Source organism: Massilia phyllostachyos (genome assembly GCF_021044825.1).
Taxonomy (GTDB): Bacteria; Pseudomonadota; Gammaproteobacteria; order Burkholderiales; family Burkholderiaceae_D; genus Telluria; species Telluria phyllostachyos.
On record NZ_JAJNOC010000001.1, the window covers coordinates 1,366,337 to 1,479,563 of the forward strand.

The following is a 113,227-nucleotide window of genomic DNA, read 5'->3' on the forward strand; positions in this document are numbered from 1 at the left end:
CGCCGCGCCAATGGCGACGTCGAGACCCCGGTACGCACCGGCCGCGGCAAGAACCTGACCGACGATATCCGCCGCACCTTCGAACTCTTCCTGGACGCCGAGCGCCGCCTGCTACAGGAACGGAATGATTCGGCGCGCCGCGTCACCACCTGGTCGGTCGCCAGCTTCCTGCTGCTCAGCATCGCGGTCGGCATCGGCCTGGCCCTGTTCGGCCGCCGCCAGCTGGTGGTGCTGTCGAATTCCTACCAGGAGACGCTCGAGCACGAGGCCGAGCACAACGCCCAGCTGCGCCACCAGGACTGGCTGCGCACCGGCCAGGCCGAGCTGGCCGCGGCCAGCACCGGTATTCACTCGCTCGAACCGCTGGCCGAAGCGGTGCTGGGCCACGTCACGCGCTACCTGGACGGCGTGGTGGCCTCGATGTACGTGAACGGCGAGGATGGCGTGCTGCGCCGCATCGGCGCCTACGGCTTCGCCTTCGACGGCAGCGACGACAAGCAGGTGATCCAGGCCGGCGACTCGCTCGCCAGCCGCGCGGTGCGCGAGAACCGCCTGCTGGTGCTGCACGACCTGCCGCCGAACTACATCAAGATCAGCTCGAGCCTGGGGGATACCCCGCCGCGCGAGCTCCTGATCTCGCCGGTGCACAACCACGGCAAGATCAAGGGCATCATCGAGATCGGCTTCCTGCGTCCGGTCACGGACCGTGACCGCGAATTCATGGATCTGATCGCCCCTAGCGTCGGCGCCTCGATGGCGGCCGTGCTGTACCGCCTGCGCCTGCAGCACGCGCTGGAAGAGACGCAGACCCTGAACGAGGAACTGCAGGTGCAGCAGGAAGAGCTGCGCACCGCCAACGAAGAACTCGAAGAGCAGTCGCGCGCGCTGGAAGAATCGCAGTCGGCGCTGGAGAACCAGCAGTCCGAGCTGCGCGCCACCAACGACCAGCTGGCCGAGCAGGCCCTGAACCTCGACATGAAGAACTCGGCCCTGACCAGCGCCCAGGAACAGCTGCGCCAGCGCGCGCTGGAACTGGAACGCGCCAGCCGCTACAAATCCGAGTTCCTGGCCAATATGTCGCACGAGTTGCGCACGCCGCTCAACAGCTCGCTGATCCTGGCCAAGCTCCTGTCCGACAACGCGGCCGGCAACCTGAACGAAGAGCAGGTGCGCTTCGCCCAGACCATCTACTCGGCCGGCAACGACCTGCTGCACCTCATCAACGACATCCTCGACATCTCCAAGGTCGAGGCGGGCAAGCTGGAACTGGTGCCGGAAGAAGTGCCGCTGCGCCGCATGGTCGAGGGCATGGCGCGCACCTTCGAGCCGCTGGCGCGCCAGAAGAACCTGCAGTTCAGCGTGACGGTCGAGCCGAACGTGCCGCTGGCGATCACCACCGACCGCCAGCGCGTCGAGCAGATCCTCAAGAACCTGCTGTCGAACGCGGTGAAGTTCACCGACGCCGGCGCGGTCGGCATGACGGTCTCGGTGACGCCGGAAGGCTGGGTCCAGTTCGGCGTGCGCGATTCCGGTATCGGCATCGCCCCCGAGCAGCAGGACAAGATCTTCGACGCCTTCCACCAGGCCGACGGCACCACCAGCCGCCGCTTCGGCGGCACGGGCCTCGGCCTGTCGATCTCGCGCGACCTTACCAGCCTGCTGGGCGGTTCGCTCTCCGTGTCCAGCACGCCGGGCGAGGGCAGCCTGTTCACCCTCAGCCTGCCGCGCAACGGCGCGGTGGCGGCGACGCCGCCGGCGGCGCCCGCCATGCCGGCGCCGGTGCGCCAGGCACTGCCCGCTGCGCCCGCTGCGCCCGCGGCGCCCGCGGCGCCCGCAGCGGCCGCACCGGCTGCCGTGGCGCCGGGCCCCGCCAACGTCGACCCGCCGACCGTGTTCCCGGACGACCGCGACGTGCCTGCCGAAGGCACGCGCACCGTGCTGGTGATCGAGGACGAGCCCGAATTCGCGCGCATCCTGTTCGACCTGGCGCACGAGATGGATTACCGCTGCCTGGTGGGCCTGAGTGCCGGCGAGGGCCTGGCGCTGGCCGCCAGCCAGAAGCCGGACGCGGTGCTGCTCGACATCCGCCTGCCGGACAGCTCGGGCCTGTCGGTGCTGCAGCAGCTGAAGGACAACCCGGCCACCCGCCACATCCCGGTGCACATCCTGTCCAGCATGGAGAACGGCGGCGAGGCGCTGCACCTGGGCGCGATCGGCTACGCCTTGAAACCGACCTCGCGCGAGCAGCTGGAAGAGGTGTTCCGCAAGCTGCAGGAAAAATCGAGCCAGAAGATCAAGCGCGTGCTGCTGGTCGAGGACGACGAGCGCCAGCGCGAGAGCGTGGTGCAGCTGATCACCGACACCGACGTCGAGATTCGCGCCGTCGGCACCGGCGGCGAAGCGATGGCGCTGCTGCGCGGCGAGATCTTCGACGTCATGATCATCGACCTCAAGCTGCCCGACATGCAGGGCGGCGAGCTGCTCGAGCGCATGTCGCAGGAAGAGCTGTGCTCCTTCCCGCCGGTGATCGTCTACACGGGCCGCAACCTGACCCGCGACGAGGAGGCCGAGCTGCTCAAGTACTCGCGCTCGATCATCATCAAGGGCGCCCGTTCGCCGGAGCGCCTGCTGGACGAGGTCACGCTGTTCCTGCACAAGGTCGAGAGCGAGCTCTCGTCCGAGCGCCAGACCATGCTCAAGACCGTGCGCGGACGCGACCGCGTGTTCGAGGGCCGCACCATCCTGCTGGTCGACGACGACGTGCGCAATGTGTTCGCCCTGACCAGCGCGCTGGAAGCGCGCGGGGCCAAGGTCGAAGTCGGCCGCAACGGCTTCGAGGCGATCGCCAAGCTCGATGAGGTGCCGAACGTCGACCTGGTGCTGATGGACGTGATGATGCCGGTGATGGACGGCCTGGAAGCGATGCGCCGCATCCGCGCCGACGGCCGCTTCGACCGCCTGCCGATGATCGCGATCACGGCGAAAGCCATGAAGGACGACCAGGAGCAGTGCCTGGCGGCCGGCGCCAACGATTACCTGGCCAAGCCGATCGACCTCTCGCGCCTGTACTCGCTGCTGCGCGTGTGGATGCCGACCCTGGAGCGGATTTGAACCTGCCACCACTGAGTCAGGCCCCGGACGCCTTCGACATCGAGCTCAAGATGCTGGTTGAAGCGGTCTACCTGAAGTACAACTACGACTTCCGCGACTACACCGGCGCCTCGCAGAAGCGCCGCATCCTGGTCGCCATGCGCGAGATGGACTGCGAGACCGTCTCGGCGCTGCAGGCCAAGGTCATGCACGAGCCGGACGGTTTCGCCCAGCTGCTGCAGTACCTGACGATTCCGGTCACCGAGATGTTCCGCGACCCGGAATACTGGCAGGCGATCCGCGAGCAGGTGGTGCCCTTCCTGAAGACCTATCCCTCGCTGAAGGTCTGGATCGCGGGCTGCAGCACCGGCGAGGAGGTGTATTCGCTCGCCATCCTGCTGCATGAGGAAGGGCTGCTGGAACGCACCATCATCTACGCCACCGACATCAATCCGGAATCGCTGGAAGCGGCGCGGCGCGGGGTGTTCAACCTCGAGCGCATGCGCCTGTACACCGAGAACTACCAGAAGGCCGGCGGCAAGCGCGCCTTTTCCGACTACTACACGGCGGCCTACGACGGCGCCCTGTTCGACCGCGCGCTGGTGGAAAACGTGACCTTCGCCGACCACAGCCTGGCGACCGACAGCGTGTTCTCGGAAACCCATTTCGTCAGCTGCCGCAACGTGCTCATCTACTTCAACCGCAAGCTGCAGGACCGCGTGCTCGGCCTGTTCCACGAGTCGCTGTGCTACCGCGGCTTCCTGGGCCTGGGCAGCAAGGAGAGCATCGACTTTTCCAGCTATGCCGATCGCTTCGACCCGCTGGCGCGGCGCGAGCGCCTGTTCCGCAAGGGTGCCGCGTGAAACCCGCCGCCGTATTGCCGCAAGAGGCCACCGACCTGATCGCGGGCCGGCGCATCGAGCTGGTCGTGATCGGCGGCTCGGCCGGCGGGGTCGACGCCCTGGTCGGCCTGCTGCCGTCGATCCCGCGCGATTTCCGCTCGAGCGTGGTGTGCATCCTGCACGTGCCGGCCGACCGCGACAGCCGACTGGCCGAGGTATTCGGCATGCGCACGGCGCTGCCGGTGCGCGAGGCGCGCGACAAGGAAACCATTGAGCCGGGCGTGATCTATTTTGCCGGTTCGGGCTATCATTTGCTGATCGAGCGCGAGCGCACGTTTTCGCTCAGCTGCGATCCGCCGGTGCAGTTCGCGCGTCCGGCCATCGATGTGCTGATGGAGTCGGCCGCCGACGCCTACGGTCCGGCCATGGCCGGCATCCTGCTGACCGGCGCCAACTACGACGGCGCCGACGGCATGTGCCGGATCCGCGAGCGTGGCGGCCTGACCGTCGTACAAGACCCTGAAGAGGCACAGGCGAGCGCCATGCCGGGCGAGGCGATCCGCCGCTGCGCCCCGCACCTGGTGCTGCCCCTGCCGAAGATCCGGGCATTGCTTCCCCTGCTGGAGACCCCATGAGCGTCCAAGACCCAAGCAAACTCCTCATCGTCGACGACCTGCCGGAAAACCTGCGCGCCCTCGACGCCCTGATCCGCGGCGAGGGACGCCTGGTGTTCCAGGCCTCGAGCGGCGAAGAAGCGCTGGCGCTGATGCTGCAGCACGAGTTCGCGCTGGCCATCTGCGACGTCCAGATGCCGGGCATGGACGGCTTCGAGCTGGCCGAACTGATGCGCGGGACGGAGCGCACCCGCAACATCCCGATCGTGTTCGTGTCGGCCGCCGGCCGCGAACTGAACTACGCCTTCAAGGGCTACGAGACCGGCGCGGTCGATTTCCTGTACAAGCCGCTCGACCCGGATGCGGTGCGCAGCAAGGTCAACGTCTTCGTCACGCTCGACCAGCAGCGGCGCCAGATGCAGCGCCAGATGGCGGCGCTGGAGCGCAGCCGCCAGGAGCAGGAAACCCTGCTGCGTGAACTGAACCAGACCCAGGCCGAGCTGCAGCGCTCCTTGCGCATGCGCGACGAATTCATGTCGCTGGTGGCGCACGAGCTGCGCACCCCGCTCAACACCCTGTTCCTGGAAACCCAGATGCGCAGCCTGCAGCTCAAGCGCGGCACCCTGGCCAGCATCGACCCGACCCAGTTCGACGCCATGATCAAGCGCGACGAGCGCCAGATCAAGGCCATGATCCGCCTGATCGACGACATGCTGGACGTCTCGCGCATGAGGAGCGGCCAGCTGTCGATCCGCCCGGGCCAGGTCGAGCTCATGAACCTGCTGGAGCGCGTGATCAGCGACCTGTCGCTGCAGGCGAACGCCACCGGCTGCAAGCTCTCGCTGCAGCCGCACCCCCCCGTGCAGGGCTGCTGGGACGAGTTCCGCATCGAGCAGGTGGTGGTCAACCTGCTCACCAATGCGCTGCGCTATGGGGGCGGGCAGCCGGTCGAGGTCAGCGTGCAGTATGCGGACGACCAGGTGCGCATCCACGTGCGCGACGAGGGCAAGGGGATTGCGGTGCAGGATCTGGAGCGGATCTTCGAGCCGTACGAGCGCGGCGCGCGCAATGGCGAGCCGAAGGGGCTCGGACTGGGGCTGTACATCTCGCGGCAGCTGGCGGTGTCGCATGGGGGCGAACTCCGGGTGACCAGCAAGCCGGGCGAAGGCTCCACGTTCACCCTGATCTTGCCGACCTGCGAACAAACCGTCGCTGCAGCCACGACGGCCTGAACTCTTCTATATGTAGGGTGGGCGGGCAATTTCGGGCAATGCCCGGAATTGCGCCCACGCGTTCAACCAGCAGGAAAATGGACGATGCGCGTCTTCTCACCGTGTATTTGAACGCGTGGGCGGAGGACCGCCCACCCTATGAGGGTGTGAAAATTCGTCTATGGCTGCGTTGCCTCGTCTCGCCGTACGAGTGTACTGTCTTCGACTCGGCGCCTTGCCATAGCCGTTTTTTTCACACCCTCTACGGGCAATATCCTTTGGGTTTGTAAAACCTATCAATTTCCTCCGCTCGATTGCCTAGCTGCTTGCACGCGGCTGTCGTTTCCTCCACACTTGCCGGATCGCGCAGCCTGGGCTGCCCGGTTTCCTCTCGAAAGAGGAAGAGCAATACGCGTTCGATAGTCAAAATCAATTGACAGTATCGTTTCAATCAATTTCACAAAAGACGTTGATCTCGGTACACTGACGTCTATCAAATCGTTGTTCACATTATTTACTACCCGAAAACAGGAGAACACATGTCCCTCATCAATACTCAGATCAAGCCGTTCAAAGCAACCGCCTACGCCGACGGCAAGTTCATCGATCTGACGGAAGAGAACTTCAAGGGCACCTGGTCGGTGCTGATGTTCTACCCGGCCGACTTCACCTTCGTCTGCCCGACCGAACTGGAAGACCTGGCTGCATTCCAGCCGCAATTCAAGGAAATGGGCGTGAACGTGTACGGCGTGTCGACCGACAGCCACTTCGCCCACAAGGCATGGCACGACACCTCGGACGCCATCAAGAAGGTGAACTACCCGCTGATCGGCGACCCGACCGGCACCCTGTCGCGTAACTTCGAAGTCATGATCGAAGAAGAAGGCATGGCGCTGCGCGGCACCTTCGTGATCAATCCGGAAGGCCAGATCAAGCTGATGGAAGTGCACGACAACGGCATCGGCCGCGACGCATCGGAACTGATGCGCAAGGTCAAGGCTGCCCAGTACGTCGCATCGCACCCGGGCGAAGTGTGCCCGGCCAAGTGGACCGAAGGCGCTGAAACCCTGACCCCGTCGCTGGACCTGGTCGGCAAGATCTAAATAGCAGCTCAGTAGTACCTGTCCCGGGCCGCCGTGGCGGCCCGGTGCATTTTGGGGACCAGTTATTGGTTCCAGGTACTGTCATACCCCTAAGAACAACATCATCGTCAAGGAAAACATCATGCTGGACGCAACTCTCAAAAAGCAATTGCAAGCCTATCTGGAAAAAGTGGTGCAGCCGATTGAGCTCGTTGCATCGCTGGATGATTCGCCGAAAGCGCGCGAAATGGATGAACTGCTCCGCGAAATCGCCGCGTTGAGCGACAAGATCACCGTGCGCAACGACGGCAACAATGCCCGCAAGCCCTCGTTCGCGATCAATCGCGTGGGCACCGATGTGGGCGTGGATTTCGCCGGCATCCCGCTGGGCCACGAGTTCAGCTCGCTGGTGCTGGCCCTGCTGCAGGTGGGCGGCCACCCGATCAAGCTCGACGCCGCTGTGATCGAGCAGATCAAGAACCTGGAAGGCGACTTCGTCTTCGAGACCTTCATCTCGCTGTCCTGCCATAACTGCCCGGAAGTGGTGCAGGCGCTGAACGCGATGTCGGTCATCAACCCGCGCATCAAGGTCGTCGCCATCGACGGCGGCGTGTTCAAGAGCGAAGTCGAAGCGCGCCAGATCATGGCGGTACCGATGATGTTCCTGAACGGCCAGCACTTCGGCCAGGGCCGCACCAGCGTGGAAGAGATCCTGTCGAAGATCGACACCGGCGCCGGCGAGCGCAAGGCCAAGGAACTGAACAAGAAAGACCCGTTCGACGTGCTGATCGTCGGCGGCGGCCCTGCCGGCGCGGCCGCGGCGATCTACGCCGCCCGCAAGGGCATCCGTACCGGCGTGCTGTCCGACCGCTTCGGCGGCCAGGTGCTGGACACGCTCGCCATCGAGAACTTCGTCTCGATGAAGGAAACCGACGGCCCGAAATTCGCCGTCGCCCTGGAAGAGCACGTCAAGCACTACGACGTCGACATCATGAACACCCAGCGCGCAGCCAAGCTGGTCGAGGGCAAGCTGATCGAGGTGCATACCGAGAGCGGCGGCGTGTTGAAATCGAAGTCGGTGATCATCGCCACCGGCGCCCGCTGGCGCGAGATCAACGCGCCGGGCGAGCGCGAGTACCGCAACCACGGCGTTGCCTACTGCCCGCACTGCGACGGCCCGCTGTTCAAGGGCAAGCGCGTGGCCGTGATCGGCGGCGGCAACTCGGGCGTCGAAGCGGCGATCGACCTGGCGGGCATCGTCAAGGAAGTGACCCTGATCGAGTTCGGCGCGGAACTGCGTGCGGATGCGGTCCTGCAGCGCAAGCTTTATTCGCTGAAGAACGTTACCGTGATCAAGTCGGCGCAGACGACCGAGATCCATGGCGACGGCAAGATCGTCAATGGGCTGTCGTACAAGGACCGCTCCAGCGGTGACGTCAAGCGCATCGACCTGGAAGGCGTGTTCGTGCAAATCGGCCTGGTGCCGAATGCGGAATGGCTGAAGGGCACGGTGGACCTCACTGCCCACGGCGAGATCGAAGTCGACGTCAAGGGCATGACCTCGGTGCCGGGCGTGTTCGCGGCCGGTGACGTGACCACGGTGCCGTTCAAGCAGATCGTGATCGCCGTGGGCGAGGGCGCGAAGGCATCGCTGGCGGCGTTTGATTATCTGATGCGGCAGCCGGTGGAAGAGGAAGCGTTGACGGAAGAGGCCAAGGCGGCTTGATGAAGTGTGGGTCCCTGGAGGGCCTGTTGAATGAGAAACGCCACTAATCCTGCGGGGTAGTGGCGTTTTTGTTTGGTGGTGCGGGGATGCGGTAGCGGTGTGCGACGAAATTGGGTTCCGGCCTTCGCCGGAACGACGGTTTTTCGGCTAACTGTTAACTGAACCGTAGTCGGCTACTGATGCACGTCATACGCGCCACTGGCGCCTATGACTCCCGGCGCAGGCCGGGATCCAATTTTGCACGCTCAGACCAACCGTGCGCATATACCCCGATCAGATGCATTATGATCAATGAAACGCCACCAGCAAGGCCCCGGTGAGCGCCTCGGTCTCCAGCAGCAGCCATGTCGCCACGCTGGCCAGGGCCAGGTGGACTGCGGTCCAGGTCATTGGATGGTGGCGTGCCATGATGGAGCTCCTTGATCGATCGATTCGTAGTGGTGATGGTGCCATCTTAGGCCTTGGGCCTCGCCGTAACCATCGGCAAAACCTCCGCAGGTTTGTAGGAATAAACCTTGTGACAATGTCACATCGACCAGGGGTCAAGTGTAAAGTTGAGTTCCTACGGGTCAGGTAGGTTCCGTCCTATAGTGCGTGCCGCGCGCCGGGCCTAGAGTAGCGTCCATCATGACCCGACACGAACCCACCCTCCTGCACCGCGGCCTGCTCGCCGTGCGCCGCAATACCATCCGTCGCCTGCTGCGTTCCGTCTTCGGGATCGAACAGCTGCGCGAAGGCCAGCAAAAAGTGATCGACAGCGTCCTGGACGGCAAGGACACGCTGGCCATCATGCCCACCGGCGGCGGCAAATCGCTGTGCTACCAGATTCCCGCCAAGATGCTGGAAGGGATCACGATCGTCGTCTCTCCCCTGATTTCGCTGATGAAGGACCAGCTCGAAAAGCTGGAACAGCTCGGCATCCGCTCGGTCCAGGTCAACAGCAGCCTGAACGCGGAGGAAGAGGCGAACGCCATCGAGGCGATCGCGAATGAAGCCTGCGAGATCGTGTTCTGCACGCCGGAGCGCCTGGTCTCGCCCGAATTCATCGCGGTGCTCAAGCAGGTCACGCTCGACATCGTGGTCATCGACGAGGCCCACTGCATCTCGCAATGGGGTCACGATTTCCGCCCGGCCTACATCGGCCTGTCCGCCGCCATCGACGCCCTCGGCAAGCCGCCGGTGCTGGCGCTGACGGCGACCGCCACCGAGGACGTGGTGGCCGACATCTCGAAGCAGTTGGGCCGCAAGCTGAACGTGGTCAACACCGGCATCTACCGGCCCAACCTGCACTACGGCGTGGTGCAGGTCACCAGCCAGCAGGAAAAGCTGGGGCGGGCACTGGCGCTGGTGCAGCAGAGCGAGGGCGTCGGCATCGTCTATGCCGCCACCGTCAAGGTGGCCGAGGAAATGCTGGCGGTGCTGGAAGAGGCGGGCGAATCGGTCACGATCTACCACGGCAAATTGTCGGCCGCCGAGCGCAAGCTGAACCAGGACATGTTCATGAACGGCGAGCGGCGCGTGATGGTCGCGACCAACGCCTTCGGCATGGGCATCGACAAGAGCGACACCCGCTTCGTCGTGCACCTGCAGATTCCGGCCAACCTCGAATCCTATTACCAGGAATCGGGCCGCGCTGGTCGCGATGGCCTGGACGCCCAGTGCACCTTGCTGTTCCTGCAGGATGACAAGCGCATCCAGCAATTCTTCCTGGTCAAGCACTACCCGGCCGCGGCCGAGCTGCAGACGGTCCACACGGTGGTGCGCGAGCTGGCCGAGGATGGCCCGGTGACCATGGCGCGCCTGGAAGAGGAATTGGCGGAGGCGGGCGAAGCCAAGCTCAAGGTCTGCCTGAAGCTGCTCAAGGACGGCAAGCTGCTGCGCCAGAACCGCAAGCTCGAATACGTGCCGACCAACAAGGTCGCTGACCCGGATCTGTTCGGGGAATTGGCCGAGGTCTATGTCCAGAAGGCGGAACGGGACCGTGTGGCCCTGGACCAGATGGTAGGCTATGCCGTCAGCGGTTTCTGCCGCTGGAAGCTGCTGCTCGACTATTTCGGCGACGAGGTCGAGGGCTTCGAGAGGTGCTGCAAGTGCGACAACTGCCGCAATCCGCCGGCCGCGCTGCTCGAGGACATCGAAATCCGCGACGATGAGTTCGATCGCGAACCGACGCCGGAGCCCGCCGGGCCGCATTATGAAGTCGGCGCCAGGGCCAGGTCGTCGAAATACGGCGAGGGCGTGATCGTCGCCGTCGCCGGTGACCAGATCACACTGGCATTCCCGGACCAGGACGAACCCCGCACCTTCCTGGCCGACTACTTGGAACCGGCTTAAGGCCCGAGAAAGGACCGCATGGGGGACATGGTCGTCGTCAGGAAGGAAGGCTTGTATTGTGTTCCCGGCGGGTTCTACATCGACCCGTGGAAGCCGGTCGACCGCGCCGTGATCACCCATGCCCACGGCGACCATGCGCGCTATGGGCACGGCCACTACCTGTCGGCCGAATCGAGCGTCAACGTGCTGAAAGCGCGCCTCGGCAGCGACATCCACATCGACGGCCTCGCCTACGGCGAGACGGTCACGCACAACGGCGTCGCCATCTCGCTGCATCCGGCCGGCCACGTACTCGGTTCCGCCCAAATCCGCATGGAGTGCGGCGGCGAGGTGTGGGTGGCATCTGGCGACTACAAGGTCGAGCCGGACAAAACCTGCGCGCCCTTCGAGCCGGTGCGCTGCGACACCTTCATCACCGAATCGACCTTCGGCCTGCCGATCTACCGCTGGGAACCCGAGGAACAAGTCATCGACGAGATGAACGCCTGGTGGCGCCGCAATGCGGATGAGGGCCGTTGCAGCGTGGTGTTTGCCTACTCCTTCGGCAAGGCGCAACGCATCCTCTCTCGCCTGGATCCGTCGATCGGGCCGATCGTCTGCCACGGCGCGGTCGAGCCCTTGAACCGCGTCTACCGTGCCGAAGGCGTGGCGCTGCCGGAAACCGTGATGGTCAGCGAGATCGAGAAGGCGGCCCTGCGGCGCGCCATCGTGATCGCGCCACCGTCGGCAAGCGGCTCGCCCTGGATGAAGCGCTTCGGCGACTACAGCGATTCCTTCGCCAGCGGCTGGATGCTGCTGCGCGGCGCGCGCCGGCGCCGTGGCGTCGACCGCGGCTTCGTGCTGTCCGACCACGCCGACTGGCCCGGCCTGATGAGCGCCATCAAGGCCACCGAGGCCGAGCAGATCATCGTCACCCACGGCTCGATTCCGACCATGGTGCGCTGGCTGTGCCAGAACGGGCTCGATGCGAAAGGTTTCGATACCGAATACGGCGACGAGGAAGAGGACGAAGCCCTGCCGCCCGCGGGCGCGGCGGCGTCGAAGGAAGCCCACCAGGAGGCGGCTGCGGGAGAGCCCGATGCGTGAATTCGCCCGCCTGTACGCGGAGCTCGACGAGACCACTTCCACCACCCGCAAGCTCGACGCCCTGCAAACGTATTTTTCGAAGGCCGCGCCCGAGAACGCCGCCTGGGCCGTCTACTTCCTGGCCGGCGGCAAGCCGCGCCAGGCGGTGCCGACCAAGCTGCTGCGCCAGTACGCGATCGAGTATGCGGGCCTGGACGAATGGCTGTTCGACGAGTCCTACCACGCGGTGGGCGACATGGCCGAGACCATCGCCCACATCCTGCCGCCGCCCTCGAGCCGCAGCGACGTCGGCCTGGCGCAATGGATGGAAGGGCGGATCGGCCCCCTGCGCGGCGCGGACCCGGGCACCATCCGCGAGGCCCTATATGCGGCCTGGGATGAACTCGACTGGCGCGAGCGCTTCCTGTTCGTGAAACTCATCGGCGGGGGCTTCCGCGTCGGCGTCTCGCGCCTGCTCGTCACGCGCGCGCTGGCGGCGATCGCCGCCGTGGACAGCAAGTTGATCGCCCAGCGCCTGATGGGCTGGACCGACAATTCCGTGCGGCCGACCGCCGCCAGCTTTCTGCAGCTGATCGCCGAGCAGTCGGATGAGGAGCACAAGCTGCGCGGCGGCCAGCCCTATCCCTTCTTCCTGGCGCACCAGCTGCAGGGCGATCCGGCAGCGCTGGGTGAAGTCGACGACTGGCAGGTGGAATGGAAGTACGACGGCATCCGCGCCCAGCTGGTGCGGCGCGGCGGCCAGAATTATCTATGGTCGCGCGGCGAGGACCTGATCACCGAGCGCTTCCCGGAGCTGGCCAATCTGCGCATCCCGGAAGGGACGGTGCTCGACGGCGAGGTGCTGATCTGGCAGCCCGGCTGCGATGCACCCGCGCCCTTCGCCGACCTGCAGAAGCGCATCGGCCGCAAGACGCTTGGCCCGAAGATCCTGGGCGAGCTGCCGGCGGTGCTGTGCTGCTACGACCTGCTGGAGTTCGACGGCGTCGACCTGCGCGCGCTGCCCCAGCACGAGCGGCGCGCGCTGATGGAGACGGAAGTTGCGGCCATCGATTCGCCGCAACTGAAGGTCTCGCCCGTGATCAGGGCCGACAGCTGGGATGAGCTGGCCATCTTGCGTGAAGAGTCGCGCATGCGCGGCGTCGAGGGCATGATGCTGAAAGCGCGCAGCGCGCAATACGGCGTGGGACGCACCAAGGACGTCGGCACCTGGTGGAAATGGAAGATCGACCCGTATACGGTGGACGCGGTGCTGATCTACGCCCAGGCCGGCAGCGGGCGGCGCGCTTCGCTCTACACCGACTACACCTTCGCCGTGTGGGACGGCGAGGGAGAAGAGCGCAAGCTGGTGCCCTTCGCGAAAGCCTATTCGGGTCTCACCGACGCCGAGATCGCCCAGGTCGACAATGCCGTGCGCAAGACCACGATCGAGAAGTTCGGGCCGGTGCGCTCGGTGAAGCCGACCATGGTGTTCGAGATCGGCTTCGAGGGCATCGCCCTGTCGACCCGCCATAAGGCCGGCATCGCGGTGCGCTTCCCGCGCATCCTGCGGCGCCGCTTCGACAAGCCGGTCGAGGAAGCCGATACGCTCGATACCCTGAAAGGCCTGCTGGCCGCCGCGAGCCCATGAGCAATCCGGTCACCGAACGCATCGACGCCTGGTTCGCGCAAAAAGGCTGGAAGGTCTTTCCCTTCCAGCGCAATGTGTGGAAGGCGGCCCTGAAGGGCGAGTCCGGCCTGCTGCACGCGAACACCGGCGCCGGCAAGACCTTCGCCGTCTGGTTCGCGGCCCTGCAGCGCACCGGCCTGAAGAAGGCGCGCCACACCGCCGGCCTGCGCGTGCTGTGGATCACGCCGATGCGCGCACTCGCGGCCGACACCATGCGCGCGCTGGAGGCGACGGCCGCCGAGCTGATGCCCGAGTGGCAGGTCGGCGCCCGCACCGGCGACACCAGTTCGGCCGAGCGCGCGCGCCAGACCCGCAAGATGCCGTCCACCCTCGTCACCACGCCCGAGAGCCTGAGCCTGATGCTCAGCCATGCCGCGGGCGCCGAGCAGTTCAAGCATCTCGACATGATCGTCATCGACGAGTGGCACGAGCTGATGGGCAGCAAGCGCGGCGTGCAGGTGCAGCTGGCGCTGGCGAGATTGCGCCACTGGCGTCCCGAGCTGCTGATCTGGGGCGTGTCGGCCACCATGGGCAACCTGGACCTGGCGCGCCAGGTGCTGCTGGGCGGCGACCATGGCGTGCTGGTCGAAGGCGACATGAAGAAGCAGATCCAGGTCGATTGCCTGATTCCGGAGAACGTCGCGCGCTTCCCCTGGGGCGGGCACATGGGCCTGCAGATGCTGGGGCCCGTGATCAAGGAGATCGAGCACTACGACGCGACGCTGGTGTTCACCAACACGCGCGCGCAGTCCGAGATCTGGTACCAGAACATCCTCGATGAACGTCCCGACTGGGCCGGCGTGATCGCGCTGCACCACGGCTCGCTCGACCGCGAGGTGCGCGAGTGGGTCGAGATGGGGCTGAAGAAGGGCGAGCTGAAGGCGGTGATCTGCACCGCGAGCCTCGACCTGGGCGTGGATTTTTTGCCGGTGGAGCGCGTGCTGCAGGTCGGCAGCGCCAAGGGCATCGCGCGCCTGCTGCAGCGGGCCGGGCGCAGCGGCCACGCGCCGGGGCGGGTCTCGCGCGTGACCCTGGTGCCGACCAACAGCCTGGAACTGCTGGAAGCGGCCGGCGCCAAGAAGGCGGTGGCGGCGCGCCGCATCGAGGGGCGCTACGTGCCCAACAAACCCTTCGACGTGCTGGTGCAGCACTTGGTGACGGTGGCGCTGGGCGGCGGCTTCATTTCGAAGGAGCTATACGAGGAAGTGAAAAGCGCCTGGTCCTATCGCCACCTCGACGAGGAAGAATGGCAGTGGGCGATCGACTTCGTCGCGCGCGGCGGCCAGAGCCTGCTGGCCTATCCGGAATACCGGCGCGTGCTGCCGGACGAGGAGGGCGTCTACCGGGTGCCGGATGCGACGATCGGGCGCCGGCACCGCATGGGCATCGGCACCATCGTGTCCGATTCGACCATCTCGGTGAAGTACATGAGTGGGGGACGCATCGGCAGCGTCGAGGAATCCTTCATCTCGCGCATGAAGCCGGGCGACCACTTCCTGTTCGGCGGGCGCATCCTGGAATTCGTGCGCGTGCACGAGATGACCGCCTTTGTGAAGCGCGCGAACACGAACCGCGGCGCGATCGCGCGCTGGGGCGGGGCCAAGATGCCGATGTCCTCCGAACTGGCGCATGCGGCGCTGGAGGAGCTGCGGCTTGCCGCACAGGGCATCTACGACAGCCCGGAAATGCAGGCGATCCGGCCGCTGATCGAGATCCAGTGCCGCTGGTCCGCGCTGCCGACCAGCGAGACCCTGGTCCTGGAAAGCATGAAGAGCCGCGAAGGCTGGCACCTGTTCGTGTTCGCCTTCGCGGGACGCTCGGTGCACACCGGCCTGGCCTCGCTGTTCGCCTGGCGGATCGGGCGCATGCAGCCGTCGACCTTCTCGATCGCCGTCAACGACTACGGCTTCGAGCTGCTCACGCCCGAGCCGGTCGACTGGGCGCGGATGTTCGAAGGCGCGACCGGCGCGGACGTCGACCTGTTCAGCACCGACTGCCTGCTGGAAGACGTGCTGGGCAGCCTGAATGCGACCCAGCTGTCGCAGCAGCGCTTCCGCGAAGTGGCGCGCATCGCCGGGCTGGTGTTCCAGGGCTATCCGGGCCAGCCGAAGTCGAACCGCCAGCTGCAGGCCTCATCGAGCCTGTTCTTCGAAGTCTTCCGCAAGCACGACAGCGGCAACCTGCTGCTCACGCAGGCCCAGCGCGAGGTGCTGGAGCAGGAGCTGGAACTGACGCGCCTGCGCGAAACGCTGGACGAGCTGCATGGCCGGCGCATCGCCTTCCGCGAAGTCAAGCGCGCCACGCCCTTCGGCTTCGCGCTGATGGTCGAGCGCTTCCGCGAAAAGGTCAGCACCGAGAAGCTGTCGGACCGGGTGGCGCGCATGGTGCGGGAACTGGAAAAGGCGGCGGCTGCATGAGTGGAAGCACGAGCGTGGCAGTGCGCGTGGCCGGCGAGACGGTCTTGCTGCTGCCCGAGAAAGCCCTGTACTGGCCGGCCGAGAAGATGCTGATCGTGGCCGACATCCACTTCGGCAAGGCGGCGGCCTTCCGCGCGCTCGGCGTGCCGGTGCCGCGCGGGACCACGACCGAAAACCTGGAAGGGCTCGACGCCCTGGTCGATGCCCATGGCGCACAGCACATCGTCTTCCTCGGCGACTTCCTGCATGCGCGCGCGGCCCATGCCAGCGCGACCCAGCAGGCCATGCTGGCCTGGCGCGAACGCCGGCGCGACCTGCGGTTGACGCTGGTGCGCGGCAACCACGACAAGCATGCGGGCGACCCGGCGGCGGCGCTCGGCATCGCGCTGGTGGACGAGCCGCACATGGTGGGACCGTTCGCCTTCTGCCACCATCCGGACCTCGACACGCCGGGCTATGCGCTGGCCGGCCACATCCACCCGGTCTACGTGCTGGCTACCCGCTTCGACGCGCTGCGCCTGCCGTGCTTCGTGGTGGGAAGCGAGCGCATGATCCTGCCATCCTTCGGCGCCTTCACCGGCGGCCATGCGCTCAAGCCCGAGCCGGGCGACAGCATCTATGTGACGTCAGGGGACGCTGTCCACTGCGTACGTTAGCGTACTGACTCCATTTGTGCCGAGGCGTAAGTTTTGTAATGACATAAAACCAACCGCCTTCGGCCCAGCGGCCGCCATCGCTCATGGAGGAAACGCCATGTTGTTCCGCAAGTTTTTATTCGCCGTGTTCGCCGCCCTCGTGGCCTTCGGACCGGCCCACGCCTACCAGGGGCGCAACTACGCGCCGGTGATCAATGGTTTCAATGTGGAAGAAGTGCGCCGCCTGAGCCCGGGCGTCGAGCTGCATTTCGACATGTACGGCAGCCCGGGCGGCGTCGCCACCTTGCGCATCGATGGCGCAACCCGCAACCTGAACATGACGGAAGTCGAGCCCGGCCAGTATTCCGGCACCTACACCATCGGCACCCACGACCGCATCCGCCCGGAAAGCGGCGTGACCGCCAACCTGCGCCAGGGTAACCAGGTGGCGACGAGCCTGCTGCGCGAATCGCTGCTGGCCACCAACGCGCCGCGCTCGCAGCGTGGTCAACTGGCAACGCAGGCGCGGGTGGACCGCTTCGACGTGCAGGGCAGCCCCGAGCTCGGCCCGGGCAACGAGCTGCGCTTCATGGTCGCCGGCACGCCCGGCGCGCGGGTCGAGGTCGCGATCGCCGGCGCCCGCGGCGTGTTCTTCCTGCCGGAAGTGCGTCCGGGCGAGTACGAAGCGATCTATACCATCCGCAACGCCGACCGCATCGATCCGGGCAGCCGCGTGACCGCGACCCTGCGCGCCGACGGCCGCAGCGTGACCTCGGTGCTGAACCGTCCGCTGCAGTCCGGCGGCCGCGCCGACGCCCCGCGCCAGGCCCGCTATTGCACCAACTGCGCGGTGGTCGAAGGGGTCAACGTGATCGAAGTGTCGGGAAATGGCAACTACCTGGGCACGGCGGGTGGGGCCGTCGTGGGTGGTTTGCTGGGCAGCCAGGTTGGGAGCGGCAGTGGCCGGACCGCGGCGACCGTGGCCGGTGCGGTGGCGGGTGGCCTGGCTGGGCGCAATATCCAGCGCAATATGAACAAGGAACAGCGGTACGAAGTCGTGGTGCGGTATTCGACCAGTGGCGCCACCCAAACGCTCCAGTATGACAACGATCCCGGTTTCCGCCAGGGCGATCGCGTGCGTGTCAGCAACGGCGTTCTCACCCGCGACCAGTAAACATCGTAGAGGGTGTGAAAAAACGGCTATGGCAAGGCGCCGAGTCGAAGACAGTACACTCGTACGGCGAGACGAGGCAACGCAGCCATAGACGAATTTTTCACACACTCGTAGGGTGGGCGGTCCGCCGCCCACCCTACATATAGAAGAGGCCGGCGTCTGCAAGGATCTCCGGCCTCTTCATTTAAAAGGTGATGCTGTCAGGCGGTCGCCAACACCTGATCATCCCCCGGCTGCTCCGACTCCGCCTTCTGCTTCGCCGCACCCTTGGTGCGCGAACGTGACGGCGGCAGGCGGCGCAGGGTCTTGAGCGCTTCGGCATCCTTGATGCCGATGGTGCGCTGGTCGACCGTGATCAGCCCGATCTCGTTAAAGGCCGACAAGGTGCGGCTGACCGTTTCCAGGGTCAGGCCCAGGTAGCTGCCGATCTCGTGGCGCGTCATGCGCAGGTTGAACAGCTTGCTGGAATAGCCCATGGCGGCGAAGCGGTCGGCCAGCGAGACCAGGAAGCGGGCCACGCGCGCTTCGGCGGAGAGGGCGCCGAGCATGCCAATCATGGTCTGCTCGCGCACCAGTTCGCGGCTCATGACGCCGTACATCATGTTCTCGAGCTCGGCATGCACGCGGCCCAGGGCGGTGAGCTTCTTGAACGGCAGCAGGATCAGGTCGCAGTCGGACAGGGCCACGGCTTCCGAGGCGTAGTGGCGGGTGTGGATGCCGTCCACGCCCAGCATGTCGCCCTTCATCGGGAAGCTCAGCACCTGTTCGTTGCCGAACTCGTCGATGAGCACGGTCTTGAGGAAGCCGGAGTTGACGATGTACAGGGTGTCGAAGGCCTGGCCGATGGTGTGGACGCGCTGGCCGGTCTTGAATTGCACGTGCTGGAACAGCAGTTCTTCCGAAGTGACCGAGACGCTGGCGGGAATGCGCAGCAGGTCGCACACTTCCTTGAGGTTGGACCAGAGACGTCCCTGGCGCTGGCGGCCGGCTTCCATGGGCGAGTGCAGGGTCGGCTGGGTGACGTTGCGTTGTTCTGTTGGCTGGGACTGCATGCTCATCTCCAGTGAAAGACTCATGGTTTAGGCGGCGACCACGGGGCAATGCTTGCTGCCGGCTCTGTGGAGGCGAACCCCGCTGTCGGCTTGCTCACGCTGGGACTTGGATCGCAAGCAAGTCGAAACGGTGAATTCAGTATGCCAACACGAGTTCGGCACGAATATCAGCCATTGCTGAATATGTAGGTAGGACGGTTGCTAGGCTTGTAGGAATAATCTGACCGGCGGGCTTGGCGCCAGAGGGAGAGAAGGGAGACGGGGGAGTAATCCGCCGGGGGGAGCGGGCGGCAGAGGCAGGAAAACTGCTGTGGCGGGCCCGCACCAAGGGCCGGCCCGCCTGTCTAATACGGTTAAGCCTTCATCGGCGCCAGCAGGCGGTGCGCGACGGCATACTGCACCATTTCCGACAGCGAAGTCATGCCCATCTTCTGCATGATGCGGGTCTTGTGGGTGCTGACGGTTTTCACCGACAAATGCAGGCCGTTCGCGATCTCTGTGATGGATTTGCCACTGACGAGTAGCGAAAAAACCTCAAACTCACGGTCGGACAGCTGTTTATGCAACAGTTGCTCGTTCGGCGCCATGATGTTCAGCGCCAGCTGTTCGGCCACTTCGGTACTGATATAAGGGCGCCCCGACGCCACCTTGCGGATCGCCCCCACCAGCTGGGTGCCCGCGCTCTCCTTGGTCAGGTAGCCCTGGGCGCCTGCCCGGATGGCGCGCACCGCGTATTGTTCTTCCTCATGCATGGTGAGGATAAGGATGGCCAGCTTGGGCGCTTCGCTGCGCACCTGGCGGATCAGGTCGACGCCGCTGCGGCCCGGCATCGACAAGTCGAGCAACAGCAGGTCGAAGCCGCCCTGGCGCACCTGGGCCAATACCTCGAAGCCATTGGTCGCCTCGCCGGCGATCTCGATGTCCGGCGCGCCGTCGAGGATGCGCTTGAGGCCTTCGCGCATGATGGTGTGGTCGTCGGCTATGACAATGCGAATCATGATCATCCTTCCATGAAAGCGGCGCTGACCCGATCAGGCTAGTATAGCCACGATCAGTCCTGTCTTGTACTTTTTATATCGCTCAGGCAGCGTCCGGCTCGCTGATCAGGCGGTGCACCAGCACCGGCCGGGTCGTGTGCGACAGCACCTTGTTGGTCACGCTGCCCAGCAGCAACTGGCCCCAGCCGCTGCGCCCATGCGAGCCCATGAAGATCAGGTCGCAGCCTTCCTGCTCGGCCACGTCGACGATCTTGAGGGCGGCGGTATCGGAAAACGCCGTCATGCACTGGTGCCGGAGGCCGGCGGCGCCGCAGGAGCGCATGATCTTGCCCATGTATTCCTCGCCCAGGCGGCGCATCTGCGCGATGTATTCTTCTTCGCTGGGATAGGAGGGGGGAATGATTTCCACGTACACGGGATACTGGTAATCGGGGGCGACAAACAGGGCGAGCACCTCGGCGCCCATCTGTTGCGCGAATTTGACGCCGGCGCAAGCCGTATGCTGCGATACGGCCGAGCCGTCGGTGGTGATCAGGATTTTGCGGTACATGATGATGACTCCTCCTATGGCCACGTCATTCTGAAGCGTACTGGACGCGGCGGCGATTGCGAGAACGCAAGCAGTTGAGTTCGATCAAACGTCAGCCCGCAGCGTCGAGGTCCCGTGAACGCCGCTGCAGCAGCCGATGCGTAACGAAAAACAACACCTCCCTTGTGTAAATATTCAGGAACAGCACGTTTTCATTGTCGCGGAATTAAGTTTTCTTGTCCATTTTGTTGCGTCTCTGTCTCCGAGATTTACCTACGGCAACCACGCTGATACACTCGCGTGCAGACTCTTACCATCTTTTAACGCGTTCGAACGATGCGGATGGGACGCAGGACCGACCGAATTGCACACGCTGATTGCGAACTTATACATCATGGAGAAGCAGGGATTATGACCGACGCCGCTGACGATTTCGACGCACTATTCGAGGAAGTGGCGGCGCAGCGCGCCAGTGCCCCCGCCGCCCCGGCGCCCGCGCCGGCCCCGGAGCCGGCCGCCGCTGCCGCCGATGAAGACGACCTCGAGTCGCTGTTCGACCAGGTGTCGGCCTCCGCCGCACCGGTGGTGGCGGCAGCTCCCGCCGTGGCCGCGGTCGCACCCGCCGCCGCAGCGCCCGCCGCCGCCGGCGACGGCGAACACGGCATGTTCGAACGCCTCGGCGGCATCGTCCGCCTGCTGCACGATTCGCTGCGCGAACTCGGCTACGACAAGGCGCTGACCGAAGCTTCCTCGGCCATCGTCGACGCCCAGGACCGCCTGGAATACGTCGCCACCCTGACCGAACAGGCCGCCAACAAGGTGCTGAACACCCTGGACGAGGGCATGCCGGCCCAGGACCTGCTGTCGAAGCAGGCCAAGGACATGGAAACCCGCTGGAGCGACCTGTTCTCGGGCAAGCTGAGCCTGGACGAATTCAAGGCCCTGGCCGGCGATTCGCGCCAGTTCGCGGCCGCCGTCAACGTCGCCACCGAAGCCGAGAAGGCGCGCCTGCTCGAGATCATGATGGCGCAGGACTTCCAGGACATCACCGGCCAGCTGATCAAGAAGGTGGTCAAGATCACCCAGACGGTCGAATCCGAACTGGCCCAGCTGCTGCGCGACAACGCGCCGGCCGAGCTGAAGGAAAAACTGGCCAAGAAGGACGCGCCGCCCGCCGCCGCGCCGCTGATGCAGGGCCCGTCGGTGCCGGAAGCGGCACTGGACCAAACCAACGTTGACGATCTTCTGGCCGATCTGGGGTTCTAATGGACGATATGCTCAAGGACTTCGTCGTCGAGGCGATGGACCTTGCGGTGAATGTTGAAGAACATTTGCTGCGCCTCGAACGCGATCCGGACAACAAGGAAACGCTCAATGCGGTGTTCCGGTCCTTCCACACGATCAAGGGTGGCGCCGGCTTCATGGGCCTGCCCGCGCTGGTCGCGGCCTGCCACCTGACCGAGAACCTGTTCGACGCCCTGCGCACCGGCCAGGCGCCGGTCACGCCGCTGGCGATCGAGGCGGCGCTGGAAGCTTCGGGCTTCGTGGCCGACCAATTGAATGACCTGAACAACGGCACCCCGCCGGAAGGCCTGGCGCAGATGCCGGCCGCCCTCGAGCGCATCCTGACCGACGCGATCGAAGGCAAGGGCGCGCCGAGCGCACCGGCAGCGGCGGCCGCTGCACCGGCGCCCGTCGCCGCCGCCCCGGTTGCGGTCGTGGCGCCCGTCGCCGCGGCTCCCGCTGCGAGCGAGGATGGCCTGGACTGGGTCGGCATGTACAACGCCGTGGTGCCGGAAGGCTCCGCCATCGCCGCCGCGCCGGTCGTGCTGGCGGCGGTCGCCGCACCGGCTGGCGCGCCAGCTGCCGCACCAGTTGCTGCAGCGCCGGCCGAAGCCGCGCCGGCCGCGAAGCCGAATGGCTGGGACGGTGTCGAACGCCGCGGCAACGACAAGGTCGCCGACGCCCGCGCCGCCGCCGCGCCGGCCAAGGACGAAAGCATCCGTATCGATGCGGTCAAGCTGGACGCGCTGCTGGAAGTGGCCGGCGAATCGGTGCAGGCCGCCAACCAGGCCGCCGTGCTGCTCGAGCGCCTGCAGCAGTTCAAGTTCGAAGGTCCCGCCGCCGCCCTGATGGCGACGCTGACCGAGACCCTGGAACGCGCCTCGCGCTACTCGGCCGAACTGCAGCGCGCCACGCTGGCGACCCGCATGCAGCCGGTCGGCCGCCTGTTCCAGAAGTTCCCGCGCCTGGTGCGCGAGCTGGCCAAGGACCTCGGCAAGGACGTCGAGCTGACCATCGAAGGCGCCGAGACCGAAGTCGACCGCGTCGTGGTGGACAGCCTGTACGACCCGCTGGTGCACATGCTGAGGAACGCATTGGACCACGGCGTCGAGTCGCCGGAAGAACGCGTCGCCGCCGGCAAGCCGGCCAAGGCCTTCATCCTGCTGAAAGCCTGGCAGGAAGCGAACAGCGTCATGATCGTGCTGCAGGACGACGGCAAGGGCATGGACCCGATCAAGCTGCGCAAGAAGGCGATCGACAAGGGCCTGATCGGCGAGAACGGCGCCCCCAACGACGACGACGCCTACCAGCTGGTGTTCCTGCCGGGCTTCTCGACCAAGGAAGTGGCGTCGTCGGTCTCGGGCCGCGGCGTCGGCATGGACGTGGTCAAGACCGCGGTCGAGAAGAACCGCGGCGCGATCCGCATCGACTCCTCGCTCGGCCACGGCACCAAGTTCGCGATCCGCCTGCCGATCGAGCTGTCGATCGTGCCGACCATGCTGGTCTCGACCTCGGGCGCCCAGCTGGCGCTGCCGATGGCCGTGGTCGAGCGCGTGGTCGAGCTGCCGGAAGAGTTCCAGTGCGTGGGCGGCGCCCCGGTGCTGAAGGACCAGGGACGCCCGCTGCCGGTGCGCTCGCTGGCCCTGGCGCTGGGCTACGAAGCCTGCTCAGAGCGCGTCGGCATCGTCGTCAACGCGCCGCAGCCCTACATCCTGGCGGTGGCGGCAGTCGACGGCACCGCCGACCTGGTGATCAAGCCGATGACGGCGCTGTCGGTGGAAGGCATCACCGGCACCGCGCGTTCGGCCGAGGGCGAGCTGGTGCTGGTGGTCGGCCTGTCCTTCCTGATGGATGGCTGCCGCTCGAACGTGCGTCTCGCCGCGTGAGCGTGTGAATAGCGCGTGACGCGCTGCGGCATGCGAATGCCGCGCCATCGTGTCATAAAAACGCAAACAAAAGCCTGAGCTTTCCCGCTCAGGCTTTTTTTATTTGCATATATAGTTGCATATGCAAATAATATTTGCATGAATTTAGCGTCCTTGGCAGAAAAATGCGTCTCCCCCTCTTGGTGCGGCAGTGCACAATTATGGCATAATCAAAAACCGTCCTCGCATGAGCAGGGCGCGTTCACTGGATAGACCATGCAAAAAACGCTCTACGACAAACTTTGGGATTCCCATGTCGTGCGTGCCGACGCCGATGGCACCACCGTCCTCTACATCGACCGCCACCTGGTGCACGAAGTCACCAGCCCGCAAGCCTTCGAAGGGCTACGCGAGGCCGGCCGGGGACTATGGCGGACATCAAGCAACCTGGCCGTGGCCGACCACAACGTGCCGACCACCGACCGCGCCCAGGGCATCGCGGATCCCACCTCGCGCCTGCAGGTCGAGACGCTGGACGCCAATGCCAAGGGCTTCGGGCTGACCTATTTCGACATGAACGACAAGCGCCAGGGCATCGTCCACGTGATCGGCCCGGAGCAGGGCGCGACCCTGCCGGGCATGACGGTGGTCTGCGGCGATTCGCACACGTCCACCCACGGCGCCTTTGGCTGCCTGGCGCACGGCATCGGCACCTCGGAAGTCGAGCACGTGCTGGCCACGCAGACCCTGCTGGCCAAGAAATCGAAATCGATGCTGGTGCAGGTCGACGGCGCGCTGCCGCCGGGCGTCACCGCCAAGGATATCGTGCTGGCCGTGATCGGCCAGATCGGCACCGCGGGCGGCACCGGCTACGCCATCGAATTCGGCGGCTCGACCATCCGCGCGCTGTCGATGGAAGGCCGCATGACGGTCTGTAATATGGCGATCGAGGCGGGCGCGCGCGCCGGCATGGTGGCGGTGGACGACACCACCATCGAGTATGTGAAGGGCCGCCCGTTCTCGCCCAAGGGCGAGCAATGGGAGCAGGCGGTCGCCTACTGGCGCACCCTGCATTCGGACGAAGGCGCCGTGTTCGACACCGTCGTCACGCTCGACGCGTCGGAGATCCGCCCCCAAGTCACCTGGGGAACCTCGCCCGAGATGGTGACCTCGGTCGACGGCCGCGTGCCTGACCCTGCGGCCGAGCCGGACGCCGTGCGCCGCGGCGCCATCGAAAAGGCGCTGGCCTATATGGACCTGCAGCCGAACACGCCGATCGAGCAGATTGCCATCGACAAGGTCTTCATCGGTTCCTGCACCAACTCGCGCATCGAAGACTTGCGCGCCGCCGCCGACGTCGTGCGCGGGCGCCGGCGCGCCGCCAACGTCAAGCTGGCGATGGTGGTGCCGGGTTCGGGTCTGGTGAAGGAGCAGGCCGAGCGCGAAGGGCTGGACCGCATCTTCAAGGATGCCGGCTTCGAATGGCGCGAGCCGGGCTGTTCGATGTGCCTGGCTATGAACGCCGACCGCCTGGAACCGGGCGAGCGCTGCGCCTCGACCTCGAACCGCAACTTCGAGGGACGGCAAGGGCAGGGCGGCCGCACCCATCTGGTCTCGCCGGCCATGGCGGCGGCGGCGGGCATCGCCGGCCGCTTCGTCGACGTGCGCGCCTTGTAAATCATTTATACGGAATCACGGAACATCATGAAGAAAGCATTCGTCATCGCACTCGCCGCCATCGTCCTGAGCGGCTGCAACACCATCTCCGGCATCGGCCGCGACGTGCAGAAGGCCGGCCAGGTCATCACCGGCGCCGGCGGCAAATAAACGATCAATAAGGACGCGGAACGATCATGGACAAATTTACCGTACACGCAGGCCTGGTGGCGCCGCTCGACCGCGCCAATGTCGACACCGACGCCATCATCCCCAAGCAGTTCCTGAAATCGATCCGCCGCACCGGCTTCGGCCCGAATCTATTCGACGAGTGGCGCTACCTGGACCACGGCGAGCCGGGCCAGGACAATAGCGGCCGCCCCGTGAACCCGGACTTCGTGCTGAACCAGCCGCGCTACACCGGCGCGTCGATCCTGCTGGCCCGCAAGAACTTCGGCTGCGGTTCCTCGCGCGAGCATGCGCCGTGGGCGCTGCAGCAGTACGGCTTTCGCGCCATCGTCGCGCCGAGCTTCGCCGACATCTTCTTCAACAACTGCTACAAGAGCGGCTTGCTGCCGATCGTGCTGAGCGAAGAAGCGGTCGACGGCCTGTTCAAGGCGGTCGAGGCGAACCCCGGCTTCAAGCTGGTGGTCGACCTGGAACAGCAGCGCATCGCGTCCGAAGACGGCGGCATCTCCTACGGCTTCGCCATCGACGACTTCCGCAAGTACTGCCTGCTGAACGGCCTGGACGACATCGGCCTGACCCTGCGCCACGCCGACGACATCCGCGCATTCGAAGGACGGCACCTGGCTGCCCAGCCCTGGCTCGCCAACACGATCTGAAAGAGAAAGAACACGCATGAAGATTGCAGTCCTGCCGGGTGACGGCATCGGTCCGGAAATCACGCACGAAGCCGTCAAGGTCCTGAGCGCGCTGGGCGACTCCTTCGAGATGGAGATGGCCCAGGTCGGCGGCGCCGGCTATGCGGCCCACGGCCACCCGCTGCCCGAGGGCACCCTGAAGCTGGCCAAGGAAGCGGACGCCGTGCTGTTCGGCGCCGTCGGCGACTACCAGTACGACACGCTCGAGCGCGCCCTGCGTCCCGAGCAGGCCATCCTCGGCTTGCGCAAGGAACTGGGCCTGTTCGCCAACCTGCGTCCGGCCATCCTCTATCCGGAACTGGCCGGCGCCTCGACGCTCAAACCCGAAGTGGTGTCGGGCCTCGACATCCTGATCATCCGCGAACTCACCGGCGACATCTATTTCGGCAAGCCGCGCGGCGTGCGCGAATGCCCCGACGGCCCGTTCGCGGGCCAGCGCGAAGGCTTCGACACCATGCGCTACGCCGAAGGCGAGATCCGCCGCATTGCCCACGTGGCCTTCCAGGCCGCACGCAAGCGCGACCGCCGCGTGACCAGCGTCGACAAGGCCAATGTGCTGGAGACCTTCCAGTTCTGGCGCGACGTCGTTACAAGCGTGCACAAGGAATACCAGGACGTCGAGCTCGAGCACATGTACGTCGATAACGCGGCCATGCAGCTGGTGCGGGCCCCGAAGAAGTTCGATGTCCTCGTCACTGGTAATATGTTCGGCGATATCCTGTCGGATGCCGCCGCGATGCTGACCGGCTCGATCGGCATGCTGCCGTCGGCTTCGCTCGATGCCAACAACAAGGGCCTGTATGAGCCCTCGCACGGATCGGCGCCGGACATCGCCGGCAAGGGCGTGGCCAATCCGCTGGCGACCATCCTGTCCGCCGCGATGATGCTGCGCTTCACCTTCGGCAAGACGGAACAGGCGGACCGCATCGAGACCGCGGTCAAGCGCGTGCTGGCGCAAGGGCTGCGCACCCCGGACATCCACGAGCCGGGCTCTACCAAGGTCGGCACGAAAGAAATGGGCGACGCTGTCGTCGCGGCGCTCGGCTGAGACGTTATAAAGAATATTTTTAAACCTGAGGGAAGATAATGAAATTAGTAGGCCTGGTTGGCTGGCGCGGTATGGTGGGCTCGGTCCTGATGCAGCGCATGCAGGAAGAGGGCGATTTCGACCACATCGAGCCGGTGTTCTTCACCACCTCGAACCCGGGCGGCGCCGCGCCGAAGATGGCGAAGAACGAAACCACCCTGAAGAGCGCGACGGATATCGCCGAGCTCTCGAAGTGCGAGATCATCATCTCCTGCCAGGGCGGCGACTACACCTCGGACGTGTTCCCGAAGCTGCGCGCCAGCGGCTGGAACGGCTACTGGATCGACGCCGCCTCGACCCTGCGCATGAACGACGACGCCGTCATCGTGCTCGATCCGGTCAACAAGGACGTGATCAAGAACGCCATGTCGCGTGGCGTGAAGAACTACATCGGCGGTAACTGCACCGTGTCCTGCATGCTGATCGGCCTGGGCGGCCTGTTCGAGCAGGGCCTGGTCGAGTGGATGACCTCGATGACCTACCAGGCCGCATCGGGCGGCGGGGCCCAGCACATGCGCGAACTCTTGAGCCAGTTCGGCACCATCAACCAATCGGTCAAGTCGCTGCTGGACGACCCGGCCTCGGCCATCCTCGAAATCGACCGCACCGTGCTGGCAACCCAGCATGGCCTGAGCGGTGAAGAGACCAAGCAGTTCGGCGTGCCGCTGGCCGGCAACCTGATCCCGTGGATCGACAAGGACCTGGGCAACGGCCAGTCGAAGGAAGAGTGGAAGGCCGGCGCCGAGACCAACAAGATCCTGGGCCGCGGCGAGGGCTTCGCCGGCACCAAGGCGATTCCGGTGGACGGCCTGTGCGTGCGCATCGGCGCGATGCGCTGCCACTCGCAGGCGCTGACCATCAAGCTGACCAAGGACGTGCCGCTCGACGAGATCTCCGACATCATCGCCCAGCACAACCAGTGGGTGAAGGTGGTGCCGAACACGCGCGAAGCCTCGATGCGCGACCTGTCCCCGGCCGCCGTCACCGGCGCCCTGGGCATCCCGGTCGGCCGCCTGCGCAAGCTGGCGATGGGCGACGACTACCTGTCCGCCTTCACCGTCGGCGACCAGCTGCTGTGGGGCGCGGCCGAGCCGCTGCGCCGCATGCTGCGCATCGTGCTCGACAAGTAAAACGCATGGCGGGCGGCGTGGCCTTCCGCCGCACATGCGCATATTGGCATCGTTGCCACGACCGCTGTAAAATTGCTAAGCGCTCGTAATCAAACGCTATCAAACGTCCGCCACATCGGTCATTCTGGCCACACATCGCTCCCCGCGACACCCCCGGTGTGCGCGGGAAGCTTGCATGCTCCAGAGCATGATGATATGTTGAGACTCCCAGGAAATCGTGTTTCCTCCGGCCAACTTCTTTCGCATCCCGACTATGCCCCTTTCTCACCGTCCTCCGCTCATGGCAACCGCGTTGAAAACAGTCACCGCGGCCGTGGCCAGCGCCGTGCTCCTGTCGTCCGCCGCCTCGGCTGCCGGTCTCGGCAAACTGACGGTGCTGTCGGCGCTCGGCCAGCCGCTGCGCGCCGAGATCGAACTGACGACGACCGCGGGCGAGGATGCGTCGAGTCTGGCCGTGAAGCTGGCGTCGACCGAAGCCTTCCGCGCCGCCAACATCGAATTCAATCCGGCCCTGCTGTCGCTGCGCTTCAACGTCGAGCAGCGCGCCGGCCGCCAGATCATCCGCGTGAGCTCGACCCAGCCGCTGAACGAGCCCTTCGTCGACATGCTGCTCGAGCTGTCCTGGAATAACGGCCGCCTGGTGCGCGAGTACACCTTCCTGCTCGACCCGGCCGAACTGCGCGCGACCCAGCCGGCACAAGTGGCGGCCGAGACCGCGCGTGCGGCGGCCCAGCCGCGCGCTGCCGCGCCGGCGCCGCAAGCGGCCGCACCGGTCGCGCAAGCGCCGCAGGAGCAGCCGCGCCGCGAGACGCCGGCGCCGCGCGCCGCCGAGCCGGCCATCGACACGCCTTCGAGCTACCGCGTGCGCCAGGGCGATACCCTGAGCAAGATCGCTACCCGCCTGAAGCCGACCGACATCTCGCTCGACATGATGCTGGTGGCGCTGTACCGCGCCAATCCGGACGCCTTCATCGGCCAGAACATGAACCGCCTGAAGTCGGGCCAGATCCTGAAGGTGCCCGATTCGGACGCCCTGCGCGGCACCGACGGCCTTGAGGCGGGTTCGATCGTGGTCGCCCACGCGGCCGACTTCAACGCCTACCGCAACAAGCTGGCCGGCCAGGTTGCCAACGCGGCGCCGCAGCGCACCCCGCAGGCGGGCCAGAGCGCGGCCGGCAAGATCACCGCCAAGGTCGAGGAACGCCCGACCGCGGCCAAGGAATCGCAGGACAAGCTGCAGCTGTCGAAAGCGACCCAGCCGACCACGGGCGCGAACGGCGCGGCCCCGGCTACCGCCAGCACCGAAGACGCGATCGCGCGCCAGAAGGAACTGGACCAGGCCCAGGAACGCGTCAAGGAACTCGAGCGCAACGTCAACGACCTCGAACAGCTGATGACGGTGAAGAGCCGTTCCGGCAGCGAAGCCCAGGGCGCCGCAGCGGGTGCGGCCGCCCAGCCGCTGGCGCCGGCGCCGGAAGACGCGAAGCCCGCCGCCAAGCCGGCCAAGCCGACCACCCCGCCCAAGGCCGCCGCGCCGGAAGAGAAGGGCCTGGCCGACACCCTGATGGACAACATCAACATCGTGGCCGCCGGCGCCGCCGTGCTGCTGCTGGCCGCCCTCGGCATCTCGCAGCGCCGCAAGAAGAAGGGCGCCAAGGATGGCAAGAAGCTTGACGCCGAGCCATCGGTGCTGGGCGTGCCGACCCAGGGCGCGCACTCGCTGTTCGCGGAAGCGGGCGGCCAGAGCGTCGACACCAGCAACAGCGTGTTCAATTCCAGCTTCGCGCCGTCGGCTTCCCAGCTCGACACCAACGAAGTCGATCCGGTCGCCGAAGCCGACGTCTACATCGCCTATGGCCGCGACGCCCAGGCCGAAGAGATCCTGAAGGAAGCGCTGCGCACTAATCCGGAACGCCATCCGGTGCGCCTGAAGCTGCTCGACATCTACGCCGCGCGCAAGGACCTGCGCGCCTTCGAGACCCAGGCCGGCGAGCTGTATGGCCTGACCCGCGGCCAGGGCGACGAGTGGGCGCAAGCCGCCGCGCTCGGCCAGGGCATCGACCCGGCCAACCCGCTGTACGCCAGCGCCACTGGCGCCGCCCCGGTCGCCGCCGCCCAGAGCCCGCAGGAGCGCGACCAGCAGTCGCTGCTGTCCAAGCAGCTGGAAGACTCCTTCCGCGGCGGCGCACCGGTCGCCGCCCTCGGCGCCGGCGCCGCCGCAGGCGCGGCCTACGCGGCGATGGACCACGACGACACGGACGAACCGCGGGACGACGCGACCGCGGTCCCGTCCTTCGAACCCGAGCCTGCCGGCGCGCGCAGCGAGGACAATTCGCTCGACTTCGACCTCGGCGGCCTGGCCTTCGAGCCGGTGACCAGCCACGAGCCGGCAGCGACCGACAATGCGCAGGACGAGACCGCCGTGCCGGACCTCGAGTTCGCGCTCGACCCGATCACCCCGCCCGACGTCACCGCCGCCCCGGCCCCGGCCGAGGAAGAGCCGTTCGACCTGGCCTTCGACATGAGCTTCGGCGACCCGCAGGCCGCCCAGGCCGAGGCCCCGGCCGCGTCCCCGGCGGCCGCGCCGGTCGACATGGCCGGCCTGGCCGCCGAGTTCGACCTGCCGCCGCTGCCGGAAGTGCAGGAAGAGCCGGCCACCGCTACCGCCAGCGCCGACGCGCTGGCGCTCGACAAGGATCCGCTGTTCGACCTCGATTCGATGGACTTCGGCTTGCCGCCGACCCCGGTCCAGCCGGCCGCCGTGGCCGAGGCGACGCCGTTCCACGGCGACGTCCCGACCATCCTCGCGGCGCCGGCGCCGGCAGCGCCGGGCATCGCCGACGATCCCCTGTTCGATCTCGACACCATGGACTTCGGCAGCCCGGCCGAACCCGCGCTGGCGCCGGCGCCGGCGGCAAGCACCCAGCCGGCCGTCGAACCCTTCGAATTCGACGCGCCGCCGCCGGCGCCCGCCGCCGCGCCGGCCGACGCGTTCTCCTTCGACCTGGCCGAACCGGACCAGGACGACCCGTTCGCGCTGCCGGACACCCCGGCCGCCGCGCCGGCGAACGTCGCGGCTCCGAGCCCGGGCGTGCCGGTCGAGCCGAGCTTCGAGATGGCCGACATCGACCTCGAGCTCCCTGACTTCGAACGCGCCGAGGCCGCGCCCGCGCCGGCCCTGCCGGACGTCGGCGAGGCGCTCGAGCCGGCCGCCATGTCGCCCGAGCACATGGAGATGGAAACCAAGCTCGATCTCGCGATCGCCTACCAGGAAATCGGTGACAAGGAAGGCGCACGCGAACTGCTCGACGAAGTCATCAAGGGTGGCAGCAGCGAACAGGTGAGCAAGGCCAGCGCCATGCGCTCCCTGCTGGCGTGAGGCGCATCGCTCTCGGTGTCCAGTACGTCGGAACGGGCTGGAACGGCTACCAGAAGCAGCCGGAACGTAACACCGTCCAGGACCGTCTCGAGATCGCGCTCGAAAAGTTCGCCTGCACGTTCCTGGCCACGACCTGCGCCGGCCGCACCGATTCCGGCGTGCACGGCATCGAGCAGGTGGTCCACTTCGATACGGAGCTGAACCGCGCCATGCAGAGCTGGGTGCGCGGCGTGAACGCCTTCCTGCCCGAGTCGATCGTGGTTCGCTGGGCCCATGAAGTGGCGCCCGACCCGGAGGGCAACGAGTTCCACGCGCGCTTCTCGGCGCGTTCGCGCACCTACCACTACGTGCTCTACAACCACCCGAACCCGTCGGCGCTGCTGGCCGGGCGCGCCGGGTGGACCTTCCGTCCGCTGGATGTGGAACGCATGCGGGAAGCGGGCCAGCACCTGCTCGGCGAGCACGATTTCTCGGCCTTCCGCGCCTCCGGCTGCCAGGCGACGTCGCCGGTCAAGCAGATGCACGAGGTGAGCATCGCGCGCCATGGCGACGTGATCGTGTTCACGGTGCGCGCTTCCGCTTTTCTCCATCACATGGTGCGCAACATCGTCGGTTCGCTCATCTACGTGGGCACGGGCCGCAACGAGCCGGGCTGGATGAAAGAGGTGCTGGAGAGCCGCTCGCGCGACGTCGCCGCGCCGACCTTCATGCCGGACGGCCTGTACCTCGCCAAAATCGACTACGATCCGAAGTGGGGATTGCCGCAGGAGCCGGCGTCGCCGCTGCCCTGGCTGTAAGCCGCCTTCCGGGAATCATCATGCAACGCACCCGTATCAAGATTTGCGGCATCACGCGCCAGGAAGACCTGCGCGCGGCCGTCGACGCCGGGGCCGATGCGCTCGGCTTCGTGTTCTATCCGAAGAGCCCGCGCTACGTCACGCCGCGGCAGGCGGCCGAGCTGTGCGCCGCGCTGCCGCCGTATGTGTCCGCGGTGGCGCTGTTCGTGAACGCGACGGTGGAAGAGGTGAGGGCGGTGGCCGACAGCGCGCCGCTGGCGCTGATCCAGTTCCACGGCGACGAAACGGCCGAGCAGTGTGCGGAACTGGCGGCCGCGGTGTCGCGTCCTTTTGTCCGCGCCTTCCGCGTCAGGCCGGACACGAGGCCGGATGAACTGCTAGAATACGAGCGCACATACCGCGCCGCCAGCCCCTGGTTCTCCGGCCTCCTGCTGGATACCTGGGTCGACGCCTACGGCGGCGCAGGAAAGGTTTTCGATTGGTCTCTCGTCCCAAAAGAGCTCGCGCCTCGGGTCGTTTTGAGTGGTGGCTTGAACGTACAAAACGCGACTGACGCGACGGTACGTGTTCGTCCCTTCGCGGTCGACGTCAGCAGTGGCGTCGAAGCGCAGAAGGGCATCAAGGACGCCCGTAAGATTGCCGATTTCGTCGGCGCCGTGCGGGCCGCAGACGCCATTGCTTCTAGTGAGAACCATCATGAAAGACCGTCCGAGCGGTAACACCCCGCTGTTCCAGACCCCTGAATACCAGCTGCCCGACCAGAGCGGGCACTTCGGCCCCTATGGCGGCAGCTTCGTCGCCGAAACCCTGTCGCACGCGCTGGCCGAGCTGAACGAAGCCTATGCGCGCTTCTCGCAGGATCCCGAATTTCTCGAGGAATTCCGCTACGAGCTGGCCCACTTCGTCGGCCGTCCCTCGCCCGTGTACCACGCGCGGCGCTGGTCCGAGCAGCTTGGGGGGGCGCAGATCTTCCTCAAGCGCGAAGACCTGAACCACACGGGCGCCCACAAGATCAACAACGTGATCGGGCAGGCCCTGCTGGCGCGCCGCATGGGCAAGAAGCGCATCATCGCCGAGACCGGCGCCGGCCAGCACGGCGTCGCCACCGCGACCATCTGCGCGCGCTTTGGCATGGAGTGCGTGGTCTACATGGGCAGCGAGGACGTCAAGCGCCAGGCCCAGAACGTCTACCGCATGAAGCTCCTCGGCGCGACCGTGGTGCCGGTGGAATCCGGCTCGAAGACCCTGAAGGATGCGCTCAACGAAGCGATGCGCGACTGGGTCACCAATATCGAAAGCACCTTCTACATCATCGGCACCGTGGCGGGACCGCACCCGTACCCGATGATGGTGCGCGACTTCCAGTCGGTGATCGGCGAGGAATGCCGGGTGCAGATGCCGGCCATGACCGGGCGCCAGCCGGACTACGTGGTCGCCTGCGTCGGCGGCGGCTCGAACGCCATGGGCATCTTCTACCCTTATATCGACGAGCCGGGCGTGAAACTGGTCGGCGTCGAGCCGGCGGGCGAGGGGCTCGACAGCGGCAAGCACGCGGCCTCGCTAAGCGCGGGCATTCCGGGCGTCCTGCACGGCAACCGCACCTACCTGCTGCAGGACGAGAACGGCCAGATCATCGAGACCCATTCGGTGTCGGCGGGCCTGGACTACCCCGGCGTGGGGCCGGAACACGCGTGGCTGAAGGACATCAAGCGCGCCGAGTATGTGACGATCACGGACGAGGAGGCATTGGCGGCCTTTCACGACTGCTGCCGCATCGAGGGAATCATTCCGGCGCTGGAGTCCTCGCACGCGATCGCCTACGCGACCAAGCTGGCGCCGACCCTGCCGAAGGACCAGCTCATCCTGGTCAACCTGTCGGGCCGCGGCGACAAGGACATGCACACGGTGGCGCAGAGGATGGGGCTGGATTTCAGCTGACCCGTCCTTGCTTTGGCTCTCCCGTGAACCTTCGATAAGAAAGAACAGCATGTCCCGCATCGAACCAACCTTCGCCGCCCTGAAGGCGGCCAATAAAACCGGCCTGGTCACCTTCATCACCGCCGGCGACCCCGGCCCGGAAGTGACCGTGCCGCTGATGCACGCCCTGGTGGAGGGCGGCGCCGACGTCCTCGAACTGGGCATCCCGTTTTCCGACCCGATGGCCGAAGGCCCGGTGATCCAGCGCGCCTGCGAACGCGCGCTGAAGTTCAACATCGGCCTGCAGGACGTCTTCGGTTTCGTGCGCGAATTCCGCAAGACGAACGTTGCTACGCCTGTGGTGCTGATGGGCTACGCGAATCCGATCGAGCGCATCGGCCCGGACACGTTTATCAGCTGCGCGAAAGAGGCCGGCGCCGACGGCGCCATCGTGGTCGACTATCCGCCGGAAGAATGCGCGGCGTTCGCCGAATCGATGCGCGCCAACGACCTGGACCTGATCTTCCTGCTGGCGCCCACGTCCACGACGAAGCGCGTGCAGCAGGTCGCCCGGTACGGCAGCGGCTTCAGCTACTACGTGTCGCTGAAGGGCGTGACCGGCGCCGGCAGCATCGATACCGAAGACGTGGCGCGCCGCGTGTCCGCGATCCGCGAGCACGTGAAGCTGCCGATCGGCGTCGGCTTCGGCATCCGCGACGGCGCCACCGCCCGCGCCGTGGCCGAGGTCGCCGACGCGGTGGTGATCGGCAGCCGCATCATCCAGGAACTGGAATCGGTGCCGCAGGAGCAGGCCGTGGCAGCGGTGCGCACCTTCACCGCCGGCATCCGCAGCGCACTCGACGCCTGACACACCCATGGGGTCAGAGTTGAATTGTTGGGAAACTTTTAAAAATTTCCCATAATTCGACTCCGACCCTAATTGTTGGGCAATTGCTCGTCAGCACAGCCAATAAGGGTCAGAGTCGAATTATCTGGCAACATTTAAAACTTGCCGAATAATTCGACTCTGACCCCACTGGTTTAGCTGCCATGGGTAATTCTTATCGGATGGGTTTGCCGAAGAACAGCATTGAGTTACATTGCCTATATTGCCTAGCGGCCAACTCAAATGAGACTCCTCGATGAAAAAACAAGTCGTCCACGTTTCTGTTCTTCAATCGGCCAAGGTGATGGCAGTGCTGTACCTGGTCCTGTCGATCCCGATGGTCGCGATCATGGCCATCCCAGCCATGATGGGCACTCAGGGGGCGGCGGCCGGGATGACGCTAGGGATGCTGGTCCTGATGCCGATCCTGTACACCGTCCTTGGCTTCATCTTCACCGCGATCGGCGCCTGGGTCTATAACCTGGTCGCGGCGCGCGTTGGCGGTTTCGAGTTCACCACCACTGAGAGCAGTAATTAATCCTAGACTTTTCAGTAAGAAAATCCTATTAGGGTCAGAGTCGAATGATTGGGCAACTTTGAAAAGTTTCCCAATCATTCGACTCTGACCCTAATTGCTGTTGGGCAGTCTTGAAGAAGGGCAATTAGGGTCGGAGTCGAATTGCAGGCAATTCTGGAGAATTGCTCAACAATTCAACTCTGACCCCAGTGGTGTTATCTGCATGGCAATTGACGGGTAGGCATGATTCGACAAGCGCGACGCTTGCGGCTACACTACCGCCACCTCGAAGACTTGCCGCAAAGGAGAACAGATGAGTTGGCTAGAAAAACTGCTGCCCCCAAGGATCCAGCGCTCCGATGCCGCCAATCGCAAAACCATGCCGGAAGGCCTGTGGGTCAAGTGCCCGTCGTGCGAAGCGGTGCTCTACCGCGCCGACCTGGAATCGAACCTGCACGTCTGCCCGAAGTGCGACCACCACATGCGCATCCGCGCCCGCGAGCGCCTCGATAGCCTGCTCGATGAAGGCGGCCGCTACGACATCGGCCAGGAAGCCCTGCCGGTCGACACCCTGAAGTTCAAGGATTCCAAGAAGTACCCGGACCGCCTCAAGCAGGCCATGGACGCCACCGGCGAGACCGATGCCCTGATCGTGCAGGGCGGCTCGATCATGAGCCTGCCGGTCGTCGTCGCCTGCTTCGAATTCGAATTCATGGGCGGCTCGATGGGTTCGGTGGTCGGCGAGCGCTTCGCTAGAGGCGCCCAGGTCGCGCTGGAGCAGAAGGTGCCGTTCATCTGCATCACCGCCACCGGCGGCGCGCGCATGCAGGAAGGCTTGCTGTCGCTGATGCAGATGGCCAAGACCACCGCCATGCTGACCAAGCTGTCCGAGAAAAAGCTGCCGTTCATCAGCGTGCTGACCGACCCGACCATGGGCGGCGTTTCCGCCTCGTTCGCCTTCATGGGCGACGTGGTGATCGCCGAACCGAAGGCCCTGATCGGCTTCGCCGGCCCGCGCGTGATCGAGAACACCGTGCGCGAAAAGCTGCCGGAAGGCTTCCAGCGCGCCGAGTTCCTGGTCCAGAAGGGCGCCGTCGACATGATCGTCGACCGCCGCAAGATGCGCGAAGAGATCGCGCGCCTGCTGGCACTGCTGCAAAACCAGGCCGCCGACGTCCTGGCTTGATTCCATCCCATCGGTGCGGGCGCGACGCGTCCGCACCGGCGCGCTCGCCCTGAGCCATCACCGAAGCATCCGATCTATGTCCCCACTCCCGACCACCTTGCCCGACTGGCTGGCGCTGCTCGAGTCGCGCCATGCCGAAACCCATATCGACATGGGCCTGGACCGTGTGCGCGCCGTCAAGGAGCGCATGGCGCTCGCCTTTGACTGCCCCGTGATCATGGTGGCGGGCACCAACGGCAAGGGCTCGACCTGCGCCATGCTGGAAGCCGTGCTGCTGCAGTCTGGGTACCGCGTCGGCCTGTACATCAAGCCGCACTTCCTCGACTTCAACGAACGCGCCCGCATCAACGGCGAGATGGCCTCGGACGCGGCGCTGGTGCAAGCCTTCCATGCCGTCGAAAGCGTGCGCGGCGACGTGTCGCTGACTTACTTCGAATTCACCACGCTGGCGATCATGCACCTGATCTCGAAAGCCGGCGTCGACGTGGCGATCCTGGAAGTCGGCCTGGGCGGACGCCTGGACGCGGTCAACGTGATCGACGCCGACGTCGCCATCGTGACCAGCGTCGACATCGACCATACCGACTACCTGGGCGACACCCGCGAGAAGATCGGTTTTGAGAAGGCCGGCATTTTCCGCGCCGGCAAGGCGGCGATCTGCAGCGACCCGGTGCCCCCGCAATCGCTGGTCGAGCACGCCGAGCGCATCGGCGCCGACCTGTGGCTGCTGGGCCGCGACTTCAACTACCAGGGCGACCAGCAGCAGTGGAGCTATGGCGGGCGCGGACAGCGCCGCAATTCGCTGGCCTATCCGGCCCTGCGCGGCGCCAACCAGCTGCTCAACGCCTCGGCCGCGCTGGCCGCGCTCGAGGTGCTGCGCATGCAGCTGCCCTGCGGCGCCCAGGAAGTGCGCGCGGGCCTGGCCATGGTCGAGCTGCCGGGTCGCTTCCAGGTGCTGCCTGGCCGCCCGACCCAGGTGCTCGACGTGGCGCACAACCCGCACGCCGCGGCGACGCTGGCCCAGAACCTCGGCAATATGGGCTTCCACCGCTTTACTTATGCGGTGTTCGGCATCATGGAAGACAAGGACATCGACGCCGTGATCGCGCCGATGGCCCAGTACATCGATCACTGGTGCGTCACCGCGCTGGATTCGCCGCGCTCGGCCGACCCGGCCACATTGTCCGAAAAGCTGCAGGAACTCAAGCCCGCGGGCGCCAAGGCGGACGATTTCTCGGTCACCGCCTTCGCCACGCCAAGCGAGGCCTACGCGAATGCCGTGAGCCGGGCAGGGGAGAATGATAGAATTGTGGTCTTTGGCTCGTTCTACACGGTCGCCGGTGTGATGGCGGCCCGCAAAAACTCTCTCCACTAATAGTAAAAACGCATGGGCTTGTTCTCGTTCGGTAGCAAAAACAAGCAAGACACTGTCCGGGACAGCGGCCACTTCGTCAAGGACGACGATGCCGCCTACGGCCAGCAGGCCCGCGCCAAGCGCGCGTCGCATGCAGGCGAGGGCGCGCGCAGCAAGCGCGGCGCCGACCCGATCCTGCCCGAGAAAAAGCGCGCGCGCCGCCGCCTGGTCGGCGCGATCGCGCTGGCGCTGGCGGCCGCCGTCGGCCTGCCGATGCTGCTCGACTCCGAGCCCAAGCCGCTCGGCGCCGACATCGCCATCAACATTCCCGCCAAGGACAAGGCGGCGCCGCTGCCGGTGCCGGCCGCCGCGACGGTCGACAGCGGCGAGGAGATCGTCGAGCCGACCGATGCCGCGGCTGATCTCCCGACCGCCGTGCCGCCGCAGTCGTCGGTGCCGGTGGTCGCCGCGCCGAACGATCCGCCGCCGCTGCGCACCCTCGACATCCCGCGCGCCGAGCCGCCTGTGCCGAAGCCCGAGCCGGTGAAGCCCGAACCCGTCAAGCCGGAACCGAAGCGCAAGCCGGAAGAGCTGCATCCGAAGGTCGCCGAGCTGGAACCGAAGAAGGCCGAGAAGGCCGAGAAACCTGCGGCCGCCAAGCCCGCGGAAGAGAAGCCGCGCGCGGCCAAGGACGACGCGGCGCGCGCCATGGCCATCCTCGAGGGCAAGCCGGCGGCCGTGCGCGCCGAAGGCCCGTCGCAGAAATACGTGGTGCAGGTGGCGGCGCTGGCGACCCAGGAAAAGGTCACCGAGCTGCAGGGCCGCCTGCGCGCCGCCGGCGTGTCCTCGTTCACCGAGAAGAGCGGTGAGCTGATCCGCGTGCGCGTGGGTCCGTACACGAAGGAAGAGGGCGAAAAAATCCGTTCCAAGCTGATTTCCATGGGCCTTTCGGGCTCGCTGGTCCCGCTCTGAGGAATGGCCTGATGCAGGGTTGCGCGGCGTGACGATCTTCGACTATCTGGTGCTGTTCGTCCTGATCGCGTCGGTCGTCATCTCCACCCTGCGCGGCCTGGTCAAGGAAATCCTCTCGCTGCTGGGCTGGATCGTCGCCTTCGTGGTGGCCAACGCCTACGGCGCGCAGCTGGCCCCGATGCTGCCCGACGTGCTGCCGGGCGCGGCGGCGCGCCTGATCATGGCCTTCGTGGTGCTGTTCCTCGGCGTGCGCATCCTCATGGGGCTGCTGTCGCTGGCGATCGGCGCCGTGATCGCCGCCACCGGCCTCACGCTGGCCGATCGCGGCCTGGGTGGATTGTTCGGCCTGGCGCGCGGCATTGTAATCGTGCTGGCCGCCGTCATATTGTGCGGGATGACGTCCATTCCGCAGCAGGATTTCTGGAGGAACGCGCTGCTGTCGCCGATGGCGGAAACGGGCGCGCGGACGGTCAAGCCTTTCCTTCCCGCCGCCCTGGCGGAGCACGTCCGGTTTTGAATTGATCTATAGTTCCACTTTTTTGCAATCAGCAGTCCAGCTTTAGGAGCACACCATGTGTGGCATCGTCGGCGTCGTCTCGAACAATCCCGTCAACCAGCTTCTCTATGATGCGTTGCTGCTGCTGCAGCACCGCGGCCAGGACGCGGCGGGCATCGCGACCAATCACAGCAGCATGTTCTCGATGTACAAGGCCAATGGCCTGGTGCGCGACGTGTTCCGCACCCGGAACATGCGTTCGCTCCAGGGCAATACCGGGATCGGCCACTGCCGCTACCCGACCGCGGGTTCCTCGAGCGAAGAGGAAGCGCAGCCCTTCTACGTGAATGCGCCGTTCGGCATCACGCTGGCGCACAACGGCAACCTGACCAACCAGGCCGCGCTGAAGGAAGAGCTGTTCCGTAACGACCGCCGCCACATCAACACCGACTCCGATTCGGAAGTGCTGCTGAATGTGCTGGCCCACGAGATCTCGGAAGCCGCCGACGGCTATAACCTTGACACCGACGCCGTGTTCAAGGCGGTCGGCGCGGTGCACCGCCGCGTGCGCGGCGCCTACGCGGTGGTGGCGCAGATCGCCGGCCACGGCATGCTGGCCTTCCGCGACCCCTTCGGCATCCGTCCGCTGTGCCTGGGCGTGAACGAGGGCGAGCACGGCGTCGAATACCTGGTGGCCAGCGAATCGGTGGCGCTCGAAGGCCTGGGCTTCCGTTTTGTCCGCGACATCGCGCCGGGCGAAGCCATCTTCATCGACAACGACAGTGTCCTGCACGAGCGCCAATGCGCGGAAAACCCGAGCCTGAACCCGTGCGCCTTCGAATTCGTGTACCTGGCGCGCCCCGACTCGGTGATCGACGGCGCCTCCGTCTACGCGACCCGCCTGCGCATGGGCGAATACCTGGCCGACAAGATTCGCAAGGAGATCCCGGTCGACGAGATCGACGTGGTCATGCCGATCCCGGATTCCTCGCGCCCGGCCGCGATCCAGCTGGCGCTGAAGCTCGGCGTCGAGTACCGCGAAGGCTTCATCAAGAACCGCTACATCGGCCGCACCTTCATCATGCCGGGCCAGGGCATGCGCAAGAAGTCGGTGCGCCAGAAGCTCAACGCGATCGCCTCCGAATTCAAGGACAAGAACGTGCTGCTGGTCGACGATTCCATCGTGCGCGGCACCACCAGCCGCGAGATCGTGCAGATGGCGCGCGACGCCGGCGCCCGCAAGGTCTTCTTCGCTTCGGCCGCGCCGCCGGTGCTGTACCCGAACGTGTACGGCATCGACATGCCGACCCGCGACGAGCTGATTGCCCACGGCCGCACCAATGAGGAAGTCTGCAAGGAGATCACCGCCGACCGCCTGGTCTACCAGGACGTCGACGCCCTCAAGCGCGCGATTTCGGACGTGAATCCGGAGCTGAAGAACTTCGAAGCGTCCTGCTTCGACGGCGTCTACGTGACCGGCGACGTGACCCCGGAATACCTGGACCGCCAGGAAACCGCGCGCCACAATCCGAAGAAGAACCAGGTCGAGGATCCGGTGCGCACCCAGCTGAACCTCAACAGCCCGGCCATCACCGAGTAAGCGCATGAGCGACAAGCCGAACTACGGTTTCACCACCACCATCCTGCACAACGATCGCCGCAAAGCGATCGAGCAGGGCTCGCTGCACAAGCCGGTGCACACCTCGGTCGCCTTCGGCTATGGGGATGCGCGCCAGCTGGCTTCGGTCTTCCAGGGCAAGGAGCCGGGCTTCCGCTACGGCCGCCAGGGCAACCCGACGGTCGGCGCGCTCGAGGACAAGATCACCAGGATGGAAGACGGCGTCGGCACGATCTGTTTCGCGACCGGCATGGGCGCGATCGGCGCGCTGTTCCAGGCGCTCTTGAGGGCGGGCGACCACATCGTCTCGTCCTCCTTCCTGTTCGGGAACACCAACAGCTTGTGGCAGACGGTGGCGGGGCAGGGCGTGGCGGTCGATTTCGTCGATGCGACGGACGTGGCAAACGTCGAAGCGGCCATCAAGCCCGAGACGCGCATGGTGTTCGTCGAGACCATCGCCAATCCGCGCACCCAGGTGGCGGATCTGGCGCGCATCGGTGAACTGTGCCGTGCGCGCGGCATCCTCTACGTGGTCGATAACACCATGACCACGCCCTGGCTGTTCCGTCCGAAGGCGGTGGGCGCGGGCCTGGTGGTGAACTCGCTGACCAAGTCGATCGGTGGCCATGGCAACGCGCTGGGCGGTGCCCTGACCGACACCGGCCTGTTCGACTGGAGCGCTTACCCGAACATCGCGCAGAACTTCCGCAAGCAGCCGAGTGCGAACCAGGGCCTGGCCCAGTTGCGCGCCAAGGCCCTGCGCGACTTCGGCGCCGCCCTCGGGCCGGAGGCGGCGCACCACATCGCGGTCGGCGCCGAGACCCTGGCGCTGCGCATGGAGCGCACCAGCGCGAATGCGCTGGCGTTGGCCCGGATGCTGGAAAGCGACGAGCGGGTGGCGGCTGTGTACTATCCGGGCCTGGCCTCGCACCCGCAGCACGGTATCACGCAGGAGCTGTTCCGCGCCGGCGGTTCGCTGCTCAGCTTCGAGCTGAAGGAGAGCATCGATCCCTTCGACTACCTGAACCGTTTGCAGCTCGGCATCCCGGCCAGCAACCTGGGCGACACCCGCACCCTGGTGATCCCCGTGGCGCACACCATCTTCTTCGAGATGGGCGCCGATCGCCGCGCCAGCATGGGCATTGCCGAGGGCCTGATCCGGGTCTCGGTGGGTATCGAGGACACCGACGACCTGCTGGCGGACTTCCGCCAGGCACTCGACATCTGAGACCCTGTTCCGGCAAGCTGCGAATTCTTTACAGCTTGCCGGAATTGTTTCAGCGGTTGAGCAAGGCGGGCGATTGCCGCTATCATGGGTCTTCTTTCCACCCGAATGCCTGCCCCCATGAAGACCAAGCTGTTCCTCGCCTCCCTGCTGATCTGCGGCGCCGCATTTGCCGGCGAGCTGGAAAACGCCAACGCGCTGTTCGAGAAGAAGGACTACGCGGGTGCCATGAAGATCTATACCAAGCTGGCCGATGCCGGCAATCCGGAAGCCCAGCAGGCGCTCGGCCAGATGTATTTCTACGGCGAGGCGGGGCAGGTCGACGAAGCGAAGGCGGCGGAGCTGTTCAAGAAGTCGGCCGCCAAGGGCAACAAGGTCGCCGGCGCCTCGCTCGCGCTGATCGAGGAGCGCGCCAAGCGCCGCGCCGACATCGATTACTGGATCAAGGGCTATGACGGCGCCGACCTAAAGACCGGCGAGTACCAGTGCAAGGCGCCGCGCATCCCGACCATGTCCAAGATCAACGAGGAAATCGACCGCATCGGCGCCGCCGTCAAGAACTGGCAGGAGTGCTACAACAAGTACGTCACCCACCTGAACAACCAGATGCCGCTGACCAAGCGGATTCCCGCCGACGTCCAGAAGCTGATGAACAAGGAAGAGACGGCGAAGTCCAACGCCTACCTGGCCCAGCTGCAGGAAAACCTGAGCGAAGAGGCGCGGGTGAGTTCGAAGCTGCTGCTGGCCGATTTCGATGCCTGGCGCACGGCGACGGAGAACTACGTGAACGAGCACAACAAGATGGTCAAGAACGCCAAGAAGGATTCCTACTGGTCGGACAAGAAGATCCAGTAAGGCGGGCATTTACCAACGAAAACGGGGTAGCGCGGGCCAATGGCCCGGCTACCCCGTTCTATTTGTCTCGCGGTGAAAGCTTAGTGCCAGCTGCGCATCAGGCCGACAGCCAGGCCTTCGAGTGCGAACTCGTCCTCAGGCGACACCTGGATGACCTTGAAGTCCGGATTCTCCGGCAGCAGCTCGACCATATTGCCGGTCTTGCGGTAGCGCTTGACGGTAACTTCCTCGCCCAGGCGGGCGACCACGATCTGGCCGTTCTTGGCGCTGTCGATCTTCTTGACGGCCAGGAAATCGCCGTCGCAGATGCCGGCATCGCGCATCGACCAGCCCTTGACCTTCAGCAGGAAGTCGGGACGCGCCGAGAACATCGCGGCATCGACCGAATAGGTGGCTTCCACGTGTTCCTGGGCCAGGATCGGCGAACCGGCGGCCACGCGGCCGACCAGCGGCAGCGACATCATGAGGGCGGCCGGGACCATCGGCACGGGCTCGACCGTGGCGCCGACCAGGCGGATGCCGCGCGAGGTGCCCGGCGAAATCTCGATGGCGCCCTTGCGCGCCAGGGCCTGCAGGTGTTCTTCGGCCGCATTGGCCGACTTGAAGCCGAGCTCGGCCGCGATTTCGGCGCGTGTCGGCGGGAAACCGGTGTTCTCGATCGCTTCCTTGATGAGGTTCAGGATCTGTTCTTGCCTTGCAGTGAGCTTGAGCATGTATGTGTTACAGCAACGGGTTGTGAGAGTAGACTGTATTTTTGTACAGTATTCCAGGATGCGCAAGGGGGTACACGGGAAAAGTGCAAAAAAATTGTGCGGCGCTGCCCGGAGTGCAAGGATTTTGTGGCGTGGGGCACGTCAACTTAGGTTCCGGCCTTCGCCGGAACGACGTGCATGCTTTGGCAACTAGCAGTAAGACCGTCGTTCCGGCGCAAGCCGGAACCCAAGTGCGTCGCGTCCAACGAACATCGACATCCACCCCGGCTTCCCACATGCCCGTTTTTCAGGCTATAATTGCCGGCTTACCCTTCCCACACTCGTCTTGACGCCGAGGTGGGCATTTGTTTAAACGTCCTTAAGGAGTGTTGCATGCGTCATTATGAAATCGTTTTTATCGTCCACCCGGACCAGAGCGAGCAAGTCCCGGCGATGATCGAGCGTTACAAGACCACGGTGACCAGCCGCGGCGGTAACATCCATCGCGTGGAAGACTGGGGCCGCCGTCAAATGGCCTACCAGATCCAGAAGCTGCCGAAAGCCCACTACATCTGCATGAACATCGAGTGCGACAACGAGACCCTGGTCGAGCTGGAAACCGCATTCAAGTTCAACGATGCCGTCCTGCGTCACCTGACCGTCAAGATGAAGAAGGCTGAAACCGCACCGTCGCCGATGATGAAGTCGGTCCAGCGCGAAGACGCAGCCAAGAGCCACCGCGCAGAAGCAGCCGCCGCTGCCCCGGCCGCAGCTGCCTAAGTTTTTCCCGGGAATCCCTGAACGAAAGTAAAGCATCGCAGTGAACCAGTTCCAGCTCATCGCGACCATCGCGGAGCGAGACGTACTGCGATATACCCCGGCCGGCGTCCCCATCGTGGGCGTGATCCTGCAGCACAGTTCGCAGCAGGAAGAGGCGGGGGTGGCAAGACTGGTCGAGTTTGAAATGCCTGCGCTCGGCGCGGGCCAGATTTCAGGCCGACTGGACAGCGCCGAGCTCGGCGCCGCCTACCGCTTCGAAGGATTCCTCGCCAGGAAGAACCGCAACAGCAAAGCCTTGGTGTTTCACATCATTGATTTCAGTGCCGCTTAAACAATCGGCGCAAACTAGATTAGATACAGGAGCCTAAAATGGCATTCGGTAAAAAGTTCGACAAAAACAAAGCAAAAGAAAAACTCAAGCGTAAACAGCAGAACCCGCTGTTCAAGCGCAAGAAGTTCTGCCGCTTCACCGCCGCCGGCGTTGAGCAAGTGGACTACAAGGACGTGGATACCCTGAAAGACTTCGTCCAGGAAAACGGCAAGATCATGCCGGCACGCCTGACCGGCACCAAGGCGCACTACCAGCGCCAGGTCGACACCGCCATCAAGCGCGCACGCTACCTCGCGCTGCTGCCGTACACCGACCTGCACAACGCTTAAAGCGCGGCTCGTCAGTCAGAATACCTGGAGAATAAATATGCAAGTTATCCTGCTCGAAAAAGTGGTCAACGTCGGCAACCTGGGCGACGTCGTCAAAGTCAAGGACGGTTACGCACGTAACTTCCTGATCCCGCAAAAGATGGCACGCCGTGCTACCCAGGCCGCCGTGGCCGAGTTCGAAGTCAAGCGCGCCGAACTGGAAAAAGCTGCAGCCGAGAAGCTGTCGGCAGCACAAGCCCAGGGCGACAAGCTGAGCGGCATGACCGTCACCATCGCCCAGAAAGCCGGCGTCGACGGCCGCCTGTTCGGTTCGGTCACCAACTTCGACATCGCCGAAGCCCTGAGCAAGCAAGGCTTCCCAGTCGAGAAGTCGCAGGTTCGCCTGCCGACCGGCCCGCTGAAGACCACCGGCGAATTCCCGGTCGCCGTCGCGCTGCACACCGACGTCGTCTCGGAGATCACCATTGCTGTGGTCGGCGAAGCCGCCTAAGAAACTGTTGTAAATTAGAAAAAGCCGGGCTCGCCCGGCTTTTTTTACGTCCTGAAAAACCGGTCATTTATGACAGCCGTATGACAGGAGAAGGTATAATGCCCGCCATGAATTCCCCAGCCGATCCGCAAGTCGACTCCCTGCGCATCCCGCCGCACTCCATCGAAGCAGAACAGTCCGTCATTGGCGGCCTGCTGCGCGATAACGCCGCGTGGGACCGCATCGCCGACTTCATGCACGCGGAGGACTTCTACCGCTACGATCACCGCATCATCTTCGAACAGATGGTCCGCCTGATCAACGCCGGCAAGCCCGCCGACGTGATCACGGTTTACGAGGCCTGCAATATGCTCGGCAAGGCCGAGGAAGTGGGCGGCCTGCAGTACCTGAACGCGATGGCGCAGAACACGCCGTCGGCGGCCAACATCCGCCGCTACGCCGAGATCGTGCGCGACCGCGGCATCCTGCGCAACCTGATCACGGTGGCCGACGAAATCTCGGGCAACGCCTTCAACCCGCAGGGCAAGGAAGTCAAGCAGATGCTCGACGAGGCCGAGTCGAAGATCTTCGCGATCGCGGAGACCGGCGCGCGCGGCCAGCAGGGCTGGAACCCGATCCAGCCGCTGCTCACCCAGGTGGTGGAGCGCATCGACGAACTGTACTCGCGCGAGAACCAGGGCGAGATCACCGGCGTGCCGACCGGCTTCATCGACCTCGATCGCATGACCTCCGGCCTGCAGCCGGGCGACCTGGTCATCGTGGCCGGCCGTCCCTCGATGGGCAAGACCGCGTTCTCGGTCAACATCGGCGAGAACGTCGCGATCGAAGCCGGCCTGCCGGTGGCCGTGTTCTCGATGGAGATGGGCGGCGCCCAGCTGGCCATGCGTATGCTCGGTTCGGTCGGCCAGCTCGACCAGCACCGCCTGCGTACCGGCCGCCTGAACGACGAGGACTGGCCGCGCCTGACGCACGCCATCCAGAAGATGAACGACGCCCAGCTCTACATCGACGAGACCCCGGCGCTGAACCCGATCGAGATGCGCGCGCGCGCGCGGCGCCTGGCGCGCCAGTGCGGGAAGCTGGGCCTGATCATCGTCGACTACCTGCAGCTGATGCAGGGCAGTACGCCGGGCGACAACCGCGCCTCGGAGATCTCGGAGATTTCGCGATCATTGAAAGGCCTGGCGAAGGAATTGCACTGCCCGGTCATCGCGCTGTCCCAGCTGAACCGCTCGCTGGAACAACGACCCAACAAACGTCCCGTCATGTCCGACCTGCGCGAATCGGGCGCTATCGAACAGGATGCGGACGTTATCATCTTCCTGTATCGCGACGAGGTCTACAACCCCGACTCGCCGGATAAAGGAACCGCCGAAATCATCATCGGTAAGCAGCGTAACGGCCCGATCGGGGCGATTCGCCTTACCTGGATCGGCTCCTACACCAAGTTTGGCAACTACAGCGGTAACCTCGCCATCTATCAGGGTGACTGACAGGGCGACCAAGTTTCTGAAGAAGTAGCAAAACGCATTCCTTATAACAGCCGGCCCCGAGCCGGTTCACTTTGCCGCCGCCAGCCGTGGCAGCGGTTTCGAAGTCCCAAGAGATTCACAACGGAGAATAAAATGTTTGGACGCCTGATGCCCCAGGAGGGCAAGTTCTTTGACCTGTTCAACCAGCACGCCGCGCTGTGCGTGAAGGGCGCGCAGGAGATGGTCGGCCTGATGACCAACTTCGACGACCTGGAAAACCGCACCCACGCCGTGGAGAGCATCGAGAAGCAGGCGGACAAGATCACCTACGCCACCGTCGACCTGCTGCACAAGACCTTCATCACCCCGCTCGACCGCGACGACATCCACAAGCTGATCACCAGCATGGACGACATCCTCGACATGATGGAAGACGCGGCCCAGACCATCTCGCTGTACGACCTGCACGCGGTGACCCCGGAAGCCAAGCGCCTGGCCGAACTGTGCCTGTCGTGCTGCCTGAAGGTGCAGGAAGCCGTCGGCCTGCTGCACGACATGGGCAACGCCCAGAAGATCGTCGCCATCTGCGAAGAGATCGACCGCTTCGAGTCGGACGCCGACCACGTGATGCGCGCCGCCATGTCCAAGCTGTTCCGCGACGAGCCGGACGTGCGCAACCTGATCAAGATGAAGGCGATCTACGAGATCCTCGAGACCGTCACCGACCGCTGCGAAGACGTGGCCAACATCGTCGAAGGCATCATCGTCGAGAACGCGTAAAGCGCCGCGCGGAACAAGAATAATTATGGAATCTCTACATATCAGCATCTACGTGCTGGGCCTGCTCGTGCTGCTGGCGCTGGTGTTCGACTTCATGAACGGCTTCCACGACTCGGCCAACGCGATCGCCACGGTCGTCTCGACCGGCGTCCTGAAGCCCCAGTCGGCCGTGGCCATGGCCGCCTTCTTCAACTTCCTGGCGATCTTCGTGGTCAGCATGAAGGTGGCGCAGACCATCGGCAAGGGGACCATCGATCCCCACGTGGTCGACCACTACGTGATCTTCGGGGCCCTGGTCGGGGCCATCGTCTGGAACATCATCACCTGGTACTACGGCATTCCGTCCTCGTCCTCGCACGCCCTGATCGGCGGCCTGGTGGGCGCCGCGGTGGCCAAGTCGGGCACCGGCGCGCTGATCTCGGCGGGCCTGATCAAGACCGTGGTGTTCATCGTGGTCGCGCCGCTGCTGGGCTTCGTGCTCGGTTCGATCATCATGCTGCTGGTCTCGTGGATCTTCGTGCGCTCGACGCCGCGCAAGGTCGACGTCTGGTTCCGCCGCCTGCAACTGGTGTCGGCCGCCGGCTATTCGCTGGGCCACGGCGGCAACGACGCGCAGAAGACCATGGGCATCATCTGGATGCTGCTGATCGCCGCCGGCTACACCAACCCGGCCGACGCGCATCCGCCGACCTGGGTCATCATCTCCTGCTACGCAGCGATCAGCTTCGGCACGCTGTTCGGCGGCTGGCGCATCGTCAAGACCATGGGCCAGAAGATCACCAAGCTCAAGCCCGTCGGCGGCTTCTGCGCGGAGACCGGCGGCGCCATGACGCTCCTGATGGCGAGCTTCTGGGGCATCCCGGTCTCGACCACCCACACCATCACCGGCGCCATCGTCGGCGTGGGCGCCTCGCAGAAGGCGTCGGCGGTGCGTTGGGGCGTGGCGGGCAATATCGTGTGGGCCTGGATCTTCACGATTCCGGCGTCGGCTTTCATGGCGGCGGTGGCCTGGTGGATCGGCACGCACATCATGTAAGCATGTGAGCATGCAAGCAAAAAGGCCAGGGATTCCCTGGCCTTTTTGTTGTCGGCTATCCCCGCCGGAGGCGGACTACCTGCCCATGCGCGCGTCTTCGACGTCGGCCCCGCTCGCGGTGCCGGCCCTGCTGGTGCCGGGGCCCTTCTTGCGCAGATTGCTGCCGACCATGATCGAGTCGTCCTTGTCTCGGGCGCGCGGCTCGCGCGGGGCGGAAGGGTCATGGGCGCAGCCGCCCAGCAGGGTGAACGCCACGGCGGCCAGCATCAACTTCTTCATCGTTCCAACTCCATTCTCATGTGGGTCTCAAGAGTGGACGATTGTAGTGCGGCCCGTGCCGGAATAGGGCGGTGGCAGACCGCTTGCCGCAAATTACCCTCGGCGGATGCCTCAGGCCAGGGTTACTTCGAGGCCCTCGAAGGCCAGGCTGACCTGCAGCGCGCCGAGGCGGCCCCGGTAGCGCGCCAGCACCTCGGCGAACGCCGCTTCCAGGTCGTCGTCGCCGCGGGTCGGTTCGTGGTGGGTGCAGTACAGGCGCTTCGCGCCCACCCGCAGCGCCATCTCGATCGCGGCGTCGAAGGTGCCGTGGCCCCAGCCGGCCTTGGACGGATACTCTTCGCGCGTGTACGAGCAGTCGACGATCAGGGCATCCACGTCGCGCATGGCGGCGTCGATCGCATCCTGGCGCGCCAGCAGGTGGGCCTCGCAGGCGGCGAACGCCGGGTCGGCGGGCGGGTAGGGGTTGTGCCAGGGTTCGTGGTCGCCGGTGAAGAACAGCGACCGGCCATTGCAAGCAATCCGGTAGCCCAGGTTGGTGACCGGGTGGTTCATGACCACGTTGTCGACCACCACGTCGCCGACCGCGACCGGCACGCCGACGTCGAGGGTGCGGTACTCGATGGTGGCGCCCATCTGCGTTTCGCTGACCGGGAAGTAGCTGTTCTGCAGCTGCACGCCCATCACGTGCTCGATGCCGTGGCCCGTGACCGGGTCGTGGGCTCCGTGCAGGCGCACCCGGCTGCCCTTGATGAACAGCGGAGTGAAGAAGGGCAGGCCGTGGATGTGGTCCCAGTGGCTGTGGGTGATGAAGATGTTGGCGCTGATCGGTCCTTGCGACAGGGTGGTGAGCAGGTGCTGGGCCAGCGGGAACAGGCCGGTGCCGCCGTCGAGGATGATCAGGGTGCCGTCGTCGCCGCGCACTTCGATGCAGGTGGTGTTGCCGCCATAGCGTGCGGTACGCGGGCCTGGGGACGGAATCGATCCCCGCACCCCCCAGAAACGGAATTTCATCAATGCTCCCCTGCCTGGTAATTATTGTCATGAAACAACGGCCATGATAGCCAGTTTGTGGCGCGCTTTGGCTGAAATTTTGTAAATATCCGGCCGAGCATGTACAGCCGGGCGTAACGAAGCTACACTGCCGAGAATTACCAAACGGCAAAATAGCTTCCGCCAGGAACAACGCCCCGCGCCTACCATGCAAGAGCTGAACCCCACCCAAATCGCGCAACGCCTGCACCAGCTCACCGAAGTCAGCGTGGCGCTCGGGGACACGCACGACACTGCCGGCCTGCTCGACCGCATCCTGCGCGTGGCCAAGCACATGACCGACGCCGACGGCGGCACCCTGTACCGGCCGAGCGAGGACCGGCGCAGCCTGTGCTACCACATCTCGATCAATGACACCCTCGGCATCTACCAGGGCGGCGTCAGCGGAAGCCCGATCGACATCGCACCGGTGCCGCTGTGCGACAGCTACGGCAACAAGAACCTGGCCTCGGTAGCCGCCTATGCCGCCAACTTCAACCAGTCGGTGAACATCGAAGACGTCTACAAGGCGGACGTGTTCAACTTCTCGGGCATGCGGTCCTTCGACGCCGCCTTCGGCTACCACTCGCAATCCTTCCTGACGGTGCCGATGACCGACCACGAAGGCGAGCTGCTGGGCGTGCTCCAGCTGATCAACGCCAAGGACCCGCAGACCGGCGCCATCCGCGCGTTCTCGCAGACCGACCAGCGCTTCATCGAGGCGCTTGCGGCCCAGGCCGCGGTGGCATTGACGAACCAGCTGTTGATCGCCCAGCTCGAGAACCTGCTGGAAGCGCTGGTCAACCTGATCAACATCGGCATCGACGAGAAGTCGCCCTACACCGGCCGCCACTGCCAGTTCGTGCCGGAGCTGACCATGATGCTGGCCGAGGCCGTGCACGACACGACCTCCGGCCCGATGGCGAACTTCCGCATGCTTGATGCCGACCGCAAGGAGCTGTGGCTGGCGGGCCTGCTGCACGATTGCGGCAAGATCACGACGCCGGTGCACATCGTCGACAAGGCGACCAAGCTGGAAACCATCTTCGACCGCATCCACCTGGTCGACACCCGCTTCGAAGTGCTGCTGCGCGATTGCGAGATCCGCGCGCTGCGCGCCAAGTGCGAGCCGGGCGCCGACCACGCCGCGATCGACGACCGCCTGGCGCACGACCAGGCCGGCCTCATCGCCGACCGCGAGTTCCTGCGCCGCGCCAACGTCGGCGGCGAAGGGATGTCGCCGGACGACCAGGAGCGCGTGCGCCGCATCGCCCGCCACCGCTGGACCGGGCCGGATGGCCGCGAGCAGGATTTCCTGAGCGAGAACGAGGTCTTCAACCTGACCGTGCGCTTCGGCACCCTCACCGACGCCGAGCGCAAGATCATCAACAACCACATCGACGTCACCATCAGGATGCTCGAGTCGCTGCCCTGGCCCAAGCACCTCAAGAACGTGCCGGAATACGCGGGCGGTCACCACGAGCGCATGGACGGCAAGGGCTATCCGCGCGGCCTCACGCGCGAGCAGATGTCGGTGCCGGCGCGGATCATGGCGATTGCCGACATCTTCGAGGCGCTCACCGCCTGCGACCGGCCCTACAAGAAGGGCAAGATGCTGTCCGAGTCGCTGCACATCCTGGGACGCTTCGCCCTCAACGGCCACATCGACCCGGACCTGTTCGACATCTTCGTGCGCAACCGCGTCTACCTGCAGTTCGCGCACAAGAACATGGACGCCCACCAGATCGACGAGGTGGACGAGGCGGCGATTCCGGGCTACCGGCCGTAGGCGATGAAGCGGATCCGCCAGCTGCTGTCACGTTATTGGGCGCGCTGGTCGCTCGGGCTGCTGTTCACCCTCGCCGCGGTGCTGTACACGCTGGACGTCTGGACCAGCCATGCCATCGCGCGCCAGGACACCATCATTTCCGACCTGCGCATGCGGCTCGAGCCGTTCGTGCCCGAGCCGGGCATCGTCATCGTCGACATCGACAGCAAGAGCCTGAACGAGGTCGGACGCTTCCCCTGGAGCCGCAACGTGATGGCCAGGCTGGTGGAGCAGCTGACGCGCCACTACGAGGTCAGCGCGGTGGGCTTCGACGTCTCCTTTCCGGAACCCGACACCAGCTCGGGCTACGATGTGCTGGCGCAGCTGGCGGAGCGCGAGCTGAAAAGCATCCCCGCGCTGAAGGACGAACTCGGGCGCCTGAAGCCGGCGCTGGACTACGACGGCATGTTCGCCGAAGCGCTGCGCGGGCAGCCGGTGGTGCTCGGTTTTAACCTGTCCGAAGGCCAGCGCAAGGGCGTCCTGCCGGAGCCCGCGTTCACGACCGACTTCCTGAACGGGCGCGCCGGCGATGCCTACACCGTCAACGGGTATGAAGCGAACATCGCACGCCTGCAGGAAGCCGCCGCCGGCGCCGGGGTGTTTACCGCCACGACCGATGCCGATGGCCTGGTGCGGTCGTCGCCCGTACTGTTCAGGATCGGCGATGGCTACTACCCGTCGCTGTCGGCGGCGACGCTGGCAACCGCCCTGGGCGCCACCGCGATCAAGCCGAAGCTGGTCGGCACCGTGGATACCCTGTCGCAGGCCGATCGCGACGCATCGGCATTCGACACGATGCAGATGTGGGTCGACCGCAAGCCGGTGTCCTTCCCCGTTGGCGAGGGGATGATCGCCACCATCCGGTTCCGTGGCCCCGGCGGCCCGGACGGCGGCGCTTTCCGCTACGTGTCGGCATCCGATGTCCTGGCAGGCAAAGTGGCCAAGGACGTGCTCGAAGGTGCCATCGTCCTGGTCGGCACCACCGCGCCCGGCCTGCAGGACCTGCGCGCGACGCCGGTCAACGCCCAGTACCCCGGCGTCGAGATCCACGCGAACATGATCAAGTCGATGCTGGACGGGCGTTTCAAGGTTCGCCCCTACTGGGCGCAGCCGGTCGAAACGATCGTGGTGGCGGCGCTCGGCGTCGTGCTGACCTTATTGCTGGCGGTGCTCAGCCCCGCCTGGGCGGTGCTGCTGGCGGCCGGCGCCTTCCTCGCCTGCGGCGCCTTCAATTACGTGATGTACAGCCGCTACGACGCGATCCTGAACGTCTTCATCTGCCTGCTGCTGGTCGCCACCCTGTTCGTGCTGAACCTCGCCTGGGGCTGGTTCTTCGAGGTGCGCAAGGGCAGGGCGCTGGTCTCGCGCTTCGGCGAGTACGTGGCGCCCGAACTGGTCGAGCGCATGGCCGAGGATCCGGCCGCCTACAATATGGACGGCGAGAGCCGCGAGCTGACCGTCATGTTCGTCGACGTGCGCGGCTTCACCACCATCTCCGAGGGCCTGAGCCCGAAGGCGCTGCGCGAGTACATCAACCTGTACCTCACCGCGATGTCCGAGGACATCCGCTCCAGCCACCAGGGCACCCTCGACAAGTACATCGGCGACGCCGTGATGGCCTTCTGGGGCGCACCGGTCGCTTTCCCCGACCACGCCAGCCGGGCGGTGGCCACCGCGCTCCTGATGCAGGACAGCGCGGCGCGCCTGAACCGCGACTTCCTGGCGCGCGGCTGGCCCGAGCTGAAGATCGGCATCGGCCTGAACACCGGCCCCATGCACGTGGGCGACATGGGCTCGAAGATCCGGCGCGCCTATACCGTCATGGGCGACGCGGTGAACCTGGGTTCGCGCCTGGAAGGCATCACCAAGGTGTACGGTGTCGGCATCGCCGTGGGCGCGGCGACCCGCCTGGCGGCGCCGGAATTCGCCTGGCGCGAACTCGACCTGGTGCGCGTGAAAGGCAAGAACGAACCGGTGGCGATCTTCGAGCCGCTCGGCAAACCGGCCGACCTGGCTCCCGGTGTGCTGGACGAGCTGGCCCAATGGGAGGCCGCGCTGTCGCAGGTCCGCGCCCAGGATTGGGATACGGCCCAGGCGGCGATCGGCGCCCTGGCCGCGCGCCATCCGGAATGCGGCCTGTATGCCCTCTACCTGGAACGCATCGGCTACTATCGCGCCCATCCGCCGGGCCCGGGCTGGGACGGCGTGACCACCTTCGACAGCAAATAGCGATGCGGCGTGGGTTGTCACACCCATGCAACACAAATGCCACGCCTTCCCCCCTTCACAAGGGGGAACTTGGCGGACTTGTCTTTATTTTTCTCCCTTGCAACACAAAGCTCGTTACACTGCCCCGGAAATCCCTCTTCATAAAGCAAAACCAATGAAACAACGCTTTGCACGCCTGTTCGCAGGCTCCGTGCTCGCCGTGGCCGTCGGTGCGGCCTGGGCGCAGGAGACCGCGGCGCCGGCGGACGACGTGGTCCGCTTCGCGATCACGCGCTTCGAGGTGAGCGGCAACACGCTGCTGTCCCGCGACGAAGTGGAGCGCGCGGTGGCGCCGTTCACCGGTGCGAACCGCGACTTCGGCGACGTCCAGCGCGCCCTGGAGGCCCTGGAAGGCCTGTACCACGCGCGCGGCTACAAGGTGGTCACGGTCCAGCTGCCGGAACAGGAACTGAATGGCGGCGTGGTGCGCCTGAACGTGGCGCAGGCCCGCGTCGGCACGGTGACCGTCAGCGGCAATACCGTGTTCGACACCGCCAACATCCGCCGCAGCGTGCCGGCCCTGCGCGAAGGCGAGACGCCGAACCTGCTGCAGGTCTCCGCCAACCTGAAGCTGGCCAACGAGAACCCGGCCAAGCGCATCAAATTGAGTCTCGAAGGCGGCAAGCTGGAAGACACGGTCGACGCCCGCATCGAGGTGGCCGACGAACGCCCCTGGACCGTGATGGCCAACTTCGACAACACCGGCACGGTTGATACCGGCAAGACCCACGCCGGCGCCGTGCTCCAGCATGCCAACCTGTGGGGCCGCGACCATGTCGCGAGCCTGCAGTACACGACCACCGTCGAGGAGCCCTCGCAGGTCGGCGTCTGGGGCGTCGGCTACCACGTGCCCTTCTACGCGCAAGGCGGCGCGCTCGACCTGTATGCCAGCTATTCGGACGTCGATTCGGGCGTGGTGACGGCCGGCCTGTTCGACCTCGCGGTCAGCGGCCGCGGCGCGGTCTACGGCGCGCGCTACAGCCAGGTGCTGGCCAGGCGCGCCTTCGGGACGCGCGAGCTGGAAGGCCGCATCGTCTACGGCCTCGACATCAAGGCCTACAAGAACAGCGTGCGCCTGTTCGAGCAGGACTTCGGCAACGACGTCACCGTGCGTCCGCTGAGCATCGGCTACGTCGGCCGGGTCGGACTGGACGAGGGCGAGGCCAGCTTCAGCGCGACCGTGCTGCGCAACATCCCCGGCGGCTCGCGCGGCGCCAGGGAAGATCTCGCCGCCGCCCGCGCGGGCGCGAAAGCCGGCTACACGGCGCTGCGCCTGGCCGGCGCCTGGACCCGCGCCTACGGCGCCGGCGACTGGCAGTCGCGCGTGCTGTTCAACGGCCAGTGGAGCGGCGACGCCCTGGTCTCGGGCGAACAGATCGGCCTGGGCGGCGGCGGCTCGGTGCGCGGCTTCGACGAACGCGCCCTGTCGCTCGATACCGGCGCGGGCATGAACCTGGAACTGTACACCCCGAACCTGTGCGGCCGCGCCGGCTGGCAGTGCCGCCTGCTCGGCTTCGTGGACGCCGCCTGGGGCAAGCGCAACGACGCGCTGCCGGGCGAACTGCGCAGCACCTCGATCGCCGGCGCCGGCCTGGGCCTGCGCATCGCCGCCGGCCGTTCGGCCAGCGTGCAGGTCGACTACGGCGCGGTGGTGAAGGAAGGCGCGCTCGGCGGCGCCGGCAATGGCAGGCTGCACGTGCGCGTCGGCCTGGCCTACTAGGAGAGATTCATGAAGAACGGATTAGTCAAGCTGGCCCGGGCCGCCTTGTGCGTCGCCGCGTGCTTCGGCAGTGGCCAGGCAATAGCCGCGCCGACCTCGCCACAGGTCGTGGCCGGCCAGGCGACCTTCGCCCAGCAGGGCAATGTGTTCTCGATCACGAACACGCCCGGCGCCATCATCAACTGGCAGAGCTTCAACGTGAACGCGGGCGAGATCACGCGCTTCATCCAGCAAAGCGGCGACAGCGCGGTGCTGAATCGCATCGTCGGCCAGGACCCCAGCCGCATCCTCGGCGCGCTGCAGTCGAACGGCAAGGTTTTCCTGATCAACCCGAACGGCATCGTGTTCGGCCAGGGCGCGCGCGTGGACGTGAACGGCCTGGTGGCCTCGACCCTGAATATCAGCGACAGCGACTTCCTGGCCGGGAAGCACAGCTTCGCGGCCGGCGCCAATGCCGGGACCATCCGCAACGACGGCGCCATCGCGACGCCAAGCGGCGGCAAGGTCTTCCTGGTCGCGACCAGCGTCGAGAACAACGGCATCATCCAGGCCCCGGACGGCCAGGTGGTGCTGGCGGCGGGACGCAGCGTGAAGCTGGTCGATGCCAATAACCCGGACCTCGACGTGGTGGTCGCGGCTCCGCAGGACCGCGCCATCAACCTCGGCCAGGTGGTCTCCAGCGGCGGGAGCATCGGCATCTACGCCGCGCTGGTCAACCAGCGCGGCGTGGTCAACGCCGACAGCGCGGTGGTCGGCGCGAACGGCAAGATCGTCCTGAAGGCGAGCGGCGACACGGTGCTGGAAGCGGGCAGCGTGACCAGTGCGCGCGGCGCCGGCCGTGGCGGCGAGATCCAGTTGCTCGGCAGCCGCGTTGGTTTGCAGGGCGATGCCCTGGTCGACGCCAGCGGCGAGCTGGGAGGCGGCACGGTGCTGGCCGGCGGCGACTATCAAGGCAAGAACGCGGCGCTGCCGAATGCGCAGCAGACCTGGTTCGGCAAGGACGCGCGCATCCGCGCCGACGCCCTGGCGTCGGGCGAGGGCGGCAAGGTGGTGCTGTGGTCCGACGGCGCCACCGGCGCCTACGGCAGCATCTCGGCGCGCGGGGCGGGGCGCGGCAACGGCGGCCTGATCGAAACGTCCGGCCACGAGCTCTCCACCACCGGCGTCCGCGTGAACGCGGGCGGCGGCGCGCAGGGTGGCAAGAACGGCAGCTGGCTGCTCGACCCCTGGAACATCGTCGTGCGCACCGGCGGCGAAACCCTGCCCGGCGACGCCGACATGTTCGACAAGCTGCCCGGCGCTACCGAGGCCATCGTGGACCCCGGCATCCTGGCGAGCGCCGATGCCGACATCGTCCTGCAGGCGCGCAACGACCTGACCTTCGCCGACGACCTCGACGCGCCGCGCAGCGTGCGCGCCGAAGCGGGCAACAACCTGAACGTCGACGCCCGCATCCGCGCGGTCGGCGACATCGACCTGCGCGCCGGGAATCGCCTGAACCTGGGCGCCGACGGCGAACTGCGCACGAGCGAATACATCGACCTGAAGGCCGACCGCATGACCCTGGCCGGCCGGATCCGCGGCGCGGACGGGGTCGACCCGGCGGTCTCCTTCACCACCTTCAATGCCGGCACCCCGATCGTGGTCGGCAGCGACGACATCGGCATCGCGCTGATGCTCGACCCGGCGCGCCTGGCGGCCATCGAAGCCTACAGCATCAATATCGGCAGCAGCGCGCACACTGCCGAGATCTTCATCGACGAAGCCCTGCACCTGGCCGGCCACCTGTCGATCGACACCGGCGGCGCCATCACGGTGCGCGCGCCGGTGGTGCTGAGCGGCGCTGCCAGCCAGTTCAGCGCCAGGCTGCATCCCCTGCTGGGCGGCGGCATCATCCGCGTGACGGAGGGTGGCGCCATCACGGCCGGCCGCAAGATCACCCTGGAGGGCGGCTGGGTGCGCGTGTTCGGCGGCCTGACGTCGCAGGACATCGCCATCGACGCCGGCGCCGGCGGCATCGAGCTGGAGGCCGGCAGCGCGCTCGCGAGCAGCGGCGCGACGGCCCTGAACGCGCAGTGGCGCATCAAGCAGGACAGCGCCGCCTCGATCTCCGCCGCCATCCTGCTGGCGCGCGCCGCCGAGGTCGAGCTGCCGGGCGTGAACCGCGCCGGCATCCTGGCCGGCGAAGCCACCAACGGCGCCTTCCGCTTCAACTGGCGCGACAGCGTCACGCTCGGCACGGTCGGCAGCGTGAGCGGCGTGCGCGCCGCGGCGGCGGACGTCAGCATCACCGGCGGTATCCTGAACCTGGGCGCCGGCATCGATGGCGGCAGCGTCTTCATCGACGCCGACGCGATCCGCGGCAATGGCCTGGTCAAGGGCTACCACGTGGACCTGGCCGCGCGCGGCGGCATCGGCACCAGTACGAACGCCGTGCGCACCAGCGCCACCACCCTGGCGGCCTGGAATGCGCAGACCGGCAATGCGCCGATCAACATCGTCAACGACCGCGCCCTGATCCTGTACGACGTGGTGCAGGCCGGCGCCGGCAACGGCGGCGCGATCGCGATCGAAACCACCGGCGGCCTCACCGTCGCCCGGAGCGAAGGCGAAGGCCAGGGCGTCAGGACCTCGAGCGGCAACATCAGCCTGGTCACCCACAGCCCCTTGACCGTCAACGGCAACGTGACCACCGACAGCGGCAACATCAGCATGCTGGCCGATAACGGCGGCGCCCTGACCATCTCGGGCAGCGCGCGCGTGGCCTCCGGCTCGGGCAACATCAGCCTCACCGGCGGCACCACGTCGATCGCCGCGGGCAGCGTGCAGGTCGCGAACCCGGACAAGCTGAGCGTGACCAGCACCAGCACGCCGCCGCCGCCGCCGCCTCCACCTCCACCTCCACCTCCACCGCCGCCGCTGGATGCCTGCATCGGCAACCCGAACACCAGCGGCTGCGGCGCGGTCCTGGAAACCAAGACCCGCGAGTGCATTGCCAACATGGACGGCCCGCAGTGCGGCCAGGTGCTGCCGACGGCGGGCGTCTGCCAGGCCAGCCCGGCGCTGCTCGGCTGCGGCGTGGTGCTGGAGCGCGCGGCGCTGCTGGCCTGTATCGCCAACCCGAAAGGCCCGGGCTGCGGCGCGGTCCTGCCGAGCTACGACAGCTGCAAGAGCGACGCCGGCCGGCTCGGCTGCGCCCCGGTGATCGCGGCGCGCGAGGCGCTCGACGCCTGCATCGCCAATCCGAAAGGCGCCGGCTGCGGCGAGATCCTGCCCAGCTACGACAGCTGCAAGGTGAACGGCTCCATCCTCGGCTGCGCGCCGGTGCTGGCAGCGCGCCAGGCGCTGGACGCCTGCATCGCCGATCCGAAGGGCGCCGGCTGCGGCGCGATCCTGCCGCCTTATGAAACCTGCGCGGCCAACGGCGGCATCCTCGGCTGCGCGCCGGTGCTGGCGGCGCGCCAGGCCCTGGAAGCCTGTATCGTGAATCCGAAAGGCGCCGGCTGCGGCGCGATCCTGCCGCCGTACGAGACCTGCGCGGTCAACGGCGGCACCCTGGGCTGCGCGCCGGTGCTGGCGGCGCGCCAGGCCCTGGAAGCCTGTATCGCCAATCCGAAGGGCGCCACCTGCGGCGAGATCCTGCCGCCGCTGGCGCAGTGCCGCATCGACGCCGGGGTGCTCGGTTGCGCCCCGGTGCTGGCGCGCGCCACGTTCGACGCCTGCCTCGCCAACCCGGCCGGCGTCGGCTGCGCCGCGGTGCTGCCAAGCCTGCCGGTCTGCAAGGCCAGTTCCAGCGTCGAGGGCTGCGCCCAGGTGCTGCAACTGACCTTCAACGCCTGCCTGCTCAATCCCGGCGACGCTTCCTGCAGCGGCATCCTGCCGACCCTGTCGCAGTGCGTGATCGACAAGTCCGCGGCCGGCTGCCAGGTGGTCCTGCCGACGCTGGAGCAGTGCATCGGCAGCCCGAGCCTGCAGGGCTGCTCGGTGCAGCTGCCGCGCATCGAGCAGTGCGCGGCGAATGCGTCCGTGCCCGGCTGCGTGGCGGTGCTGCCCAAGCCCGACTTCTGCGCCACCCATCCGGGCGATGCGAGCTGCGTGGTGTTCCAGCCGACACCGTCCGCCGGCGGACAGGGCAAGACGCCGGTCGCCAGCGCCCAGCAGGCCGCGGTACACCTGATCAATACCCGCACCCCGAACACGCCCGAGCGCGCGCCGGGCGGTCCGGGCGAAGGCGGTGGCGACGGCCGCAAGCCTGCCGACAAGCAGCCCGGCCCGGCGCAAGGCCCGAATACTGGAGCAAACAATGAAAAACCAGCAGCAAAAATGTACTGCAACTAAGGGGATCGCAGGCGCCTGGAGTGCGCTGCTGTTCGCCGCGCTGCTCGTGTTCGGCAATGCCGCCTGGGCCGCCCAGGTGGCGGGCCGGGTCGAGCGCCTGAGCGGGCCCCTGATGGCGAAGAAGGCGGACGGCAGCGTCAAGGTGCTGGCCGTCAAATCCGAGATCGAGAGCGGCGACACCCTGGTCTCGGAGAAGAACACCTACGCCCAGATCAAATTCATCGACAACAGCGAGATCACGCTGCGTCCCGGCACCACCTTCAAGGTCGAGAACTTCGCCTACGACGAAGGCCGGCCGGAGGGCGACCAGGCCAGCTTCAACCTGGTGAAGGGCGGGCTGCGCTCGATCACCGGCCTGATGGGCAAGCGCAACAAGGAGAAGTTCTCGCTGAAGACGCCGAACGCCACCATCGGCATTCGCGGGACCACCTTTATCGTGCAATGGGTCGATGCGACGGCGCCGCAAGCCACGCCGGGGCCGTCGGCGCTGCCGCCTGGCCTGCACCTGTCGGTGAGCGACGGCGCCATCGTCGTGAGCAATCCTGGCGGCTCGCTCGGCTTCGCCGCGGGCCAGTTCGGCTATGTGCCGGGTCCGACGCAGCCGCCGGTGATCGTGCCGACCAATCCGGGCATCCAGTTCACGCCGCCGCCGGCCTTCGGCAACGGCCCGGGCGCCGGGACGGAAGGCGCGCCGGGCGGCGTGCCGCCGAAGTCGGCGCAGGTCGACTGCGAGGTCCGTTAAGGATTCAGGAAAGCTGGGCGCGCGCCCGTTCCAGCAGCAGCGCGCGTTCGCGGCCGTTGGCCGTCATGCCGGCGGCGCGCTCGAATTCGCGGCGCGCTTCGTCACGCCGTCCCAGCTTCGCGAGCAGGTCGGCGCGCACGCTGGGGAGCCAGTGGTAGCCATCGAGCTTGCCGCTGGACGAGATCGCGTCGGCCAGCGCCAGGCCGGCAGCCGGGCCGTCGGCCATGCCCACCGCGACCGCGCGGTTCAGTTCCACCACCGGCGACGGCTGGACCCGGGCCAGCTCGCCATACAGCGCCGCGATGGCGGGCCAGTCGGTCTCCGGCGCGCTGTGCGCCCGCGCGTGGCAGGCGGCGATCGCGGCCTGCAGCAGGTAGGGGCCGCGCCCCCGGCCCAGGTGCTGCGCGCGCTCCAGCGCGGCCAGGCCGCGCCGCAGCAGCACGCCGTCCCAGCGCGAACGGTCCTGGTCCAGCAGCAGCACCGGGCGTCCGTCGGCGTCCAGGCGCGCGCCCATCCGCGAGGCCTGCAGCTCCATCAGCGCCACCAGGCCGAGCGCCTCCGGCTCGCCGGACGCCAGTTCGGCCAGCATGCGGCCCAGGCGCAGGGCTTCGTCCACCAGCGCGGGACGCATCCAGTCCTCGCCCGCGGTGGCGGTATAGCCTTCGTTGAAGATCAGGTAGACCGCTTCCAGCACGGCGCCCAGGCGCATCCCCAGTTCGGCGGGCGGCGGCAATTCGAAGGGCACGTTGGCCTCGCCCAAGGTACGCTTGGCGCGCACGATGCGCTGGGCCATGGTGGACTCCGGCACCAGGAAGGCGCGCGCGATCTCCTGGGTCGACAGGCCGCCCAGCAGCTTCAGGGTCAGCGCCAGGCGCGCATCGAGCGACAGCACCGGGTGGCAGGCCGTGAACATCAGGCGCAGCAGGTCGTCCTGGAACACGTCGTTGCGCCTGGCATCGAGACTGTCGACGAAATCGGGCGCCACCAGCGCCTCCTGTGCTTCGAGATCGAGACCGATCTGCTCCAGCTTCTGTTGCAGCAGGCGGTCGCGCCGCAGCCGGTCGAGCGCGGCGTGCTTCGCCGTCGTGGTCAGCCAGGCGCCGGGGTTGTCCGGGATGCCGGAGGTCGGCCAGTGCTCGAGGGCCGACACCAGGGCGTCCTGGGCCAGTTCCTCGGCCAGGCCGACGTCGCGCACCATGCGCGCGACCACCGCCACGATCTTAGCGGACTCGATGCGCCAGACGGCGGCGATGCTGCGTTCGACCTCCGCGCTCATCGTCAGATGGCGGCATCCGCTGTTGCCGGCTGCTGCTCCGGCATGGCTTCCATGTACACCAGTTCCCAGATATGGCCGTCGAGGTCTTCGAAGCCATGCTGGTACATGAAGCCATGGTCCTTCGGCGCGCTCGGCCAGGCGCCGCCGGCCGCTTTCGCCGCAGCCGCCATGTCGTCGACGGCGGCGCGGCTGTCGCAGGACAGGCATAGCAGCACCTCGGTGCTCTTCGAGGCGTCGGCCACCGGCTTGGCGGTGAAGGTCTGGAAGTAGGCTTCGGTCAGCAGCATGACGTAGATGGTGTCGCTGACCACCATGCAGGCCGCCTTGTCGTCGCTGAACTGCGGGTTGTTGACGAAGCCGAGGGCTTCGAAGAAGGCCTTGCTGCGCGCCAGGTCCTTGACCGGGAGGTTGACGAAGATCTGCTTGTTCATGGGTGTCTCCTTCTGGTTGATCAGGCCGCGGCCGGTTGCTGTGCCGGCATCTCGGCGATATGGGTCAGCGCCCACATATGGCCATCGAGGTCTTCGAAGCCGTGCTGGTACATGAAGCCGTGGTCTTCCGGGTCTTCCGGCAGGGTGGCGCCGAGCGACAGGGCCTTGGCGGCCAGCGCATCGACTTCTTCGCGGCTGTCGCAGAACAGGCAGAGCAGGGCGATGGTGCTCGAGCGTGGGTCGGCCATCGGCTTCTTCGTCAGGGTGCCGAAGAAGGATTCCTCGCACAGCATGACGAAGATGTCGTCGGAGATGTTCATGCCGGAGCCCTGCTCGCTGCTGAACTGCGGATTGAAGCTGAAGCCGAGGGCGGTGAAGAAGGCCTGGCTGCGGGCGAGGTCCCGGACCGGGAGGGTAATGGCGAGCTGCTTTTTCATGAGGCTTCCTTTCAGGCGGTGGCTTGGTTGGCGGTGCACAGCGTGCGCAGGTCTTCGGGTTCGTAGAAGGGGCGCACTTCGATTTCGGCGTCGGCGGATTCGCCGTGCGGGGCCGGGAAGCGGCGCGACCACTCCATCGCCTCTTCGCGCGAACGCACCTGGATCAGGGTGTAGCCGGCGATCAGCTCCTTGGTCTCGGCGAACGGCCCGTCGGTGAAGGAACGCCGCCCTTCGTGGAACTGGACGCGCCAGCCGTCGTGCGACGGCCGCAGCCCGTTGGCTTCGAGCAGGACCCCGGCCCGGGCCAGCTCCTGGTTATAGTCGTGCATGGCGTCGAACAGCTCCTGGCTCGGCAGGATGCCGGCCTCCGAGTCTGCCGAGGCCTTCACGATGATCATGAAACGCATGGTGGTCTCCTTGTCTTGGGATCGAAGTGTTTTTCGGACGCTTCCATCCCCACGACGAGGGAAGGACTGGCGATTCGACATCGCGCGCTAAAATTTTTTTGCCGGGCCTAGCGCATGAAGCAGGGCCCCAATCCGCGGACCTCGACCGTCGCCCATTCGGCCGCCGGACACTGCTGCGCCAGCGCCACCGCTTCCTCGTGGGTGTCGACGTCGACCAGGAAGAAGCCGCCGACCATCTCCTTGGCTTCGGCGAAGGGACCGTCGACGATGCGCGCCTTCCCCCCGGGCGTGGATACGCGCGCCGACTTCTCCAGCCCCGCCAGCGATTCGGCCGCCAGCAGCAGGCCCTGGCGGCGCAAATCGTCGCCCCAGTCCAGCATGCGCCCGTAGAGTACGCGGCCTTCGGCTTCGCTGCGGTCGCTGCGCTGGCCGACCGGTTCGTGGATCAACAGCATGTGCGGCATGGGGTTCTCCTCGTGGTTGGACCCGGCTATTCTAAGCTGCGTTGGCGCGGCTGGCACGCTGCGCCGCACCCATCCACCATTTCATGGCCAACTGCACGACGAGGGCGGCGCCGGTCGCCAGCAGGAAGGCCATGCCGATCGATTGCTGCCGCAGTAGGAGTGACAATGTCACGCAGAACACGGCGAATGCGACATAGCCCTTGATCATCCCGCGCAGCAGTGCGACCGCGAAGCCCGCACCGCTGGCGCGGTGCGAGAAGCCGACCAGCACCGTGCTCATGACGGGGAACATGGCGAACAGCCCGGACAGGCGCGGGCCGAGCGAGGCCGCGGCATAGGTCACGCTCATGGCCAGGACCGCGCCGGCCAGCATGCGCCAGGGCAGGTCGTTCGCCGGCTTGCCCGTGACAGGCTCCTCTTGCGGCGCAGGACCGAACAGCAAGGGCGCCACCGACAGGCCGGCCAGCACGGCGACAAAGCCGGCCCCCAGCGGCAGCGACACCGCCTGCAGCACCACCACAGTTAATCCATAGGCCAGCAGGGCGGCCAGCATTGCGCGCGGCATGCCGCGCCGCGCATTGCGCGCATAGGCGACGCTGAAGACCAGGATGGCCAGCACCGCCATCAGGGTATCGGCGGCGGCGACGGCGGCAAAGGCGGCGCCCTGTTCCAGCGCGAGAACCAAGAGGATCGGGCCGGCGACGATGGGAAAGGCCGACAACCACCCGGCGACCAGCGGACCCCAGCGGCGTCCGGCCAGGGTGACGAGGGCAATGAGGGCCGGAACGAGCAGAAGCTTCAGGAGAAAAAGCATGCGGGATGAATAGGGAGTTGAAATAAAAAACGCCCGCTTTCGCAAGCGGGCGTTTCGAGTAGCAGGCTAAAACAATCAGAGCACGTCGCTGGCGTGGTCCGCCAGGCGCGAGCGTTCGCCGCGCGCCAGGGTGACGTGGCCGCTGTGGCCCCAGCCCTTGAAGCGGTCGACCACATAGGTCAGGCCGCTCGAGCCTTCGGTCAAATACGGCGTGTCGATCTGCGCGATGTTACCCAGGCACAGGATCTTGGTGCCGGGACCGGCGCGCGTGACCAGGGTCTTCATCTGCTTCGGCGTCAGGTTCTGCGCCTCGTCGATGATGAGGAACTTGTTCACGAAAGTACGGCCGCGCATGAAGTTCAGCGACTTGATCTTGATGCGCGAGCGGATCAGGTCCTGCGTCGCCGCGCGGCCCCAGTCGCCGCCGTCGCTGTCCGACTTCATCAGCACTTCCAGGTTGTCGTCGAAAGCGCCCATCCACGGCGACATCTTCTCTTCCTCGGTGCCCGGCAGGAAGCCGATGTCCTCGCCCACCGGCACGGTGACGCGGGTGACGATGATCTCGTTGTACTGCTTGGTTTCCAGCACCTGGGCCAGGCCCGCGGCCAGCGCCAGCAGGGTTTTACCCGTACCGGCCTGGCCCAGCAGCGTGACGAAGTCGCACTCCGGATTCATCAAGAGGTTGAGGGCGAAGTTCTGCTCGCGGTTGCGCGCCGTGATGCCCCAGACATTGTTCTTGTTGTGGCTATAGTCGCGCAGGGTCTGGAACACGGCGGTCTTACCATTGATCTGTTTCACCTGGCCATAGAAGGGCGCTTCGCCGTTCTGCGGTTCGATGAACACGAACTGGTTCACCAGCAGGGTCGGAATCACGGGACCGGTCACGCGGTAGAAGGTGGCCGAGTTGCCGTTCTTGTTTTCCTGCCAGGACTCCATGTCCTTGCCATGCTTGTTCCAGAAATCGTCCGGCAGCTGGACGATGCCCGAGTACAGCAGGTCGGTGTCTTCCAGCACATGGTCGTTGAAGTAATCCTCGGCCGGCAAGCCCAGGGCGCGCGCCTTGATGCGCATATTGATGTCTTTCGACACCAGCACGATCGCGCGGCCGCCCATCTGGCTTTCCAGCGCACGCACCACGCCCAGGATCTGGTTGTCGGCCTTGCCCGATGGGAGGCCTTCCGGCAGCGGGGCGGCGTCCAGTCTGGTCTGGAAGAACAGGCGGCCCTTGGCGTCCTTGTTGCCGAGCTTGGCCAGCGGGATGCCGGCCTCGATCGCATCGTCGTCGATGTTGGCGATCAGGGCGTCCAGGGTGCGCGAGACCTGGCGCGCATTGCGCGCGACTTCCGACATGCCCTTCTTGTGGTTGTCGAGCTCTTCCAGCGTCATCATCGGCAGGTAGACGTCGTGTTCCTCGAAGCGGAACAGCGAGGTCGGGTCGTGCATCAGCACATTGGTGTCGAGCACGAACACCTTGCCGGCGCCGGCCTTGTCTGCCTTGCGGCTGGTGGACGACTTGACGGTGACTTCGACCGGCTTGTGCTTGGCCGGATGCGGCTGGTCCGCGTCGGTTTCCTTGAGGCGGGCGACCGGCGCTTCCTTGGCCTTGCGGGCGGGGGCATTGGCGGCGGGCGCTTCGGCGCGCGGCGCCGCTGCGGGGACGGCGGTGACTGGAGCAACTGCGGGTTCGTTGGCGGCGGCCTTGGTCTTGCGTGCTTTCGTCGCCTTCGGCGTCGGCACGGCCTGGCCGCTGATCAGGTCTTCGAGGTCGGCGTCGGTCTTGGCGGACACCGGGCGCACGGGCGACTTGCCCGGTTCAGCCTTCGGATAATCTTTTGCCAGCAGCATGGTCGCTGGCTTGGTAGGCATTTTTGGCAGTGGCATCTTGTTCTCTATATCGAAAAATGACTTGGTGGGGACGCGCACGGACGCGGCAGGGCGACGCCGCGGCGCGGGAACGATGCAACTAGGAAGGCTTGGTGGAATGCGGGCTGCAAGCCGGAGGATGCCGGTCCGGCTGGAGCCAGGAATGGTTGGTGCAGGTTTGATTGAAACGTGTGACTCAAAATAGGCGGCAGCTCAGCTTAGTGTCAAGTTGATTACTGGAGCCATCCATATTCAGGGCTGGCTCCTCAGAAATTCCAGCACTTCGGCCACGTGGTCGTTGACTTTCACGCCACGCCATTCTTTCACCAATCGGCCTTGAGCGTCAATGATAAACGTACTGCGCTCAATCCCGCGCACTTGTTTGCCATACATGTTTTTCATCTTCATGACAGCGAACTGATTGCAGACTTTTTCTTCCGGATCAGAGATCAATTCGAAGGGCAGGCCGAGCTTGCCCTTGAAGTTCTCGTGCGAGCGCAGGGAGTCGCGGCTGATGCCGTAGATCTCGGCGCCCAGGGCCTGGATCTCCGGATAGGCTTCGCGGAAGGCGATGCTCTCGGTGGTGCAGCCGGGCGTGTTGTCCTTGGGGTAGAAATACAGCACGGTGTACTTCGCCGGCCGGCCGGCCAGTTCGAAGGTCTGCTCGCCGGTCATGGGCGCGGAAAAATTGTCGACGGGTGCGGCGGTGAGGCTTTCGGCCACGGGGTTCTCCTGGCGGGTCATGGCGGCATTGCTGCCGGGTTCCTGGCGGGGCAGGGACGAATACCGGAATGATAATCGGCGCTGTGCTCCCTCGCTAGTTCTGTATGGACGGATTGTTGGCAGGAAAGGTGAGGTAATGTTTCAAAATTTCAAGATATCAAGTTGAAATTATTTCTTGCATTGCGAGATTGGTCGTCCCCGGTGTCGACATTTTTTACAGTTCGAACGGGGCACCGAACTAAAGTACTGTTTTAAATAACAATTTCAAACTGGCATGAAAGTTGCTTTTAGAGATTGTAAATTGCAATCCATTATTAAAGGACTCCCATGCGTACCATCCGTAACCTCATCGTCGCCGCCGGCCTCGCCCTGGCCGCCGTTCCGGCATTCGCCGAATACGTGAATATCTACGATAAAGTCGAGGGCAAGGGTCCGCTTGGCCAGCAGTGGACCGGCAGCTGGGCAGAGGGCTGGAACCGCTACGAGTGGGCCAGCGACGTAACCATCGCGCGCAATACGCTGTCCTACGACTACCTGTCGGGCGGCGGAGCCTGGGGTACGCCGACCCAGACCTATGTATTCGGCACGACGGCGGCCAAGGCCGGCGAACTGAAGCTGAACATCGATCTGGTCTCGAACGCCGAATGGCCGGGCCTGGCAAACGCCATGTACATCTGGCAGGGCGACATCGGCAACAAGGTTTTGCTGGCGGGCGTACCCGGCGGCGACGCCGTCTCGATCACCTACACCGTGAACCTGAGCCTGGGCGAGGCATGGGGCTTCATGGCCGTCGGCGGCAGCATGGACGAGAACAACTACAGCTACACCGGCCCGCTGTTCGGTTCCTTCATCGTGACGGATCCGTCGGCAAGCGGCGATGTGCCGGAACCGGCTTCGCTGGCGCTGCTGGGCCTGGGCCTGCTGGGCTTTGCCGCAGCCCGCCGCAAGGCTTGAAGATGTCTTCGCGGCGCCTCCCGGGCGCCGCTCCTGCAGGCCCGCTCAGCTGCGGGCCAGCAGCACCACGCCCAGCATGATCACGCCGATGCCGAGCAGGCGTTGCAGCGAGATCGCTTCTCCCAGAAACATCCAGGCGCCGACCGCGCCGATCACATAGCCCAGCGACAGCATCGGGTAAGCCACCGTCACGTCGGTGCGCGACAGGCCCATGATCCAGACCACCAGCGAAACCACGTAGCACAGCATGCCGGCCATGATCGGCCATTGGGTGGCGACCTTCAGTCCGGTCGCGAACCAGTTGTCGCGGGTGAGGTGGATGGCGCCGCCGAGGGCGTTGGTGCCGGCCTTGAGCAGGAGCTGGGCGGCGGCGTTCAGGATGACGCCGGTGATGATGAAGGCAAATGCCGCGGGACTCATGCCCCGGCGCCGTCGTCGATGATCAGGGCCAGCGTGACCTTGCGTCCTTCGCCCATCAGCACGTTATAGGTGCGGCAGGCGGCCTGGCTGTCCATGCTTTCGACGCCGACGTGCATGGCGGAGAGGCTGGCGACCAGCTTCGGGTGCACGAAGCGCTGGCGCGCGCCGGTGCCGAGCACCACGACGTCGGGCTTGTCGGCGGCGATCTGTTCGAAGTGGGCGGCGCTCAGGTCTTCGAAGCGCGTCACCGGCCAGGGCCGCGGCGCCACCTCGGGCATGACGATCAGGCTGAAGTTGAAGCGCTGGGCATTGATCTCGACCCCGCCGGCGTCGTAGCCGGTGACGGTCTGGTACTTCTCGTTATTGTCGGAATGGAGCTTCATGGTGGCGGATCCGGTTGCTTTCTGTAAGGGACATTGTACCCGGAGAGGCGAGGTTGCTTAAATCGGGCGGTTTCGGCAGAATGGTATTTTTCGCACTGCAACAAAGCGCCCACCGAGCTGGAGACACATGCGACCGATCCTGAAATCGAACAAGCTGGACGATGTTTGCTACGAAATCCGTGGCCCGGCGCTGGAAAAGGCCCGTCAGATGGAAGACGACGGCCAGAAGATCATCAAGCTCAATATCGGCAACCTGGCCGTATTCGGTTTCGACCCGCCCGACGAGATCGTGCACGACATGATCCGCAATATGCATGGCGCGGCCGGCTACACCGATTCCAAGGGCATGTTCGCGCCGCGCAAGGCCGTCATGCACTACACGCAAGGCAAGAACATCGCCGGCGTCGGCATCGACGACATTTACCTGGGTAATGGCGCGTCTGAACTGATCGTCATGGCGATGCAGGGCCTGCTGAACAACGGCGACGAGGTGCTGGTGCCGGCGCCCGACTATCCGCTGTGGACCGCGGCGGTCAGCCTGGCGGGCGGCAACCCGGTGCACTACGTCTGCGACGAGCAGAGCGGCTGGCTGCCGGACATCGAGGACATGCGCAAGAAGATCACGCCGAACACGCGCGCGATCGTCGTCATCAATCCGAACAACCCGACCGGCGCCCTGTACCACCGCGAGGTGCTGCTCGAGATCGTCGAGCTGGCGCGCCAGCATGGCCTGATCATCTACGCCGACGAAATCTACGACAAGACCTTGTACGACGGCGAGGAGCACGTCTCGATCGCCTCGCTGGCCGACGACGTGCTGTTCCTGACCCTGAACGGCCTCTCCAAGAACTACCGTTCCTGCGGCTACCGCGCCGGCTGGATGGTGGTGTCGGGCGAAAAGCGCCATGCCAAGGGCTATATCGAGGGCCTGAACATGCTGGCCTCGATGCGCCTGTGCGCCAATGCGCCGGGCCAGTACGCGATCCAGACCGCGCTGGGCGGCTACCAGAGCATCGCCGACCTGGTCGGCCCGGGCGGTCGCCTGCTCAAGCAGCGTGACCTGGCCCATAAACTATTGACTGATATTCCGGGCGTGACCTGCGTGAAGCCAAAAGCTGCGCTGTACATGTTCCCGCGCCTCGATCCGAAGATGTACCCGATCACGGACGACCAGCAGTTCATCTGCGAACTGCTGTCCGAGGAAAAAGTGCTGCTGGTGCAAGGCACCGGCTTCAACTGGATCAGCCCGGACCATTTCCGGCTGGTCTTCCTGCCCAACTCCGACGACCTCACAGACGCCTGTGGTCGTATCGCGCGTTTCCTCGACGGCTACCGACGACGCCACGCGCGCTGACATCACGTATACAACGGATAACTCATGAAACCCATCAAAGTAGGCCTCCTGGGCGTCGGCACCGTCGGCGCCGGCACCTTCAACGTTCTTCAGCGCAACCAGGAGGAGATCCGCCGCCGCGCCGGCCGCGGTATCGAGATTACGATGGTGGCCGCCCGCAACCTGGACAAGGCGCGTGCCGTGGTCGGCGCCGGGGTGGAAGTGACCGGCGATCCCTTTGCGGTGGTGAACAATCCGGACATCGATATCGTCGTGGAATTGATCGGTGGCTACGAGCTGCCGCGCAGTCTCGTGCTGCAAGCAATAGCCAACGGCAAGCATGTCGTCACCGCCAACAAGGCGCTGCTGGCGCTGCACGGCAACGAGATCTTCGCCGCCGCCCAGGACAAGGGCGTCACGGTCGCCTTCGAGGCGGCGGTGGCCGGCGGCGTGCCGATCATCAAGGCGCTGCGCGAAGGCCTGACCGCCAACCGCATCGCGTCGGTAGCCGGCATCATCAACGGCACCACCAATTTCATCCTGTCCGAGATGCGCGAAAAGGGTCTGGACTTCGCCACGGTCCTGAAGCAGGCCCAGGAACTGGGCTACGCCGAGGCCGACCCGACCTTCGACATCGAAGGCGTGGACGCGGCGCACAAGCTGACCATCATGTCGGCGATCGCTTTCGGCATCCCGGTGCAGTTCGACAAGGCCTATATCGAAGGCATCAGCCAACTGCAGGCGCGCGACATCCGCTACGCCGAGCAGCTCGGCTACCGCATCAAGCTGCTGGGCATCACCCGCCGTACGCAGACCGAGTCCGGCGAGGGCATCGAGCTGCGCGTGCACCCGACCCTGATTCCGGCCTCGCGCCTGATCGCCAACGTCGAAGGCGCGATGAACGCGGTGCTGGTGCAGGCCGACGCGGTCGGCGCCTCGCTCTACTACGGCAAGGGCGCCGGCGCCGAGCCGACCGCCTCGAGCGTGATCGCCGACCTGGTCGACGTCACCCGCCTGGCCACGGTCGACCCCTACTGCCGCGTGCCGCACCTGGCCTTCCAGCCGAACCAGATGACCGACGTCGCCATCGTGCCGATGGCCGAGATCACGACCAGCTACTACCTGCGCGTCTACGTGAAGGACCAGCTCGGCGTGATGGCCGACCTGACCCGCATCCTGGCCGACGCCGGCATCTCGATCGACGCCGTACTGCAGAAAGAACCGGGCAACCAGGTCAACCTCGACATCATCATGCTCACCCACCAGACCCGCGAAAAAAACATCGATGCGGCGATCGCGAAGATCGAAACGCTGCCGGCGGTGATCGGCAAGGTGACGCGCATCCGTCTCGAGACGCTGAGCTGAGCTGGGTTCAACCGGGCGGCTTGCGGAAGTGGGAACGATTCGATTTCGGGACGCAGCTGTGCCCGGGACCGAATCGTTTTGTCATGTCATCGAGATACCCATGGGCTGCGGACAATAGCTTGGCAAGACCTCGCAGGACAGGGTGGCGGGCGCCTCGTCATCGTCGATGAAGGCGGAAGCGAGTGCCAGCATATCGTGTTCGATCTGGTCGAACAGCGCGGTCGTCACGCTGGCGTAGCAAAGGAGGAAGTCGGGAGAAGTCATCCGCGGATTCTACCTGCGCTGCGCTGCACAATTCATGCGTATGCGAGCACGTTTGCGCGGTTTCAACGGCGCTTCTTGATGCGACGGATTTACGCGGGACGCCGCTTGAACGAGGCTGCGGTCTATGCTTTTTACCCATTCGGTATCGCCAGCCGCGACTTTACGGTTTAGTATCTGCGACGCAAGAGTAAAGCAGAGCGGAACCCCCTTCGCGCTGTTGTAGATTACGGATTCCTTCTTTCAGACGAGCCTACCTGCATGAGCAAACCGAGCCAGTTTTCCCTGCTGACGCAACGCCGCTTCGGCCCGTTCTTCTGGACCCAGTTCTTCGGCGCCTTCAACGACAACCTGTTCAAGACCGCGCTGCTGGTCGCGCTGACCTTCGACACCGCCAACTGGACCGACGCCGACCCGGCGCTGATGAACAACCTGGTCGCCGGCCTGTTCATCCTGCCCTTCGTGCTGTTCTCGGCGACCGCCGGCCAGATCGCCGACAAGTTTGACAAGGGAAGCATGGCAAGGTTCGTCAAACTGCTCGAGATCGGCATCATGGCGGTGGCGGCGGTCGGCTGGCTGACCCACACACTGTGGATCCTGATCGCCGCCGTGGTCGGCATGGGTCTGCATTCGACCCTGTTCGGACCGGTCAAGTACGCCTACCTGCCGCAGCAGCTGAAACCGGAAGAACTGGTCGGCGGCAATGGTGTGATCGAGATGGGCACCTTCGTCGGCATCCTGCTGGGCGAGGTGGTCGGCACCCTGCTGGTCGGCTATAAGCCGTGGGGCATCGAGCTGGTCGTCGGCGGCACCATCCTGTGCGCGCTGCTGGGGCTGGCGGCGAGCTGGCGCATCCCGGCCTCGCCGGCGCCGGTGCCGGACCTGAAGGTCAGCCTGAACCCCTTCGTGGAATCGGTGCGCAACCTGAAGTTCTCGAGCAAGAACCGCACGGTGTTCCTGTCGATGCTGGGCAACTCCTGGTTCTGGTTCTATGGCGCCCTGGTGCTGTCGCAATTCCCGCTGTATGCCAAGGATTACCTGCATGGCGACCACAGCGTCATCATGCTGTTGCTGACGGTGTTTTCGCTGGGCATCGGCGCCGGCTCGCTGCTGTGCGAACAACTGTCGGGCCACAAGGTCGAGATCGGCCTGGTGCCCTTCGGCGCGATCGGCCTGTCGGTGTTCGGCATCGACCTCTACTTCGCCAGCGTGGCGTACACGAACACCGCGACGGTCGGCGCCATGACCCTCGTCACGCTGCCGGGCGTGTGGCGCATCATGATGGACCTGGTGCTGATCGGTGTGTTCGGCGGCCTGTTCATCGTGCCGCTGTTCGCCCTGATCCAAACCCGCTGCGACCCGCAGCACGTCTCGCGCACGATTGCCGGCATGAACATCCTGAATGCGATCTTCATGGTGGCGGCCGCGGGCGTGGCGATCGCACTGCTGGGGCAGGGTTTCACCATCCCTGAACTCTTCCTCATCACCGCGCTGCTGAACGCTTGCGTGGCGGTGTACATCTTCTCGCTGGTGCCGGAATTCCTGATCCGCTTCATGGCCTGGATGCTCATCCACACCGGCTACCGCGTGCGCACCATCGACGCCGACCGCATTCCGGACGAGGGCCCGGCGGTGCTGGTCTGCAACCACGTGTCCTACGTCGATGCCCTGGTGATCGGCGCCGCCAGCCCGCGCCCCATCCGCTTCGTGATGGACCACCGCATCTTCAAGACGCCATTCCTGGGCTGGCTGTTCCGGGCGGCGAAAGCGATCCCGATCGCGCCGGCCAAGGACGACCCCTTCCTGATGGAGCGCGCCTTCGTCGACATCGCCGAGGCGCTGCATGAGGGCGAGCTGGTATGCATTTTCCCGGAGGGCAAGCTGACCCATACCGGCGAGATCAACGAGTTCCGCGGCGGTATCTCGAAAATCGTCGAGCGCAGCAAGGTGCCGGTGATCCCGATGGCGCTGAGCGGCCTGTGGGGCAGCGTGTTCACGCGCGACCCGTCGAACATCTTCGAGCGCTCGTTCGCGCGCGGCATCCGCTCGAAGCTGGCGCTGGCCGTCGGCGTGCCGGTGGCGCCTGAGTCGGCGTCGCCGGAGTATTTGCAGCAGCAGGTGCTGGCGCTGCGCGGGGACTGGAAGTAAGGTTTTGTGGGGTGGACCTGGGCGGCCCCGCGGTCCTCCGCCCACGCGTTCAAATCACGCCTCCCGGCCCGCTCCCTTCTCAAGCCCGATAAGTGGCATTCAGAAACACCAATGCGCCAGGAATCGCCGCAATACCGATGAGCATGGGCGCGAGCGCCACCAGGCGCCGCCCTGGTTTCATCCGAGGAAGATGCGCACTGGCTTGCTTGTACGACTTCCAGCCGAGGTAGATGGCGAGCGGACCGAAGACGAACAAGGGCAGCACCAGCCAGCTGGTCCAGACGGTAAGAAGAGAACACAGGAGAGACAGGGCGGCCATGTCGGTAACTGGAATCCGGACGGTAGAGGCGTCAGAATAGCATTCTCGCCGGTAGCGCGACCGTTCGACTTGTTTCGCCTGGCCGGCGACTTCGCATGCGCCGACGCAAGAAAACATGCGCATTCACTAACAAAAGCCCGAGCTTTCCGCCGAGCTCTGTTATAATTCCGGAGTTAGTCGGGGCGTAGCGCAGCCTGGTAGCGTACCTGCATGGGGTGCAGGGGGTCGGAGGTTCGAATCCTCTCGCCCCGACCAACAAAATCGATCACTGAGGCCAGCCGCGGAGCTGGCCTTTGTCGTTAACAGCCGATTTCCAGAAATTGCCGCAGCTTCTGGAAAGGATGTACAGCCCCACACGGTAAGCGTGAGGCTGGATGAGGCAGGATTACTTACGGTTGCGCCGACGGACGAGGGCGAGAGCGCCAAGACCGAACAGAGCGATCGACGTAGGCTCCGGAATGGCAGCGACGTTTGCTACCCAGAACACACGTTGATCTTGGGCGGTCATTTCGGTGAAGTCCGAACCTGTAGCGTTGAAGGCCCAACCCGAAGTGAGATTTCCATTATTCACGTGAAACGACAGGCCAGCAGCCAGCGTGGTCTCGGCCTTGCCATTGGAACCGGGATTGTTAAACCCGTTGTAGAGGTTGGTGTCTGCGGTGTTTAATGCAGTTTCTTTGGCAGTCGTGAATCCCCAGGAGCCATAGGTCGACGTGCGATACCAGTTCAGGCCGTTGGACCAATTCTGTGTTGTGCCATTGTTATCGCCGCTATGGTCGGCGTACAGGATCTTGCTTGCCACATCCCACTCGCCCATTCCGACAACGGCATAGGCGCCAGCTGATGCATCCCACACGCCCATCGCTAGATAGTTGCCTTGACACGCGGACAGGACGCTCGCCATCGATACGGCGAAGTTCGCACCAGTCCGCGAGCACTCGGTCCACCCCCAATTGGCAACCTGCGTATTGCTGACATTAGTTTGAATACCAGTTGGAATGGTGGCTGCAGAGGCGATGGTGGAGCAAGCGAGGAGAGCCGTAAGAATCATTTTTTTCATCTTTTATATTCCCTAGTTAGTTTGAATCGGTATGCAGAGCAATATTTGTGCCAAGCAATAAAATCAAAGATTTATGTAAAGAAACTTGCAAGGTTGTAAAAAAAATCGACACCGTATATAGCATTTCACGTCCAAAGCACTGCCCCCTTTCGCTCCATGCTTAAGGATCCTAATCTCCGCCGCGAAGATTGCGAGCCACCACGTTCGACCCGATGCAGTCCTGCTACTTCAGTCGCGGTCGACGCGCGGTATGGAAGGAGATCGTCGCTGCGCTGCCACCGCCCGTCGTGCAGGCGACCGACCACATGACCGTCGAACTGCCGTGCGTCAGGTCGTGCACGACCATGTTATTCCCGTCCCTGACATCACCGCGGTGCAGCTGGCATCAGCACTAGCCGATGTCGGTGAACAGGCGCGCCCCTGTCCATTTCGGACTCGACAGTTCCGTGCGTAGGCCCCTGCTATGACGTTTTCTGGTGGGGTAAGGAGCGGTGCTCAGACCAGCAGCTTGAGCCCTGCCGCCATGTTGCGACGTCAGCTTTACTTGCTGAAAGCACCGAAATCCAAGCTCAACGGAAACTATCGCCGAGCCAAGCGAAGCGCATGCATGGCATGCGGCCATCGGGCGCCAGGCGCGATACAGATCATGCTTGCCGGTCCTCTTCATGGCTGGCGATCAGCACTGCAGCGGCGTACAGGTCTGGCGCCATGCGGGTGGGGACGCGGCGCGGGCCGAGGCGCCATTCGGTCTCGTTGCCGTTGTCGATCAGGAGGGTGCGGCAGCCGGCGCGGTTGCCGGCCTCGACGTCGTGCAGGATGTCGCCGACCATCCAGGAGGCGCGCAGGTCGATGCCGTGGTCGTGGGAGGCCTTGATCAGCATGCCGGGCGAAGGTTTGCGGCAGGCGCAGACCATGGCGTAGGCGCCGACGGTGCCGAGCGGATGGTGGGGGCAATAGTAAAAACCGTCCATCGTCAGGTTCTCGCGGAACAGCAGGTCGGACAGGCGGTCGGCCACCGGGCCCATCGCGTCTTCGCCGAAGCAGCCGTGGGCAATGCCGGACTGGTTGGTGATGACGAAGAAGCGGTAGTCGAGCCGGGCCAGCAGCCGAAGCGCGGCGCCGGCGCCGCTCACCAGGCGTATGCGGCGCGGTTCGACGTTGTAGGGAAGGTCGTCGACCAGGGTGCCGTCCTTGTCGAGGAAGATGGCTTTCATCCGCGCATTCCGTCCGGCCGGCCCGTTGGGCGCGTGAGGCGCAGCAGTGTCGACCTGCACTGGTCTTGCCGATCGGGTCGAGCATGCAGGCGGGATGAATGCCGGATGGGCATGGCGATAGTCCTCTTGTCAGGAAGTGAGTGGATGGGCAGGCTGGCGGAGCTCGCACAGCGCCGCGCGATACAGGGCAAGCAACTGCGTGGCCTGGCTTCGCCAGGTATGGTGTTCGCAGGCGCGGCGGCGGCCGGCCTCTCCCATGGCGCGCGCCAGGCCGGGATGCCGGTGCAGCCGCGCCAGCCGGTCGGCCAACGCGTTCGCATCGCGCGACGGAATCAGGAAGCCGCTGCCGCCGTCGTCGACCAGCGCGCCGATATCGCCCAGCTCGGATGCGATGACGGGACGGGCGCAGGCCATGGCTTCGATCAGCGCCATGCCGAACGGTTCGTACCAGGGCGTGGCGGCGCAGACGTCGGCGGCGGCGTAGAAGGCGCGCAGGCTGGCGCGCGGTTGCGGGCCGGCGAACTGCACGTGGGCGCCGACGCCCAGCTCGGAGGCGAGGTGGCCGAGACGGGCCAGCTCGACCCATTCGCCGGGGCCGCCGCCCACGACCAGCAGGCCGGCGTCGACGGCATGGCGCCGGCGCAGCAGGGAGACACCCTGGATCAGGGTATCGATGCCTTTGCGGGGCGCGACGCGGCCCAGGTACAGGACCAGGAAGCGTTCCTGGGCGAGCCCGAGGCTGGCGCGTGCCTCGGCCATGGGCTGGGGCCAGAGTTCTTCGGGCGCGAAGCCGCGCGGCGCGGGGACGACCCGTGCGGCTGCGATGCGGTACAGGCGCTCCAGCTGGCGGCTGTGCTGCGTGCCCGGCGACAGGATGCGGGCGGCAGCATGCAGCACCGGGGCGTGGGCGCCGTGAGGAGCGCGCAACCAGGATGGCGGTGCGCCGAACGTCTCCATGGCGAGCACGAAGGGAATGCCGCTTGCCTGCTGCAGGCGCAACGCGGTTTCCCCGGCGCGTAGGGACAGGGCATGGACGATGTCGAAGTCCGCGCCCTGTGACTGCGCGCAATCGCCGGGTGCTTTCCCACGCGGGCCGAGTGGCGCGTGGCGTGCCTGCCGGACCATGCGGCTTGCCGCCAGCGTCGACCCTGGTGTGCGCGAAGGGGCGGCGCCTGCCTCGCCCGCAACATCATCTGCCTCCGCGCCCGCGCGCCGGTCGGCCAGGTCGACGCTGTGACCCATACGTGTGAGCTGGAAAACGAGCCGGTCGAGGTGCACGGCGGCACTCTGCGCGGCCGGATCGTCCATTGCGACGCCGGTGAGCATGGCGATGCGCAAGCGCGCCGGACCGTCGGCCGGACAGGTAGGGTCGAAAGCGGTTTGCATGGAAAGCTCAGGCGAAGCGGACGCGGTAGCGCAGCGCGCCGGTCAGGCGCCAGAACACCGCCAGCGGCGGCAGCAGGGCGGAGGTGAGGACCAGGTCCGCCACGTGCGCCGGCGTGTGCGCCACCCCGCGCAGCCGGTGCGCGCACAGGCGGATGGTGAGCAGCAGCCAGGCGGCGAACGCCAGCGTGGCGAAGATGGTGAGGCCCATCAGGAGGCAGGCCAGGCCCAGCAGCAGCACGGCGACGATGGCGTAGTGGTCCCAGCGCGGGCGCGGCTCGATCTTCTGGCGGTACAGGGCGGGGTGCTTCTTGTACAGCAGCGCGTCGAACACCGCGTGGCGGATCTGCAGCAGGCTGGCGCCCCAGGGCGCCAGCCGCACCGGGTGCACCACCAGGGCGCGCGGCGCGCGCGCGATGGCGATGCCGTGTTCCAGCAGGCGGAAGTGCATGTCGGCGTCGCTGCCGCGCGGGACGCTGAAGCGCTCGTCGAAGCCCTCCAGGCGCTCCAGCACCGGCTTGCGCAAGAAGCAGTTGGCGCTGGTGAAGTCGGCCTCTTCGTGCACGCGCGCGCTGCGCTGCTGCTCGGTGGGGCGGGCCGGCACCGGCGTGCGGATGCGGCCGCAGACGACGTCGACGCCGTCCTGGCATGCGGCCAGGCCCTCGGCCAGCCAGGTGGCTTCGGGCACGGCATCGTCGGTGGTGAAGGCGACGATGGGGGCGCGCGCCGCGCGCCAGCCGCGGTTGCGCGCCGAGGCCGGCCCGCTCGGCCCGGGATTGGCGACGTAGGACAGGCGCGGGCCGCGCTCGATGGTGCGGGTGCGCCAGCCGGCGACCAGGTGCAGGGTGTTGTGGTTGGGTTCGTCGTCGACGACGACGATTTCGAAGCGCGCCGGATCGAGCCCCTGGCGCATCAGGGCGTCCAGGTTGCGATCGAGCAGGTCCATGCGGCCGCAGGCGGGCACCACCACCGAAACCGCGAGCGTTGCGTCATCCGTTGCAGGCATATCCACCTCCGCGTTGGTCCGCCGCCCGGCGCCACGCGGGTCGCTTCGTGCGACGGCGGCGATGCGTTCGGGCAGGCGTGTTGAGTGCGGTTGGAGTGGGCGCCGAACGGTCGGGTTCCGTTGAGCCGATGCTGCTTGGAGGTGGATCAAGAATCCGTGCGGGACGGCGCCTTGCCGGCCCGCACGGAGGAGAGGATGCGGCGGTCAGCCGCGCGAAAAGCCGGTATCGTCGTCCATCTTGCGGTCGCCCGCCAGGCGGTTGGCGCCGGCCGGGCTCTTCGGCAGGCCGCCGCCCAGGTCGTTCGATTCGTGGACCGGATTCTTTTCGGCGTCCACGCTCTGGGCCGGCTGCCAGCCCGGGTTGTCGGCGCGCGGCCCGCTGTTGCCGGGGCTGCGCGGCAGGCCGCCGGACACGTCGTTCGACTGGTGCACTACCGGCGTGTCGGGCACCGGGGCCTTGCCCTCGCGTGCGGCGGCGTCGGTCTGCGAGCCCGCGCGGTCGGTGCTCGACCGGCCCTGCCGATCCTGGGCGCTCATGGCCGGCTCCTTTTCACGTTCGGACCGATCGCCATGCCGGTGCCTTCGCCATGCGTGTCGCTTTGCCGGTTGCCGGGGCCCGCCTGCGCCTGGTAAGTGCCGGGCGGCGCGTCATGGTGGCGGCCCAGCGAGCCGCCCTGCAACTCGGGTTGGGCGGTATGTTGCGGGTTCATCCCGCCGGTGGTCTGGCTGTTGCCCGCGTGTGGGTGGACGTCGGTGCCCGAATGGCTGTCCCGATGCCCGACCGGCTGCTCCAGCAGGCCCCAGGCCCCCGAATGCTGTTCCATCTGGCGCTGGTGGCTGTCGGTGATGCCTTGTTGCGCGCCGGAGCCGCCGGTCTGCTGGCTCTGCAGCGACCCGCCCGGCAGGTCGTCCGGCACGGCGCCCGCCAGCGTGGTTTCGTGATCCGAACGTGCGCCGTCCTCCGCGGCGACTTCCTGCCGGCCCATGCGCGACGGCGGTTGCGCGCCGCGCATCTCGTTCTCGCCACGAATGTCCTGCTTCCGGCTGCTCTCTTGCGGATAGGTGTGGTCCAGCGGGCCGTCGGTGGTATTGCCCTTGGCGCCGGGTGTCCATTTTTCGTTGGCGCCGTTGTTCGTCTGGTTGTTCACTTCGCTGCGTTGGTTCGCATCCATGTCGACTCCTTTCGTTGCACAGGGAAGCGCGCCTGCGCCCCTGAAAGAGTCATGATGCGCGCTGTCCTACGCTTTCAGTATAGGAAGACGTAGGGGGGCCCTGTAGGACTGTTACTGATGGCTTTGTTGACTACTGGAAGTATATTTTCACTGGTGCATTTTCTGTCGCGCGAATTCCTACAAAGTCATCTGAAAGCGTCCTATACCCTCATCCAATTGCGCTGCCTAAGATGATTTTGCGCTCACTCAGCGGAGCGACGGAGCATCCTGCCGCAGGACGCGGCGGTTTATAAGTGAACAGGGAGAAAATCATCATGGCCTCAGGTAATCAAGGTAACAAGCAGGGTAGCAACCAGGGCGGCAACAGCCAGAGCAGCGGCACCCGCAATCGCGGCTTCGCTTCGATGGATCCGGCCCGCCAGCGTGAAATCGCCAGCCAGGGCGGCAAGGCGGCCCACGCCAAAGGCACTGCCCACGAATTCACCTCGGAAGAGGCACGCCGTGCCGGCAGCATGAGCCATGGCAACCGACAGTCGGCCAGCACCGGTTCGGGCGGCCCGTCGCGCGCCGCCTCGTCCAAGGGCGGCCGCGCTTCGCAGGGCGGCAACCGCGGCGGCTCGAAAGAGTAAGCCGGCTTGCGCCGCTGCCGCATGACGGCCGGGCGCGGTGGAAGTGGAACGGGGAGCGCAGGCTTCCCGTTTTGTTTCTATTTGGATCGGGGATGCGGTAGAATCGCTGCGCCTTTTTCAACCTTTTCCCTAGGATCCAAGTCGTGAAATCTGCGGTCATTCGTGAAGTCAAGAGCATGTCCATGTCGTGCGACAAGGTCGGCAACCTGTTGCTGGTCAAGTTCACTGCGCAGGGCGCGAGCGATGTGTGCATCCAGGTGCCGGCCAACATCGTGTTCTGGCTGCTCAAGCACCTGCCCGTCAACCAGGATCCGCGCCTGCAGCCGCCGCCGGCTCCCTCGCCGATCACGCAGCAGGATTGGGACAATCCCTACACCCCGCGTGCGCAATACGTGCAGTGCAAGGAAATGCCGGGCAAGCTGCGCATGACCTTCGTCTCGAACGCCAAGGAAGACCTGGTGGTGGTGCTGGACCGCAGCAACGTCGAGCTGATGCGCCAGGTGATGATCGCCTACACCAAGGACCTGATCGATCTCGACGCGCAGTAAGAATTCCGTCGCGGCGCCGGGGAAGGGCAGGCCCGCTGCCTTATGATTGCCGGTAGCCGCGCACGCAGCGCCACGCTTCAGCTTTCACAAGGATCAGCCATGCCCATCAAAATCAGCCAGACCTTCGACTCCGGCGCCATCGACGTCGTCGACGCCAGCAACCCGAAACAGATCGACCTGAAACTGCGCAAGGATTCGCACGCCGACATCCACCAGTGGTTCCATTTCCGCCTGCAGGGCGCGCGCGGCCAGGCCTGCACGATCCGCTTCCTGAACGCCGGCCAGGCGACCTATCCGAAGGGCTTCGAGGATTACCAGGTCGCGGCCAGCTACGACACCGAAAACTGGTTCCGGGTGCCGACCAGCTTCGACGGCCAGGTGATGACGGTCAACCACACGCCCGAACTCGACAGCATCTACTACGCCTACTTCGAGCCCTACACCTGGGAGCGCCACCTGCGCCTGCTCGGCGAAGTCGCCGAGAACCCGATCGCGCGCGTGCACGACATCGGGACCACCATCGACGGCCGCGACATGAACCTGGTCGTGATCGGCAACCCGCAGGCGGAAAAGAAGATCTGGGTGATCGCGCGCCAGCACCCGGGCGAAACGATGGCCGAATGGTTCGTCGAAGGCATGATGGATGCGCTGCTCGACGACGCCAACCCGGTGGCGCGCAAGCTCTTGCAGCGCGCCGTGTTCTACATCGTGCCGAACATGAACCCGGACGGCTCGGTGCGCGGCAACCTGCGCACCAATGCCGCCGGCGCCAACCTGAACCGCGAGTGGATGACCCCGACGCCCGAGCGCAGCCCGGAAGTGCTGTGTGTGAAGGAGAAGATTCACGAAACCGGTGTCGACATGTTCTTCGACATCCATGGCGACGAAGCCTTGCCCTACAACTTCGTGGCCGGCAGCGAGATGCTGGCCGACTTCACCCCGGAGCGCCTGCAGGAGCAGAACGCTTTCATCGAGCGCTACATCGCGGCCAGCCCGGACTTCCAGAAAGTCTATGGCTATGCGGCCAGCAAGTACAACGAGGAACTCCTGACCCTGGCCTCGAAGTACATCGGCCACACCTTCAAGTGCCTGTCGCTGACCCTGGAGATGCCGTTCAAGGACAACGCCAACCTGCCCGACCCGCACACCGGCTGGAACGGCGCGCGCAGCGCGGCCCTCGGCGCGGCGATCCTGCAGCCGATCCTGCAGACCCTCGACTGAGGGGAGCGGCATGGGCGTCGAAATCGAACGCAAGTTCCTGGTCCGCGGCGACGCCTGGCGCACGCTGGGCGCGGCGACCCTGCTGCGCCAGGGCTACCTGTGCGCGGACCCTGAGCGCACCGTGCGCGTGCGCATCGAGGGCGAGCAGGGCGTGCTCACGATCAAGAGCAAGAACGAGGGCGCCAGCCGCGGCGAATGGGAGTATCCGCTTCCCTTGCGGGATGCCGAGGAATTGCTCGACCGCCTGTGCGAACGCCCCCTCGTCGAAAAAATCCGGCGCCGCATCGACTACCAGGGGTTTACCTGGGAAGTCGACGAGTTCCTCGGCGAGAACGCCGGCCTGGTGGTGGCCGAGATCGAGCTGCCGGCCGAAGACACCGCTTTCGAACGGCCCGAGTGGATCGGCCGGGAAGTCACGGGCGAGCGCCGCTACTACAACTCCAGCCTGATCAGGCTGCCTTTCTCGAAGTGGACCACCGCATGATCCATGCATCGCGCCGCAGCCTGCTGGCGTTCACCATTGCTGCCGCCTTCGCCGCCGTGCTGCCCGGCGTCGCGTCGGCCCAGCAGGGCTATTTCCCGCCAGCCGGCGACTGGGCCCGCAAGGCGCCCGCCGAGCTCGGCATCGATGCGCAGGCGCTCGCCTCCGCCGTCCAGTTCGCACAAGCGCACGAGACCAGGCGCGCCCTCGACTTCTCGGACCAGGACGCGACCTTCGGCAGCCGCCTGGGGTCGATGCCGACCATGCGCGCCCATACCAATGGCCTGGTGATCTACAAGGGCTATGTGGTCGCGGAATTCGGCGACACGAACTTTGTCGACCCGACCTATTCGGTGGCCAAGAGCATGCTGGCGACCGTAGCCGGCGTGGCCGTGCGCGATGGCCGCCTGAACGTCGACGAGCCGGTTGCGAAGCGCGTCGACGATGGCGGCTATGCCTCGCCCCGCAACGCCCAGGTGACCTGGAAGCATCACCTGCAGCAGGAGTCCGAGTGGGAGGGCAGCCTGTGGGGCAAGAACGCCGACTTCATCGGCAAGGAAGCCTTCGGGGCGGGCGAGCGCAAGCCGCGCGTGTTGCAGGCGCCGGGCGGCTTCTACGAATACAACGACGTGCGCATCAACCGCTTCGCCCTGTCGCTGCTGCGCGTGTTCGGCAAGCCGGTGCCGGAGGTGTTCCAGGAACAGGTGATGGGGCCGATCGGCGCCTCGAACAGCTGGAAGTGGGTGCCTTACTACAACAGCTACGTGGAATTGAACGGCAAGATGACGCCGTCGGTTAGCGGCGGCACCCGCTGGGGCGGCGGCATGTGGATCGATTCCTGGGACATGGCGCGTTTCGGCTACCTGTGGCTGAGAAATGGCGCCTGGAACGGCAAGCAGATCCTGCCGCAAAACTATGTGAAGGCGGCACTCACGCCGAGCGTCCACGGGCCCGACTACGGCTATCTGTGGTGGCTCAATACCAAGGGCAAGAACCTGCCGGGCTTGCCCGCCACTGCCTATGCCGCGCTCGGTGCCGGCAGCAATACCATCCTGGTCTCGCCCGAGCACGACCTGGTGATCGTCTGGCGCTGGCATGCCGGCAACGTGGCCGACTTCGCGACGAGGGTCATCGCCAGCCTGCCGCGCTGATCCATCCTCGACCCACCCCTCCGACGGCCCGCTTCTGCGGGCCGTCGTGCTTTCCGATGGAGCGTCAAGCGTTTCGCATGGAACGTAGTTCTTAACGCGAATAAGAATGATTCTTGTTTACATGAGTGAGCATTTTCTTTACAATAATTTTCATTCTTGAACCTCTCATTTTTCGAACCTAAGGAAATGCCTGAAATGAAAACAATAAAAAGCCGCAAACACCCGCAACCGCACGTGATGGGCGCAGCCCTGGCGGCAGTCCTGCTGCCGCTGGCCGCCCATGCGGCCGACGCGGACAAGCCGGCGCCGGAAATCCAGAGCTCGGCCAAGGTCGAGATCGTCGGCAAGACCGAGAACGCATTCAAGGCCGAGCACGCATCGTCGGCCAAGTACACCGAAAAACTGCTCGACACCGCCCAGACCGTACAGGTCATCAAGAAGGAACTGTTCGAACAGCAGGGCGCCGTGACCCTGACCGAAGCGCTGCGCAACACCCCGGGCGTGGGCGCCTTCTTCCTGGGCGAGAACGGCAACACCAATACCGGCGACGCGATCTTCATGCGCGGCTTCGACACCTCGGGCAGCATCTTCGTCGACGGCGCCCGCGACATCGGCTCGATCTCGCGCGACACCTTCAACCTGGAACAGATCGACGTCCTGAAGGGCCCGGCGGGCACCGACACCGGCCGCGGTTCGCCGACCGGCTCGATCAACCTGGTCAGCAAGAAGGCCAACATGAGCTCGAACATGTCGGGCTCGGTGCTGGGCGGCACCGATTCGCAGAAGCGCGCCACCGTCGACGTCAACACCGTGCTGAACGCCGAGCGCGGCATCGCCCTGCGCCTGAACGCGATGGCACAGGATTCGGACACCCCGGGCCGCAACGTGGTCAACAACAAGCGCTGGGCCGTGGCGCCGAGCCTCGGTTTCGGCCTGAACGGCCAGACCCGCGTCTACCTCGACTACCTGCACGTGGACCAGGACAACACCCCGGACGGCGGCGTGCCGACCATCGGCCTGCCGGGCTACACCAGCCCTGATCCGACCCGCGCCTTCCTGACGAACGCCGCGCCGGTGAACCCGGAAAACTTCTATGGCTCGAACAGCGACTTCGACAAGGTCAAGGCCGACATGGCGACCATCCGCGTCGAGCACGAGTTCGCACCGAACATGCGCCTGTCGAACGTCAGCCGCTATGGCCGCACCAGCCAGGATTACGTCCTGACCGCCTGGCTGGCCAGCACCGCCAACTTCCGCACCCCGGTTGTCGCCGATCCGTCGACCTGGACCGTGGCGCGCAGCACCCGCACCTCGAAGGACGCGGAAAACAAGATCCTGACCAACCAGACCACCCTGACCGCCGACTTCAACACCGGCGACGTGGCGCACACCATCGTCACCGGCCTGGAATTCGTCAACGAGACCCAGGCAACCTACGGCCGCACCGGCCTGGGCACCCTGCAGCCGGCCAACCTGTACAACCCGAACCCGGCCGACGCCGTCACCGGCCAGGCTCTGGCCCGGACCGGCGCCTACAACGAAGGCGACATCGACACCCAGAGCCTGTTCCTGTTCGACACCATGAAGTTCGGCGAGAAGTGGATCTTCAACGGCGGCGTGCGCGTGGACCGTTTCCGCGGCACCTATAACGCCGTCGCCCTGACCAACAATGTGCTGGTTCCGACCCGCATCAACGTCGGCGACACCCTGGTCAACGGCAAGGCTTCGCTCCTGTACAAGCCGACCACCAACAGCAGCGTGTACGGCATGGTCGCCACCTCGAAGCAGCCGCCGGGCGCCAACTTCACGGCCTCGACCAGCGCCAGCAGCGCCCAGAACCCGATCTTCGATCCGCAGGAAACCACGACCTATGAACTGGGCGCCAAGGTCGACCTGCTGCGCCAGAAGCTGGCCCTGTCGGCGGCCCTGTTCCGCACCGACGTGAAGAACGAGGTCGAGCAGGACCCGGTCGACCTGAAGTGGTACCAGACCGGCAAGAAGCGCGTGCAGGGCGTGGAACTGGGCGTGACCGGCGCGCTGTCGAGCAACTGGCTGGTGAGCGCGGGCTACCTGTACATGGACAATACGGTGGAAGCGGGCCGCGCCATCACCGCGAGCGGCGAGAACAGCCTGACCTACACGCCGAAGTCCTCGTTCACGCTGTGGACCTCGTACGACGTGACCCCGAGCTTCAAGGTCGGCGGCGGCGCCCGCTACAGCGACGAGCTCAAGCGCGGCACCGACGGCGCCGTCGGCACGCCGAAGTACACCGAGGACTACTGGGTGTTCGACCTGATGGCGTCCTACCGCATCAGCCCGAACCTGGACCTGCGCCTGAACGTGTACAACGTCGCGGATGAAGAGTACGTGGCCAGCATCAACAAGAGCGGCTACCGCTACACCCCGGGCGCGGCGCGTTCGGCGAGCCTGACGGCAAACTTCCGCTTCTAAGTTGACGTGGAGCCCGGTCGAGCGACCGGGCGTGACAAAGAAAACGCCGGCAATGCCGGCGTTTTTTCCTTGGGCGCCGCTGGTGGCGGCGGTGCGGAATGGGGCCCCGGCCTGCGCCGGGGCGACGTGCGAATGTTGGCGCTGAGTGGATGCTCAGTGGAAGTGTTCGGTCCCGCTCGGGGCGTCTTCCGGCATCTCGGCGTGCACCAGCTCGCCCGTCGGGTCGGCGAACAGGGGAGAGCCGCAGTCGTCGCAGTATTCGGCGACGTAGCGCTCGCCGATGCGTTTGATGTGGGCGATGCCGGCTTCGTTCAGGTGGGCGACGATCTCGTTGATCGGGGTCAGCGGGGCCGGGCCGATGGCAAACGGGCCTTCCATCGGGGTGCCGTTCTCATCTTCCTGGCCGTACAGCGGCCACACGATGCCGTACATGACGTCGCTGTCCTGGCGCATGGTGAAGGAGACGCGGTATTCGTCGATCTGGATATCGGCCGACTCTTCGCCGAAGCCGGCGATCACGGCGCGCAAGTCCGATGCTTCCACGCCGAGGGTGTGGGTGAGGTAGTGGACGGCGGCGCGGATCGAGATCGGGCGGATCAGCTTGTCCGCTTCGCGGCAGGCGACGTAGTAGGCTTCCGGCAGCAGCAGCTCGACGCCGCAGCCCGGCAGCAGGCGCGCGATGTTCGCCGTACCCTGGGCGCGCCATTGTTCCAGTGCGCGGTTGCGTTCCTCGGCGAACTGGATGTGATGCTGCGGCTCTTGCCAGCGGAACATCGGGGCGCCTTGCGGGGCCACGATCGCCACCAGCAGGTAGCGGGTGTCGGCCAGGAAGGGCGCGGTCTCGTCGCCGCGTGCGGCCGGCTTGACCGTGCCGCCCTTGTGCGCGGCCGCTGCCAGCTTGTGGGTCAGGGCATAGGTCTCGGCATGGGTGCGCGGCAGCTGGTCGATCGAGTACAGGGTCGGCGCCATCGCGATGCGGGTGCCCTCGGCCAGCAGGTGGGCCGAGAAGTGGGCTTGCAGCGTGGTCAGGATCTCAGCCGGGATATTGCCCGAGGCAATGTTGAAACGGGTCCAGGCGAGCACCGGCGCGGCCACCAGCAGGGCCTGCCAAGTGACGTCGCCGCCGTCCGCCTGCTCCACCATGGTCGCCGATTCGCTGACCGCCTCGACGGCGTCCATCAGCACGTCGTAGGAGGCGAGGTCGTCCTTGAACAGGGCGTTCAGGGCGGCGTCGATGCTGTCCTGGTGGTTGGTCTTGAGCAGCTTCTGCAGGTGCGTGTCCAGTTGGCGCTCCCAGGTCCGTTCCTCGACCCGGCTGGCGGCCTGCATGATGGCTTGCGCAAGGCTGACGAGACGCTGGCTTTCGACGGAGAGTTTAGGGGTTGAATCTTTGGAAGGACGACGCATGGCGCTGAGGGTCTCTCTTTTTCTGAAGTTGGTCCACGGGTCATGATAAACCCATATCCCCGGTATTGTAGTTGATTCGGCCACATGCCATGAACACCCGGCGCAGGTCCGCGCAGCGCGGAACGCTTGCCAAAAGCGCCAAGTATAAGGATAATGCGAATCATTCTCATTTGTTTGCCGGCGGTAGTGTGCTGGACCTGCCGGCCGATGCAGTGCCCGAATTGACGAGTACCACCCCCGCCGGGAAACCGGACTTCGCCCTCCTGATACCCGTCAGGGGGGCTTTTTTCATCACGAGGAAACGATCATGATGCTGCATATCCCCGGTGTGCTGAGCCGCGAGCAGGTGAGCGACATCCGCATGCGCATGGAGGGCGCGCCGGAGTGGGTCGACGGCCGCGAGAGCGTCGGCCCGCAAGGCGCCCAGGTCAAGCGCAACCGCCAGCTGCGCGAAGGCTCGCCGCTCGCGGTCGAGCTCGGGCAGATCGTCAGTGCGGCGCTCATGAACAATCCGCTGTTCTTCTCGAGCGTGCTGCCGCTGCGCGTGCTGTCGCCTTACTTCAACGCCTACAACGGCGGCGAGCACTACGGCCTGCACGTGGACGGCGCCGTGCGCGCCCAGCGCGGCGGCCTGCCGCCGGTGCGCGCGGACGTGTCGACCACGGTGTTCCTGTCCGAGCCGGAAGACTACGACGGCGGCGAGCTGGTGGTGGTGGATGCCTACGGCACGCACGAGGTCAAGCTGCCGGCCGGCGACGCCATCGTCTATCCCTCGGGCAGCGTGCACCAGGTGCTGCCGGTGACGCGCGGCGAGCGCGTGGCGTCCTTCCTGTGGACCCAGAGCATGGTGCGCGACGACAGCAAGCGCGGGATGCTGTTCGAGCTGGACACGAATATCCAGAAGCTGCGCGCGGCGTACGGGGAGAGCGATGCCACGGTGGGGATCACCGGGCATTACCACAACCTGCTGAGGATGTGGGCGGAGCTGTAGCCGCGCGCCGATCGGCTAGGGCTGGGCGACCATCTCCGGTTTCCCGCCTGCCGCATTCGAAGTGATGTTCAAGCCGACGATCAGGAACTGCGCCTCGACATCGGCCTTCGGGCAATGTTCCACGCCCCGCGGCACGGTGAAGATGTCGCCGCTGCCGAGCTCCACGTCGCGGTCGCGCAGCTGGATGGTGAGCCGGCCCGCGTAGACGACGAAGAGCTCGTCCTGGTCGTCATGCTTGTGCCAGCGGGTCGAGCCAATCCCCTTGGCCACCTTGAACAGTTGTCCGTTCGCCTGCGCCACCGTTTGCTGTGACCAGAATTCCGTCAGGCCAGCCAGTGCCGATGGGATATTTACTTTGTCGTCCATGGAATTCTCCGCGACAGGCTGGAAGGAGAAGTCCTGGTGGCCTGGATCGAGAACTCTACCATGTTGTTTTTGGGTCTGCTGGCGACGTGGCGAAGCCGCCGGCAATCCTGTCGATCAGGCGCGGCGGCGACGACGTGCGGCCACGCCCATGCCGAGCACGCCCAGTCCCAGCAGGGCCATCGAGCCCGGTTCCGGCACGTCGACGCGGATGTCGGAGCGTGCCAGCTCGAGTCCGGTAGCGGCCAGCAGGCGCAGCGAGAAGGCGGTGCTGCTGGGCGAGTACGGGTCGAAGTCATACAGCGCGCCGTCGATGAACGTCATCTCCATATTCCACGATTCGAAGTAGCTCGACGCGCTCGCATTTACCAGGGCCAGCTGCCTGAAATCCACGCCCGAGCCGGCATCCACGTCGACCCACAGTTGGACGAAGCAGCCGGTACAGCCGCTCAGGTCCCAGGCGTAGTCGAAGCTCCAGTTGGCGCGGTTGGCTTCGTACAGCCCGCTGGACGCATGGAACACGCTGCTGCCGTCGTTGGGCAGGGTGACGCCGTTCTTGTAGGCATGCGCGCCCATGGCAATGGTGCCGGTGGTGCCGGCGCCAGTGCTGTTCTGCACGTTGAATTGGACGCCGGCGATGTTGGGATAAGCGGCGTCCCACGGTGCGTAGCTGGTCAGTTCGGCGTGTGCGCTGAAGGAGGCGAAAGCGAGTGCAGCAAGAGCCATGCGTACTATTTTCACGGTAAGTCTCCTGAGGTTGACTGCATGAGTGAACGCTGCGTAAGCGCAGCGGGCGGGACGCTCGTGCTCATGCAAATCGTATGCCAGGAAATTGCGCGTTGAAATAGCGCCTGAGAATCAGGAATTTACATAAACCGACACTCACGTCGATCTTCGTGATGGTGTTTTATGTAAGGTTAGCCGACAGTTAATAGAGTGAATAGGGTGACCGAGTCGGCGAAAAAAAACCGGCGCGTATCAAGGCGCCGGCTTTCGTTTGCAGCCCGGGTTCGTCATAACACTTTTCGGCCGGTGAACAGGCGCACCAGGATCACGACGACGGCGGCGACCAGCAGGATGTGGATCAGTCCACCAGCCACGGACGTGACCATGCCGAGCAGCCACAGGACGAGAAGTACGATAGCAATGGTATAAAGCATAATAGGCCTCCACTTGGGTAAGAGAGTCGCAGACCAGACGCGCTGTCTGGTTTCCCGATGAGTCCATCATCCGCTCCTGTACCCGTCTCTTCCGTGCGTGGCCGTACAATGCGCTTAGTTTTTTGATCATTTTTTCTGAAGAACGAAGATGGCCTTGAATTCCAGCTTGCTGGGCGCGCTTGCGGCCGCGTCGATCGTGGTTCCATGGCAGGCGGCAGCGCAGGCGCCGCACTGGTCGCGGCTGGCCGACGCTCCCATCGCCCGGCAAGAACTTTATCCCGCCGTAATCGATGGCAAGATCGTCGTCGCAGGCGGCATCCTGTCCCAGGCGCCGGGCTTCACGGACCGGGTCGAAGCCTACGATCCGAAAACCGACCGCTGGACCACGCTGGCGCCCTTGCCCGAGGCAAGGCACCACATCGCCCTGGCCGAAGCAGGCGGCAAGCTCTACGGCATCGGCGGCTTTTCCGGCGCGATTCCCGACTGGCGCGCGCATGCGACGGTGTTCGTCTACGACTCGCAGGCGAACCGCTGGTCGTCCGGCCCCGCGCTGCCTCAGCCGCGCGCCGAGGGCGTCGTCGCTTCGGTGCGGGGCAAAGTTTACTTCATCGGCGGACGCGTCCCGAACAGCCCGGATGCGGCGCACATCAACGAGCACATGGATAGCGCCCGCAGCGAAGCGCTGGACGTCGCCTCGGGCCGCTGGGAGCGCATCCCCGACGCCCCGACTGCGCGCAACAGCGCGGCGGCGGCCGTCATCGACGACAAGATCTACGTGGTGGGCGGACGCCAGATGGTGAAGCAGGCCGATGGCCGGCAGCGCCCGGTCAACCTGGCGACCTTGGAAGTTTACGACCCGGCCACCAGGCGTTGGGAAACCCGCGCGCCGATGCCCCAGGCCCAGGGCGGCCTGGCTGCGGCCGCGGTCAATGGCAAATTCTACGCGTTCGGCGGTGAACAGTTCCTGCCGGCTGCCAAGGTGTTCGCGGAGGCCTGGGTGTACGACCCCGGAACCGACCGCTGGTCCGCGCTACCGCCCATGCCGACGCCACGGCACGGTCATGGCGCAGCCAGCGTCGGCAATCGTATCTTCCTGATGGGTGGCGGCGAGAAGGTCGGGGTCGGGGCGAGCCGGGTGCTGGAAGCCATCGAGCTTCCAACCAGGTAGTTCCAGGATCAGATGCAGGTCTCGGCAGTCGTGCTGTCGCCCATCCTGATCTTCGGCCTCGGGCTGGCAGCCGACGCCTGCTCGTACACCAGGTAGCAGGCGCGCGCCCTGGCGGTGCCTGCGATGGCCTTGGGGACCAGCGACATCGAACCGGCAAAGACCGGCGGCGTGGTGGCGCCGCCGCCCGACGCCCCGGTGTAGACCACATAGCCGATGCTCAATCCGGCCGCGTCCGCCGTTGCCTGGTTCGCCGCCGGATACCCGTGCACCAGCGTCATGGTGCTGTCCTCGAAGGTCTGCGTCGTCTCGCCGTTGATGAGGAATTTCGCGTGCGACATTGCAGCCACGCTGGCGAGGGCGCCCTGGGCACTGCCGAGGGCGGCCTGGCGCGCCTCGCCGCCCAATGCCGTCAGCCTGGGCAGCGCGGTGGCGGCCAGGGTTCCCGTGATGGCGATGACGGCGGTCGTCTCGACGAGCGTGAAGCCGCGTTCCCGGCAGCGGCGTGCGAACGATAGCAAACGTGCTTTCATAGTAAAATGATAACGTTAGTTGACGCGATCTTAATATGAAAGCCCGCCACGGGGCGCGCGCTTGCGAGCGCTGCGAACTACTGGTGCGGCTGTCCGTTGGAGGCGCTCAACCCGTTATCGACCGGCAGGTTCACGCCGGTAATGAGGCGCGCATCCTCGCTCGCCAGGAAGGCCATCGCCGCCGCCACGCCTTCCGGATCCTCGGGCGCGCCGAGCGGCATGCGCTTCTTGAATTCGGCGACCAGCTCGGGCTTGGCCAGCATGTCCTCGGTCAGGCGGCTCACCGTGAAGCTGGGGTTGACCGCATTCACCCGCACGCCGTCCTTGGCCGCATCCATCGACATCGCGCGCACCATATTGCTGACCGCGCCCTTCGAGGTGTTATACGCGAACATTTCCCAGTCCCCGCCCAATCCCGAGACGGAGGAGGTCATGACGATCGAACCGCGCGTCTTCACCAGCTCAGGCATCGCCGCCTTGGCCATGTGGAAATAGCCGGCCACATTGACCGACATGACGTGGTCGAAGTCTTCCTCGCTCGTCTTCATGATGTCGCCTTCGGTCGCGACACCGGCATTGTTGATCAGGACATGCAGCCCGCCGAAACGGTCGACGGCCGCCTTGACGGCAGCGGAAGCGGTTTCCTTCTTCGCGGTATCGCCGACGTGCACGAGCACGCGGTCCTGCGGCAGTTCCGCAGCGGATTTCTTGAGGTAGTCCTCGTCGATATCGAGCATGACGACGCGCGCGCCTTCATCGAGAAAACGGCGGGCGGCGGCCAGGCCGATGCCGGAAGCGGCGCCGGTGACGAGTACGACTTTATCGCTGAAACGGTTCATCCTTTCTCCTTTGATCTGGTCGAAACAGTTGAAGGCGACCTTATCACAGCGCCTTGCGACGCCTGTTTCGCTTGACCGCCGAGCCGGGCTAGCGAACCCGATTGAGGCGTATGATCGACCCATCGGCTGTCGAGTTGAAGCCATATTGCTCAAGGAGAACTGCTATGCGCATTGCAATATTGATGGCGGCAAGCGGGCTATGCTTGCTGGGATGTGCCACCCCACAAGATCGGGCCCAGGCCCAGCAGAACGAAGTGGGGCGCATGATGCTCGAGTACGGGCCGGCATGCACGCAGATGGGTTTCGTGCCGAACACGGACCCGTGGCGCGATTGCATCCTGCGCTCCGCCGGCCAGAACGGCGGCGCACGGGGAGGCGTGTCGACCTCGATCGGCGTCGGTGTCGGGAGTGGAGGGCGCGGCGGCGTCGGGATCGGTTTCGGGATTGGGCGCTGACAGCTGCCCTGTGATAAAAAAGGCCGGAACCTTCACAGGTCCCGGCCTTTTGACTTGTAGCGGCCCGCACGAAGCGGGCCTGCACAGCATTACGCAGCCAGCAGCTGGCGCAGCACGAACGGCAGGATGCCGCCATGCTTGTAGTAGTCGACCTCGATCGGGGTGTCGATGCGCAGCAGCACTTTGACTTCCTGCGATTCGCCGCCTTCGCGGTGGATCACCAGGGTCGCCAGTTGTTGCGGCTTGATCTCGCCTTCCAGGCCCTTCAGGTCGTAGGTTTCCTTGCCGGTGATGCCCAGCGACTCGACGCTGTCGTTGCCGATGAATTGCAGCGGCAGCACGCCCATGCCCACCAGGTTCGAGCGGTGGATGCGCTCGAACGAACGGCAGATCACGGCCTTCACGCCCAGCAGCTGGGTGCCCTTGGCGGCCCAGTCGCGCGACGAGCCGGTACCGTACTCTTCGCCGCCGAAGATCATGGTCGGGGTGCCTTCCGCCACGTACTTCATCGCCGCGTCGTAGATCGACAGCTGTTCGCCCGACGGCTGGTGAATGGTGATGCCGCCTTCGACTGCGCTACCGTCGGCTTTCGGCGGGATCATCTTGTTCTTGATACGCACGTTGGCGAAGGTGCCGCGCATCATGATCTCGTGGTTGCCGCGGCGCGAGCCGTAGGAGTTGAAGTCCGCTTTCAGGACGCCGTGGTCCTTCAGCCATTTACCGGCCGGACCGTCTTCCTTGATCGAACCCGCCGGCGAGATGTGGTCGGTGGTGATCGAATCGCCGAACACGCCCAGCGCGCGGGCGCCGGTGATGCCGGTGGCGGCGGCTTTCGGGGTCATCTCGAAATCGCTGAAGAAAGGCGGCTCGGCGATGTAGGTCGATTCCGGCCAGTTGTAGACCTGGCCTTCGGTCGACGACACGCGTTCCCACAGTTCGCCCGGGTTGCCCTTCACGTCGGCGTAGTTCTTCTGGAACACTTCCGAGTTCATCGCGAAGCGCATCAGTTCGCCGACTTCCTGCGAGGTCGGCCAGATGTCGCCCAGGTAGACGTCGACGCCGTTGCTGTCCTTGCCGACCGGCTCGTTCATCAGGTCGCGCGTCATGTTGCCGGCGATCGCGTAGGCGACGACCAGCGGCGGCGAGGCCAGGAAGTTCGAACGGATGTTCGGGTGGATACGCGCTTCGAAGTTACGGTTGCCCGACAGGACGGCCGAGGCGACGATGTCGTTCTCGATGATCGCGGCGTTCAGTTCCGGGGTCAGGTCGCCGGCGTTGCCGATGCAGGTGGTGCAGCCGTAGGCGGTCACGCCGAAGCCGAGCTTTTCCAGGTAGGGCAGCAGGCCGGCGGCGGTCAGGTACTCGGTGACCACGCGCGAGCCGGGGGCCAGCGAGGACTTGATGTGCGGCGCCACGGTCAGGCCGCGCTCGACGGCTTTCTTGGCCAGCAGGCCGGCGGCCAGCAGCACGCTCGGGTTCGAGGTGTTGGTGCACGAGGTGATCGCGGCGATCAGGACGTCGCCGTTCTTCACGCGCACGCCGTTGCTGGTCTCGTAGACCTTGTTCAGGTCGTCAGGCGACTTGTTGAAGCCGTTGGCGGTGGTCGGCTTGCTGAACAGGTCGGTGAAGGTGTTCTTCACCGAGCCCAGTTCGATACGGTCCTGCGGACGCTTCGGGCCGGCCAGCGACGGAGTCACGGTCGACAGGTCCAGTTCCAGCACGCGGGTGTAGTCGATCTCGCCGGCTTGCGGGATGCCGAACATGCCTTGCGCCTTGTAGTAGCCTTCGAAGGCTGCCAGTTCGGCTTCGGTACGGCCGGTGCCGCGGAAGTAGTCGACGGTCGCTTCGTCGACCGGGAAGAAGCCCATGGTCGCGCCGTATTCCGGGGCCATGTTGGCGATGGTGGCGCGGTCGGTGGTCGACAGCGAGCGGGTGCCCGAACCGAAGAACTCGACGAACTTGCCGACGACTTTCTCTTTACGCAGCAGTTCGGTGATGGTCAGCACCAGGTCGGTCGCGGTGCAGCCTTCGCGCAGCTTGCCGGTGAGGTTGACGCCGATGACGTCCGGGGTCAGGAAGTAGACCGGCTGGCCGAGCATGCCGGCTTCCGCCTCGATGCCGCCCACGCCCCAGCCGACCACGCCGACGCCGTTGATCATGGTGGTGTGCGAGTCGGTGCCGACCAGGGTATCCGGGTAGAACACTTCGCCCTGCTTCATGACGCCGCGCGCCAGGTATTCCAGGTTGACCTGGTGGACGATGCCGAAGCCCGGCGGCACCACGCCGAAGGTGTCGAAGGCCTGCATGCCCCACTTCATGAACTGGTAGCGCTCGTTATTGCGCTGGAATTCCAGCTTCATGTTCAGGTCCAGCGCGCCCGGCTCGCGGAAGTGGTCGATGGTGACCGAGTGGTCGACCACCAGGTCGACCGGCACCAGCGGCTCGATCTTCTTCGGATCGGCGCCGGTCTTGGCGGCGACGTTGCGCATCGCGGCCAGGTCGGCCAGCAACGGCACGCCGGTGAAGTCCTGCAGCACGACGCGGGCAACGACGAACGGAATCTCGTCGGTGCGCTCGGCGGTCGCGCCCCAGTTGGCGAGCTGCTTCACGTGCTCTTCGGTGACCTTCTTGCCGTCGCAGTTGCGCAGGACGGATTCGAGGACGATACGGATCGACACCGGCAGGCGCGACAGGTTCACACCGAGGGCTTCACCCAGGGCTGGCAGCGAGTAGTACTGGCCGGTCTGGCCGGCGCCGGCCGGGAATTCCTTCAGAGTGTTCAGGGTGTTGTGAGACATCATCTCTCCTTCAGTGGGGATTTTTTTCGTTCAAAACTGCAGGCGATCCATGGCGTGCGGCCCCGGATCAGCTTTTCTTCTCGACCGGGAGCGACGCCGTCACCGGCGCCGACTGCTCGGCATTCTTGCATTCGTTGGCCAGCTGGCGGTTCAGCTTCGAATCCAGCAGGATGCCCTTGGCCGGGATGCCGATCCAGATCAGGCCCCAGTGCGGGTTTTCGAAGCGCAGCGCGCCGGTGGTCGTGCCCACGCGGTTCAGGCGGTGCAGGCGTTTCTTCCAGCGCAGGGCGATGTGGGCGTCGTCCTGGGCGTTGGTGTAGATCGTGATCTTGTTGCCGAGTTCGCAAGCGTATTCGGTGACGACGGTGTCGGTGATGTCCGGCTCGTCGACTTCCTCGGCGCTGGCCGCGGGCGCCGCGGCGACTGCTGCGGCGGTGACGGCGGCGGCGGCCTTGGTCGCCTTCTTCGGCTTCGCTTTCGCCTTGGCCTGCGCCTTCAGGACAGCTTCGGCCTTCGGGTGTTTTTCAGTGGCGGCGGATGCGGGCATGCAAACGCCGATGGCCGCGAACGCGAACGCGCCGGCAGCCAGGAGACGGGAGAGGAGGGGGGCCATTATTGGGAATCCGTTTGGTTGACGATGGCCGCAGCGGCTTCCGGCAGCGCCAGGCCAGCCAGTTTTGCGCGCTGCAACACGGTCCAATAATATCGGTAGCTCGCGCGGTCGTGCAAGCGGCCGTGTTGCGCGATCGGCCCCCATCCCGCATTCATGGCCTCCGTCAGAATATTCGTCGCTTCGTTCACTTCCGACAGGCGCGGCATGAAGGCTTTCAGGATCGGCTTGATCTGGTCCGGGTGGATGCTCCACATCCGGGTGAAGCCGAATTCCGCGCCGGCGCGCTGGGCGTCGTTGGCGACCACCGCGCTGTCCTTGATGTCGGTGGTGACGTTGTGCGAGGCCACCTTACCGTGGGCATGGCAGGCCGCGACCATCTCCAGTTTCGCGCGCACCACCAGCGGGTGGGTGAACTGGCCCGGCGTGCGCATCGCACTGGCCGGCACCGCGCCATAGTGGGCGGAGACGAAATCCATGATGCCGAACGACAGGCACTCCACTTGCGGCAGGGCGGCGATATCGTAGGCGTCGTGCAGGGCGCCATGGGTTTCGACCAGCACGTGCACGGGAAGATCCGTGCGGCCGGCTTTCGCGGCGTGCTGGTTGATCAGGTCGATGGCGCGGCGCACTTCGTCGACGCTTTCCACTTTTGGCAGCACCACGTAGGCCAGGCGCGCGGCGCAAGCGCCGACGATGGCGGCGACGTCGCCGGCGAAGTGGACGCTGCCGGTGTCGTGCAGGCGCACGCCGATGCGGTTGAAGCGGTTGTCCTCGCTATTGATCAATTGCGTGACCAGCAGAGCGTGCTCGATCTCGCTGCCCGCGGCGGCGCCGTCCTCGCAGTCGAAGGTGATGTCGAAGACGGGGCCAAGCTCTTGTTGCAGGGCCATCGACTTGCGCATCAGCTTCTCCGAGCCGCAATAGTGATCGCAGGCGGGGAGGAGGAGCGGCTGGCGTTTGCCCTGGAATAAAACCTCGGAAGGATGCATGGTATGTCTTGAAACGAATCGGCCACGCCATCGCGGGATGGCATGGCACGGTTGGCGCAGGCGGGTGCCTGCGCCGTGATAGTACTCAGCCCAGCAGGTGAGCGACGCCGGCTTTCTCTTCTTCCAGCTCTTTCAGGGTCAGGTTGATGCGCTCTTGCGAGAACGCGTCGATTTCCAGGCCCTGGACGATTTTGTATTCGCCGTTTTCGGTGGTCACCGGGAAGCCGAACATGGTGCCTTCCGGGATGCCGTACGAACCGTCCGACGGGATGCCCATGGTGGTCCACTTGCCGTTGGTGCCCAGCACCCAGTCACGCACGTGGTCGATCGCCGCGTTGGCCGCCGATGCTGCCGACGACAGGCCGCGCGCTTCGATGATGGCGGCGCCGCGCTTGCCGACGGTCGGCAGGAAGGTGTTGGCGTTCCATTCCTGGTCGTTGATCATGTCCTTGACCGACTGGCCGTCGACGGTGGCGAAGCGGTAGTCGGCGTACATGGTCGGCGAGTGGTTGCCCCACACGGCCATCTTCTCGATGTCCTTGACGGCCTTGCCGGTCTTGGCGGCGACTTGGGACAGGGCGCGGTTGTGGTCCAGGCGCAGCATGGCGGTGAAGTTCTTGCTAGGGAGGTTCGGGGCCGATTTCATCGCGATGTAGGCGTTGGTGTTGGCCGGGTTGCCGACCACCAGGACCTTCACGTCACGCGAAGCGACGGCGTCCAGGGCTTTACCTTGCACGGTGAAGATCTGGGCGTTGGCTTCCAGCAGGTCCTTGCGTTCCATGCCCGGGCCGCGCGGACGCGCGCCGACCAGCAGGGCCACGTCGGCATCCTTGAAGGCGGTCATCGGGTCGGCGTGGGCGGTCATGCCGGCCAGCAGCGGGAATGCGCAGTCGTCGATTTCCATCATGACGCCCTTGAGCGCTTTCTGTGCCTTCTCGTTGTCGATCTCGAGCAGCTGCAGGATGACCGGCTGGTCCTTGCCCAGCATGTCGCCGTTGGCGATGCGGAACAGCAGGGAATAGCCGATCTGGCCGGCCGCGCCGGTCACGGCGACGCGCATTGGGGTTTTAGCCATGATGAATCTCCAAAGTGGGAATGAAAACGGTCGAGCCGAAGGGGTGCCTGAAAGGGGAAAGCAGCAATGATACCAAAACAGACACCCTGTCAAATGGATATCGCGCGGGTCCGTGCGTGGACACGCCGAGGTCCAAACCGATCGCGAGTGTATGCCTCTGGGCTTCACTCTGTCAATTCATATCATATGTCTTATATAAGACACATGTCCTGACGGTCTTATACTGGACTCGGGTGCGCATTTGTGGTGAAATCGCGGTCTATGAATCCCGTCCCGCCCCACAGCAGCGATGCCGCGAGCACCGACGCATCGCCGTCGTTCCGTCCGCTGTACCAGCAGATCAAGGCCCTGATCACGCAGAGCCTGCAGTCGGGCGAGTGGAAGCCCGGCGAACTGATGCCGAGCGAGGTCGAACTGGCGGGACGTTTCAAGGTCAGCCAGGGCACGGTGCGCAAGGCCATCGACGAACTGGCGGCCGAGAACCTGGTGGTGCGCCGCCAGGGCAAGGGCACCTTCGTGGCGAGCCACGCCGAGGAACGCGCCCATTTCCGCTTCCTGCGCCTGATGCCCGACGAGGGCGTCCCCCATCACCCCGACAACCGCTTCATCGCCGTGCTGCGCATCCGCGCCACGGCCGAAGTCGCGCGCCTGCTGGAGCTGAATTCGGGCGATACGGTGGTGTACATCAAGCGGGTGCAGTCGTTCGACGGCGTGCCGACCATTCTCGAGGAGCTGTGGCTGCCGGGCGCCCTGTTCAAGGGACTGACGGCGGAGCGGCTGGTGGAGTACAAGGGGCCGATGTACGGGCTGTTCGAATCCGAGTTCGGCACGCGCATGATTCGTGCGACCGAGAAGATCCGGGCGGTGTCGGCGGATGCGCAGGCGGCGGAGCATTTGAAGGTGGCGGAAGGCACGCCCTTGTTGTGCGCCGATCGCGTGTCGTTCTCGTACGGAGATAAACCAGTGGAGCTGCGGCGCGGGATCTATTCGACCGCCCGCCACCACTACCAGAACGAATTGTCGTAGCAAATGCATGGACGACACCCGCAGGGGCGGCGTCAGCAACAATCGCATGAAGCGATTAAAATTAGTTGGTTTTGCGTAAGCGACGAACAGCACCCGGTTTGTTGCGCGGCTGATGATTCTGGCAATGGAATTTGGAGCCAGACTCGAAATCGGCGAAAATCAAGGGTTCACTAAAAAACTGTCGTCATAAAGGGAGGTGTTACATGTCCGAAGCCGTGAGGGAAGCAGCAAAAAAAGGGCGGCCGGAGTTCCGCAACGTTGGCATTGGGGATATTACGGGTAAATATCGCATGCCGCCATCGGCCATCGTGTCGATCCTGCACCGCGTCAGCGGCGCCGGGCTGTTCCTGTTCTTGCCGTTCACGCTGTACCTGCTGCAGGAAAGCCTGCGTTCCGAGATCTCGTTCGCCCACTTCGCGGGCATCGTCGATAACGTGTTCGTGAAGATCATCCTGCTGGGCCTGTCGTGGGCCTACCTGCACCACTTCATCGCCGGCGTTCGCCACCTGTTCATGGACAACCACCTGGCCCTGGACAAGGACGCAGCGCAGAAGACCGCACGCTGGGTGCTGGTCGGTAGCCTGGTGCTGACCGCGCTGGTCGGCCTGAAACTGTTCGGAGTGTTTTAAATCATGGCAACTAAAAACAATATCGGCCCGCGCCGCCTCGTCGTCGGCGCCCACTACGGCGTGAAAGACTGGCTGGCGCAGCGCGTCACCGCCATCGTCATGGCCGTCTACACCATCGTGCTGCTGGTGTCCTTCCTGACCGCACAGGAATTCTCGTACGAAGCCTGGGCAGGCCTGTTTGCGAAACAGTGGTTCAAGCTGTTCTCGCTGGTGACTTTCCTCGGCCTGTTCTACCACGCCTGGGTCGGCATCCGTGACATCTGGATGGACTACATCAAATCGGCAGGCCTGCGCCTGTTCCTGATGCTGTTGACCATCTTCTGGCTGCTCGCCTGCGCCGCCTGGACCGTGCAAATTCTCTGGAGTGTGTAATCGTGGCAGCAATTAAAACTGCAATCCCTACCCGTCGTTTTGACGCGGTCATCGTTGGCGCCGGCGGTTCCGGCATGCGCGCATCGCTGCAGCTGGCCGAAGCCGGCCTGAACGTGGCGGTGCTGTCGAAAGTGTTCCCGACCCGTTCCCACACCGTCGCTGCCCAGGGCGGCATCGGCGCCTCGCTCGGCAACATGAGCGAAGACGACTGGTACTGGCACATGTTCGACACCGTCAAAGGTGGCGACTACCTGGGCGACCAGGATGCGATCGAATTCATGTGCCGCGAAGCCCCGAAGGTCGTGTACGAGCTCGAACACTTCGGCATGCCCTTCGACCGCAACCCGGACGGCACCATCTACCAGCGTCCGTTCGGCGGCCACACCGCGAACTTCGGCGAGAAGCCGGTCCAGCGCGCCTGCGCCGCGGCCGACCGCACCGGCCACGCCCTGCTGCACACCCTGTACCAGCGTAACGTCCGTGCCCGCACCCACTTCTTCGTCGAGTGGATGGCCCTCGACCTGATCCGCGACGCCGAGGGCGACGTGGTCGGCGTGATGGCCCTGGAAATGGAAACCGGCGACATCATGATCCTGGAAGCGAAGACCACCATCTTCGCCACCGGCGGCGCAGGCCGCATCTTCGCCGCATCGACCAACGCCTTCATCAACACCGGCGACGGCATGGGCATGGCGGCGCGCGCCGGCCTGCCGCTGCAGGACATGGAGTTCTGGCAGTTCCACCCGACCGGCGTGGCCGGCGCGGGCGTCCTCATTACCGAGGGCGTGCGCGGCGAGGGCGGTATCCTGATCAACTCGAACGGCGAACGCTTCATGGAGCGCTATGCGCCGACCCTGAAGGATCTGGCGCCGCGCGACTTCGTTTCGCGTTCGATGGACCAGGAAATCAAGGAAGGCCGCGGCTGCGGTCCGAACAAGGACCACGTGCTGCTCGACCTGCGCCACATCGGCAAGGACACCATCGAGAAGCGCCTGCCGTCGATTCTCGAAATCGGCCACAAGTTCGCCAACGTCGACGCGACCAAGGAACCGATTCCCGTGGTCCCGACCATCCACTACCAGATGGGCGGCATCCCGACCAACATCCACGGCCAGGTGGTGGCTCCCGACGGCACGGGCGGCCAGAAGATCGTCAACGGCCTGTACGCGATCGGCGAATGCGCCTGCGTCTCGGTCCACGGCGCCAACCGCCTCGGCACCAACTCGCTGCTCGACCTGGTGGTGTTCGGCCGCGCGGCCGGCAACCACGTGGTCGCGTCGAACCTGAAGCAGAAGCTGAACAAGCCGCTGCCGGCAGACGCGGCCGACTTCGGCCTGGACCGCCTGAACAAGCTCGAGACCTCGCTAGGGGGCGAAAAAGTGCAGGGCGTCGCCAACGACATCCGCGCCACCATGCAGAAGTACTGCGGCGTGTTCCGCACCCAGGAACTGCTGGATGCGGGCGTCAAGGAAATCATGAAGCTGGACGAGCGCCGCAAGCACGTCTCGTTCAAGGACAAGTCGAAGGTGTTCAACACCGCCCGCGTGGAAGCGCTGGAACTCGACAACCTGATCGAGACCGCGAAGGCGACCATCGTGTCGGCCGCGGCCCGCCCGGAATCGCGCGGCGCCCACGCCCACAGCGACTACCCGAACCGCGACGACGAGAACTGGATGAAGCACACGCTGTGGTTCTCGGAGAACAACCGCCTCGAGTACAAGGCTGTGGTGACCAAGCCGCTGACCGTCGACACCTTCAAGCCGAAGGCCCGTACTTTCTAAATTTTTGTTGAGGGCCGCGTCTTTCGTCGCGGTCCGTATAAACAGGTAAAAACATGGCACGCACCGTCCAACTGAAGATCTACCGCTACGATCCTGACAAGGATGCCAAGCCTTACATGCAAGACGTCACCGTCGAGCTGCAAGACACCGACAAGATGCTGCTCGACGCCCTGCAGCGCATCAAGTCGGACGTCGATGATTCGCTGGCCCTGCGCCGCTCCTGCCGCGAAGGCGTGTGCGGTTCGGACGCGATGAACATCAACGGCAAGAACGGCCTGGCCTGCACCACCAACCTGAACGAGCTGACCCAGCCGATCGTGCTCCGTCCGCTCCCGGGCCTGCCTGTGGTGCGCGACCTGATCGTCGACATGACCAACTTCTTCAAGCAGTACCACTCGATCAAGCCGTTCCTGATCAACGACTCGATCAAGCCGGAAAAAGAGCGCCTGCAGTCGCCGGAAGAGCGCGAAGAGCTCGACGGCCTGTACGAGTGCATCCTGTGCGCCTGCTGCTCGACTTCCTGCCCGTCGTTCTGGTGGAATCCGGACAAGTTCGTCGGCCCGGCCGGCCTGCTGCAGGCCTACCGCTTCATCGCCGACTCGCGCGACGAAGCCACCAACGAGCGCCTGGACAACCTGGAAGACCCGTACCGCCTGTTCCGCTGCCACTCGATCATGAATTGCACGGACGTGTGCCCGAAGGGCCTGAATCCGAACAAGGCGATCGGCAAGATCAAGGAATTGCTGGTTCGCCGCGCCATCTAAGGGCGTCGCTTCACTTCAAGTGTGATTTGAACGCGCGCACGGCATAGCCGTGCACCCTACGTAGGGTGGTCGGGTCCCCCGACCGCGCGTTCGACTCACGCATGCATCAAGCAGCAACTTGCAGCATCTCGTTCTTAAAGATGCCCGCAAATACAGTAAAAGTACCGTACTGCCGAATCCCGGCATGCGGAGTATGATGTTGACCCAACAACGGACTCTAGTGAACACGCATCAATCCGACCCCACGAACCGCGCCCGCCTGCGCTGGCGCGCCCGCCGTGGCCTGCTCGAGAACGATTTGATCCTCACGCGCTTCCTGGATGCGCATGAAGAGACTCTGAGCGACGAGGACGTCGATGCGCTGACCCGCTTGCTGGACCTGGCGGACAATCCGCTGATGGACCTGCTGCTGGGCCGCGCCGAGCCCGAAGGCGAGGTCGACCAGCCGCACGTGCGCGCTCTTCTTGCGCGCCTGCTGCAAGCCTGAGACACCCGTTTTTCGTTTTTAGATCCACTCCCACAAGAAGGAAGTGCCATGAATATCTCTGATACCAAAGCCACCCTGTCGTTCTCCGACGGCAGCCCGTCGGTCGACATGCCGATCTACAAAGGCACCATCGGCCCGGACGTCATCGACATCCGCAAGCTGTACGGCCAGACCGGCAAGTTCACCTACGATCCTGGCTTCATGTCGACCGCCTCGTGCAACTCGAGCATCACCTACATCGACGGTGACAAGGGCGAGCTGCTGTACCGCGGCTACCCGATCGAGCAACTGGCCGTCAACTGCGACTTCCTGGAAACCTGCTACCTGCTGCTGAACGGCGAACTGCCGAACGCAGAACAGAAAGCCACGTTCACCGACACCGTGACCAAGCACACGATGATCCATGAACAGATGAACTTCTTCTTCCGCGGCTTCCGTCGCGACGCGCACCCGATGTCGGTCCTGGTCGGCACCGTCGGCGCCCTGGCTTCGTTCTACCACGACTCGCTCGACATCAACGATCCGGAACAGCGCGAAATCTCCGCGATCCGCCTGATCGCCAAGCTGCCGACCCTGGTCGCAATGGCCTACAAGTACTCGATCGGCCAGCCGTTCATGTACCCACGCAACGACCTGTCGTACAGCGCCAACTTCATGCACATGATGTTCGCCAACCCGTGCGAAGAGTACAAGGTCAACGACGTGCTGGTGCGCGCCCTCGACCGCATCCTGATCCTGCACGCCGACCACGAGCAAAACGCATCGACCTCGACCGTCCGCCTGGCCGGTTCGTCGGGCGCCAACCCGTTCGCCTGTATCGCAGCCGGCATCGCCTGCCTGTGGGGCCCGGCCCACGGCGGCGCCAACGAAGCCGCCCTGACCATGCTGAAGGAAATCGGCTCGGTCGAGAACATCCCGGCCTTCATCGAGAAGGTCAAGGACAAGAACTCGGGCGTGAAACTGATGGGCTTCGGTCACCGCGTCTATAAGAACTTCGACCCGCGCGCCAAGCTGATGCGCGAAACCTGCCACGAAGTGCTGAACGAACTGGGCCTGCAGGACGACCCGCTGTTCAAGCTGGCGATGGAACTGGAACGCATCGCGCTGGAAGACGAATACTTCGTGTCGCGCAAGCTGTACCCGAACGTCGACTTCTACTCGGGCATCGTGCAATCCGCCCTGGGTATCCCGGTCTCGCTGTTCACCGGCATCTTCGCGATGGCCCGTACCATCGGCTGGATCGCCCAGTGGAACGAAATGATCGCTGATCCGGAACAGAAGATCGGCCGTCCGCGTCAGCTATTCGTGGGTTCGCCGGTGCGTGATGTGCCGGGGATCGACAAGCGTTAATTTGACTGGCCCGCGAAAGGGCAGCGGTATAGAGAGAGCGGGCTTCGGCCCGCTCTTTTTTTGCACTTTCGGCGGCAATTAAGGTTAGGTTATTGAACCTATTGCTATGCCGCACCTAACAATTCTTCGAAAAATTAGGGGCGATTTTTAATCAGAAATTTAACATAAGACTTTAAATCAACCTCTCGGGGAAGAGGATAGTCCGAAGAATCATACATTTTATCTGACGGAGAACTTAGTTGATTAAACTTATAGTTGAGATATCTAAAATTGCATTTGCGAGCAAGATTGATTCCTATATTGAGATATTCATCAAATTTTTGTTTAATTCCTGAAGCTTTGAGGTATGTGCAATATTGCAGGATTGCTTCTGTATGAAAATATTTAATATGCGTTAGCTTCTCAATTGATTTCTCGTAATATTTCTGTGCTTCGGAGTGATTATCGCTTATTAGAGCACGCATTAGCATCTTTATACCATCAGTGTATTCATTGACAACTACGAGTTTATCTAACTGAACTCTAGGAATTGGCGAGTATTTGCAGCGCAGATAGGCGGTTTGCATTTTCTCTATATGAGTCTTTTCATAAATTGACTGAAGGTACTCGTCAATCATTGCCAGATTTGCTTTGCCTATTGCGTCCAATACGGAAAATTTCGAAAATCCTTCAAAAGACATGTTTGCCAGCTCTTCATCAAATTCTCCAAGTGTAAACAAAGGTAGGGGGTAAAAGTTACTTGTTTTACCGCGTCTGATATCGAATTCAATGCAATCTAACGCGTATCCCTCCATTGCATATATTTCACTAGCGTTCGCACCGGCCAGTTTCTGGAGATCGTTAGATAAGTCCATTTCACGAATGCGATCAAGAGGAAGAACGCGATTTAGTTTAGAAATCGATTGGTCAAATTGACCATCGAAGTAGTCGGAGTTCAATTTGATAATGTCGAAACAGAGAATTTCATCCTCGTTATTTGTAAACAACGCTCGCTTTGATTCAATGGCTTTCGAAATTGCGCCGGTTGCGGTGATTCTACTAAATAGAATGGTCAGGTCATCCAGGTAGTTAAGCAGGTCAATTTTCGGTAACTGTGTTGTTTCAACAAACTCGACGCTTTTTATAAAGTTATTCTGCTGTCCTTGAATGATTCGGCTGACTTTTGAGTGGTTTTTGCCGAGCACATCCAACAGTATTCGAGTAAATTCAATATTGTACAATAATGCATTGCGGTGATATCGTTGAAGATCGCTTGGCTTTCTTAAAGCAAGCTGACGCTCTGCGAATTTTCGAACGATCGATTGTAATTTCACGAGATGGTTATTGACTTGAATTATCGATTTGTTCTCTAGTGCACGAATTATCGGATCTGTGACCTTAAAGTTATCGGACTGACGCAACGTGTTTTTGCTTGATTTCTTACCTTTAGCGTTACTTAGTTCAGAAAAGCGTTTGAAGCTCTCGATGTTAATTCCATCAGGGAATAGGGAAAGCAACTCAAAAGCAAACCTCTCTTTTTCATCTAGATGGACATATGAATAATTTATTGATGCATAGAGTGACTTTTTTCGCTCAATATTGGTATCAGGTAACCCATCGTAGACTTCAATCTCATCATCGCTTACTTTTCTAAAAAAATCGGATTCAAGCTCGTGCTGAAGGACATTAAAATCTTTTCCTCTGGGAATGTTTGCGGTGATCAATTTAATTGCTAACGGATTATTATCAAGCAGGCGTTCGAGAATCTCGCTTCGGACGAACTTTCGAGTCTTTTCGTCTGAGATCTCTTGATGAAGTTCTTGTTCGAACAATTTGATAGCTTCGTCAGTAGTAAATTGCCTGAGCTCAAAAATCTCTTCTGAGGATACTTTCAAAACCTCGCGTGATGTAGTTACTACGCTTGCATATTCGGCAAGAAAATCAATCAGTTGTACAATTTCACTCGCATCCTCCAAGTGCAAGAGGGTTTCGACATTATCGAAAATAATTAGATTATCTTGCTTTGATGCGAGTTCCTTTATCTGCCTCTTAACTTCCTTTGTATTTGTTATGTCGAAATTAAATGCAACGCTGTTCTCAAAACTTCTGTAATCAGGAATGGATTCGCAGTCGATGAAGGAAATTCCATCGTTAAAATAACCTCGTTTCGCTAACTCGACTGTCACTTTCTTAATTGTTGAGGTTTTTCCAATTCCTCCAGATCCTTTGATTGTCAAAATGTTCGATGCATCCCGTAGCGCAAGCAATTTCTTACAGATGATCTCCATATCAGTAGTTCGACCAACAAATTTTTGAGTTGTCTTAGCATCAATTGCTTCTGGTAAACCCGATTCGAAGCGGCTCTCAGTATGATTGCCTGATAAAGGAGTGAAACTAAACTTTTCGAGGTTTACAATTAAGTTACCTTTAAAGTAATCTAATTTATTTAATTTAAAAATCTGGAAGAAGATACTACCAATTTGAGTTGCTGGTATGTCTTGTAAAATGACGAATGGCAGTTGAAGTGAGTCAGTGTCAGCTGTTGGAATAGGAGTGTCATCATCCATATTGGTGAACGCGAAAACGCCACCTGTATCCTTAGCGCCAATAAAATCCTCGCATTCCTTAAATGTAATGGACCTTGAAACTAAGAATTCGTCTTCAATTACTATTCGCCCCTTATTAACATGGGTTAGAATTAAGATGAAATCGTAGTGGGAGAGCTCGTTTAACGATCTTTCGTTAAGATGGTAATAGTCTACATGGCACTTCATCCGCTTAGTTTCGCGAAGTATATTGTCGTAATTCCAAGCCCTATTTAGCGGGTGTGCAGCAAGTACTGCAATCTGATTTGTTTTATTGCTATTTTCTACAGAGCTGGTTTTCTTTATTGGTACTGGCTTTGATTGTTTTGAGGCTGAAATTTCGGCCAATAACTCTATAAGTGGCTGACCAAATTCTGTAATTTTTAATAGTGAAATATTTGTTTCAGAGAGCTTTTGAGAAATTTGGGTGGCGTCACGTTCTCGAACAATCGCAAAATGTGGCCCGACATTTCCGCCGAATAATTTTTGAACTTTTGCCATTTCCGCGAGTAAATCTGCGTCATCCAAACTGCAGCCTACAAAACATAAAGTTGCATCTCTGCATAACGACCTGAAAATATCAAGCCCGGCAGCTTGTGATGGATCTTTTTTAAGATATAACTGATCGTAGCTTTCGCTCGTAAAAATAATTGATGCTGAGTTATCAAGTCTCCCATGCAAATGCCAAACACTATTTCTTTCATCCTCATTTCGCACAAATTTGGCTAGTTCAACACGGTTTGAGTTGTCGATTTCTAAGATATTTTCTGGTTCGTTTGAGGCAATGCGTAAAACCTTATCGTAGTTTAGCGTCACTATTCTATTGCCTAAATTCCATATTGCACGTGGTAGTGCTAAGCTCTCTGGATTTATTTCATCTCGACTTATTAAGAAAACGTCGTGGAAAAAGCGCTCCCACGTCGAACCAGTAAGGCCTTCACGAGCAAAATCAGCCGCCTCTTTATATCTGCCAATGGGCAACATCACTCTAAGCGCTTGAGCAAGGTTTACCTGCCCTTCTGCCTCAACTCTTTGTGCAGCAAGTTCCAATAATTGCAACCAACTTGGAAATAAGGCCTCTCCATTTCTACGACGTAGTGACATCGAAACGCCGGCACCTATCACCGGAATTAGTTTGCGCTCTTTGAAAGCACTGATCATGGATGTTGGTAACATTATTCAATCACCTTTAAGTTTTAGATATGTGAAGCATTAAGTGTCGCACGTTAATTCGCGTATGCTGGCGGAATATATGAACTGTGAGCATTCTTGCAATTTAGTGTCTAAGTATGCATGGTTGACGTCATATTATCTCTTATTCAGGTTTGAACTTTTTCACACTTAGTAACATTTTTGTTTCTATTACTGGGTTGAGAGATTCTTAGGGCGAGGATAAAGAATGTTATTCTCCTTGAGGCGCCGTCTGGATTAGGTGTCGGGCGGTGCATTTCTTTCTAACTCAGTCCTATCGACTCACAGGCGTTAATTGACGCAGTAGGCAAGTGGTAAGGTGTCAAACGGTGGAGACTGCGCACCGGCACTTGGGGAGGGTGTCGCTTAGCTGTCGCGCAGGTGGTGTATTCCACGTCGGTGTACGAGTCGATCAATGGAGTTAGCGTGCTTTGCGCTGTAGTGGGTGCTGCGCGAGCATCCGTTCCAGGCGGGCTGTCTGTTCTCGCTCTACTTGCTCCTCGCCGGGATGGAGCGGTTGCTGATCGAACAGATTCGCGTGAATCCGCCGTACAGCTTCGCAGGCATTCACGCGACGCAGGCGCAGCTCATCACTGCCGGCATGATCGCCGCGGGGTTGATCGGGCTCGCACTGCTCACCCGGCGCGGGGAGGGGAGTGCCTGCGCACAAGGACGAGTGGCGCAGTAGTGGGACGTTTAAGGGAGGAGTCATACTCATGGTGTCAGGTTGACATATGGACACGGCCTCTGCAATAAGGGCGGCCTCTCCCAATGATTTTTCAGCGGGCAGGATTGCCTGCAATGTTGAACTCATGTCCTAATGTCAGACCTGACACCGGCGTTGCGCTTCAGGTACAGTAGCGCATTGGCCGAACAACATGGAAGAGCAGGCAATGTCATACCCCTACCTGAGCGACATGGTAAAAGCACTTACCGGCATCGACGTTCCTCTTCATTTCGCAACGTTCGGCATCCTGGTCGCCTGCGCCATGTTCGCCGCTGCCGCCTGCCTTACTTCCGAGCTGAAACGCTTGTACGAAGCCGGCACGCTGTTGCTGTGCCGACGCCTCGTGAACGGCAACTGGATCGTCAAGCCGCCGCACGAACTCGTGTCCAACCTGACCATGCTGGTCATGTTCACGGGGATCGTCGGTGCGCGGCTCTTCCACATCCTCGAGAATACCCACCAGTTCGCGCTGGATCCGTGGTCGATGATCTTCAGCCGCTCCGGTCTCAGCGTCTTCGGCGGCCTGATCGTCGGAACGCTGGCGGGGCTGGTCTACGTGCGTCGCTGGCAGCTGCCGGTGCGGCCGATGCTGGATGCGGTGGCGCCGGCCATGATGCTGGGGTATGCGATCGGGCGTCTGGGCTGCCAGGTGTCGGGCGACGGCGATTGGGGCATCGCGGTGAACATGGCCCTCAAGCCGGACTGGTTGCCGACCTGGTTCTGGGCGCAGACCTACGAGAACAACATCTATGGCGAGGTGATTGCCGCGCCCGGCGTGTATCCGACGCCGGTGTACGAGTCGATCATGGCGCTGGCGTGCTTTGCGCTGCTGTGGGTGCTGCGCAAGCATCCGTTCCGGACCGGCTGGCTGTTCTCGCTCTACATGCTGCTGGCCGGGATCGAGCGGCTGCTGATCGAACAGATTCGCGTGAATCCGCCGTACAGCTTCGCGGGCATCCACGCGACGCAGGCGGAGCTCATTGCTTCGGGCATGATCGCCGCGGGGCTGGTCGGGCTCGCGCTGCTCAGCCGGCGCGGGGAGGGGAGTACCTGCGCACAAGGGCCGGTGGCGCAGTAGTGTGATGTTCGAAGGGAGGTAGAGTCATGATCAGGCAGGTTGGCGCGACGGTCATTCAGCCCAGGCACAAGGCTTCCTGTCACTGCGGCGCGGTCGAGCTGGAACTCAGCCTGCCGAATGGTATCGAGAGTCCGCGTCGCTGTGATTGCTCGATCTGCCGGCGCAAGGGCGCCATCGTTGCGTCCGTGCCGTTGTCGGGCCTGCGGATCGTGAAGGGCGAGGACGTGCTGAAGCTCTACCAGTTCAATACGATGACGGCGAAGCACTATTTCTGTTCCGTCTGCGGGATCTACACGCATCACCAGCGGCGATCGAATCCGGAGCAGTACGGCTACAACGTGGGTTGCCTCGAGGGTGTCAATCCATTCGATCTCGGCGACGTTCCGACCAACGATGGGGTGAATCACCCGGACGACCGCATCTAGGCAGGAAAAATTCCGCCTGCCTCGACTGGTTGCGGTGGCGTTATAATCAGCGCTTTCATGCCGCACCGCTTTCCGCTTTCCTGTATGCAGATGGTCTCCCGCCGTCCACGCCAAGATTCATTCCGCTTCGTCATCGCCCTGGTGCTGACGCTGGCGATGGTCTGCGCGCATTGGCAGGGGCTGGTGCACCGGATCGCGCACGCGACGCAGTATCCGACCGCCGCCGCCGACTACGCGGCGAACGGCCTGGCGTCCTCGCACCAGAAGAACATCTCGCACGATTGCCTGGCCTACGATGCGGCCACGGTCGCGGATGTGCTGCATACGCCGACCTGCGTCACCGCGGTCGTCATCGCCGACCGCATCCTCGCGCGCTGGATCGCCTTCGATTCCTGGAGCGCGCCGTTCGCGCCGTACTTCTCGTCCCGCGCGCCGCCCTTCGCCTGAAACATCGACGCCATCGACACGCACGCCCTGGCCCCGGCTAGAGCCCGCGCGTCCGTTCAGTTCTTGTTCTAGGAATTCATCATGCACGTCCAGCGTACCATCCTGGCGACTGCGGTTCTGGCCGCACTCGCTCCATTGTCGTTTGCCCAGACCACCACGAAACAACAGCAGCCCATCTCCACGGTCGTCGTGACCGCCAGCCCCTTTGCCGCCGCCGAAGGCGACCAGATCCTCACGCCGGCCAAGGTGCTGTCCGGCGACGAGCTGCGCGCGAAGCTCGGCAGCTCGCTGGGCGATACGCTCTCCAGTGAACTCGGGGTCTCGGCCTCGGCCTTCGGCGCCGGCGCCTCGCGTCCCATCATCCGCGGCCTGGAAGGCAACCGCGTCAAGGTGCTGGAGAACGGGA

Annotated in this window: 104 protein-coding genes and 1 tRNA gene (2 of these 105 cut by a window edge); 70 read left to right on the top strand and 35 right to left on the bottom strand. The window is 64.4% G+C overall.

The features are described 5' to 3' along the window. The 12 genes from LQ564_RS05940 to LQ564_RS05995 form a co-directional block, all read left to right on the top strand. Positions 1-3,111, top strand: the 3' portion of a protein-coding gene (locus LQ564_RS05940) for a response regulator (RefSeq protein ID WP_231057150.1). Its footprint begins 402 nt before the window's first position; the window shows 3,111 of its 3,513 coding nt (coding positions 403-3,513); its start codon lies off the left edge, out of view; the stop codon is at positions 3,109-3,111. A gap of 50 nt (positions 3,112-3,161) precedes the next feature. Next, positions 3,162-3,953, top strand: coding sequence for a CheR family methyltransferase (locus LQ564_RS05945; protein WP_231057376.1), 792 nt, complete (start codon positions 3,162-3,164; stop codon positions 3,951-3,953). Then, positions 3,950-4,567, top strand: coding sequence for a chemotaxis protein CheB (locus LQ564_RS05950; protein WP_231057151.1), 618 nt, complete (start codon positions 3,950-3,952; stop codon positions 4,565-4,567). The genes LQ564_RS05945 and LQ564_RS05950 overlap by 4 nt, the downstream gene beginning before the upstream one ends. Beyond that, on the top strand, positions 4,564-5,778 hold the full coding sequence (locus tag LQ564_RS05955) for a hybrid sensor histidine kinase/response regulator (protein ID WP_231057152.1): 1,215 nt from the start codon (positions 4,564-4,566) through the stop codon (positions 5,776-5,778). Before LQ564_RS05950 ends, LQ564_RS05955 begins: the two co-directional genes overlap by 4 nt. A gap of 518 nt (positions 5,779-6,296) precedes the next feature. After that, on the top strand, positions 6,297-6,860 hold the full coding sequence (gene ahpC / locus LQ564_RS05960; protein ID WP_231057153.1) for an alkyl hydroperoxide reductase subunit C: 564 nt from the start codon (positions 6,297-6,299) through the stop codon (positions 6,858-6,860). A 121-nt stretch (positions 6,861-6,981) separates the two neighbouring features. Then, positions 6,982-8,565 carry an alkyl hydroperoxide reductase subunit F gene (gene ahpF / locus LQ564_RS05965; RefSeq protein ID WP_231057154.1) on the top strand — a complete coding sequence of 528 codons (1,584 nt, stop codon included), beginning with the start codon at positions 6,982-6,984 and terminating at the stop codon, positions 8,563-8,565. 627 nt (positions 8,566-9,192) lie between these two features. Beyond that, the gene (locus LQ564_RS05970) at positions 9,193-10,899 is read left to right on the top strand and encodes a RecQ family ATP-dependent DNA helicase (protein WP_231057155.1); all 1,707 of its coding nucleotides are present in this window, start codon (positions 9,193-9,195) and stop codon (positions 10,897-10,899) included. An 18-nt stretch (positions 10,900-10,917) separates the two neighbouring features. Beyond that, positions 10,918-11,985: a ligase-associated DNA damage response exonuclease gene (locus LQ564_RS05975; RefSeq protein ID WP_231057156.1), complete on the top strand. Its 1,068-nt coding sequence runs from the start codon at positions 10,918-10,920 to the stop codon at positions 11,983-11,985. Then, positions 11,978-13,612 (top strand): ATP-dependent DNA ligase, encoded by a 1,635-nt coding sequence (locus LQ564_RS05980; protein ID WP_231057157.1) that lies wholly within the window; start codon positions 11,978-11,980, stop codon positions 13,610-13,612. Before LQ564_RS05975 ends, LQ564_RS05980 begins: the two co-directional genes overlap by 8 nt. Next, positions 13,609-16,068: a ligase-associated DNA damage response DEXH box helicase gene (locus LQ564_RS05985; RefSeq protein ID WP_231057158.1), complete on the top strand. Its 2,460-nt coding sequence runs from the start codon at positions 13,609-13,611 to the stop codon at positions 16,066-16,068. The genes LQ564_RS05980 and LQ564_RS05985 overlap by 4 nt, the downstream gene beginning before the upstream one ends. Continuing rightward, entirely contained in the window at positions 16,065-16,724 is a 660-nt protein-coding gene (pdeM, locus tag LQ564_RS05990) for a ligase-associated DNA damage response endonuclease PdeM (protein WP_231057159.1), read from the top strand. Before LQ564_RS05985 ends, pdeM begins: the two co-directional genes overlap by 4 nt. 97 nt (positions 16,725-16,821) lie before the next feature. Continuing rightward, entirely contained in the window at positions 16,822-17,877 is a 1,056-nt protein-coding gene (locus LQ564_RS05995; protein ID WP_231057160.1) for a glycine zipper 2TM domain-containing protein, read from the top strand. A gap of 200 nt (positions 17,878-18,077) precedes the next feature. Here LQ564_RS05995 and LQ564_RS06000 read toward each other — a convergent pair whose 3' ends face one another. The 3 genes from LQ564_RS06000 to LQ564_RS06010 form a co-directional block, all read right to left on the bottom strand. Then, positions 18,078-18,872, bottom strand: a complete 795-nt coding sequence (locus tag LQ564_RS06000) for a Crp/Fnr family transcriptional regulator (protein WP_231057377.1) — start codon at positions 18,870-18,872, stop codon at positions 18,078-18,080. Positions 18,873-19,282: 410 nt separating this feature from the next. After that, the gene (locus LQ564_RS06005) at positions 19,283-19,927 is read right to left on the bottom strand and encodes a response regulator (RefSeq protein ID WP_231057161.1); all 645 of its coding nucleotides are present in this window, start codon (positions 19,925-19,927) and stop codon (positions 19,283-19,285) included. Between the two features lie 82 nt (positions 19,928-20,009). After that, positions 20,010-20,477: a universal stress protein gene (locus tag LQ564_RS06010; protein WP_231057162.1), complete on the bottom strand. Its 468-nt coding sequence runs from the start codon at positions 20,475-20,477 to the stop codon at positions 20,010-20,012. Between the two features lie 390 nt (positions 20,478-20,867). Between LQ564_RS06010 and LQ564_RS06015 the strand changes: the two genes are divergently transcribed. From LQ564_RS06015 to LQ564_RS06110, 20 genes are all read left to right on the top strand, one after another. Further along, positions 20,868-21,722, top strand: a complete 855-nt coding sequence (locus LQ564_RS06015) for a protein phosphatase CheZ (RefSeq protein ID WP_231057163.1) — start codon at positions 20,868-20,870, stop codon at positions 21,720-21,722. Then, entirely contained in the window at positions 21,722-23,626 is a 1,905-nt protein-coding gene (locus LQ564_RS06020; protein WP_231057164.1) for a chemotaxis protein CheA, read from the top strand. The genes LQ564_RS06015 and LQ564_RS06020 overlap by 1 nt, the downstream gene beginning before the upstream one ends. Positions 23,627-23,881: 255 nt before the next feature. Further along, a complete protein-coding gene (gene leuC / locus LQ564_RS06025; RefSeq protein WP_231057165.1) occupies positions 23,882-25,282 on the top strand; it encodes a 3-isopropylmalate dehydratase large subunit in 1,401 nt (466 codons plus the stop codon). Positions 25,283-25,309: 27 nt separating this feature from the next. Further along, positions 25,310-25,432 carry an entericidin A/B family lipoprotein gene (locus tag LQ564_RS06030; protein ID WP_231057166.1) on the top strand — a complete coding sequence of 41 codons (123 nt, stop codon included), beginning with the start codon at positions 25,310-25,312 and terminating at the stop codon, positions 25,430-25,432. Between the two features lie 26 nt (positions 25,433-25,458). Beyond that, complete coding sequence (gene leuD / locus LQ564_RS06035; RefSeq protein WP_231057167.1) at positions 25,459-26,106, top strand: 3-isopropylmalate dehydratase small subunit; 648 nt, start codon at positions 25,459-25,461, stop codon at positions 26,104-26,106. A gap of 16 nt (positions 26,107-26,122) precedes the next feature. Next, positions 26,123-27,193, top strand: a complete 1,071-nt coding sequence (gene leuB / locus LQ564_RS06040; RefSeq protein ID WP_231057168.1) for a 3-isopropylmalate dehydrogenase — start codon at positions 26,123-26,125, stop codon at positions 27,191-27,193. Between the two features lie 38 nt (positions 27,194-27,231). Next, the gene (asd, locus tag LQ564_RS06045; RefSeq protein ID WP_231057169.1) at positions 27,232-28,362 is read left to right on the top strand and encodes an aspartate-semialdehyde dehydrogenase; all 1,131 of its coding nucleotides are present in this window, start codon (positions 27,232-27,234) and stop codon (positions 28,360-28,362) included. 292 nt (positions 28,363-28,654) lie between these two features. Continuing rightward, a complete protein-coding gene (locus LQ564_RS06050; RefSeq protein WP_231057170.1) occupies positions 28,655-31,741 on the top strand; it encodes a motility hub landmark protein FimV in 3,087 nt (1,028 codons plus the stop codon). Beyond that, positions 31,738-32,538, top strand: coding sequence for a tRNA pseudouridine(38-40) synthase TruA (gene truA / locus LQ564_RS06055; protein ID WP_231057171.1), 801 nt, complete (start codon positions 31,738-31,740; stop codon positions 32,536-32,538). The genes LQ564_RS06050 and truA overlap by 4 nt, the downstream gene beginning before the upstream one ends. A 20-nt stretch (positions 32,539-32,558) precedes the next feature. Beyond that, on the top strand, positions 32,559-33,257 hold the full coding sequence (locus LQ564_RS06060; protein ID WP_231057172.1) for a phosphoribosylanthranilate isomerase: 699 nt from the start codon (positions 32,559-32,561) through the stop codon (positions 33,255-33,257). After that, a complete protein-coding gene (gene trpB, locus LQ564_RS06065; protein WP_231057173.1) occupies positions 33,235-34,476 on the top strand; it encodes a tryptophan synthase subunit beta in 1,242 nt (413 codons plus the stop codon). Before LQ564_RS06060 ends, trpB begins: the two co-directional genes overlap by 23 nt. A gap of 49 nt (positions 34,477-34,525) precedes the next feature. Next, positions 34,526-35,323, top strand: a complete 798-nt coding sequence (gene trpA / locus LQ564_RS06070; protein ID WP_231057174.1) for a tryptophan synthase subunit alpha — start codon at positions 34,526-34,528, stop codon at positions 35,321-35,323. A gap of 274 nt (positions 35,324-35,597) precedes the next feature. Further along, positions 35,598-35,879 (top strand): hypothetical protein, encoded by a 282-nt coding sequence (locus LQ564_RS06075; RefSeq protein ID WP_231057175.1) that lies wholly within the window; start codon positions 35,598-35,600, stop codon positions 35,877-35,879. A gap of 292 nt (positions 35,880-36,171) precedes the next feature. Then, entirely contained in the window at positions 36,172-37,044 is an 873-nt protein-coding gene (gene accD, locus LQ564_RS06080) for an acetyl-CoA carboxylase, carboxyltransferase subunit beta (RefSeq protein ID WP_231057176.1), read from the top strand. A 76-nt stretch (positions 37,045-37,120) separates the two neighbouring features. Beyond that, positions 37,121-38,419, top strand: coding sequence for a bifunctional tetrahydrofolate synthase/dihydrofolate synthase (gene folC, locus LQ564_RS06085; RefSeq protein WP_231057177.1), 1,299 nt, complete (start codon positions 37,121-37,123; stop codon positions 38,417-38,419). A gap of 12 nt (positions 38,420-38,431) precedes the next feature. After that, a complete protein-coding gene (locus tag LQ564_RS06090; protein ID WP_231057178.1) occupies positions 38,432-39,370 on the top strand; it encodes an SPOR domain-containing protein in 939 nt (312 codons plus the stop codon). 28 nt (positions 39,371-39,398) lie between these two features. Further along, a complete protein-coding gene (locus LQ564_RS06095) occupies positions 39,399-39,887 on the top strand; it encodes a CvpA family protein (protein WP_231057179.1) in 489 nt (162 codons plus the stop codon). Between the two features lie 55 nt (positions 39,888-39,942). Beyond that, entirely contained in the window at positions 39,943-41,466 is a 1,524-nt protein-coding gene (gene purF / locus LQ564_RS06100; RefSeq protein WP_231057180.1) for an amidophosphoribosyltransferase, read from the top strand. A gap of 4 nt (positions 41,467-41,470) precedes the next feature. Continuing rightward, positions 41,471-42,712, top strand: a complete 1,242-nt coding sequence (locus LQ564_RS06105) for a cystathionine gamma-synthase family protein (RefSeq protein ID WP_231057181.1) — start codon at positions 41,471-41,473, stop codon at positions 42,710-42,712. A gap of 117 nt (positions 42,713-42,829) precedes the next feature. Further along, positions 42,830-43,564, top strand: a complete 735-nt coding sequence (locus tag LQ564_RS06110; RefSeq protein WP_231057182.1) for a tetratricopeptide repeat protein — start codon at positions 42,830-42,832, stop codon at positions 43,562-43,564. A gap of 80 nt (positions 43,565-43,644) precedes the next feature. On the opposite strand, the gene lexA is transcribed toward LQ564_RS06110, so the two are convergent. After that, positions 43,645-44,277 (bottom strand): transcriptional repressor LexA, encoded by a 633-nt coding sequence (lexA, locus tag LQ564_RS06115; RefSeq protein WP_231057183.1) that lies wholly within the window; start codon positions 44,275-44,277, stop codon positions 43,645-43,647. Between the two features lie 372 nt (positions 44,278-44,649). On the opposite strand from lexA, the gene rpsF reads away from it, so the two are divergent. The 7 genes from rpsF (at position 44,650) to LQ564_RS06150 (ending at position 49,474) form a co-directional block, all read left to right on the top strand. Beyond that, a complete protein-coding gene (gene rpsF, locus LQ564_RS06120; protein WP_020656856.1) occupies positions 44,650-45,036 on the top strand; it encodes a 30S ribosomal protein S6 in 387 nt (128 codons plus the stop codon). A 40-nt stretch (positions 45,037-45,076) separates the two neighbouring features. Then, complete coding sequence (priB, locus tag LQ564_RS06125) at positions 45,077-45,367, top strand: primosomal replication protein N (RefSeq protein ID WP_231057184.1); 291 nt, start codon at positions 45,077-45,079, stop codon at positions 45,365-45,367. A gap of 38 nt (positions 45,368-45,405) precedes the next feature. Continuing rightward, a complete protein-coding gene (rpsR, locus tag LQ564_RS06130) occupies positions 45,406-45,696 on the top strand; it encodes a 30S ribosomal protein S18 (RefSeq protein WP_036249492.1) in 291 nt (96 codons plus the stop codon). Positions 45,697-45,733: 37 nt separating this feature from the next. Beyond that, positions 45,734-46,186 (top strand): 50S ribosomal protein L9, encoded by a 453-nt coding sequence (gene rplI, locus LQ564_RS06135; protein ID WP_159703143.1) that lies wholly within the window; start codon positions 45,734-45,736, stop codon positions 46,184-46,186. A 107-nt stretch (positions 46,187-46,293) separates the two neighbouring features. Further along, the gene (locus tag LQ564_RS06140) at positions 46,294-47,679 is read left to right on the top strand and encodes a replicative DNA helicase (protein ID WP_231057378.1); all 1,386 of its coding nucleotides are present in this window, start codon (positions 46,294-46,296) and stop codon (positions 47,677-47,679) included. A gap of 132 nt (positions 47,680-47,811) precedes the next feature. Next, positions 47,812-48,438, top strand: coding sequence for a DUF47 domain-containing protein (locus LQ564_RS06145; protein ID WP_231057185.1), 627 nt, complete (start codon positions 47,812-47,814; stop codon positions 48,436-48,438). Between the two features lie 25 nt (positions 48,439-48,463). Next, entirely contained in the window at positions 48,464-49,474 is a 1,011-nt protein-coding gene (locus LQ564_RS06150) for an inorganic phosphate transporter (RefSeq protein WP_231057186.1), read from the top strand. 75 nt (positions 49,475-49,549) lie between these two features. On the opposite strand, the gene LQ564_RS06155 is transcribed toward LQ564_RS06150, so the two are convergent. Together LQ564_RS06155 and LQ564_RS06160 are read right to left on the bottom strand one after the other, a co-directional pair. Beyond that, positions 49,550-49,753 (bottom strand): hypothetical protein, encoded by a 204-nt coding sequence (locus LQ564_RS06155; protein WP_231057187.1) that lies wholly within the window; start codon positions 49,751-49,753, stop codon positions 49,550-49,552. Positions 49,754-49,864: 111 nt separating this feature from the next. Beyond that, entirely contained in the window at positions 49,865-50,764 is a 900-nt protein-coding gene (locus tag LQ564_RS06160) for an MBL fold metallo-hydrolase (RefSeq protein WP_231057188.1), read from the bottom strand. Positions 50,765-50,951: 187 nt separating this feature from the next. On the opposite strand from LQ564_RS06160, the gene LQ564_RS06165 reads away from it, so the two are divergent. The 5 genes from LQ564_RS06165 (at position 50,952) to LQ564_RS06185 (ending at position 61,678) form a co-directional block, all read left to right on the top strand. Then, on the top strand, positions 50,952-52,571 hold the full coding sequence (locus tag LQ564_RS06165; RefSeq protein ID WP_231057189.1) for a GAF and HD-GYP domain-containing protein: 1,620 nt from the start codon (positions 50,952-50,954) through the stop codon (positions 52,569-52,571). A gap of 3 nt (positions 52,572-52,574) precedes the next feature. Further along, on the top strand, positions 52,575-54,839 hold the full coding sequence (locus LQ564_RS06170; protein WP_231057190.1) for a CHASE2 domain-containing protein: 2,265 nt from the start codon (positions 52,575-52,577) through the stop codon (positions 54,837-54,839). Between the two features lie 154 nt (positions 54,840-54,993). Next, the gene (locus LQ564_RS06175; protein WP_231057191.1) at positions 54,994-56,598 is read left to right on the top strand and encodes a ShlB/FhaC/HecB family hemolysin secretion/activation protein; all 1,605 of its coding nucleotides are present in this window, start codon (positions 54,994-54,996) and stop codon (positions 56,596-56,598) included. A 9-nt stretch (positions 56,599-56,607) separates the two neighbouring features. Further along, positions 56,608-60,936, top strand: coding sequence for a two-partner secretion domain-containing protein (locus tag LQ564_RS06180; RefSeq protein ID WP_231057192.1), 4,329 nt, complete (start codon positions 56,608-56,610; stop codon positions 60,934-60,936). After that, positions 60,902-61,678, top strand: a complete 777-nt coding sequence (locus tag LQ564_RS06185; RefSeq protein WP_231057193.1) for a FecR family protein — start codon at positions 60,902-60,904, stop codon at positions 61,676-61,678. Before LQ564_RS06180 ends, LQ564_RS06185 begins: the two co-directional genes overlap by 35 nt. A gap of 4 nt (positions 61,679-61,682) precedes the next feature. On the opposite strand, the gene LQ564_RS06190 is transcribed toward LQ564_RS06185, so the two are convergent. The 8 genes from LQ564_RS06190 to LQ564_RS06225 all read right to left on the bottom strand — a co-directional run bounded on the left by LQ564_RS06190 (position 61,683) and on the right by LQ564_RS06225 (position 68,114). After that, a complete protein-coding gene (locus LQ564_RS06190) occupies positions 61,683-62,954 on the bottom strand; it encodes an RNA polymerase sigma factor (RefSeq protein ID WP_231057194.1) in 1,272 nt (423 codons plus the stop codon). Positions 62,955-62,956: 2 nt separating this feature from the next. Beyond that, complete coding sequence (locus LQ564_RS06195; protein ID WP_231057195.1) at positions 62,957-63,385, bottom strand: VOC family protein; 429 nt, start codon at positions 63,383-63,385, stop codon at positions 62,957-62,959. A gap of 20 nt (positions 63,386-63,405) precedes the next feature. After that, a complete protein-coding gene (locus LQ564_RS06200; protein ID WP_231057196.1) occupies positions 63,406-63,822 on the bottom strand; it encodes a VOC family protein in 417 nt (138 codons plus the stop codon). Between the two features lie 11 nt (positions 63,823-63,833). Then, positions 63,834-64,229, bottom strand: coding sequence for a YciI family protein (locus tag LQ564_RS06205; protein ID WP_231057197.1), 396 nt, complete (start codon positions 64,227-64,229; stop codon positions 63,834-63,836). A 107-nt stretch (positions 64,230-64,336) separates the two neighbouring features. After that, positions 64,337-64,693, bottom strand: coding sequence for a YciI family protein (locus LQ564_RS06210; RefSeq protein WP_231057198.1), 357 nt, complete (start codon positions 64,691-64,693; stop codon positions 64,337-64,339). Between the two features lie 31 nt (positions 64,694-64,724). Beyond that, positions 64,725-65,507 carry a hypothetical protein gene (locus LQ564_RS06215; RefSeq protein ID WP_231057199.1) on the bottom strand — a complete coding sequence of 261 codons (783 nt, stop codon included), beginning with the start codon at positions 65,505-65,507 and terminating at the stop codon, positions 64,725-64,727. 75 nt (positions 65,508-65,582) lie between these two features. Beyond that, positions 65,583-67,388: a PhoH family protein gene (locus LQ564_RS06220; protein ID WP_231057200.1), complete on the bottom strand. Its 1,806-nt coding sequence runs from the start codon at positions 67,386-67,388 to the stop codon at positions 65,583-65,585. Positions 67,389-67,622: 234 nt separating this feature from the next. Then, positions 67,623-68,114 (bottom strand): peroxiredoxin, encoded by a 492-nt coding sequence (locus tag LQ564_RS06225; protein WP_269143404.1) that lies wholly within the window; start codon positions 68,112-68,114, stop codon positions 67,623-67,625. Positions 68,115-68,420: 306 nt separating this feature from the next. Between LQ564_RS06225 and LQ564_RS06230 the strand changes: the two genes are divergently transcribed. Then, on the top strand, positions 68,421-69,047 hold the full coding sequence (locus tag LQ564_RS06230) for a PEP-CTERM sorting domain-containing protein (protein WP_231057201.1): 627 nt from the start codon (positions 68,421-68,423) through the stop codon (positions 69,045-69,047). 45 nt (positions 69,048-69,092) lie between these two features. Here LQ564_RS06230 and LQ564_RS06235 read toward each other — a convergent pair whose 3' ends face one another. After that, complete coding sequence (locus LQ564_RS06235) at positions 69,093-69,467, bottom strand: SMR family transporter (protein ID WP_231057202.1); 375 nt, start codon at positions 69,465-69,467, stop codon at positions 69,093-69,095. Continuing rightward, a complete protein-coding gene (locus LQ564_RS06240; protein ID WP_231057203.1) occupies positions 69,464-69,850 on the bottom strand; it encodes an Mth938-like domain-containing protein in 387 nt (128 codons plus the stop codon). The genes LQ564_RS06235 and LQ564_RS06240 overlap by 4 nt, the downstream gene beginning before the upstream one ends. A 127-nt stretch (positions 69,851-69,977) precedes the next feature. Here LQ564_RS06240 and LQ564_RS06245 point away from each other — a divergent pair, with 127 nt between their 5' ends. Both LQ564_RS06245 and LQ564_RS06250 read left to right on the top strand, forming a co-directional pair. Continuing rightward, positions 69,978-71,204 (top strand): pyridoxal phosphate-dependent aminotransferase, encoded by a 1,227-nt coding sequence (locus LQ564_RS06245; RefSeq protein WP_231057204.1) that lies wholly within the window; start codon positions 69,978-69,980, stop codon positions 71,202-71,204. A gap of 24 nt (positions 71,205-71,228) precedes the next feature. Next, a complete protein-coding gene (locus LQ564_RS06250) occupies positions 71,229-72,548 on the top strand; it encodes a homoserine dehydrogenase (RefSeq protein WP_231057205.1) in 1,320 nt (439 codons plus the stop codon). Positions 72,549-72,629: 81 nt separating this feature from the next. Here LQ564_RS06250 and LQ564_RS06255 read toward each other — a convergent pair whose 3' ends face one another. Next, positions 72,630-72,812, bottom strand: a complete 183-nt coding sequence (locus LQ564_RS06255) for a hypothetical protein (protein ID WP_231057206.1) — start codon at positions 72,810-72,812, stop codon at positions 72,630-72,632. Positions 72,813-73,070: 258 nt separating this feature from the next. Between LQ564_RS06255 and LQ564_RS06260 the strand changes: the two genes are divergently transcribed. After that, positions 73,071-74,957 (top strand): MFS transporter, encoded by a 1,887-nt coding sequence (locus LQ564_RS06260; RefSeq protein WP_231057207.1) that lies wholly within the window; start codon positions 73,071-73,073, stop codon positions 74,955-74,957. Positions 74,958-75,036: 79 nt separating this feature from the next. On the opposite strand, the gene LQ564_RS06265 is transcribed toward LQ564_RS06260, so the two are convergent. Beyond that, the gene (locus LQ564_RS06265; RefSeq protein WP_231057208.1) at positions 75,037-75,276 is read right to left on the bottom strand and encodes a hypothetical protein; all 240 of its coding nucleotides are present in this window, start codon (positions 75,274-75,276) and stop codon (positions 75,037-75,039) included. 178 nt (positions 75,277-75,454) lie between these two features. Between LQ564_RS06265 and LQ564_RS06270 the strand changes: the two genes are divergently transcribed. Beyond that, positions 75,455-75,531: transfer RNA gene (locus LQ564_RS06270), tRNA-Pro, on the top strand. A gap of 130 nt (positions 75,532-75,661) precedes the next feature. Here the strand turns inward: LQ564_RS06270 and LQ564_RS06275 are convergent. The 6 genes from LQ564_RS06275 to LQ564_RS06300 all read right to left on the bottom strand — a co-directional run bounded on the left by LQ564_RS06275 (position 75,662) and on the right by LQ564_RS06300 (position 81,111). Continuing rightward, the gene (locus LQ564_RS06275) at positions 75,662-76,336 is read right to left on the bottom strand and encodes a PEP-CTERM sorting domain-containing protein (protein ID WP_231057209.1); all 675 of its coding nucleotides are present in this window, start codon (positions 76,334-76,336) and stop codon (positions 75,662-75,664) included. 644 nt (positions 76,337-76,980) lie between these two features. Next, a complete protein-coding gene (locus LQ564_RS06280; RefSeq protein ID WP_231057210.1) occupies positions 76,981-77,550 on the bottom strand; it encodes a D-glycero-alpha-D-manno-heptose-1,7-bisphosphate 7-phosphatase in 570 nt (189 codons plus the stop codon). Between the two features lie 129 nt (positions 77,551-77,679). Beyond that, positions 77,680-78,936 (bottom strand): glycosyltransferase, encoded by a 1,257-nt coding sequence (locus tag LQ564_RS06285; RefSeq protein ID WP_231057211.1) that lies wholly within the window; start codon positions 78,934-78,936, stop codon positions 77,680-77,682. Positions 78,937-78,943: 7 nt separating this feature from the next. Next, on the bottom strand, positions 78,944-79,939 hold the full coding sequence (locus LQ564_RS06290) for a glycosyltransferase family 2 protein (protein WP_231057212.1): 996 nt from the start codon (positions 79,937-79,939) through the stop codon (positions 78,944-78,946). A 204-nt stretch (positions 79,940-80,143) separates the two neighbouring features. After that, on the bottom strand, positions 80,144-80,476 hold the full coding sequence (locus LQ564_RS06295; protein WP_231057213.1) for a hypothetical protein: 333 nt from the start codon (positions 80,474-80,476) through the stop codon (positions 80,144-80,146). After that, entirely contained in the window at positions 80,473-81,111 is a 639-nt protein-coding gene (locus tag LQ564_RS06300) for a hypothetical protein (RefSeq protein WP_231057214.1), read from the bottom strand. Before LQ564_RS06300 ends, LQ564_RS06295 begins: the two co-directional genes overlap by 4 nt. A 314-nt stretch (positions 81,112-81,425) precedes the next feature. On the opposite strand from LQ564_RS06300, the gene LQ564_RS06305 reads away from it, so the two are divergent. The 6 genes from LQ564_RS06305 to LQ564_RS06330 all read left to right on the top strand — a co-directional run bounded on the left by LQ564_RS06305 (position 81,426) and on the right by LQ564_RS06330 (position 87,592). Continuing rightward, positions 81,426-81,740, top strand: coding sequence for a KGG domain-containing protein (locus tag LQ564_RS06305; RefSeq protein WP_231057215.1), 315 nt, complete (start codon positions 81,426-81,428; stop codon positions 81,738-81,740). A gap of 176 nt (positions 81,741-81,916) precedes the next feature. After that, positions 81,917-82,288, top strand: coding sequence for a hypothetical protein (locus LQ564_RS06310; RefSeq protein WP_231057216.1), 372 nt, complete (start codon positions 81,917-81,919; stop codon positions 82,286-82,288). A gap of 99 nt (positions 82,289-82,387) precedes the next feature. After that, positions 82,388-83,509 (top strand): M14 family metallopeptidase, encoded by a 1,122-nt coding sequence (locus LQ564_RS06315; RefSeq protein ID WP_231057217.1) that lies wholly within the window; start codon positions 82,388-82,390, stop codon positions 83,507-83,509. A 10-nt stretch (positions 83,510-83,519) separates the two neighbouring features. Further along, on the top strand, positions 83,520-83,993 hold the full coding sequence (locus tag LQ564_RS06320; RefSeq protein ID WP_231057218.1) for a CYTH domain-containing protein: 474 nt from the start codon (positions 83,520-83,522) through the stop codon (positions 83,991-83,993). Beyond that, positions 83,990-85,141, top strand: coding sequence for a serine hydrolase domain-containing protein (locus LQ564_RS06325; protein ID WP_231057219.1), 1,152 nt, complete (start codon positions 83,990-83,992; stop codon positions 85,139-85,141). The genes LQ564_RS06320 and LQ564_RS06325 overlap by 4 nt, the downstream gene beginning before the upstream one ends. A 195-nt stretch (positions 85,142-85,336) precedes the next feature. Further along, positions 85,337-87,592 (top strand): catecholate siderophore receptor Fiu, encoded by a 2,256-nt coding sequence (locus LQ564_RS06330; protein WP_231057220.1) that lies wholly within the window; start codon positions 85,337-85,339, stop codon positions 87,590-87,592. 153 nt (positions 87,593-87,745) lie between these two features. Here LQ564_RS06330 and LQ564_RS06335 read toward each other — a convergent pair whose 3' ends face one another. Further along, positions 87,746-88,999: a DUF2863 family protein gene (locus LQ564_RS06335; RefSeq protein ID WP_231057221.1), complete on the bottom strand. Its 1,254-nt coding sequence runs from the start codon at positions 88,997-88,999 to the stop codon at positions 87,746-87,748. Positions 89,000-89,306: 307 nt separating this feature from the next. Here LQ564_RS06335 and LQ564_RS06340 point away from each other — a divergent pair, with 307 nt between their 5' ends. Next, on the top strand, positions 89,307-89,990 hold the full coding sequence (locus LQ564_RS06340; RefSeq protein WP_231057222.1) for a Fe2+-dependent dioxygenase: 684 nt from the start codon (positions 89,307-89,309) through the stop codon (positions 89,988-89,990). A gap of 15 nt (positions 89,991-90,005) precedes the next feature. Here the strand turns inward: LQ564_RS06340 and LQ564_RS06345 are convergent, their stop codons facing one another. The 3 genes from LQ564_RS06345 to LQ564_RS06355 all read right to left on the bottom strand — a co-directional run bounded on the left by LQ564_RS06345 (position 90,006) and on the right by LQ564_RS06355 (position 91,513). Next, a complete protein-coding gene (locus LQ564_RS06345; RefSeq protein ID WP_231057223.1) occupies positions 90,006-90,356 on the bottom strand; it encodes a cupin domain-containing protein in 351 nt (116 codons plus the stop codon). Positions 90,357-90,470: 114 nt separating this feature from the next. Then, on the bottom strand, positions 90,471-91,094 hold the full coding sequence (locus LQ564_RS25945; RefSeq protein WP_231057224.1) for a PEP-CTERM sorting domain-containing protein: 624 nt from the start codon (positions 91,092-91,094) through the stop codon (positions 90,471-90,473). Between the two features lie 272 nt (positions 91,095-91,366). Then, positions 91,367-91,513 carry a lmo0937 family membrane protein gene (locus LQ564_RS06355; RefSeq protein WP_231057225.1) on the bottom strand — a complete coding sequence of 49 codons (147 nt, stop codon included), beginning with the start codon at positions 91,511-91,513 and terminating at the stop codon, positions 91,367-91,369. 148 nt (positions 91,514-91,661) lie between these two features. On the opposite strand from LQ564_RS06355, the gene LQ564_RS06360 reads away from it, so the two are divergent. Then, complete coding sequence (locus LQ564_RS06360; RefSeq protein WP_231057226.1) at positions 91,662-92,681, top strand: Kelch repeat-containing protein; 1,020 nt, start codon at positions 91,662-91,664, stop codon at positions 92,679-92,681. Positions 92,682-92,689: 8 nt separating this feature from the next. Here the strand turns inward: LQ564_RS06360 and LQ564_RS06365 are convergent, their stop codons facing one another. Continuing rightward, positions 92,690-93,211: a type II secretion system protein gene (locus LQ564_RS06365; RefSeq protein ID WP_231057227.1), complete on the bottom strand. Its 522-nt coding sequence runs from the start codon at positions 93,209-93,211 to the stop codon at positions 92,690-92,692. Between the two features lie 77 nt (positions 93,212-93,288). Beyond that, positions 93,289-94,050 (bottom strand): meso-2,3-butanediol dehydrogenase, encoded by a 762-nt coding sequence (budC, locus tag LQ564_RS06370; RefSeq protein WP_231057228.1) that lies wholly within the window; start codon positions 94,048-94,050, stop codon positions 93,289-93,291. 164 nt (positions 94,051-94,214) lie between these two features. Between budC and LQ564_RS06375 the strand changes: the two genes are divergently transcribed. Continuing rightward, positions 94,215-94,505 (top strand): hypothetical protein, encoded by a 291-nt coding sequence (locus tag LQ564_RS06375; RefSeq protein WP_231057229.1) that lies wholly within the window; start codon positions 94,215-94,217, stop codon positions 94,503-94,505. Between the two features lie 89 nt (positions 94,506-94,594). Here LQ564_RS06375 and acnA read toward each other — a convergent pair whose 3' ends face one another. The 4 genes from acnA to LQ564_RS06395 all read right to left on the bottom strand — a co-directional run bounded on the left by acnA (position 94,595) and on the right by LQ564_RS06395 (position 99,980). Beyond that, positions 94,595-97,303, bottom strand: a complete 2,709-nt coding sequence (gene acnA / locus LQ564_RS06380; RefSeq protein ID WP_231057380.1) for an aconitate hydratase AcnA — start codon at positions 97,301-97,303, stop codon at positions 94,595-94,597. A gap of 67 nt (positions 97,304-97,370) precedes the next feature. Continuing rightward, entirely contained in the window at positions 97,371-97,916 is a 546-nt protein-coding gene (locus LQ564_RS06385; RefSeq protein ID WP_231057230.1) for a hypothetical protein, read from the bottom strand. Next, positions 97,916-98,905 carry an HpcH/HpaI aldolase/citrate lyase family protein gene (locus tag LQ564_RS06390; RefSeq protein WP_231057231.1) on the bottom strand — a complete coding sequence of 330 codons (990 nt, stop codon included), beginning with the start codon at positions 98,903-98,905 and terminating at the stop codon, positions 97,916-97,918. Before LQ564_RS06390 ends, LQ564_RS06385 begins: the two co-directional genes overlap by 1 nt. Before the next feature lie 85 nt (positions 98,906-98,990). Continuing rightward, positions 98,991-99,980, bottom strand: coding sequence for a malate dehydrogenase (locus tag LQ564_RS06395; RefSeq protein WP_231057232.1), 990 nt, complete (start codon positions 99,978-99,980; stop codon positions 98,991-98,993). 261 nt (positions 99,981-100,241) lie between these two features. On the opposite strand from LQ564_RS06395, the gene LQ564_RS06400 reads away from it, so the two are divergent. The 7 genes from LQ564_RS06400 (at position 100,242) to gltA (ending at position 106,389) form a co-directional block, all read left to right on the top strand. Continuing rightward, entirely contained in the window at positions 100,242-101,006 is a 765-nt protein-coding gene (locus tag LQ564_RS06400; RefSeq protein ID WP_231057233.1) for a GntR family transcriptional regulator, read from the top strand. Positions 101,007-101,221: 215 nt separating this feature from the next. Further along, complete coding sequence (gene sdhC / locus LQ564_RS06405) at positions 101,222-101,635, top strand: succinate dehydrogenase, cytochrome b556 subunit (RefSeq protein WP_231057381.1); 414 nt, start codon at positions 101,222-101,224, stop codon at positions 101,633-101,635. A 3-nt stretch (positions 101,636-101,638) separates the two neighbouring features. After that, positions 101,639-102,007, top strand: coding sequence for a succinate dehydrogenase, hydrophobic membrane anchor protein (gene sdhD / locus LQ564_RS06410; RefSeq protein ID WP_231057234.1), 369 nt, complete (start codon positions 101,639-101,641; stop codon positions 102,005-102,007). A 2-nt stretch (positions 102,008-102,009) separates the two neighbouring features. Then, entirely contained in the window at positions 102,010-103,788 is a 1,779-nt protein-coding gene (gene sdhA, locus LQ564_RS06415) for a succinate dehydrogenase flavoprotein subunit (protein WP_231057235.1), read from the top strand. A 53-nt stretch (positions 103,789-103,841) separates the two neighbouring features. Then, entirely contained in the window at positions 103,842-104,552 is a 711-nt protein-coding gene (locus LQ564_RS06420) for a succinate dehydrogenase iron-sulfur subunit (protein ID WP_159703315.1), read from the top strand. 196 nt (positions 104,553-104,748) lie between these two features. Further along, positions 104,749-105,039: an FAD assembly factor SdhE gene (locus tag LQ564_RS06425; protein ID WP_231057382.1), complete on the top strand. Its 291-nt coding sequence runs from the start codon at positions 104,749-104,751 to the stop codon at positions 105,037-105,039. Positions 105,040-105,087: 48 nt separating this feature from the next. Further along, the gene (gene gltA, locus LQ564_RS06430; protein ID WP_231057236.1) at positions 105,088-106,389 is read left to right on the top strand and encodes a citrate synthase; all 1,302 of its coding nucleotides are present in this window, start codon (positions 105,088-105,090) and stop codon (positions 106,387-106,389) included. Positions 106,390-106,523: 134 nt separating this feature from the next. Here gltA and LQ564_RS06435 read toward each other — a convergent pair whose 3' ends face one another. Further along, on the bottom strand, positions 106,524-110,114 hold the full coding sequence (locus LQ564_RS06435) for an SIR2 family protein (RefSeq protein ID WP_231057237.1): 3,591 nt from the start codon (positions 110,112-110,114) through the stop codon (positions 106,524-106,526). 475 nt (positions 110,115-110,589) lie between these two features. Here LQ564_RS06435 and LQ564_RS06440 point away from each other — a divergent pair, with 475 nt between their 5' ends. The 5 genes from LQ564_RS06440 to LQ564_RS06460 form a co-directional block, all read left to right on the top strand. Beyond that, positions 110,590-110,832: a prolipoprotein diacylglyceryl transferase family protein gene (locus tag LQ564_RS06440; protein WP_231057238.1), complete on the top strand. Its 243-nt coding sequence runs from the start codon at positions 110,590-110,592 to the stop codon at positions 110,830-110,832. A 205-nt stretch (positions 110,833-111,037) separates the two neighbouring features. Next, positions 111,038-111,949, top strand: a complete 912-nt coding sequence (locus LQ564_RS06445; protein ID WP_231057239.1) for a prolipoprotein diacylglyceryl transferase — start codon at positions 111,038-111,040, stop codon at positions 111,947-111,949. Between the two features lie 26 nt (positions 111,950-111,975). Beyond that, positions 111,976-112,374, top strand: a complete 399-nt coding sequence (locus LQ564_RS06450; RefSeq protein ID WP_231057240.1) for a GFA family protein — start codon at positions 111,976-111,978, stop codon at positions 112,372-112,374. Positions 112,375-112,458: 84 nt separating this feature from the next. Continuing rightward, positions 112,459-112,821 (top strand): hypothetical protein, encoded by a 363-nt coding sequence (locus tag LQ564_RS06455; RefSeq protein ID WP_231057241.1) that lies wholly within the window; start codon positions 112,459-112,461, stop codon positions 112,819-112,821. An 81-nt stretch (positions 112,822-112,902) separates the two neighbouring features. Further along, positions 112,903-113,227 carry the beginning of a TonB-dependent receptor gene (locus tag LQ564_RS06460; RefSeq protein ID WP_231057242.1) on the top strand. Its footprint extends 1,661 nt past the window's final position, so the window shows 325 of its 1,986 coding nt (coding positions 1-325); it begins with the start codon at positions 112,903-112,905; the stop codon falls past the right edge of the window.

What these genes read in the sequence shown, in the direction of transcription:
- LQ564_RS05945 (WP_231057376.1), top strand. Translation starts at nt 3,162, where the DNA reads ATGCTGGTTGAAGCGGTCTACCTGAAGTACAACTACGACTTCCGCGAC.
- LQ564_RS05955 (WP_231057152.1), top strand. Translation starts at nt 4,564, where the DNA reads ATGAGCGTCCAAGACCCAAGCAAACTCCTCATCGTCGACGACCTGCCG.
- ahpC (WP_231057153.1), top strand. Translation starts at nt 6,297, where the DNA reads ATGTCCCTCATCAATACTCAGATCAAGCCGTTCAAAGCAACCGCCTAC.
- ahpF (WP_231057154.1), top strand. Translation starts at nt 6,982, where the DNA reads ATGCTGGACGCAACTCTCAAAAAGCAATTGCAAGCCTATCTGGAAAAA.
- LQ564_RS05970 (WP_231057155.1), top strand. Translation starts at nt 9,193, where the DNA reads ATGACCCGACACGAACCCACCCTCCTGCACCGCGGCCTGCTCGCCGTG.
- LQ564_RS05975 (WP_231057156.1), top strand. Translation starts at nt 10,918, where the DNA reads ATGGGGGACATGGTCGTCGTCAGGAAGGAAGGCTTGTATTGTGTTCCC.
- LQ564_RS05980 (WP_231057157.1), top strand. Translation starts at nt 11,978, where the DNA reads ATGCGTGAATTCGCCCGCCTGTACGCGGAGCTCGACGAGACCACTTCC.
- LQ564_RS05985 (WP_231057158.1), top strand. Translation starts at nt 13,609, where the DNA reads ATGAGCAATCCGGTCACCGAACGCATCGACGCCTGGTTCGCGCAAAAA.
- pdeM (WP_231057159.1), top strand. Translation starts at nt 16,065, where the DNA reads ATGAGTGGAAGCACGAGCGTGGCAGTGCGCGTGGCCGGCGAGACGGTC.
- LQ564_RS05995 (WP_231057160.1), top strand. Translation starts at nt 16,822, where the DNA reads ATGTTGTTCCGCAAGTTTTTATTCGCCGTGTTCGCCGCCCTCGTGGCC.
- LQ564_RS06000 (WP_231057377.1), bottom strand. Translation starts at nt 18,872, where the DNA reads ATGGAAGCCGGCCGCCAGCGCCAGGGACGTCTCTGGTCCAACCTCAAG.
- LQ564_RS06005 (WP_231057161.1), bottom strand. Translation starts at nt 19,927, where the DNA reads ATGATTCGCATTGTCATAGCCGACGACCACACCATCATGCGCGAAGGC.
- LQ564_RS06010 (WP_231057162.1), bottom strand. Translation starts at nt 20,477, where the DNA reads ATGTACCGCAAAATCCTGATCACCACCGACGGCTCGGCCGTATCGCAG.
- LQ564_RS06015 (WP_231057163.1), top strand. Translation starts at nt 20,868, where the DNA reads ATGACCGACGCCGCTGACGATTTCGACGCACTATTCGAGGAAGTGGCG.
- LQ564_RS06020 (WP_231057164.1), top strand. Translation starts at nt 21,722, where the DNA reads ATGGACGATATGCTCAAGGACTTCGTCGTCGAGGCGATGGACCTTGCG.
- leuC (WP_231057165.1), top strand. Translation starts at nt 23,882, where the DNA reads ATGCAAAAAACGCTCTACGACAAACTTTGGGATTCCCATGTCGTGCGT.
- LQ564_RS06030 (WP_231057166.1), top strand. Translation starts at nt 25,310, where the DNA reads ATGAAGAAAGCATTCGTCATCGCACTCGCCGCCATCGTCCTGAGCGGC.
- leuD (WP_231057167.1), top strand. Translation starts at nt 25,459, where the DNA reads ATGGACAAATTTACCGTACACGCAGGCCTGGTGGCGCCGCTCGACCGC.
- leuB (WP_231057168.1), top strand. Translation starts at nt 26,123, where the DNA reads ATGAAGATTGCAGTCCTGCCGGGTGACGGCATCGGTCCGGAAATCACG.
- asd (WP_231057169.1), top strand. Translation starts at nt 27,232, where the DNA reads ATGAAATTAGTAGGCCTGGTTGGCTGGCGCGGTATGGTGGGCTCGGTC.
- LQ564_RS06060 (WP_231057172.1), top strand. Translation starts at nt 32,559, where the DNA reads ATGCAACGCACCCGTATCAAGATTTGCGGCATCACGCGCCAGGAAGAC.
- trpB (WP_231057173.1), top strand. Translation starts at nt 33,235, where the DNA reads ATGAAAGACCGTCCGAGCGGTAACACCCCGCTGTTCCAGACCCCTGAA.
- trpA (WP_231057174.1), top strand. Translation starts at nt 34,526, where the DNA reads ATGTCCCGCATCGAACCAACCTTCGCCGCCCTGAAGGCGGCCAATAAA.
- LQ564_RS06075 (WP_231057175.1), top strand. Translation starts at nt 35,598, where the DNA reads ATGAAAAAACAAGTCGTCCACGTTTCTGTTCTTCAATCGGCCAAGGTG.
- accD (WP_231057176.1), top strand. Translation starts at nt 36,172, where the DNA reads ATGAGTTGGCTAGAAAAACTGCTGCCCCCAAGGATCCAGCGCTCCGAT.
- folC (WP_231057177.1), top strand. Translation starts at nt 37,121, where the DNA reads ATGTCCCCACTCCCGACCACCTTGCCCGACTGGCTGGCGCTGCTCGAG.
- LQ564_RS06090 (WP_231057178.1), top strand. Translation starts at nt 38,432, where the DNA reads ATGGGCTTGTTCTCGTTCGGTAGCAAAAACAAGCAAGACACTGTCCGG.
- purF (WP_231057180.1), top strand. Translation starts at nt 39,943, where the DNA reads ATGTGTGGCATCGTCGGCGTCGTCTCGAACAATCCCGTCAACCAGCTT.
- LQ564_RS06105 (WP_231057181.1), top strand. Translation starts at nt 41,471, where the DNA reads ATGAGCGACAAGCCGAACTACGGTTTCACCACCACCATCCTGCACAAC.
- LQ564_RS06110 (WP_231057182.1), top strand. Translation starts at nt 42,830, where the DNA reads ATGAAGACCAAGCTGTTCCTCGCCTCCCTGCTGATCTGCGGCGCCGCA.
- lexA (WP_231057183.1), bottom strand. Translation starts at nt 44,277, where the DNA reads ATGCTCAAGCTCACTGCAAGGCAAGAACAGATCCTGAACCTCATCAAG.
- rpsF (WP_020656856.1), top strand. Translation starts at nt 44,650, where the DNA reads ATGCGTCATTATGAAATCGTTTTTATCGTCCACCCGGACCAGAGCGAG.
- rpsR (WP_036249492.1), top strand. Translation starts at nt 45,406, where the DNA reads ATGGCATTCGGTAAAAAGTTCGACAAAAACAAAGCAAAAGAAAAACTC.
- rplI (WP_159703143.1), top strand. Translation starts at nt 45,734, where the DNA reads ATGCAAGTTATCCTGCTCGAAAAAGTGGTCAACGTCGGCAACCTGGGC.
- LQ564_RS06140 (WP_231057378.1), top strand. Translation starts at nt 46,294, where the DNA reads ATGAATTCCCCAGCCGATCCGCAAGTCGACTCCCTGCGCATCCCGCCG.
- LQ564_RS06145 (WP_231057185.1), top strand. Translation starts at nt 47,812, where the DNA reads ATGTTTGGACGCCTGATGCCCCAGGAGGGCAAGTTCTTTGACCTGTTC.
- LQ564_RS06150 (WP_231057186.1), top strand. Translation starts at nt 48,464, where the DNA reads ATGGAATCTCTACATATCAGCATCTACGTGCTGGGCCTGCTCGTGCTG.
- LQ564_RS06155 (WP_231057187.1), bottom strand. Translation starts at nt 49,753, where the DNA reads ATGAAGAAGTTGATGCTGGCCGCCGTGGCGTTCACCCTGCTGGGCGGC.
- LQ564_RS06160 (WP_231057188.1), bottom strand. Translation starts at nt 50,764, where the DNA reads ATGAAATTCCGTTTCTGGGGGGTGCGGGGATCGATTCCGTCCCCAGGC.
- LQ564_RS06165 (WP_231057189.1), top strand. Translation starts at nt 50,952, where the DNA reads ATGCAAGAGCTGAACCCCACCCAAATCGCGCAACGCCTGCACCAGCTC.
- LQ564_RS06170 (WP_231057190.1), top strand. Translation starts at nt 52,575, where the DNA reads ATGAAGCGGATCCGCCAGCTGCTGTCACGTTATTGGGCGCGCTGGTCG.
- LQ564_RS06175 (WP_231057191.1), top strand. Translation starts at nt 54,994, where the DNA reads ATGAAACAACGCTTTGCACGCCTGTTCGCAGGCTCCGTGCTCGCCGTG.
- LQ564_RS06180 (WP_231057192.1), top strand. Translation starts at nt 56,608, where the DNA reads ATGAAGAACGGATTAGTCAAGCTGGCCCGGGCCGCCTTGTGCGTCGCC.
- LQ564_RS06185 (WP_231057193.1), top strand. Translation starts at nt 60,902, where the DNA reads ATGAAAAACCAGCAGCAAAAATGTACTGCAACTAAGGGGATCGCAGGC.
- LQ564_RS06190 (WP_231057194.1), bottom strand. Translation starts at nt 62,954, where the DNA reads ATGAGCGCGGAGGTCGAACGCAGCATCGCCGCCGTCTGGCGCATCGAG.
- LQ564_RS06195 (WP_231057195.1), bottom strand. Translation starts at nt 63,385, where the DNA reads ATGAACAAGCAGATCTTCGTCAACCTCCCGGTCAAGGACCTGGCGCGC.
- LQ564_RS06200 (WP_231057196.1), bottom strand. Translation starts at nt 63,822, where the DNA reads ATGAAAAAGCAGCTCGCCATTACCCTCCCGGTCCGGGACCTCGCCCGC.
- LQ564_RS06205 (WP_231057197.1), bottom strand. Translation starts at nt 64,229, where the DNA reads ATGCGTTTCATGATCATCGTGAAGGCCTCGGCAGACTCGGAGGCCGGC.
- LQ564_RS06210 (WP_231057198.1), bottom strand. Translation starts at nt 64,693, where the DNA reads ATGCCGCACATGCTGTTGATCCACGAACCGGTCGGCCAGCGCAGCGAC.
- LQ564_RS06215 (WP_231057199.1), bottom strand. Translation starts at nt 65,507, where the DNA reads ATGCTTTTTCTCCTGAAGCTTCTGCTCGTTCCGGCCCTCATTGCCCTC.
- LQ564_RS06220 (WP_231057200.1), bottom strand. Translation starts at nt 67,388, where the DNA reads ATGCCACTGCCAAAAATGCCTACCAAGCCAGCGACCATGCTGCTGGCA.
- LQ564_RS06225 (WP_269143404.1), bottom strand. Translation starts at nt 68,114, where the DNA reads ATGACCCGCCAGGAGAACCCCGTGGCCGAAAGCCTCACCGCCGCACCC.
- LQ564_RS06230 (WP_231057201.1), top strand. Translation starts at nt 68,421, where the DNA reads ATGCGTACCATCCGTAACCTCATCGTCGCCGCCGGCCTCGCCCTGGCC.
- LQ564_RS06235 (WP_231057202.1), bottom strand. Translation starts at nt 69,467, where the DNA reads ATGAGTCCCGCGGCATTTGCCTTCATCATCACCGGCGTCATCCTGAAC.
- LQ564_RS06240 (WP_231057203.1), bottom strand. Translation starts at nt 69,850, where the DNA reads ATGAAGCTCCATTCCGACAATAACGAGAAGTACCAGACCGTCACCGGC.
- LQ564_RS06245 (WP_231057204.1), top strand. Translation starts at nt 69,978, where the DNA reads ATGCGACCGATCCTGAAATCGAACAAGCTGGACGATGTTTGCTACGAA.
- LQ564_RS06250 (WP_231057205.1), top strand. Translation starts at nt 71,229, where the DNA reads ATGAAACCCATCAAAGTAGGCCTCCTGGGCGTCGGCACCGTCGGCGCC.
- LQ564_RS06255 (WP_231057206.1), bottom strand. Translation starts at nt 72,812, where the DNA reads ATGACTTCTCCCGACTTCCTCCTTTGCTACGCCAGCGTGACGACCGCG.
- LQ564_RS06260 (WP_231057207.1), top strand. Translation starts at nt 73,071, where the DNA reads ATGAGCAAACCGAGCCAGTTTTCCCTGCTGACGCAACGCCGCTTCGGC.
- LQ564_RS06265 (WP_231057208.1), bottom strand. Translation starts at nt 75,276, where the DNA reads ATGGCCGCCCTGTCTCTCCTGTGTTCTCTTCTTACCGTCTGGACCAGC.
- LQ564_RS06275 (WP_231057209.1), bottom strand. Translation starts at nt 76,336, where the DNA reads ATGAAAAAAATGATTCTTACGGCTCTCCTCGCTTGCTCCACCATCGCC.
- LQ564_RS06280 (WP_231057210.1), bottom strand. Translation starts at nt 77,550, where the DNA reads ATGAAAGCCATCTTCCTCGACAAGGACGGCACCCTGGTCGACGACCTT.
- LQ564_RS06285 (WP_231057211.1), bottom strand. Translation starts at nt 78,936, where the DNA reads ATGCAAACCGCTTTCGACCCTACCTGTCCGGCCGACGGTCCGGCGCGC.
- LQ564_RS06290 (WP_231057212.1), bottom strand. Translation starts at nt 79,939, where the DNA reads ATGCCTGCAACGGATGACGCAACGCTCGCGGTTTCGGTGGTGGTGCCC.
- LQ564_RS06295 (WP_231057213.1), bottom strand. Translation starts at nt 80,476, where the DNA reads ATGAGCGCCCAGGATCGGCAGGGCCGGTCGAGCACCGACCGCGCGGGC.
- LQ564_RS06300 (WP_231057214.1), bottom strand. Translation starts at nt 81,111, where the DNA reads ATGGATGCGAACCAACGCAGCGAAGTGAACAACCAGACGAACAACGGC.
- LQ564_RS06305 (WP_231057215.1), top strand. Translation starts at nt 81,426, where the DNA reads ATGGCCTCAGGTAATCAAGGTAACAAGCAGGGTAGCAACCAGGGCGGC.
- LQ564_RS06310 (WP_231057216.1), top strand. Translation starts at nt 81,917, where the DNA reads ATGTCCATGTCGTGCGACAAGGTCGGCAACCTGTTGCTGGTCAAGTTC.
- LQ564_RS06315 (WP_231057217.1), top strand. Translation starts at nt 82,388, where the DNA reads ATGCCCATCAAAATCAGCCAGACCTTCGACTCCGGCGCCATCGACGTC.
- LQ564_RS06320 (WP_231057218.1), top strand. Translation starts at nt 83,520, where the DNA reads ATGGGCGTCGAAATCGAACGCAAGTTCCTGGTCCGCGGCGACGCCTGG.
- LQ564_RS06325 (WP_231057219.1), top strand. Translation starts at nt 83,990, where the DNA reads ATGATCCATGCATCGCGCCGCAGCCTGCTGGCGTTCACCATTGCTGCC.
- LQ564_RS06330 (WP_231057220.1), top strand. Translation starts at nt 85,337, where the DNA reads ATGAAAACAATAAAAAGCCGCAAACACCCGCAACCGCACGTGATGGGC.
- LQ564_RS06335 (WP_231057221.1), bottom strand. Translation starts at nt 88,999, where the DNA reads ATGCGTCGTCCTTCCAAAGATTCAACCCCTAAACTCTCCGTCGAAAGC.
- LQ564_RS06340 (WP_231057222.1), top strand. Translation starts at nt 89,307, where the DNA reads ATGATGCTGCATATCCCCGGTGTGCTGAGCCGCGAGCAGGTGAGCGAC.
- LQ564_RS06345 (WP_231057223.1), bottom strand. Translation starts at nt 90,356, where the DNA reads ATGGACGACAAAGTAAATATCCCATCGGCACTGGCTGGCCTGACGGAA.
- LQ564_RS06355 (WP_231057225.1), bottom strand. Translation starts at nt 91,513, where the DNA reads ATGCTTTATACCATTGCTATCGTACTTCTCGTCCTGTGGCTGCTCGGC.
- LQ564_RS06360 (WP_231057226.1), top strand. Translation starts at nt 91,662, where the DNA reads ATGGCCTTGAATTCCAGCTTGCTGGGCGCGCTTGCGGCCGCGTCGATC.
- LQ564_RS06365 (WP_231057227.1), bottom strand. Translation starts at nt 93,211, where the DNA reads ATGAAAGCACGTTTGCTATCGTTCGCACGCCGCTGCCGGGAACGCGGC.
- budC (WP_231057228.1), bottom strand. Translation starts at nt 94,050, where the DNA reads ATGAACCGTTTCAGCGATAAAGTCGTACTCGTCACCGGCGCCGCTTCC.
- LQ564_RS06375 (WP_231057229.1), top strand. Translation starts at nt 94,215, where the DNA reads ATGCGCATTGCAATATTGATGGCGGCAAGCGGGCTATGCTTGCTGGGA.
- acnA (WP_231057380.1), bottom strand. Translation starts at nt 97,303, where the DNA reads ATGTCTCACAACACCCTGAACACTCTGAAGGAATTCCCGGCCGGCGCC.
- LQ564_RS06385 (WP_231057230.1), bottom strand. Translation starts at nt 97,916, where the DNA reads ATGGCCCCCCTCCTCTCCCGTCTCCTGGCTGCCGGCGCGTTCGCGTTC.
- LQ564_RS06390 (WP_231057231.1), bottom strand. Translation starts at nt 98,905, where the DNA reads ATGCATCCTTCCGAGGTTTTATTCCAGGGCAAACGCCAGCCGCTCCTC.
- LQ564_RS06395 (WP_231057232.1), bottom strand. Translation starts at nt 99,980, where the DNA reads ATGGCTAAAACCCCAATGCGCGTCGCCGTGACCGGCGCGGCCGGCCAG.
- LQ564_RS06400 (WP_231057233.1), top strand. Translation starts at nt 100,242, where the DNA reads ATGAATCCCGTCCCGCCCCACAGCAGCGATGCCGCGAGCACCGACGCA.
- sdhD (WP_231057234.1), top strand. Translation starts at nt 101,639, where the DNA reads ATGGCAACTAAAAACAATATCGGCCCGCGCCGCCTCGTCGTCGGCGCC.
- LQ564_RS06420 (WP_159703315.1), top strand. Translation starts at nt 103,842, where the DNA reads ATGGCACGCACCGTCCAACTGAAGATCTACCGCTACGATCCTGACAAG.
- LQ564_RS06425 (WP_231057382.1), top strand. Translation starts at nt 104,749, where the DNA reads ATGTTGACCCAACAACGGACTCTAGTGAACACGCATCAATCCGACCCC.
- gltA (WP_231057236.1), top strand. Translation starts at nt 105,088, where the DNA reads ATGAATATCTCTGATACCAAAGCCACCCTGTCGTTCTCCGACGGCAGC.
- LQ564_RS06435 (WP_231057237.1), bottom strand. Translation starts at nt 110,114, where the DNA reads ATGATCAGTGCTTTCAAAGAGCGCAAACTAATTCCGGTGATAGGTGCC.
- LQ564_RS06445 (WP_231057239.1), top strand. Translation starts at nt 111,038, where the DNA reads ATGTCATACCCCTACCTGAGCGACATGGTAAAAGCACTTACCGGCATC.
- LQ564_RS06450 (WP_231057240.1), top strand. Translation starts at nt 111,976, where the DNA reads ATGATCAGGCAGGTTGGCGCGACGGTCATTCAGCCCAGGCACAAGGCT.
- LQ564_RS06455 (WP_231057241.1), top strand. Translation starts at nt 112,459, where the DNA reads ATGCAGATGGTCTCCCGCCGTCCACGCCAAGATTCATTCCGCTTCGTC.